Source organism: Paradesertivirga mongoliensis, assembly GCF_024436395.1.
Taxonomy (GTDB): Bacteria; Bacteroidota; Bacteroidia; order Sphingobacteriales; family Sphingobacteriaceae; genus Paradesertivirga; species Paradesertivirga mongoliensis.
Genome location: NZ_JAFMZO010000002.1, coordinates 114971 through 228738, shown reverse-complemented (window position 1 = coordinate 228738; position 113768 = coordinate 114971). Strand labels below are relative to the sequence as shown.

General features: G+C 42.5%; 118 protein-coding genes and 1 tRNA gene (1 of these 119 cut by a window edge). 51 read left to right on the top strand and 68 right to left on the bottom strand.

What is annotated here, in order from left to right:
• Nucleotides 1-146: 146 nt before the first annotated feature.
• The 4 genes from J3P43_RS06950 to pyrG form a co-directional block, all read right to left on the bottom strand.
• Nucleotides 147-530 (bottom strand): methylglyoxal synthase, encoded by a 384-nt coding sequence (locus tag J3P43_RS06950; RefSeq protein WP_255900677.1) that lies wholly within the window; start codon nt 528-530, stop codon nt 147-149.
• Nucleotides 531-534: 4 nt separating this feature from the next.
• Nucleotides 535-1767, bottom strand: a complete 1233-nt coding sequence (locus J3P43_RS06945; RefSeq protein ID WP_255900676.1) for a nucleoside recognition domain-containing protein — start codon at nt 1765-1767, stop codon at nt 535-537.
• A gap of 117 nt (nt 1768-1884) precedes the next feature.
• Nucleotides 1885-3732 carry a membrane protein insertase YidC gene (gene yidC / locus J3P43_RS06940; protein WP_255900675.1) on the bottom strand — a complete coding sequence of 616 codons (1848 nt, stop codon included), beginning with the start codon at nt 3730-3732 and terminating at the stop codon, nt 1885-1887.
• A gap of 26 nt (nt 3733-3758) precedes the next feature.
• Nucleotides 3759-5369 carry a CTP synthase gene (pyrG, locus tag J3P43_RS06935; protein WP_255900673.1) on the bottom strand — a complete coding sequence of 537 codons (1611 nt, stop codon included), beginning with the start codon at nt 5367-5369 and terminating at the stop codon, nt 3759-3761.
• Nucleotides 5370-5607: 238 nt separating this feature from the next.
• Between pyrG and J3P43_RS06930 the strand changes: the two genes are divergently transcribed.
• From J3P43_RS06930 to J3P43_RS06875, 12 genes are all read left to right on the top strand, one after another.
• Nucleotides 5608-6843: a M16 family metallopeptidase gene (locus J3P43_RS06930; protein ID WP_255900672.1), complete on the top strand. Its 1236-nt coding sequence runs from the start codon at nt 5608-5610 to the stop codon at nt 6841-6843.
• Complete coding sequence (locus J3P43_RS06925) at nt 6843-8117, top strand: M16 family metallopeptidase (protein ID WP_255900671.1); 1275 nt, start codon at nt 6843-6845, stop codon at nt 8115-8117. The genes J3P43_RS06930 and J3P43_RS06925 overlap by 1 nt, the downstream gene beginning before the upstream one ends.
• Before the next feature lie 135 nt (nt 8118-8252).
• Nucleotides 8253-9722 carry an IMP dehydrogenase gene (guaB, locus tag J3P43_RS06920; protein ID WP_255900670.1) on the top strand — a complete coding sequence of 490 codons (1470 nt, stop codon included), beginning with the start codon at nt 8253-8255 and terminating at the stop codon, nt 9720-9722.
• An 89-nt stretch (nt 9723-9811) separates the two neighbouring features.
• On the top strand, nt 9812-10426 hold the full coding sequence (locus tag J3P43_RS06915; protein ID WP_255900668.1) for a winged helix-turn-helix transcriptional regulator: 615 nt from the start codon (nt 9812-9814) through the stop codon (nt 10424-10426).
• Nucleotides 10426-11145 (top strand): DUF3307 domain-containing protein, encoded by a 720-nt coding sequence (locus J3P43_RS06910; RefSeq protein ID WP_255900667.1) that lies wholly within the window; start codon nt 10426-10428, stop codon nt 11143-11145. The genes J3P43_RS06915 and J3P43_RS06910 overlap by 1 nt, the downstream gene beginning before the upstream one ends.
• A 322-nt stretch (nt 11146-11467) precedes the next feature.
• Nucleotides 11468-14119, top strand: a complete 2652-nt coding sequence (locus J3P43_RS06905) for a TonB-dependent receptor (protein WP_255900665.1) — start codon at nt 11468-11470, stop codon at nt 14117-14119.
• A 306-nt stretch (nt 14120-14425) separates the two neighbouring features.
• On the top strand, nt 14426-16054 hold the full coding sequence (locus J3P43_RS06900) for an acyl-CoA carboxylase subunit beta (RefSeq protein WP_255900663.1): 1629 nt from the start codon (nt 14426-14428) through the stop codon (nt 16052-16054).
• 77 nt (nt 16055-16131) lie between these two features.
• The gene (locus tag J3P43_RS06895; protein WP_255900662.1) at nt 16132-16683 is read left to right on the top strand and encodes a hypothetical protein; all 552 of its coding nucleotides are present in this window, start codon (nt 16132-16134) and stop codon (nt 16681-16683) included.
• A 76-nt stretch (nt 16684-16759) separates the two neighbouring features.
• On the top strand, nt 16760-17713 hold the full coding sequence (gene trxB, locus J3P43_RS06890; RefSeq protein WP_255900661.1) for a thioredoxin-disulfide reductase: 954 nt from the start codon (nt 16760-16762) through the stop codon (nt 17711-17713).
• A gap of 57 nt (nt 17714-17770) precedes the next feature.
• The gene (locus J3P43_RS06885) at nt 17771-17902 is read left to right on the top strand and encodes a 30S ribosomal protein THX (protein ID WP_255900660.1); all 132 of its coding nucleotides are present in this window, start codon (nt 17771-17773) and stop codon (nt 17900-17902) included.
• A 28-nt stretch (nt 17903-17930) separates the two neighbouring features.
• The gene (locus tag J3P43_RS06880; RefSeq protein ID WP_255900658.1) at nt 17931-18524 is read left to right on the top strand and encodes a DUF4230 domain-containing protein; all 594 of its coding nucleotides are present in this window, start codon (nt 17931-17933) and stop codon (nt 18522-18524) included.
• A gap of 127 nt (nt 18525-18651) precedes the next feature.
• The gene (locus tag J3P43_RS06875; protein ID WP_255900657.1) at nt 18652-20544 is read left to right on the top strand and encodes a RecQ family ATP-dependent DNA helicase; all 1893 of its coding nucleotides are present in this window, start codon (nt 18652-18654) and stop codon (nt 20542-20544) included.
• Nucleotides 20545-20642: 98 nt separating this feature from the next.
• Here the strand turns inward: J3P43_RS06875 and J3P43_RS06870 are convergent, their stop codons facing one another.
• The gene (locus tag J3P43_RS06870) at nt 20643-20813 is read right to left on the bottom strand and encodes a hypothetical protein (protein WP_255900656.1); all 171 of its coding nucleotides are present in this window, start codon (nt 20811-20813) and stop codon (nt 20643-20645) included.
• A gap of 92 nt (nt 20814-20905) precedes the next feature.
• On the bottom strand, nt 20906-21607 hold the full coding sequence (locus tag J3P43_RS06865) for a VTT domain-containing protein (protein ID WP_255900654.1): 702 nt from the start codon (nt 21605-21607) through the stop codon (nt 20906-20908).
• Nucleotides 21608-21896: 289 nt separating this feature from the next.
• Between J3P43_RS06865 and J3P43_RS06860 the strand changes: the two genes are divergently transcribed.
• Nucleotides 21897-22370, top strand: coding sequence for a CAP domain-containing protein (locus tag J3P43_RS06860; RefSeq protein WP_255900653.1), 474 nt, complete (start codon nt 21897-21899; stop codon nt 22368-22370).
• 66 nt (nt 22371-22436) lie between these two features.
• Here the strand turns inward: J3P43_RS06860 and J3P43_RS19675 are convergent, their stop codons facing one another.
• From J3P43_RS19675 to hisG, 12 genes are all read right to left on the bottom strand, one after another.
• Complete coding sequence (locus J3P43_RS19675) at nt 22437-22535, bottom strand: alpha-hydroxy-acid oxidizing protein (protein WP_369414795.1); 99 nt, start codon at nt 22533-22535, stop codon at nt 22437-22439.
• A gap of 63 nt (nt 22536-22598) precedes the next feature.
• Nucleotides 22599-23561, bottom strand: a complete 963-nt coding sequence (locus J3P43_RS06855) for a family 43 glycosylhydrolase (protein WP_255900652.1) — start codon at nt 23559-23561, stop codon at nt 22599-22601.
• A 22-nt stretch (nt 23562-23583) separates the two neighbouring features.
• Nucleotides 23584-24369 (bottom strand): carbon-nitrogen hydrolase family protein, encoded by a 786-nt coding sequence (locus J3P43_RS06850; RefSeq protein WP_255900649.1) that lies wholly within the window; start codon nt 24367-24369, stop codon nt 23584-23586.
• A gap of 76 nt (nt 24370-24445) precedes the next feature.
• A complete protein-coding gene (locus J3P43_RS06845; RefSeq protein ID WP_255900647.1) occupies nt 24446-25357 on the bottom strand; it encodes a WD40 repeat domain-containing protein in 912 nt (303 codons plus the stop codon).
• Between the two features lie 3 nt (nt 25358-25360).
• Nucleotides 25361-25948, bottom strand: a complete 588-nt coding sequence (hisIE, locus tag J3P43_RS06840; protein ID WP_255900645.1) for a bifunctional phosphoribosyl-AMP cyclohydrolase/phosphoribosyl-ATP diphosphatase HisIE — start codon at nt 25946-25948, stop codon at nt 25361-25363.
• Nucleotides 25948-26754 (bottom strand): imidazole glycerol phosphate synthase subunit HisF, encoded by an 807-nt coding sequence (hisF, locus tag J3P43_RS06835; RefSeq protein WP_305121743.1) that lies wholly within the window; start codon nt 26752-26754, stop codon nt 25948-25950. The genes hisIE and hisF overlap by 1 nt, the downstream gene beginning before the upstream one ends.
• Nucleotides 26755-26768: 14 nt before the next feature.
• Nucleotides 26769-27518, bottom strand: coding sequence for a 1-(5-phosphoribosyl)-5-[(5-phosphoribosylamino)methylideneamino]imidazole-4-carboxamide isomerase (locus J3P43_RS06830; RefSeq protein ID WP_255900643.1), 750 nt, complete (start codon nt 27516-27518; stop codon nt 26769-26771).
• Between the two features lie 7 nt (nt 27519-27525).
• Entirely contained in the window at nt 27526-28194 is a 669-nt protein-coding gene (gene hisH / locus J3P43_RS06825) for an imidazole glycerol phosphate synthase subunit HisH (RefSeq protein WP_255900641.1), read from the bottom strand.
• Between the two features lie 52 nt (nt 28195-28246).
• Nucleotides 28247-29383 carry a bifunctional histidinol-phosphatase/imidazoleglycerol-phosphate dehydratase HisB gene (hisB, locus tag J3P43_RS06820; RefSeq protein ID WP_255900639.1) on the bottom strand — a complete coding sequence of 379 codons (1137 nt, stop codon included), beginning with the start codon at nt 29381-29383 and terminating at the stop codon, nt 28247-28249.
• Nucleotides 29380-30432, bottom strand: coding sequence for a histidinol-phosphate transaminase (gene hisC / locus J3P43_RS06815; RefSeq protein ID WP_255900635.1), 1053 nt, complete (start codon nt 30430-30432; stop codon nt 29380-29382). Before hisC ends, hisB begins: the two co-directional genes overlap by 4 nt.
• An 80-nt stretch (nt 30433-30512) precedes the next feature.
• Nucleotides 30513-31823, bottom strand: a complete 1311-nt coding sequence (hisD, locus tag J3P43_RS06810) for a histidinol dehydrogenase (protein ID WP_255900632.1) — start codon at nt 31821-31823, stop codon at nt 30513-30515.
• A 70-nt stretch (nt 31824-31893) separates the two neighbouring features.
• On the bottom strand, nt 31894-32745 hold the full coding sequence (hisG, locus tag J3P43_RS06805) for an ATP phosphoribosyltransferase (protein WP_255900630.1): 852 nt from the start codon (nt 32743-32745) through the stop codon (nt 31894-31896).
• A gap of 319 nt (nt 32746-33064) precedes the next feature.
• Here hisG and J3P43_RS06800 point away from each other — a divergent pair, with 319 nt between their 5' ends.
• The gene (locus tag J3P43_RS06800) at nt 33065-34252 is read left to right on the top strand and encodes a BaiN/RdsA family NAD(P)/FAD-dependent oxidoreductase (protein WP_255900628.1); all 1188 of its coding nucleotides are present in this window, start codon (nt 33065-33067) and stop codon (nt 34250-34252) included.
• Nucleotides 34253-34316: 64 nt separating this feature from the next.
• Complete coding sequence (locus tag J3P43_RS06795; RefSeq protein WP_255900624.1) at nt 34317-34727, top strand: META domain-containing protein; 411 nt, start codon at nt 34317-34319, stop codon at nt 34725-34727.
• Here the strand turns inward: J3P43_RS06795 and rluF are convergent.
• On the bottom strand, nt 34724-35677 hold the full coding sequence (gene rluF, locus J3P43_RS06790) for a 23S rRNA pseudouridine(2604) synthase RluF (protein WP_255900623.1): 954 nt from the start codon (nt 35675-35677) through the stop codon (nt 34724-34726). The genes J3P43_RS06795 and rluF overlap by 4 nt on opposite strands.
• Nucleotides 35678-35761: 84 nt before the next feature.
• On the opposite strand from rluF, the gene J3P43_RS06785 reads away from it, so the two are divergent.
• A complete protein-coding gene (locus tag J3P43_RS06785) occupies nt 35762-36466 on the top strand; it encodes a PAS domain-containing protein (RefSeq protein WP_255900622.1) in 705 nt (234 codons plus the stop codon).
• On the opposite strand, the gene J3P43_RS06780 is transcribed toward J3P43_RS06785, so the two are convergent.
• The 3 genes from J3P43_RS06780 to J3P43_RS06770 are packed head-to-tail and all read right to left on the bottom strand — an operon-like array spanning nt 36463 to nt 38852.
• Nucleotides 36463-37323, bottom strand: coding sequence for a lysophospholipid acyltransferase family protein (locus J3P43_RS06780; RefSeq protein ID WP_255900620.1), 861 nt, complete (start codon nt 37321-37323; stop codon nt 36463-36465). The two genes, J3P43_RS06785 and J3P43_RS06780, sit on opposite strands and share 4 nt — an antisense overlap.
• A 45-nt stretch (nt 37324-37368) precedes the next feature.
• Nucleotides 37369-38106: a metallophosphoesterase family protein gene (locus J3P43_RS06775; RefSeq protein WP_255900619.1), complete on the bottom strand. Its 738-nt coding sequence runs from the start codon at nt 38104-38106 to the stop codon at nt 37369-37371.
• Nucleotides 38107-38108: 2 nt separating this feature from the next.
• Nucleotides 38109-38852 (bottom strand): nucleotidyltransferase, encoded by a 744-nt coding sequence (locus tag J3P43_RS06770; protein ID WP_255900618.1) that lies wholly within the window; start codon nt 38850-38852, stop codon nt 38109-38111.
• 122 nt (nt 38853-38974) lie between these two features.
• Between J3P43_RS06770 and J3P43_RS06765 the strand changes: the two genes are divergently transcribed.
• The 3 genes from J3P43_RS06765 to J3P43_RS06755 all read left to right on the top strand — a co-directional run bounded on the left by J3P43_RS06765 (nt 38975) and on the right by J3P43_RS06755 (nt 40981).
• Nucleotides 38975-39883 (top strand): DUF72 domain-containing protein, encoded by a 909-nt coding sequence (locus J3P43_RS06765; protein ID WP_255900617.1) that lies wholly within the window; start codon nt 38975-38977, stop codon nt 39881-39883.
• A gap of 84 nt (nt 39884-39967) precedes the next feature.
• Entirely contained in the window at nt 39968-40603 is a 636-nt protein-coding gene (locus J3P43_RS06760; RefSeq protein WP_255900614.1) for a peroxiredoxin, read from the top strand.
• 156 nt (nt 40604-40759) lie between these two features.
• Nucleotides 40760-40981 carry a hypothetical protein gene (locus J3P43_RS06755; RefSeq protein WP_255900612.1) on the top strand — a complete coding sequence of 74 codons (222 nt, stop codon included), beginning with the start codon at nt 40760-40762 and terminating at the stop codon, nt 40979-40981.
• Here J3P43_RS06755 and xerD read toward each other — a convergent pair whose 3' ends face one another.
• Nucleotides 40982-41881, bottom strand: a complete 900-nt coding sequence (xerD, locus tag J3P43_RS06750; RefSeq protein ID WP_255900610.1) for a site-specific tyrosine recombinase XerD — start codon at nt 41879-41881, stop codon at nt 40982-40984.
• Nucleotides 41882-41923: 42 nt separating this feature from the next.
• Here xerD and aroQ point away from each other — a divergent pair, with 42 nt between their 5' ends.
• Nucleotides 41924-42337, top strand: a complete 414-nt coding sequence (gene aroQ / locus J3P43_RS06745; RefSeq protein WP_255900608.1) for a type II 3-dehydroquinate dehydratase — start codon at nt 41924-41926, stop codon at nt 42335-42337.
• Between the two features lies 1 nt (nt 42338).
• Here aroQ and J3P43_RS06740 read toward each other — a convergent pair whose 3' ends face one another.
• The 3 genes from J3P43_RS06740 to ribD are packed head-to-tail and all read right to left on the bottom strand — an operon-like array spanning nt 42339 to nt 44082.
• A complete protein-coding gene (locus tag J3P43_RS06740) occupies nt 42339-42629 on the bottom strand; it encodes a hypothetical protein (protein WP_255900606.1) in 291 nt (96 codons plus the stop codon).
• A 53-nt stretch (nt 42630-42682) separates the two neighbouring features.
• Nucleotides 42683-43024 carry a cupin domain-containing protein gene (locus J3P43_RS06735; RefSeq protein ID WP_255900605.1) on the bottom strand — a complete coding sequence of 114 codons (342 nt, stop codon included), beginning with the start codon at nt 43022-43024 and terminating at the stop codon, nt 42683-42685.
• 5 nt (nt 43025-43029) lie between these two features.
• Nucleotides 43030-44082, bottom strand: a complete 1053-nt coding sequence (gene ribD, locus J3P43_RS06730; protein WP_255900604.1) for a bifunctional diaminohydroxyphosphoribosylaminopyrimidine deaminase/5-amino-6-(5-phosphoribosylamino)uracil reductase RibD — start codon at nt 44080-44082, stop codon at nt 43030-43032.
• 82 nt (nt 44083-44164) lie between these two features.
• Here ribD and prmC point away from each other — a divergent pair, with 82 nt between their 5' ends.
• Nucleotides 44165-45046 (top strand): peptide chain release factor N(5)-glutamine methyltransferase, encoded by an 882-nt coding sequence (gene prmC / locus J3P43_RS06725; protein ID WP_255900602.1) that lies wholly within the window; start codon nt 44165-44167, stop codon nt 45044-45046.
• Here the strand turns inward: prmC and J3P43_RS06720 are convergent.
• Nucleotides 45043-46245, bottom strand: coding sequence for a DUF763 domain-containing protein (locus J3P43_RS06720; RefSeq protein WP_255900601.1), 1203 nt, complete (start codon nt 46243-46245; stop codon nt 45043-45045). The two genes, prmC and J3P43_RS06720, sit on opposite strands and share 4 nt — an antisense overlap.
• An 85-nt stretch (nt 46246-46330) precedes the next feature.
• On the opposite strand from J3P43_RS06720, the gene J3P43_RS06715 reads away from it, so the two are divergent.
• From J3P43_RS06715 to J3P43_RS19560, 3 genes are all read left to right on the top strand, one after another.
• Nucleotides 46331-50620, top strand: coding sequence for a hybrid sensor histidine kinase/response regulator (locus J3P43_RS06715; RefSeq protein ID WP_255900600.1), 4290 nt, complete (start codon nt 46331-46333; stop codon nt 50618-50620).
• Nucleotides 50621-50676: 56 nt separating this feature from the next.
• On the top strand, nt 50677-51063 hold the full coding sequence (locus J3P43_RS06710) for a response regulator (protein ID WP_255900597.1): 387 nt from the start codon (nt 50677-50679) through the stop codon (nt 51061-51063).
• Nucleotides 51064-51287: 224 nt separating this feature from the next.
• Nucleotides 51288-51647 carry a hypothetical protein gene (locus tag J3P43_RS19560; protein ID WP_305121742.1) on the top strand — a complete coding sequence of 120 codons (360 nt, stop codon included), beginning with the start codon at nt 51288-51290 and terminating at the stop codon, nt 51645-51647.
• Between the two features lie 89 nt (nt 51648-51736).
• Here the strand turns inward: J3P43_RS19560 and J3P43_RS06700 are convergent, their stop codons facing one another.
• Entirely contained in the window at nt 51737-52681 is a 945-nt protein-coding gene (locus tag J3P43_RS06700; RefSeq protein ID WP_255900595.1) for a DUF2027 domain-containing protein, read from the bottom strand.
• A 105-nt stretch (nt 52682-52786) separates the two neighbouring features.
• On the opposite strand from J3P43_RS06700, the gene J3P43_RS06695 reads away from it, so the two are divergent.
• The 4 genes from J3P43_RS06695 (at nt 52787) to J3P43_RS06680 (ending at nt 57431) form a co-directional block, all read left to right on the top strand.
• The gene (locus J3P43_RS06695) at nt 52787-53503 is read left to right on the top strand and encodes an FRG domain-containing protein (RefSeq protein WP_255900594.1); all 717 of its coding nucleotides are present in this window, start codon (nt 52787-52789) and stop codon (nt 53501-53503) included.
• Nucleotide 53504: 1 nt separating this feature from the next.
• The gene (locus J3P43_RS06690) at nt 53505-54236 is read left to right on the top strand and encodes a phosphatase PAP2 family protein (protein ID WP_255900593.1); all 732 of its coding nucleotides are present in this window, start codon (nt 53505-53507) and stop codon (nt 54234-54236) included.
• Between the two features lie 387 nt (nt 54237-54623).
• On the top strand, nt 54624-56462 hold the full coding sequence (locus J3P43_RS06685) for a UbiD family decarboxylase (RefSeq protein WP_255902305.1): 1839 nt from the start codon (nt 54624-54626) through the stop codon (nt 56460-56462).
• A gap of 129 nt (nt 56463-56591) precedes the next feature.
• Complete coding sequence (locus J3P43_RS06680; RefSeq protein WP_255900591.1) at nt 56592-57431, top strand: DUF6929 family protein; 840 nt, start codon at nt 56592-56594, stop codon at nt 57429-57431.
• Here J3P43_RS06680 and J3P43_RS06675 read toward each other — a convergent pair whose 3' ends face one another.
• On the bottom strand, nt 57432-57686 hold the full coding sequence (locus J3P43_RS06675) for a hypothetical protein (RefSeq protein ID WP_255900590.1): 255 nt from the start codon (nt 57684-57686) through the stop codon (nt 57432-57434). It lies immediately after the preceding gene.
• Between the two features lie 90 nt (nt 57687-57776).
• Here J3P43_RS06675 and J3P43_RS06670 point away from each other — a divergent pair, with 90 nt between their 5' ends.
• From J3P43_RS06670 to J3P43_RS06655, 4 genes are all read left to right on the top strand, one after another.
• Complete coding sequence (locus J3P43_RS06670; protein ID WP_255900589.1) at nt 57777-58247, top strand: tetratricopeptide repeat protein; 471 nt, start codon at nt 57777-57779, stop codon at nt 58245-58247.
• Nucleotides 58248-58270: 23 nt separating this feature from the next.
• On the top strand, nt 58271-58957 hold the full coding sequence (locus J3P43_RS06665) for a DUF421 domain-containing protein (protein ID WP_255900587.1): 687 nt from the start codon (nt 58271-58273) through the stop codon (nt 58955-58957).
• A gap of 114 nt (nt 58958-59071) precedes the next feature.
• The gene (locus tag J3P43_RS06660) at nt 59072-59707 is read left to right on the top strand and encodes a hypothetical protein (protein ID WP_255900585.1); all 636 of its coding nucleotides are present in this window, start codon (nt 59072-59074) and stop codon (nt 59705-59707) included.
• A gap of 43 nt (nt 59708-59750) precedes the next feature.
• On the top strand, nt 59751-60722 hold the full coding sequence (locus J3P43_RS06655) for a helix-turn-helix transcriptional regulator (protein ID WP_255900583.1): 972 nt from the start codon (nt 59751-59753) through the stop codon (nt 60720-60722).
• Nucleotides 60723-60737: 15 nt separating this feature from the next.
• Here the strand turns inward: J3P43_RS06655 and J3P43_RS06650 are convergent, their stop codons facing one another.
• Nucleotides 60738-61454 carry a 3-ketoacyl-ACP reductase gene (locus tag J3P43_RS06650; protein WP_255900580.1) on the bottom strand — a complete coding sequence of 239 codons (717 nt, stop codon included), beginning with the start codon at nt 61452-61454 and terminating at the stop codon, nt 60738-60740.
• Between the two features lie 142 nt (nt 61455-61596).
• On the opposite strand from J3P43_RS06650, the gene J3P43_RS06645 reads away from it, so the two are divergent.
• Nucleotides 61597-61977 (top strand): SRPBCC domain-containing protein, encoded by a 381-nt coding sequence (locus J3P43_RS06645; RefSeq protein ID WP_255900578.1) that lies wholly within the window; start codon nt 61597-61599, stop codon nt 61975-61977.
• A 30-nt stretch (nt 61978-62007) separates the two neighbouring features.
• Here J3P43_RS06645 and J3P43_RS06640 read toward each other — a convergent pair whose 3' ends face one another.
• Complete coding sequence (locus J3P43_RS06640) at nt 62008-62223, bottom strand: hypothetical protein (protein WP_255900576.1); 216 nt, start codon at nt 62221-62223, stop codon at nt 62008-62010.
• 23 nt (nt 62224-62246) lie between these two features.
• Here J3P43_RS06640 and J3P43_RS06635 point away from each other — a divergent pair, with 23 nt between their 5' ends.
• The gene (locus tag J3P43_RS06635; RefSeq protein ID WP_255900574.1) at nt 62247-63056 is read left to right on the top strand and encodes a DNA-formamidopyrimidine glycosylase family protein; all 810 of its coding nucleotides are present in this window, start codon (nt 62247-62249) and stop codon (nt 63054-63056) included.
• Here J3P43_RS06635 and J3P43_RS06630 read toward each other — a convergent pair whose 3' ends face one another.
• Nucleotides 63057-63575, bottom strand: coding sequence for a hypothetical protein (locus J3P43_RS06630; protein ID WP_255900572.1), 519 nt, complete (start codon nt 63573-63575; stop codon nt 63057-63059).
• A 120-nt stretch (nt 63576-63695) separates the two neighbouring features.
• On the opposite strand from J3P43_RS06630, the gene J3P43_RS06625 reads away from it, so the two are divergent.
• Nucleotides 63696-64187 carry a free L-methionine (R)-S-oxide reductase MsrC gene (locus J3P43_RS06625; RefSeq protein WP_255900570.1) on the top strand — a complete coding sequence of 164 codons (492 nt, stop codon included), beginning with the start codon at nt 63696-63698 and terminating at the stop codon, nt 64185-64187.
• A gap of 3 nt (nt 64188-64190) precedes the next feature.
• On the opposite strand, the gene J3P43_RS06620 is transcribed toward J3P43_RS06625, so the two are convergent.
• The gene (locus J3P43_RS06620) at nt 64191-64406 is read right to left on the bottom strand and encodes a hypothetical protein (RefSeq protein WP_255900568.1); all 216 of its coding nucleotides are present in this window, start codon (nt 64404-64406) and stop codon (nt 64191-64193) included.
• A 96-nt stretch (nt 64407-64502) separates the two neighbouring features.
• Here J3P43_RS06620 and J3P43_RS06615 point away from each other — a divergent pair, with 96 nt between their 5' ends.
• The 5 genes from J3P43_RS06615 (at nt 64503) to J3P43_RS06595 (ending at nt 68466) form a co-directional block, all read left to right on the top strand.
• Nucleotides 64503-64691, top strand: coding sequence for a hypothetical protein (locus J3P43_RS06615; protein ID WP_255900566.1), 189 nt, complete (start codon nt 64503-64505; stop codon nt 64689-64691).
• Nucleotides 64692-64769: 78 nt separating this feature from the next.
• Nucleotides 64770-65486, top strand: coding sequence for a 3'-5' exonuclease (locus tag J3P43_RS06610; RefSeq protein WP_255900564.1), 717 nt, complete (start codon nt 64770-64772; stop codon nt 65484-65486).
• Nucleotides 65456-67366 (top strand): DUF294 nucleotidyltransferase-like domain-containing protein, encoded by a 1911-nt coding sequence (locus tag J3P43_RS06605; RefSeq protein WP_255900562.1) that lies wholly within the window; start codon nt 65456-65458, stop codon nt 67364-67366. The genes J3P43_RS06610 and J3P43_RS06605 overlap by 31 nt, the downstream gene beginning before the upstream one ends.
• Nucleotides 67367-67451: 85 nt before the next feature.
• Nucleotides 67452-67862: a hypothetical protein gene (locus J3P43_RS06600; RefSeq protein ID WP_255900560.1), complete on the top strand. Its 411-nt coding sequence runs from the start codon at nt 67452-67454 to the stop codon at nt 67860-67862.
• Nucleotides 67863-67920: 58 nt separating this feature from the next.
• Nucleotides 67921-68466: a superoxide dismutase family protein gene (locus J3P43_RS06595; protein WP_255900558.1), complete on the top strand. Its 546-nt coding sequence runs from the start codon at nt 67921-67923 to the stop codon at nt 68464-68466.
• Nucleotides 68467-68541: 75 nt separating this feature from the next.
• On the opposite strand, the gene htpG is transcribed toward J3P43_RS06595, so the two are convergent.
• The gene (gene htpG, locus J3P43_RS06590) at nt 68542-70425 is read right to left on the bottom strand and encodes a molecular chaperone HtpG (RefSeq protein ID WP_255900556.1); all 1884 of its coding nucleotides are present in this window, start codon (nt 70423-70425) and stop codon (nt 68542-68544) included.
• A gap of 147 nt (nt 70426-70572) precedes the next feature.
• Here htpG and J3P43_RS06585 point away from each other — a divergent pair, with 147 nt between their 5' ends.
• The 3 genes from J3P43_RS06585 to J3P43_RS06575 all read left to right on the top strand — a co-directional run bounded on the left by J3P43_RS06585 (nt 70573) and on the right by J3P43_RS06575 (nt 73232).
• Nucleotides 70573-71766 carry an MFS transporter gene (locus J3P43_RS06585; RefSeq protein ID WP_255900554.1) on the top strand — a complete coding sequence of 398 codons (1194 nt, stop codon included), beginning with the start codon at nt 70573-70575 and terminating at the stop codon, nt 71764-71766.
• A gap of 47 nt (nt 71767-71813) precedes the next feature.
• Complete coding sequence (locus J3P43_RS06580) at nt 71814-72866, top strand: nucleoid-associated protein (RefSeq protein WP_255900552.1); 1053 nt, start codon at nt 71814-71816, stop codon at nt 72864-72866.
• A 168-nt stretch (nt 72867-73034) separates the two neighbouring features.
• Nucleotides 73035-73232, top strand: a complete 198-nt coding sequence (locus tag J3P43_RS06575; protein ID WP_255900550.1) for a cold-shock protein — start codon at nt 73035-73037, stop codon at nt 73230-73232.
• Between the two features lie 84 nt (nt 73233-73316).
• On the opposite strand, the gene J3P43_RS06570 is transcribed toward J3P43_RS06575, so the two are convergent.
• From J3P43_RS06570 to J3P43_RS06560, 3 genes are all read right to left on the bottom strand, one after another.
• Nucleotides 73317-74531, bottom strand: a complete 1215-nt coding sequence (locus J3P43_RS06570; protein WP_255900548.1) for a sensor histidine kinase — start codon at nt 74529-74531, stop codon at nt 73317-73319.
• Nucleotides 74531-75697: an FIST signal transduction protein gene (locus J3P43_RS06565; RefSeq protein WP_255900546.1), complete on the bottom strand. Its 1167-nt coding sequence runs from the start codon at nt 75695-75697 to the stop codon at nt 74531-74533. Before J3P43_RS06565 ends, J3P43_RS06570 begins: the two co-directional genes overlap by 1 nt.
• 132 nt (nt 75698-75829) lie before the next feature.
• The gene (locus J3P43_RS06560; protein ID WP_255900544.1) at nt 75830-77365 is read right to left on the bottom strand and encodes a SulP family inorganic anion transporter; all 1536 of its coding nucleotides are present in this window, start codon (nt 77363-77365) and stop codon (nt 75830-75832) included.
• A 398-nt stretch (nt 77366-77763) separates the two neighbouring features.
• Between J3P43_RS06560 and J3P43_RS06555 the strand changes: the two genes are divergently transcribed.
• The 3 genes from J3P43_RS06555 (at nt 77764) to J3P43_RS06545 (ending at nt 80661) form a co-directional block, all read left to right on the top strand.
• The gene (locus tag J3P43_RS06555; protein ID WP_255900542.1) at nt 77764-79272 is read left to right on the top strand and encodes a T9SS type B sorting domain-containing protein; all 1509 of its coding nucleotides are present in this window, start codon (nt 77764-77766) and stop codon (nt 79270-79272) included.
• Nucleotides 79273-79290: 18 nt separating this feature from the next.
• Entirely contained in the window at nt 79291-80157 is an 867-nt protein-coding gene (locus tag J3P43_RS06550) for a PorP/SprF family type IX secretion system membrane protein (protein ID WP_255900540.1), read from the top strand.
• 147 nt (nt 80158-80304) lie between these two features.
• A complete protein-coding gene (locus J3P43_RS06545) occupies nt 80305-80661 on the top strand; it encodes a TM2 domain-containing protein (RefSeq protein ID WP_255900538.1) in 357 nt (118 codons plus the stop codon).
• A gap of 206 nt (nt 80662-80867) precedes the next feature.
• On the opposite strand, the gene J3P43_RS06540 is transcribed toward J3P43_RS06545, so the two are convergent.
• Nucleotides 80868-81242 (bottom strand): DoxX family protein, encoded by a 375-nt coding sequence (locus tag J3P43_RS06540; protein WP_255900535.1) that lies wholly within the window; start codon nt 81240-81242, stop codon nt 80868-80870.
• A gap of 238 nt (nt 81243-81480) precedes the next feature.
• Nucleotides 81481-82509 (bottom strand): LLM class flavin-dependent oxidoreductase, encoded by a 1029-nt coding sequence (locus J3P43_RS06535; protein WP_255900533.1) that lies wholly within the window; start codon nt 82507-82509, stop codon nt 81481-81483.
• A gap of 377 nt (nt 82510-82886) precedes the next feature.
• On the opposite strand from J3P43_RS06535, the gene J3P43_RS06530 reads away from it, so the two are divergent.
• Nucleotides 82887-84575, top strand: a complete 1689-nt coding sequence (locus J3P43_RS06530) for a PAS domain S-box protein (protein ID WP_255900531.1) — start codon at nt 82887-82889, stop codon at nt 84573-84575.
• Nucleotides 84576-84584: 9 nt separating this feature from the next.
• On the opposite strand, the gene J3P43_RS06525 is transcribed toward J3P43_RS06530, so the two are convergent.
• On the bottom strand, nt 84585-84752 hold the full coding sequence (locus J3P43_RS06525; protein ID WP_255900530.1) for a hypothetical protein: 168 nt from the start codon (nt 84750-84752) through the stop codon (nt 84585-84587).
• Nucleotides 84753-84860: 108 nt separating this feature from the next.
• On the bottom strand, nt 84861-85358 hold the full coding sequence (locus J3P43_RS06520; RefSeq protein WP_255900528.1) for a response regulator: 498 nt from the start codon (nt 85356-85358) through the stop codon (nt 84861-84863).
• A 225-nt stretch (nt 85359-85583) separates the two neighbouring features.
• On the opposite strand from J3P43_RS06520, the gene J3P43_RS06515 reads away from it, so the two are divergent.
• Both J3P43_RS06515 and J3P43_RS06510 read left to right on the top strand, forming a co-directional pair.
• Nucleotides 85584-85997 carry a hypothetical protein gene (locus J3P43_RS06515; RefSeq protein WP_255900526.1) on the top strand — a complete coding sequence of 138 codons (414 nt, stop codon included), beginning with the start codon at nt 85584-85586 and terminating at the stop codon, nt 85995-85997.
• Nucleotides 85998-86070: 73 nt separating this feature from the next.
• Nucleotides 86071-86493: a nitrogen regulation protein NR(II) gene (locus tag J3P43_RS06510; protein WP_255900524.1), complete on the top strand. Its 423-nt coding sequence runs from the start codon at nt 86071-86073 to the stop codon at nt 86491-86493.
• Here J3P43_RS06510 and J3P43_RS06505 read toward each other — a convergent pair.
• The 3 genes from J3P43_RS06505 to J3P43_RS06495 all read right to left on the bottom strand — a co-directional run bounded on the left by J3P43_RS06505 (nt 86490) and on the right by J3P43_RS06495 (nt 90511).
• Nucleotides 86490-87725 (bottom strand): cystathionine gamma-synthase family protein, encoded by a 1236-nt coding sequence (locus J3P43_RS06505; protein ID WP_255900522.1) that lies wholly within the window; start codon nt 87723-87725, stop codon nt 86490-86492. The two genes, J3P43_RS06510 and J3P43_RS06505, sit on opposite strands and share 4 nt — an antisense overlap.
• Before the next feature lie 294 nt (nt 87726-88019).
• Entirely contained in the window at nt 88020-89198 is a 1179-nt protein-coding gene (locus J3P43_RS06500) for a tetratricopeptide repeat protein (RefSeq protein WP_255900520.1), read from the bottom strand.
• An 86-nt stretch (nt 89199-89284) separates the two neighbouring features.
• On the bottom strand, nt 89285-90511 hold the full coding sequence (locus tag J3P43_RS06495) for a DEAD/DEAH box helicase (protein WP_255900518.1): 1227 nt from the start codon (nt 90509-90511) through the stop codon (nt 89285-89287).
• A 221-nt stretch (nt 90512-90732) separates the two neighbouring features.
• On the opposite strand from J3P43_RS06495, the gene J3P43_RS06490 reads away from it, so the two are divergent.
• A tRNA-Arg gene (locus J3P43_RS06490) sits at nt 90733-90806 on the top strand.
• Between the two features lie 137 nt (nt 90807-90943).
• Complete coding sequence (locus J3P43_RS06485) at nt 90944-92131, top strand: site-specific integrase (protein ID WP_255900516.1); 1188 nt, start codon at nt 90944-90946, stop codon at nt 92129-92131.
• 36 nt (nt 92132-92167) lie between these two features.
• Here the strand turns inward: J3P43_RS06485 and J3P43_RS06480 are convergent, their stop codons facing one another.
• The 24 genes from J3P43_RS06480 to J3P43_RS06365 all read right to left on the bottom strand — a co-directional run.
• A complete protein-coding gene (locus tag J3P43_RS06480; RefSeq protein WP_255900513.1) occupies nt 92168-92395 on the bottom strand; it encodes a hypothetical protein in 228 nt (75 codons plus the stop codon).
• 290 nt (nt 92396-92685) lie between these two features.
• Nucleotides 92686-95625, bottom strand: coding sequence for a tape measure protein (locus tag J3P43_RS06475; RefSeq protein ID WP_255900512.1), 2940 nt, complete (start codon nt 95623-95625; stop codon nt 92686-92688).
• A gap of 57 nt (nt 95626-95682) precedes the next feature.
• On the bottom strand, nt 95683-96135 hold the full coding sequence (locus J3P43_RS06470) for a hypothetical protein (protein WP_255900509.1): 453 nt from the start codon (nt 96133-96135) through the stop codon (nt 95683-95685).
• 84 nt (nt 96136-96219) lie between these two features.
• Nucleotides 96220-96507 (bottom strand): hypothetical protein, encoded by a 288-nt coding sequence (locus J3P43_RS06465; protein ID WP_255900506.1) that lies wholly within the window; start codon nt 96505-96507, stop codon nt 96220-96222.
• Nucleotides 96508-96656: 149 nt separating this feature from the next.
• Complete coding sequence (locus J3P43_RS06460; protein ID WP_255900503.1) at nt 96657-96965, bottom strand: superinfection immunity protein; 309 nt, start codon at nt 96963-96965, stop codon at nt 96657-96659.
• A gap of 173 nt (nt 96966-97138) precedes the next feature.
• Nucleotides 97139-97705: a phage antirepressor N-terminal domain-containing protein gene (locus J3P43_RS06455; protein WP_255900500.1), complete on the bottom strand. Its 567-nt coding sequence runs from the start codon at nt 97703-97705 to the stop codon at nt 97139-97141.
• Nucleotides 97706-97890: 185 nt separating this feature from the next.
• A complete protein-coding gene (locus J3P43_RS06450; RefSeq protein WP_255900498.1) occupies nt 97891-98223 on the bottom strand; it encodes a hypothetical protein in 333 nt (110 codons plus the stop codon).
• A gap of 29 nt (nt 98224-98252) precedes the next feature.
• On the bottom strand, nt 98253-100184 hold the full coding sequence (locus tag J3P43_RS06445; RefSeq protein ID WP_255900496.1) for a hypothetical protein: 1932 nt from the start codon (nt 100182-100184) through the stop codon (nt 98253-98255).
• 9 nt (nt 100185-100193) lie between these two features.
• Complete coding sequence (locus tag J3P43_RS06440; RefSeq protein ID WP_255900494.1) at nt 100194-100604, bottom strand: hypothetical protein; 411 nt, start codon at nt 100602-100604, stop codon at nt 100194-100196.
• Nucleotides 100605-100607: 3 nt separating this feature from the next.
• Nucleotides 100608-100988, bottom strand: a complete 381-nt coding sequence (locus tag J3P43_RS06435; RefSeq protein WP_255900492.1) for a hypothetical protein — start codon at nt 100986-100988, stop codon at nt 100608-100610.
• 10 nt (nt 100989-100998) lie between these two features.
• Entirely contained in the window at nt 100999-102228 is a 1230-nt protein-coding gene (locus J3P43_RS06430) for a hypothetical protein (protein WP_255900490.1), read from the bottom strand.
• On the bottom strand, nt 102228-105791 hold the full coding sequence (locus J3P43_RS06425; protein WP_255900487.1) for a hypothetical protein: 3564 nt from the start codon (nt 105789-105791) through the stop codon (nt 102228-102230). Before J3P43_RS06425 ends, J3P43_RS06430 begins: the two co-directional genes overlap by 1 nt.
• 14 nt (nt 105792-105805) lie before the next feature.
• Entirely contained in the window at nt 105806-106315 is a 510-nt protein-coding gene (locus J3P43_RS06420) for a hypothetical protein (protein WP_255900484.1), read from the bottom strand.
• On the bottom strand, nt 106315-107148 hold the full coding sequence (locus J3P43_RS06415; RefSeq protein WP_255900482.1) for a hypothetical protein: 834 nt from the start codon (nt 107146-107148) through the stop codon (nt 106315-106317). The genes J3P43_RS06420 and J3P43_RS06415 overlap by 1 nt, the downstream gene beginning before the upstream one ends.
• Nucleotides 107102-107353 (bottom strand): hypothetical protein, encoded by a 252-nt coding sequence (locus J3P43_RS06410; RefSeq protein WP_255900479.1) that lies wholly within the window; start codon nt 107351-107353, stop codon nt 107102-107104. The genes J3P43_RS06415 and J3P43_RS06410 overlap by 47 nt, the downstream gene beginning before the upstream one ends.
• A gap of 9 nt (nt 107354-107362) precedes the next feature.
• Nucleotides 107363-107842 (bottom strand): hypothetical protein, encoded by a 480-nt coding sequence (locus tag J3P43_RS06405; protein ID WP_255900476.1) that lies wholly within the window; start codon nt 107840-107842, stop codon nt 107363-107365.
• 6 nt (nt 107843-107848) lie between these two features.
• Nucleotides 107849-108025 carry a hypothetical protein gene (locus tag J3P43_RS06400; RefSeq protein WP_255900473.1) on the bottom strand — a complete coding sequence of 59 codons (177 nt, stop codon included), beginning with the start codon at nt 108023-108025 and terminating at the stop codon, nt 107849-107851.
• 2 nt (nt 108026-108027) lie between these two features.
• Nucleotides 108028-108330: a hypothetical protein gene (locus J3P43_RS06395; RefSeq protein ID WP_255900470.1), complete on the bottom strand. Its 303-nt coding sequence runs from the start codon at nt 108328-108330 to the stop codon at nt 108028-108030.
• Nucleotides 108331-108335: 5 nt separating this feature from the next.
• Nucleotides 108336-108764 (bottom strand): DUF5675 family protein, encoded by a 429-nt coding sequence (locus J3P43_RS06390; RefSeq protein WP_255900467.1) that lies wholly within the window; start codon nt 108762-108764, stop codon nt 108336-108338.
• 4 nt (nt 108765-108768) lie between these two features.
• Nucleotides 108769-109734 (bottom strand): DUF6712 family protein, encoded by a 966-nt coding sequence (locus tag J3P43_RS06385; protein ID WP_255900464.1) that lies wholly within the window; start codon nt 109732-109734, stop codon nt 108769-108771.
• Nucleotides 109731-111107, bottom strand: a complete 1377-nt coding sequence (locus J3P43_RS06380) for a hypothetical protein (RefSeq protein ID WP_255900462.1) — start codon at nt 111105-111107, stop codon at nt 109731-109733. The genes J3P43_RS06385 and J3P43_RS06380 overlap by 4 nt, the downstream gene beginning before the upstream one ends.
• The gene (locus J3P43_RS06375; RefSeq protein WP_255900460.1) at nt 111104-111403 is read right to left on the bottom strand and encodes a hypothetical protein; all 300 of its coding nucleotides are present in this window, start codon (nt 111401-111403) and stop codon (nt 111104-111106) included. The genes J3P43_RS06380 and J3P43_RS06375 overlap by 4 nt, the downstream gene beginning before the upstream one ends.
• Before the next feature lie 209 nt (nt 111404-111612).
• On the bottom strand, nt 111613-112389 hold the full coding sequence (locus tag J3P43_RS06370) for a hypothetical protein (protein ID WP_255900458.1): 777 nt from the start codon (nt 112387-112389) through the stop codon (nt 111613-111615).
• Nucleotides 112390-112425: 36 nt separating this feature from the next.
• Nucleotides 112426-113768, bottom strand: partial view of a hypothetical protein gene (locus J3P43_RS06365; RefSeq protein WP_255900456.1) — the 3' portion only. Its footprint extends 301 nt past the window's final position; only the last 1343 of its 1644 coding nucleotides appear in the window; its start codon lies beyond the right edge, outside the window; its stop codon occupies nt 112426-112428.

Genomic DNA, 113768 nt, shown 5'->3' with positions numbered 1-113768 from the left:
ATCATGATAAAAATTCAGGACGTTTACTAACGAATAGATAAGAATAAGAATCTTTCTTTGACGATTTTTTCTCTAAGCAAATACCGTTTCAAAGCTGTGTATAATTCAGCCTTCAAATTGATAGAAAACAGGACAGCTAAGTTGGCCTATTTTCCTTGCTCGATCAACTCTGCCATACCTATCAATAAGTATTTGGCTGTTGCCGGGTTTGTAGCCAGTGGTACGTTATGAACGTCACAAATTCTCAACAGCATTTGCACATCGGGTTCGTGAGGGTGTTTTCCCAAAGCATCTCTAAAGAAAATAATACCCGCCAGTTGCGCCTCGGCTGCCAGAGAGGCAATTTGTGCATCACCTCCTTTAGGACCGCTTAATTTTAATTCTACATCAAGACCAGTGCGTTGGATATGCGAACCAGTTGTACCAGTTGCAACCAGTTTGAATTTTCTAAGAATATCGATATGGTCTTTTACAAAAGCCACCATTTCGGCTTTCATTCCATCGTGAGCAATAAGTGCCAGAGTTTTCATTTTGTTATCCAAAAAACATGTAACCAATAAATATCGCAGCAATAATTCCGACAAAGTCGGCGATTAAGCCGCAAGCAACCGCATAACGGGTTCTTTTTATCCCTACCGACCCGAAATATACGGCAAGTACGTAAAATGTTGTTTCCGTAGAGCCTTGCATGATACAAGCTAAACGACCCTGAAAAGAATCAGGACCATATGTTTTCATCACATCAAGCATTAAACCCCTGGCACCACCTCCGCTTAGGCTTTTCATCAGTCCCACTGGTAAGGACGGAACAAATCTTGTATCCAGTCCGAAAGACGACACAATATAGCCTATTCCATTAACCAGATAGTCCATACATCCGGTAGTTCTGAAGGCGCTTATAGCCACTAAAATCGCTATAAGAAAGGGTATGATCATCACCGCCGTTTGGAAACCCTCTTTAGCTCCGTCGATAAAAGCTTCGTATACATTAAGCTTTTTAATAGCGCCATAACTTATAAAAAGGATAACAACAGAGAAGATTACAATACCACCCAACAAACCGGTAGCAATTTCCATCTCTTTTGGAGGCAATCCCTTCAACGAGAAGTATAGGGTGAACATAATACCTATAAACAATCCGAAAAAGACAAGAATTGGAAGTTTAAACAGGTTGATCTTCTGATATAAAGAAACTGCAATCATGCCGGATATAAACGATATAAAAGTTCCTATTAGTGAAGGAATAAAAATATCGGCAGGATTGGTAGCGCCCGCAGCCATTCTCAACGCAATAACGGAAGTAGGTATTAATGTTAATCCTGCTGTATTCAAAACCAAAAACATAATTTGAGCATTGCTCGCCGTTTCCTTTTCGGGATTCAACTCCTGAAGTTCTTGCATTGCTTTTAAACCTAGTGGTGTAGCTGCATTATCAAGACCCAGCATATTGGCAGAAAAGTTCATAATAACGGATCCGTTGGCGGGGTGGCCTTTTGGAACATCAGGAAAAAGTTTGCTAAAAAAGGAACTGGTCGCCCTGGCGAATAAACTTATCATCCCCGCACGCTCGCCAATCTTCATTATCCCAAGCCAGAACGTCATAATTCCGATCAGCCCCAATGATATTTCTGCACCGGTTTTAGCGCTGTCGAACATTCCGGTGGTTACCGCCGAAAATATAGCGGTGTCTCCAAAGAAAATAAGCTTAACAAGTGCAACAATAAATGCTATGATGAAAAAGGCAATCCAGATATAGTTTAATGCCATGGGTTTGTCTGTGTTTATAAGACGCTGAAATTACATTTTTTTAAGCTAATTCAAATTTAAACAGCAAATAGTGAATAGAGTTTGTTGCATAAAAAAACCGGCATTTGCCGGTTTAAATTATTTTTTTTTAGGAGTTTTTGATGCAGGCTTGGCTGGAAGTTCTTTAGCCGGAGCTTGTTTTTGCCTCATATAATCTTCCATACGTTGCTGGAATTTAGATTTTTTGTCTGCATTGGGCTTTTTCTTATTCTCCTGGATTTGTGAATGGATTTTGTCGTCGTCTACAAACTGTTTGATGATATACTGCTGTGCGAAAGTCAGCATGTTTGCAAGGAAATAGTAATAATTCAATCCCGCAGGGTAGCTGTTAAGAACCCCGAAGAATATGATCGGAGTAATGTACCCGATGTATTTCATCTGCCCGGTAGCGCCCGAAATCTGATTGTTGTACCATGTATAGATCAGGGTAGAAACCGTCATCAACAAACACATTAAACTGATGTGATTACCAATAAAAGGAAGCTCGGGAATACTTATTACTGAATCGTAAGTCGATAAATCATTCATCCACAAGAAACTTTCATGCCTTAGCTCGAAAAGGTTGGGGAAGAAGAAAAAGAATGCCATAATAATTGGCATTTGTAAAAGCATAGGGATACATCCACCCAGTGGATTAACACCGGCCTTTTTATAAAGCTTCATGTATTCCTGCTGCAATAGTGTTGGATTATCTTCTCCCACTTTCGCTTTGATCTCATCCATTTCTGGTTTTAGTACCCGCATCTTAGCCATGGATAAATATGACTTATATGTTAGCGGAGATAATACCAGCTTCAATATGATGGTAAGAGCAAAAATGATCAGTCCATAACCCCAGCCCAATTTTTCGAGCGAGTTAAACAGCGGAAGAACGGCATAGCGGTTAATCCACTTCAAGGGTCCCCAGCCTAAATTGACCTGTCGCTCTAAATCGTTACCCTGATCATTTAGAATATTGAACTTATTCGGTCCGAAATAAAATTCAAGGGGGTAGGAGCCTGTATTTGCAGGTAACTGCATGTTGGCAGCAAAAGACTTTAGAACACCGCTCTGACTTGAATTTTTTACTGAAAGGCTTCCTTTATCAAACCCATTTTTCGCAATCAAAACGCTTGAGAAGAAGTGTTGTTTAAAAGAGATCCACTCAATCTTGCCGTCTTCGCCCAGATCTTTCGTTTCGTCTTCACTTAAGCCGATATAATCCGGGTCATTTTCCACATGTTTAAAATACGCTGCAGTGTATTGAGTTCTCTCAGTTTTTAGGTCTTTTTCTTTTTGGGTTAATGTTGCCTGCCAGTTTAAAGAAATAGGCTGTCCTTGCTGGATAACCGACTGAATTCCTGACGTCACAATAGTTAAACCGACTTTGTAGCTCTCGCCTTTAAGGGTGTAAATGTAATCGACAAACTGAGTCGGTGAATAATTCAACCGCATAGTTACCGACCCAGAATCGGCTTTGCTCAGTACTAAATTTTGAGTGGAAGGTGTGAAGTATAAATCACTGGTATTAACCGCGGTGCCACCGGCATTAAAGGATAAGCCAAAATTACTTTGATCGGCCGTAAACATTACAACCGGCTTCTGCTCGTATGTTTTATGTTCCTTTAACTCAACCGATTCAATTCTTCCACCTTTAGAGCCGATAATTACCTTTAAATGCTCGTTTTCTAATACAACCGGATTGTTTGTTCCCGTTCTGGCTGCTCCAAAAGGGCCTTTCAGAACTGCTGAATCTACCGCGACCTTGGCCGTCACTGCAGCGGCAGCCGGGGTTTTTGCAACCGGCTTAACTGCTTTAGATCTAATTATTGAATCCTGAACGATTTTCTCTCTTGCAAGCTTTTGATCCTCCTGTTGCATGTACCATGTCGATCCAGCAAGGATTAAAAAGATTAAAAAAAGTCCGGTAAAAGTATTTCTGTCCATTATAAATCTTATCCTCTTCTAAAAAACTATTTCTTTCTCGCCTGATTTAGCGAAGCGGCGACAAAGTTAACAAAAAGCGGATGCGGATTAGCAACCGTTGATTTTAATTCGGGGTGAAATTGGCCGGCCACAAAAAACGGATGGTTTTTAAGCTCAATGATTTCCACCAAATTGTTTTCAGGGTTAATACCCGAGGCAACCATACCGGCAGTTTCATATTCTTTCAGGTATTTATTGTTAAATTCATAACGATGGCGGTGCCTTTCGGTAATGGTTTGTTTACCATAGATAACAGCCGCTTTGGTGCCTTTCTTTATTTCGCAGGTATAGGCTCCCAACCGCATGGTGCCTCCTTTGTTTTTAATTTTCTTCTGCTCTTCCATCATGGAAATTACAGGATGTTTAGTGCTTTCATCCATCTCGGTACTATGGGCATCTTTATATCCCAATACATTGCGGCCATATTCAATAACAGCACACTGCATACCAAGACAGATTCCAAAAAATGGGATGTTATTTTCACGTACATATTTAATGGCAGTGATCTTTCCGTCAATTCCGCGGTTACCGAAACCCGGAGCCACTAACAATCCGTTCAATCCTTCGAGTTTTTCGTGTACATTTTCTGGTGTGATACTTTCTGAATGAATGGAATGAACCCGCACTTTGCACTCGTTTCTTGCTCCGGCATGAATAAACGATTCAAGAATAGACTTATAAGCGTCTTGTAACTCCACATATTTTCCAACAAGGCCGATATGAACTTCGGAAGTCGGGTTTTTAAGACGGCCAAGAAAATCTTTCCAGTTTTCCAGATCCGGCTCGAGTTTATGTGGTAATTTAAGCTTAGTGAGAACCGTTTTATCCAATTGCTCTTTTAACATCAATAACGGAACATCGTAGATTGTTGATGCGTCGATAGACTCGACGACGGCGTTGATATTGACGTTGCAAAAGAGTGCGATCTTGCGGCGGATATCCTGCGATAAATGATGCTCTGTACGGCACACCAAAATATCAGGCTGAATACCATACTCCAAAAGCGTTTTAACCGAATGCTGTGTTGGCTTGGTTTTCAATTCGCCCGCTGCTGCAAGATATGGGATAAGCGTCAGGTGAATCACCAGTGAATTGTTGTACCCAATCTCCCATCTAAACTGACGAACAGCCTCGATATATGGTAGTGATTCAATATCGCCTACTGTACCGCCAAGTTCGGTGATCACGATATCGTATTCGCCGTTTTCTCCAAGTATGCGGATGTTTCTTTTGATTTCGTCGGTAATATGAGGTACAACCTGAACGGTTTTTCCTAGATACGCACCTTCGCGCTCCTTGTTTATTACATTTTGATAAATACGGCCTGTGGTGATGTTGTTAGACTGTGATGTTGGTGCATTTAAAAAGCGTTCGTAATGACCAAGATCCAAATCTGTTTCGGCACCGTCTTCGGTAACAAAACACTCGCCGTGCTCATAAGGGTTCAGCGTTCCTGGGTCGATATTGATATAGGGATCAAATTTTTGGATGGTTACCCGGTAACCGCGAGCCTGAAGAAGTTTGGCTAATGAAGCAGAAATAATTCCTTTTCCTAACGACGAAGTAACGCCGCCCGTAACAAAAATATACTTAGTCATGAATGAAAGTTTGGATCTGACGCCTCCGTAATGAGGGAAATCAAATGTATTCGTACGGGATTCAAAGGTATGAAAATTCTCTGCTGCTTTTTTAATGAATGTGGAGATTAATAATATTTGTGGAAAACTAACATTTTAAGACGATGATAATCAAGCCGCGTTTTGCAGAATGATAAAACAGGAAAGCAATGTCGCTTTCGGCAAAAGTTCTACCTTTGCAATCTTTTGACAGATTAGAATGGTATCATATAATCGATTTACGTTAGATAACGGTCTCTGCGTTTTAGTTCATGAAGATTTTACTACTCCAATGGCTGTAGTAAACATCCTGTATGACGTAGGTGCCCGCGATGAAAATCCCGGACAAACCGGATTTGCCCATTTGTTTGAACACTTGATGTTTGGCGGTTCGGTTAACATTCCATCATACGACGAGCCGTTGCAAAGAGTTGGTGGCGAAAATAATGCCTTTACCAGTAATGATATCACCAACTACTACATCACATTACCTGCTGTAAACCTCGAAACAGCCTTTTGGCTCGAAAGCGATAGAATGCTTAGTCTCGCTTTTTCAGAAAAAAGCCTGGAGGTGCAAAAGAACGTGGTATGTGAAGAATTTAAACAGCGCTATCTTAACCAGCCTTATGGCGATGTATGGCTGAAATTAAGGCCATTGGTGTATAAGAAGCACCCGTACCGCTGGGCCACCATCGGCAAAGAGTTGTCTCATATTGAGAATGCTAAAATTGAAGATGTTAAGGCATTTTTCAAGAAGTTTTACAATCCCGCCAATGCAATTATGGTAGTAGGTGGTGCTGTTACTACCGCCGAAGTTAAAGAACTGGCTGATAAATGGTTCGGAAGTATCCCTTCCTCACCAAAGCCGGTAAGAGATCTTCCCGCAGAGCCGCAGCAAACAGTTGAGCAACGCGAAGTGATTAAAGCAGATGTCCCCCTGAATGCTATCTATACTGTATTTCATTCACCAGCCAGAAACGATCAGGGACATTATGAGGCCGATCTTATTTCAGATATTTTATCCCGTGGCAATGCTTCACGGTTACATGTATCGCTGGTGAAAAATAAGAAGCTTTTTAGTGAGATTGCGGCTCATTCTACGGGGAGCCTGGATCCGGGTCTTTTTATTATTGAAGGAAAGCCGGTTAAAGGTGTTTCGATGGAAGATGCAGAAGCGGCGATCTGGGAAGAAATAAACAAGCTGAAGAATGAGTTGGTGCCCGCCGATGAGCTCACTAAGGTGAAAAACAAAGTTGAATCAACTATGGTGTTTTCCGAAATGAGCCTGCTCGACAAGGCCATGAATCTGGCCATGTTCGAACTGCTGGGCAATGCATCCGACTTAAACAAGGAAACCGGCCGGTATTTGCAGGTTTCAGCGCAAGACATAAAAGACAGAGCGAATAGTGTTTTTCGCAAAGAGAATTCAACCACCCTTTACTATCTGGCAAATTGATGTTAAACAGAACTTTAGCGCCTGTATTTAAACAGGTTGAAAAAATACAACTGATAAAAGCAGAGCCTCATGTGCTTGATAACAATATTGAGTTATATGTGATTAATGGTGGCGAACAGGAGTTAATCCGCATCGAGCTCATTTTTAAAAATGTGAACTGGAATTCTGCAAAACCCCTGCAAGCTTATGCTGTGAATACCATGCTGGTAGAAGGAACGAGCAAACTTAGCGCCCGGGAGATTGCTGAAAAGATCGATTATTACGGCGCTTTCCTTCAACTCGATTACAATTACGATTATTCTACGGTTACCTTATTTACATTAACTAAGCACCTGGAGTCAACTCTGTCGGTTGTTAAGGCTGTTGTTACCGATTCCATTTTCGCCGAAAGCGAACTTCAGACCTTTAAAACTAACCAGAAGCAAAAACTGCTGGTAAATCTTGAGAAGAACGATTTCCTGGGAAGACGTTTATTTAGCCATGCTTTGTTTGGCGATACCATTTATGGGTACAAAACAGAAAGTTTCGATTACGACAAGCTTGACAGAGTACAGTTATTGGAGTATTTTAAGTCGGCTTATCAGCCTTCTAATTGTGCCATAATCGCTTCAGGTAAAATTACAGATAATACAATTAAGCTCTTAAATAGTTGTTTCGGTTCTGATTGGGATCACGGTCCCGCGTTTACTGCAAATACTTTTTCTTTTAATGCCGATAAAGGTTTTGAGCACTACCTCGAACGTCCGGAGGCTTTGCAGTCTGCCATCAGGCTTGGAAGGGTTTCGGTAAACCGGCAGCATCCTGATTTTCCGGGATTACAGGTTTTGAACACCGTACTCGGCGGCTATTTTAGTTCCAGACTAATGGCTAATATCCGGGAGGATAAGGGCTATACCTATGGGATTGGTTCTGCCGTGGTTTCGTTACAAAACGCCGGATATTTCGTGATCGGCTCTGAGGTTGGAGCTCATGTATGCAGTGCTGCAATCGCTGAAATTGAAAAAGAAATAAAGATCCTCCAAACTCAATTGATCGGGAAAGAAGAACTGGAGCTGGTGAGGAATTATATGATGGGTTCTTTGTTGGGTAGCCTGGAAAATGCTTTATCGCATGGTGATAAATTCAAAAATATTTTCTTTTCTGGCTTAACTTATGAGTATTACGAACAGTATATTAAGGTAGTACGCAATATCACTGCCGAAGAATTACAACAACTGGCAATCAGATATTTAGATTTTAGTGATCTGCAGAAAATTATAGTAGGGAAGAAGTAAGCATTCATTTATCTCAGAAATGAGCCCGATGAGCTTATTTCTGAGGTAAGAAAAATATAGCAGACGTGCAGATTCACGTTGTTCCTTACAATTATTTTTGTTAGCTTTGCCCGGCAAATAACCCCAATATTTGCTATGCATCTTGATCCCGAAAAATTCGTTGCTGAAGGCCTTACTTACGACGATGTTCTCCTGATACCTGATTATTCTGAAGTGTTACCGCGCAATGTGGATACCAGCACATCTCTCACTAAAAAAATTCGTTTAAATGTTCCTATTGTTTCAGCGGCCATGGATACGGTTACTGAAGCCGAACTTGCTATTGCTATTGCCCAGGCCGGAGGTATCGGAATTCTTCATAAGAACATGACCATTTCGCTGCAGGCTGAAGAGGTTAGAAAAGTAAAACGATCTGAAAGTGGAATGATACAAGATCCGGTAACATTGAATGAGGATGCTCTGGTTAGTGATGCTTTCAAAATCATGAAAGATTTTAGTATTGGCGGTATTCCTGTTGTAAATACGAATAATATCCTGGTAGGCATTATCACCAACCGCGACTTGCGTTTTCAGAAAGATATGAAGCGTCCCATTCGTGAGGTAATGACCCGCGAAAATCTTATCACAGCTCCGGCCGGAACAACTTTGGTTCAGGCTGAGGAAATTTTACAGGACTATAAAATTGAAAAACTTCCCGTAGTAAATTCCTCCGGCGAGTTGGTAGGGTTAATTACGTTCAAGGATATTCAAAAGGTTAAAAATTATCCAAAGGCTTGTAAAGATGAGCACGGCCGCTTACGAGTTGGCGCTGCTGTAGGCGTTACCCCTGATACTATTGACAGAGTAGATGCACTTGTTAAAGCCGGGGTAGATGTAATCGCAATTGATACAGCACACGGGCACTCTTTGGGAGTTATCAATAAAGTAAAAGAGGTTAAGTCTAAATACCCTGATCTTCAGATTATTGCCGGAAACGTTGCTACCGGTGATGCTGCCAAAGCTCTGGCAGATGCCGGCGCTGATGGCGTTAAAGTTGGTATTGGCCCGGGATCTATTTGCACAACCCGTATCATAGCCGGTGTTGGTGTACCACAACTTTATGCAGTATACGAATGTGCAAAGGCATTACGTGGCACAGGTGTACCGGTAATTGCCGATGGAGGTATTAAACATACAGGCGATATTCCAAAAGCCATTGCTGCTGGTGCAAGTGCAATTATGGCCGGTTCTTTATTTGCAGGAGTAGAAGAGTCGCCGGGTGAGACTATAATTTATGAAGGACGTAAGTTCAAGTCGTACCGGGGCATGGGCTCGATAGAAGCTATGGAACAAGGTTCGAAAGATCGTTACTTTCAGGATGTTGAAGACGATATCAAAAAGCTTGTTCCGGAAGGTATCGTGGGTCGTGTACCTTATAAAGGCTCTCTCGCCGAAGTGATGTATCAATATATTGGGGGCTTGAGGGCCAGTATGGGATATTGTGGCGCGGCTACTATAGAAGATCTTCAAAACGCTCGTTTTGTTCGGATTACAGCCGCTGGGATGCGCGAAAGCCATCCGCACGATATTACTATTACCAAGGAGGCTCCTAATTATAGCCGCTAGTATATCGGCTTTTCGTACGATAATTCAAGATATCGGTTAATTGACCGATATTTTGAATTATCGGTTAATTAACCGATATTGTGTTAGTCATGATGGTAAGTATCTTAACCGGCGATATCATTAACTCCAGAAAGGTTTCAGTCGAAACCTGGCTCGAGCTTTTAAAAGCAGCTTTACTAGCATCCGCAAGTACAAAAAAATGGGAAATATATCGTGGTGACAGCTTTCAACTGGAGCTGAATCCCGAAGACGCCTTACTGTCCGCCATTTATATCAAAGCTTGTGTAAAAACCATTAAGCATATCGATGCCAGAATAGCTATTGGCATAGGAAAGAAAAATTATACCGCTGAAAAAGTTTCTGAATCTAACGGCGAGGCATTTGTTTTTTCAGGTGAAAAGCTTGAAGAACTAAAAAAAGAACGGGTAAGCCTGGCTATTCAAACCCGGTGGGATCAGTTCGACTACGAAATGAATGTAGCTGTTCGTCTGGCTTTAATCGCTATTGATAACTGGAGCCCGGTCTCCGCCGAAATGGTAAAATTATCTATTGAAAATGCCGGAATCTCACAAATTGAACTCGCCGAGTTGTCTAAAAAATCGCAGTCTACAGTAAGTGAAGCATTAAAGCGCGCACGTTTCGCAGAGATTTTGGAACTCGATAATCTCTACAGGAAAAAACTGAGGCACCTGATAAGCAAATAATGGATATAGTTTTAATCAAACTCATACTTGCACACATTATTGGTGATTTTTTTCTTCAGCCAAACAACTGGGTAGAAGAGAAGGAGCGGAAAAAGTTCAGATCTGGTAAGTTATATCTTCACTGCCTCATTCATGGTATATTAATCCTTCTATTTCTATTCGATATCAGTTATTGGCCGGTGGCGCTTTTGTTAAGCATCGTTCATTGTGTTATAGATTCCCTGAAGTTATATGCACAAAAACCTGCAAGTAAACGTGCCTGGTTCTTTGCCGACCAGTTATTGCATCTTATTAGTATATTTTTGGTATGGCAGTACATCCGGAGCCCTGTTTTGGATTTCTCGTTTCTTAACTCACCATCATTCTGGCTCAACTTAACCGCAATTTTAATCCTTACATATCCTACCTCAATAATCATAAAGGTTTTAATTGCCAGATGGACACCGGATGCCACCCACCCGGGTTCTAAAAAGGCGGATACATCTTTACAAAGTGCCGGACAGTTTATCGGTATTATTGAGCGATTACTGGTTTTCGCTTTTATCTATACCCAACACTTTGAGGCAATCGGTTTTCTTATTGCGGCTAAATCAATATTCAGATTTGGCGACTTAAAGGAGGGAAAGGATCTTAAATTAACCGAATATATCCTCATCGGAACTCTTTTGAGTTTTGGAATTGCAATGTTTATCTCTCTGCTAATTATTGAATTAACTTAAATTTCTGTCTTAAGTTCCCGCCTAAAGAACCTCCTTTCTTAAAACACGACCATTCATTTTGATCATATAGACGTATAACGGACGGTGTTAATAGTCTATTTAAACTATTTAGTCTATAAATTTGGTAGTTTATTAAGAATGTTTAGATTTGCGGCATAATTAACGAATGCACTTGATTCCAAATAATGTATGAATATGAAATGTACTAAGTGAAAAAAAGGGAAGCACACTGTTGCGCTTCCCAAGTCTAAATCAATGAACCAGGCGTTCAATGTGGCGTTGTTTCCTGGCTCAAATCCATCATTTAAACTAATGTAAAAATATGCAAAATTTTGCTAATCCGAATCTTACGTCGGCGGGCCCGACCTTTTTAACTCTATCTCATTTATTCTTATTCAGAAAGTTCACCTTTGCTTTTTTAACTCTCATTCTTTTCGGAAGTGTAGCTTTTGGCCAGCACATCATAACCGGAGTAGTAAAAGATAGCAAGGGAATTCCACTGCCAGGCGCGAATGTCCTAGTCAGAGGAACGACCTCATATGCAGTTGCAGACACCGCTGGTAATTTTAAAATCACAGTAAATATTGAGACTCCGTTTTACCTGAGAGTTACCTATGTGGGTTATAAACCACAAGATTTCCAGATTCTAAGTTTTGAGAGCAGCCCTGTGCAGTTAACACTTATAGATAACTCTCTTTTGCAGGAAATTGTGGTTACATCCAGGCGCCGTTCAGAGGTACTGCAGGATGTTCCTATTCCAATTTCTGTAGTTGGTGGAACTAAAATTGAAGAAGCCGGAGCTTTTAACGTAAACCGGATCAAAGAGATGATCCCGTCTGTTCAGATGTATACGTCCAATCCCAGAAACACTGGGGTTAATATCCGGGGAATAGGCTCACCATTCGGACTTACCAATGATGGACTGGATCCAGGAGTAGGGTATTACGTTGATGGAGTTTATTACGCACGTCCCGCAGCCGCTACGCTCGATTTTATCGATATTGATAGAATCGAAGTTTTGAGAGGACCACAAGGAACCCTGTTCGGTAAAAATACCACTGCAGGAGCCTTTAATATCGTAACCCGCAAAGCGAGCTTTACACCTGGCTACAACTTTGAAACCAGTTTAGGCAATTACGGATACCTTCAGGCTAAAGCCTCAGTAACAGGACCCTTAAACAGTAAATTTGCAGCGCGCGTTTCTTTTTCAGGTACACAGCGTAATGGTGTAATTGAAAACGTACGAACAGGAAAGTCTACCAACGACATTAATAACCTCGGTTTTCGTGGACAGTTATTGTTCAAACCTTCAGAAAATACTTCGATCACCCTGTCGGCAGATGCGTCTGATCAGCAACCTGATGGATATGCCCAGGTCGTGGCTGGAGTTGTAACCACCAATCGCCCTGCTTACCGTCAGTTCAATGCCATCATTGCCGACCTTAACTATTCTCTGCCGAGTTTAAATGCATTTGATCGTAAGATTGACCACGATACCCCATGGAATTCTGGTAACGAATTGGGCGGAATTTCTCTCAATGCCGAAACAAAATTAGGTCCGGGTACGCTAACATCTACCACCGCATGGCGCTACTGGAACTGGGATCCTTCAAATGACAGAGACTTTACAGGTTTACAGGCATTGGCGAAATCTCAAAATCCTGCTGAGCACCGTAACTGGTCGCAGGAAATTCGATATGCCGGCGAGTTGTCCGAAAAATTAAGCGGGGTTGTAGGTGTCTTTTATATCGATCAGGAAGTTCAGATCAATGGTACAGAAGAGTCTGGTACAGCCCAATGGCGTTTTTCTCAAAACTCAACCGGCTCAGCAAATGATGCACGGTGGAGAACTCCTGGCCTTTTTGAGGGATATGGTATCTATACTAATGCCGCAATCAGATCGCTTAGTGCAGCAGCATTTGCAAGTATTGACTGGGAATTTGCCAAAGGCTTCCACATCTTACCTGGTATTCGTTTCAATTATGACGAAAAGGATGTAACGTACGATAGGGTTGCAAGAGGTGGTCTTGAAACCAGCGATCCGGCCTTGCTTGCGTTAAAAAATGGGGTATACAGCAGCCAGTCTTATATAGCTGACGCGGATGAGGACAATTTCACCTACTCGATTACAGCATCTTATAAACCCAACCGGCGACTTAATGCTTTTGCTACTTATTCAACGAGTTTTAAGCCTGTAGGTGTTAACGTCGCAGGACTGCCAACTGTTAACGGCGCACCGGCGACTGATCTTGCAGTAATAAAACCTGAAGATACAAAGCATTATGAAATAGGCTTTAAATCAACACCAATCAATAACTTCACCTTGAACCTGACTTTCCACAACTCCGATATAAAAGATTATCAAACCAACGTTCAGTCAGCCGAGTTGGGTGTTAACCGCGGCTATATCGCCAACGCTGAAAAAGTTAATGTAAAAGGTCTTGAGTTGGATGCTAATTATTCAGTTAACCAGTATTTCTCGTTCTATGGCGCCGGTGCTTACACTGATGCTACCTATGTTCGCTTCACTAACGCTCCGCTTCCTCTTGAAGAAACCGGTTTAACGATAGATGGAGTACAGGTAGCGTTTAAAGATATCTCAGGCGGACAGCTTCCGGGTATATCAAAATGGGCCGGCTCACTGGGCGGGGAATTTGCCACTCCTGCGAAGTTTTTTAATAAGCAATCTAAATTCTTTACAGCGATCGATGCGTCTGCACGCTCGGGCTTTTCATCCAGTCCTTCTCCGTCAAAATATTTGAATATTGCGGGTTATGCTCTGTTCAACGGACGGATTGGTTATAAATCGCCGACCGGTTTATCGGCCTTTGTATGGGGACGTAACTTGTTTAACAGAGACTATTTTGAACAACTATTGCCTGCAGGTGGTAATGCTGGTCATTACGCCGGTGTTCTTGGCGAACCGAGAACTTTTGGATTGACTTTGCGCTACGCTCTTATTAACGGCAATTAAGATCTGAACAACAAGTAATGGCCCGGCTATTAGTAGCCTGATGGTGTGGCAATAATAATCGATACGCCATTTAAAATAAAATACATCGCCAGAACAAATATTTTCCGGTTAGTTTGGTTTGGAGGCCTGTACGGGCCTCCTTTTTTTATCTCAAAAATTTGTTGATGGATCGGCGTGTTATTAAGAGCTTGAATAAGAGAAGCGACGTATCCACTGATATAATTAATATTAAAACGTAAATGACTAAGTACGATGTGCTAACCATTTTGTGAATTTTATGTTAATTTGATACATACACGATTTACAATGAACCTTGATTACGAGCGTAATACCGATATAAACAAGCAGCTTCTATACGAACTAAACGACCGTCTGAAAACGGTTTACACCGGGGGCGGTGAAAAAGCCGCGACTAAACAAAAAGAAAAGGGCAAGCTTTTAGCCAGAGAACGTATCACTTATCTGATTGATCATGACAGACCCTGGCTCGACATAGGCGCTTTGACAGCAGATGGGATGTATGCCGAATTTGGCGGCTGTCCTTCAGGCGGCGTAATTACGGGGATTGGTTACGTTTCAGGAAGGCAATGTGTTATTGTGGCTAATGATGCCACTGTTAAAGCTGGTGCATGGTTTCCGATGACTGCTAAAAAGAACCTCAGAGCTCAGGAAATCGCTATGGAGAATCGTCTGCCAATAATTTATCTGGTAGATTCTGCCGGTGTATTCCTGCCTTTACAGGACGAGATTTTTCCCGATAAAGAGCACTTTGGCCGGATATTCAGAAATAATGCCATAATGAGTAGCGAGGGTATCGTACAGATCGCAGCTATCATGGGCTCGTGTGTGGCTGGTGGCGCTTATTTGCCGATAATGAGCGATGAAGCTATGATTGTGGACGGAACAGGGTCTGTGTTCCTTGCAGGAAGTTATTTGGTGAAATCTGCTATTGGCGAGGATGTCGATAATGAGGCGCTTGGAGGAGCCTCCACACATTGTGAGATTTCGGGAGTGACCGATTATAAGCATCCCGATGATCAAGCCTGTTTGGATTCTATAAAAAACATCTTTTCAAAAATGGGAACCCCCCTCAATGCAGGATTCGATCGCGCGAAAGCGGTAGCTCCATTGAAAGCGCCCGATGAAATATATGGCATTCTGCCGGATAGCAGGGAAAAGCCTTATGATATGCTGGATATCATCCACCGCCTGGTTGATAATTCTGAATTTGAAGAATATAAACAACTTTATGGCCAAAGTATAATTTGTGGTTTAGGCAGGATAGATGGCTGGGCGGTTGGTATTGTTGCCAATCAGAGAAAGGTAATTAAATCTAAAAAGGGAGAAATGCAATTCGGCGGAGTGATTTATTCAGACTCGGCAGACAAGTCAACCCGTTTTATTATGAATTGCAATCAAAAGAAGATACCGCTGGTGTTTTTACAGGACGTTACCGGTTTTATGGTTGGGAGTCGTTCTGAGCAGGGTGGAATAATTAAAGATGGCGCTAAAATGGTGAATGCAGTAGCCAATTCGGTAGTGCCAAAATTCACTATCGTTATCGGAAACTCTTACGGCGCCGGCAATTATGCCATGTGTGGCAAGGCATACGATCCTCGCTTGATATTTGCCTGGCCCTCTGCAAAGATTGCTGTAATGGGCGGGTCACAAGCAGCAAAAACACTGCTTCAGATACAAGAGTCGGCGCTTAAAGCCAAAGGAGAAACAATAACCCCGGAAAAAGAAGACGAGTTGCTCAAAGAAATTACCGACCGGTATAATTATCAAACCACACCATATTACGCCGCCGCCAGGTTATGGGTTGATGGGATAATCGATCCGCTCGAAACCAGGAAGGTAATCTCAATGGGTATCGAGGCGGCAAACCAGGCACCGATAATGAAAAGGTTTAATGTAGGAGTGATTCAAACTTAGACAGTAACACTGTAAATTCCTGCGACTTGTATTTTCCTAAGTTTGCAACTTTCTGATTCAAATTACGTTATGTGGCTATGAAGTTATCTGTGAGTTTGATGGTGCTGTTTGTTTGTTCGTTGTGTGGTGTCAAGGCACAAAAAGTTTCATTTTCAGAAGCCCGTTCATCCTCTCACACGTATGTCAAGGGCGATGACTTTGAAGGGGTAGTTTTCTCAAAAGATTTTGTTCTCCCTTTTCTTGCAAACCAGCCAGCCGATAAAAGATTTACTCCCACTGCCGCTGATATTGAAGCAGCGGAAAAATTACTGGTAAAAGATCTGAAATCAGTCAACGCATCCAAACTTAATCAGGGTGGAGGTAATGGACCCGTTATTCACGAATGCTTGAACAGGTTTGTTCGTCAGTATTACGGCTATATTACAGAGACCGGTGAAAAAGTGGTTTATATAAGTTGCCTGTTAAAAGGCAATTACAGGGTCTCATCTAATGAAACACCTAATTGGCTAAAAGGTGCCGTTGTAGTGCTGAATGGCGGGAGTAATTACTGGCAGATTCAAGCCAATCTAACCAAATCCTCGCTCTTCGGTTTGGGCATTAACAGCCTGGATAAAACCGCATCCCGTTAATTTGATTTTGTATTGATAATTGCCGTTTGTTCTGCAAAGTTCAAAGCGTTAGATTTGTCTACTTGAAATAAATCAAATGTCAGAAGTAACAGAACACGTTCATTGTTTAATCATTGGTTCGGGCCCCGCCGGATATACCGCCGCAGTATATGCTGCCCGCGCCGATTTAAAGCCGGTTTTGTATACCGGTATTGTCCCTGGCGGCCAGCTTACCCAAACCACCGATGTCGAAAACTTTCCAGGTTACCCGGAAGGGATTTTAGGACCGGAAATGATGGAAGACTTTCGTAAACAAGCCGAACGTTTTGGCACCGATATTCGCTTTGGTTATATCACATCGGTTGACTTTACCGGGCCAATTCATAAAATAATTGTCGACGAACATAAAACCATAACCGCAGATACAGTTATTATCGCTACAGGAGCTTCTGCAAAGTGGCTCGGACTGGAAAGTGAGCAAAAATATAATGGCTTCGGGGTTTCTGCCTGCGCCGTTTGTGATGGTTTTTTCTTTAAGGGACAGGATGTCGCCATTGTTGGTGCGGGAGATACCGCAGCAGAAGAGGCTACTTATCTGGCTAAACTTTGTAACAAAGTACATTTATTAGTGCGTCGGGATGAATTCAGAGCGTCAAAAGCAATGGTGAACCGAGTGTTAAACACTCCGAATATCGAGGTGCATTACAATACTCAAACCACTGAGATCATTGGAAACGGGCAAACTGTTACTGGTGTTAAAGTGGTAAATAACCAAACAACGGAGGAGTCAGTTCTCGACATTACAGGATTTTTTGTAGCCATCGGTCATAAACCTAATACCGATATTTTTAAAGGCTGGTTGGATATGGACGACACCGGTTACCTTATTACCAAGCCTGGAACCACCCAGACCAATATCGAAGGAGTTTTCGCCTGCGGAGATGCACAGGATAAAGTTTATCGTCAGGCTGTAACGGCCGCCGGAACGGGCTGTATGGCCGCATTGGAAGCAGAGAGGTATCTTGCAGCGAAAGAGCATGTTATGGCTTAATATATTCTTCTGAAACTTTTATAGCTCACCCGTGTTTCCTTTTCAAATACTATCATTATGGGAAAAGGAGATAAAAAAAGCAAAAGAGGTAAAATTACAATGGGTTCGTTCGGGAAAAGACGCCCCCACAAGCTAGCAAAGAAGACTGAAACGGTCAGCGAAGAAAAAATTCAAACAAAAAGTGCCTGATTGGGCACTTTTTTCGTTTTAATGATATATGATAAACAAGATACTTAAGCTCCGCACAGCTCTCATCCTTGGATTTTCTGTCGCAACCATTTTGTTCATGATTTTCATGTTCTTCTATATACGCAACCAATTTTTCGTTACGAGGACAGAAATCAACGAGGATGTGATGATAGAGAAAATTACCAATATGGGAAAGCTGGAACTGGTAAAGTATTCGATGAAAGACGTGATTGAAAAGAAGGTGACCCGAACATTGCTTCCGGATAAGCGCATACTTTTCGTGGCTACCGGCGAAGTGGTGGGATGCATTGATCTTACAAAAGTAGCGAAAGAGGATATCGTATCAGCCAACGACTCAGTAACCGTTTTCTTGCCCAACCCTGAGATCTGTTACACAAAGTTGGATCATCAGCGTTCTAAAGTATATGAACTTTCCGGAGTGTGGTCGCCCAGCGACCGCCAAGAGATGATTGAGGGGATCTACAAGCTTGCCGAGCAAAGGCTATTGCAAAACGCAAAAGAAATGAACGTTCTGGGAAAGACCAAAGAAAACGCACTTACCATTTTTAAGCCTATTCTGGAAAATATTTCAGGCAAAAAGGTTGGAATAAGATTTAGGTGACGTTCGAGCATTAACCATTTGTGCTCTGGATTCGTCTGCCCTCTGAATTCAGTTCTCCGGTGTCCGATTGCAAATTCCAGAGCCACCATCCGCTGTAAATTCATTATCATTATTAGCTTTGCCTCCAATGACAATTTACCAGGCACTTAAAACCTATTGGAATTTTGATTCTTTCCGCAGCTTACAGGAGGATATCATTCAATCCGTTTTAAGCGGTAGAGATACACTGGCTCTGTTACCAACTGGCGGCGGAAAATCTATCTGTTTTCAGGTTCCGGCGATGGTAAAGCCCGGAATCTGCATCGTGGTTTCACCGCTCATAGCGTTAATGAAAGACCAGGTGGAGAACCTTAAAGCGAGGGGTATCGAAGCAGTCTCTATAGTCTCTGGGATGGGGAAAAGAGAAGTTGATATCCTACTTGACAATTGCGTTTACGGCCAGATTAAGTTTCTCTATCTATCTCCCGAAAGGCTCATGTCTGATCTTGTTCGCGAGCGGATAAAATACATGAATGTCAGCCTGTTCGCCATCGACGAAGCGCATTGTATCTCGCAATGGGGCTACGATTTCAGGCCGCCTTATTTGCAGCTCAGCGCTTTACGCGATATTCATCCGCAGGTGCCAATTTTAGCCCTCACGGCCACCGCCACCGAGGGAGTTATTGATGATATTCAGGATAAACTTGGATTCAGGCAGAAAAACGTTTTTCGTAAAAGTTTTGAACGGAAAAACCTGAGTTATATCGTCGCAACAGAAGAGAATAAATTCCGTAAGCTCATCGCGATAGCAAAAAAAGTAAAAGGTACAGGCATCATTTATGTCCGAAACCGGCGTGCTACCCAGGAAGTTGCGCGGATGTTAAACAGAGAGGGTATAAGCAGCGATTTTTATCATGCCGGCCTACCCACTCCGGTTCGTGCCGATAAACAGGAGGCCTGGAAAAATGGAAGTATCCGCGTAATTGTTGCTACAAATGCCTTCGGAATGGGAATTGACAAAGCTGAGGTTCGTTTTGTGGTGCACCTCGACTTACCCGAAAGTCTAGAAGCCTATTATCAGGAAGCAGGAAGGGCAGGCAGAGACGAGAAAAAAGCCTTTGCGGTATTGCTATATAATGAATCGGACAGGCTAGCGCTGGAGAAGAAATTTAACTTAAGTTTTCCTTCGATTGAAGAAATTAAACAGATTTACCACTCTCTTGGCAACTATTTTCAGTTGGCTTATGGGGCAGGGGAGGAGCTAACTCTCGAGTTTGATATTGGTAACTTCTGCTCACGTTTCAAGCTTGATCCCATAAAAACCCTTAATGCACTAAAATTTCTCGAGCACGACGGCTATATCGCGTTAAGCGAAAGTGTTTACCTGCCATCAAGAGTTAGGGTTATGGTCGGCGCGGAAGATTTATACCGCTTTCAGATCGAGTATTCTCAATTCGATTCATTTATTAAAATCCTTTTGCGATCGTATGGTGGGCTCTTTGAGCAATATTCGCAGATCCGCGAAAGCGATCTTGCCCGTCGCACCGGCATAAGCACGCAGGAGGTGGTTAAAACGCTCGAAAAGCTGGAGGAACTGGAGCTCCTAAGTTATCTCAAACAAACTGATAAGCCTCAGATACAATATCTTAAAAGCCGCCTGGATAGCTCTAACGTATTTATCGATGGCAGATATATCGAGCAGCGCAAACTCATCATGAAAAGTCAGATCGAGGCGGTAATCAATTATGCAGAAGCACAAAAATGCAGAAGCCAGCTTTTGCTTGCATATTTTGACCAGCCCCATGCCGATAAATGTGGAGTTTGTGATGTGTGCATCGAAGAGAAGCGGTCGGCCACCAATAGTTCTCTGTTCGAACGCATGACCTTCGAGATTCTGGAACTACTGGCCGAAAATCATTTAACCTTAGACGAGCTGATAAGCTCTATGCACTCAGGCAATGAAACCCAGAGGGTAGACGGTTTGCGAAATTTGCTGGATGCCGGAAAGATAAAAACCGACGGACTAAAATACTATGTCTGACCAGACGGCTTCTCTAATTAGTTGCCTCGCAGTTTGGAATAATCAGGAAAGGTCGGTTTCGTTAGGTTCCAGTTATTAAAGCCTATCAAAGATCCGATCTACTCTGTCTCGCTTAACTTCTTCAGATGCCCGGTTTCCATCACATGAGCAAAATCGTCACCTTCGATCATAAGCTTAACTTCTTCAGATCCATCCTCCTGATCCTCCTGAACTATAGCTTCGCGACCATCGTCCAGCTTTACTTTATCTCCAAATTTTAGCTTTTCCATAATACATAGCTTTATCGGTGCTTAGATCTTCTTAGGTTTAAGAGTCAAAGCACCCGGTATGTATAAAGAATAAAAAGAAGGCGCGAAAGTTTTTACTTTTTTGGGTTTGAGTTACTTACTGCATACGCTGCGCTCAGGCTTAGCTTTCGTTGTTTTTTCGAAAACTTAGCAGCGATGGCCGCAACTATCGGAGGCAGGGTTGTAAATACCGATACTGCACCTACAACAATGGCAAAATTCTCCTTAACTACTGTCAGGTTACCGAAAAGATATCCCAGCGCAAGGAAACCCGCTATCCATACAAATGCACCCGTGATGTTATAGATCACAAATAAGCGCGCATCCATTTTTCCAACACCTGCCACAAAGGGTACAAAAGTTCTTAATACTGGGAAGAAGCGACTGAAAACCACAGCTTTACCACCATGCTTCCTAAAAAAGAGCTTGGTCTTAGCATAATAGGAGGGTTTCAAAAAGCGATTTCCGGGTTTGAATATTTTGGAGTCTGTATAGCCCCCAATAGTATAGTTTACCTGGTTGCCAATTATAGCAGCAATAAACAAGACTAAGGCCAAAAGATAAATATTGATGCCTGTTTCGCCGGTTGCTACTACCGCCCCCGCGGCAAATAACAGTGGGTCTCCGGGAAGAAAAGGAAATATCACCAAACCAGTTTCAGCAAATATGATCAGGAAGAGGATAAGATATGTCCAGACTTTATAAGTCTGGCTAATTTCTGCGATCTGGGTGTCAATGTGTAAGAGAAAGTCTAAAACCTGGCTAATGAATTCCATATATTATATAACAAAAATAGGCTTCTTAAACTGCAAACCTATAACAATAGAGTAAAATGACGATTTAATGGTCTACGTTAATGCCGTATCATTGTTGCCTCAATTGTAAACTAATAGCAGGCAGATGTCAACAGCTCTTAAACGGCAATATTATGCGAAAGGTATCTTAAAAAAATAATTTAGTTCTTTGTCGAATTCAGGCGTTTACAGATATTCGATTAAATCTAACTTGAATTTGTCAAAGTGCTATCTTTGAAAGAAGGTACAGCCATTTAACCTATATCGCGTTATGAGAAACTCCGACGTTCTGCTTTTTGTCGTAGCCATATTTCTCTTTATCTCTTGCAAGAAAGATAATGACATGCCTGAGGGAAAAGTGGAAATAACCATGCTAGACACGGTAAATAAGCTCAGGGCTGCCGGCTGTATTTGCGGAGAAGATATTATGCCGCAGGTTCCTGTGCTAAAATGGAACGTTCAGCTTGCCGATGCTGCCGCAGCACATGCCCGGGACATGTATAACAGAAATTATTTCGAGCATGTCTCTCCCGAAGGAACCTCTGCATTTCAACGTGCTGCAGCCGTAGGATATGAGGGCACAACTGTTTTGGAAAATATCGGACGGGGGTACAAAAATACGGCGGCAGTTATTTCCGCGTGGAAAGCAAGTGAAAGTCATTGTAAGGCAATGATGGATCCTGTCGTTATGGAAATGGGGGCTTACTCCTATGGTGGATTTTGGGTCCAGGAATTCGGAAAGTGATTTTTAGGCGGGCGGCAAGGCAAATGCTAAAGTATCGCTGAACGGTCAATGCTCTCTAAATTAGGTTTACCAGAACAGTATCATGGCAGTTTCAAACTCTTTTTTCAAGATATTCAGCACCCTGGTAACTCCTTCTGCACCACCGGCACCGAGGCCATAACAAATCGGCCGACTACTAATACGGCATCTGCACCTAAAGTCAGAGCTTTCAGTACATCGGTTGATGGGTTAGTTTTTGATCTTAACCTTTTTTAATTTTTCAAAGACATCGACCGGCAAGATCTCTCCCGAATCGTTAAAGCGCATCGGACTAATAGCGGTTTCCCGGTTATAGCCATTCCCGTCCGGAATTTTGAAACGGTGATAAGCAATATACCATTCGTCTTTCCCGGGCACTTGAACAACCGAATGATGGCCAGCACCTTTAACGATACCCTTGCCCTTTAAAACAGGATTTCGGGAAGCCTTGACGAAAGGGCCCATAGGCGAGTGGGACGTTGCATATGCTACCGAATATCTGGGATCCCGGGTGTCGTATTCCGACCACATCAAGTAATATTTTCCGTTTCTTTTGAAGACAAACGACCCTTCGTTGTATCCTGGCGGTTTAAAGCTTATTATTTTTGAAGCATCATATGATATCATGTCGTCGTTAAGCTTCACAATGTTACAATTGCCTTGTCCGAAGTATAAGTAAGCGGCGCCGTCATCGTCAACAAAAACCATGGGATCTATCATTTGTCCCTTTAGTGCTCCTTTCGGGATAAGAGGTTTTCCTAAAGCATCTTTGAAAGGTCCGGTAGGTTTATCAGATATCCCAACTCCTATATTCACATCTGCCGAAAAGTAATAGTAATATTTCCCATTTTTCTTCGCGATAGCAGGAGCCCAGGCTCTGGCTTTTGCCCAGCTTAGATCACGCGGCAGATCCAGAATGGTTCCTTCGGATTTCCAGTTAACAAGATCTTTTGACGACCAGCAGGTAAACTGTGTTGAAGCCCAGCCAACGGTACCATCGGTAGTAGGATAGAGATAAAATTTTTTACCAAACACTGCAATGTGCGGATCAGCGTACACGTTTGGCAGTACAGCTTTAGGGGCGTTCAGTGTATCATTTACTGTTTGTGCATCTGTATTCAGGATGAAAAAAATCCCTATACACAGAGCCAGGAAGCTTTTCTTTTTATTCATTTTTAAAAGTAATAAAACTCTGTTAATAAAGCTCGTTTTTAAACCTTTTGGCCAGGAAGCCAGTTGCCAGCGCCGTGTCTATTTGCGCCACGGTTATCCCAACCTCTCCGTAAGCTGCATGAGCGGCGCAGATGCCGTCCGGTGCAATAATCGAGCTTGCCGATTCCGAATATCTCGAGGCATAATTTACGCTCGCAAAGTAAATGGTGTTTTCAATAGAGCGCATGATCATCGCCTTTTCGTAATAGGGATTTGAAGGAGCTCCCCATTCTTTTAGCGACAATCCTTCCGTATCACTTCCAGTAAAATGAGGATGGAATACGACGTGTGCTCCCTGCTGAGCGGCCCATCGAACTGATTCAGGGTAACGAAATCCTTCATGGCATATGGTGATTCCAAATTTGAGGCCGTTTACCTCGAAAATATTCCGCTCGGTTCCCGGAATCCAAATGTTATCTTCTGAAGGATCGAGTTGATTCTTAGTCTGGTACCCTAATATTTCTCCTGTGTTAGAAATAACATGAGCGACGTTCATTAAGCCCTCCGTATGGTGCCAATCCATCGGTACTATAATGGTTAGGGAGTTTTCTGATGCAATTTTACGTACTGTAGTCAGCGCCGATTGAAGACTTTCCTGACTGCGATCTTCCGCCGGATACTTCATCCCAGGATAACCAGGCAGATAAGATTCCGGGAAACAGATTATTTCCGCAGATTCTTCTTTTGCGTCTTTCACCAGCTTTTCAAGCCAGAAAAGACCGTCGTTTATCGACTTGGGAATAGGAGGGGAAGCCAGTGCAATTTTCATTTTACCAGGTATGAGCTAATATTTAGCTTAAACTAGCAAAAAAGAATGAAATCGAAGGTTCGAAAGGGTAACTCCGTTAAAACTCAATATTCCAAACCATTACGTTTGTATCATCGCTTACAGAAATGAGTAATTCAGTAGAGTTTTCCCAGCATATTTTGTTTACAGAGTGGCTATGAGATATCATGCCTTTTTCGCGACTGATAACCTTCTTAAGCTTAAAGGCTTCTGCATCCCAGATCTTAATGCTTTTATCGCGACTCGAAGTTGCAAAGTATGGTTTTGTGGGGTGAAACTTAATATCGTAAATGGCGAACATATGAGCAACGATGGTTTCTTTCAGCGAATAATCTGAAGCATTCCAAATGTTTAATTTAGCGTCCCTGCCCCCTGATAAAAGATATCTGCCATCCGGCGAAAAGCGAAGCGATGTAACTGGTAAGGTATGTTCGTTTATTTCGGTAATAAAAGAATAATCCTCGAGATTATAAATTCGAATACTATTGTCTTTACACCCGAAAGCAACGGTTTTCTCATCCTTGCTAATGGCGATGCAGCGCACCGTAAGTTCAGATACTTTGAAAGTATACAGTACCTTAAAAGTATTCAGATCGATCACCGATACTGTTCCGTCTTCCGAAGCTGCGAGAAGCTCCATCTTCCTGTTTACGGAGCTTAAATCAAAAATTGGAAGTTTGTGATGATCAAGAACAGCTGCGATTTTCTGTTCGACGAAATTAAACAGGCTTATTACCCCGCTTCTTTCACCAACGGCTAACACCGGCGAACATTCTGGTGCGTGAAGAGAATAGACCGAGCTTTTTACCGGCATCAAAACTTTAATGAAAGTCATGTCTTTTAAACTCCACTCTACGACCCCTTTATCATTTCCACCCGTAAAGATTATTCCGGCTTTCTGAGAAGCTTCAACTGCATACACCGGATTTTGATGACCGGATAATAGCGCCGCCTGTTTAGCTTCTACCATGGCTTATTGGTGTCTGTTTTCGAGGTTTTTAGCAAGGGTTTCAAGCGTGATGTTCTTCTCGCGTAGTAACACAAGCAAATGGAACAGTAAATCTGAAGATTCGTTAATGAAGTCGTGTTCCGTTTCATTTAACGCTGCAATTACCGTTTCAACTCCTTCTTCGCCAACCTTTTGTGCTATTTTATTTAAACCTTTAGCACGCAGTTTATTTACATAAGATCCTTCTACAGGATTTTTATACCTGTCTGCGATAATCTCTTCAAGCTTGAAAAGGAAGTTTTGATTGTAGTTAGTTTTGAAACAGCTTCGAGAACCTGTATGGCATGTCGGGCCTACTGCATCCGCTTTAATCAAAAGAGTGTCCGCGTCGCAATCCAGACTAATGTTTTTTACATATAAGAAGTTGCCACTTTCTTCGCCTTTAGTCCACAATCGATTTTTAGATCGCGAGAAGAAGGTTACTTTTCCAATTGCTTTGGTTTTTTCAAAGGCCTCTTCATTCATGTATCCCAGCATAAGCACCTCAAGGGTTTTCTCATCCTGTATTATTACCGGAACAAGTCCGTCTGATTTTGAAAAATCGATAGTCATTATAGCCTCACTTCAATATTATGTTTTCTTAACTCTTCTTTCAGCGAAGGTATAAGGATTTCCCCGTAATGAAAAACGGAAGCTGCCAGCGCTGCGTCAACATTCGTTTTTTCAAACACATCAATAAAGTGCTGGACATTGCCAGCTCCTCCCGATGCAATTAGTGGGATGGAAATCGTGTCGTTGATTTTTTTTAATAGTGAATTATCAAAGCCCGCCTTGGTGCCGTCGTGATCCATAGAGGTAAGAAGGATTTCTCCAGCCCCACGTTCTTCGGCTTCTTTAATCCATTTTTCCGTTTCAAATTCGGTAGCAATACGACCGCCGTTTAGGTGGACAAGGTTTGTCCCCTCGACGAGTTTAGTGTCAACCGCAACTACTACAAACTGTTTTCCGAAAGCTGCGGCTAATTCATCTATAAAATCAGGATTGCGAACAGCTGCAGAGTTAATTGAGATCTTATCAGCTCCGGCATTTAATAGGATATCAGCATCTGATATTTCGTTAATTCCCCCGCCGATAGTAAAGGGAATATTTATTTGGCGAGCAACTGCTTTAACAAGCTCCACCATGGTCTTCCGGCGTTCGTGTGTAGCAGTGATATCGAGAAACACCAGCTCATCTGCTCCCTGCTGAGAGTATTGCCACGCAAGCTCTACCGGATCCCCGGCATCCCGCAAATCGACGAAATTCACGCCCTTTACGGTACGCCCGTCTTTAACGTCGAGGCAGGGGATTATTCTCTTTGCCAAAGGAGCCTTTGCCTTTACAGGCAAAGGCTCCTTTGATAGATTTGATATATTCAATTTATACGTCGTATTTAGAATGAGATTAAAGATTTCAGGTTCCAGTCCTTAATTTCTTCAATTGTAATCCGGTCCTCGTAAATAGCTTTACCAACAACGCAAGCTTCAACTTTTATATCGTTCAGGGTTTCAATGTCTTCCATTGAGCTGATCCCCCCTGAGGCAATTAATTTTATGAAAGGAGAGTGATCTAGCAATTTCTTATAAAGCTCTATACCGGCACCGCCAAGTTTACCATCCTTATTAATATCAGTACATAGAAACCGGAAAAACCCAAGGTTCAAACAGCGGTCAACATAATCTCTTAATTTGATCGGAGAACTTTCCATCCATCCGGAATACTTGATTACTTCGTCAAGTACATCAATCGCTACCACAATCTGATCAGAGCATTGCTCTTTTCCGCAAAGGGTTTCACTTAAAGATGGTAAGAAATCGGGGTTGGTTAATGCCTGAGTTCCAACAATTACCCGGTGGATACCTGCGTCAATCAGTTCTTTAACTTTTTCAATGCTTCTTACACCACCGCCGTACTGAACCTTCATTTCTGTTTTGCGAATAATATTGAAAAGGTATTCCTGGTTGCTGAAATCACCCTTTGCGCCATTAAGGTCAATGATATGGACAAACTCGGTACCATTAGACTGGTACTTCTCAATCATTTCCTCTAGTGTTACGTCGTAAAATGTAGCCTGCGCGTAATCTCCTTCTCTCAAACGAACAACTTTCTTGTCAAGAATGTCAATTGCCGGAATTATGTACATAGTTTTCTTAAATTAATGAAAAGTTCTTTAATATTTTTTCGCCAGCCTCGCCAGATTTCTCCGGGTGAAACTGAACACCGTAATAGTTATCTTTTTTAAGCGCCGCTGAAAACTGTATTCCATAGTCAGCCGAAGCGAGTGTAAAATTAGGATTAAATTCTATAAAAAAGGAATGCACAAAATAGAAGTGAGTTTCCTGATCTAATCCCTTAAATAATTCATTATCAATCGTTGAGCTAACCTTGTTCCAACCCGTATGAGGTACCTTAAGTTTTAAGTTTTCTGAAAAAAGGCGTGTTTTGACAGGAGCAACACCAAGAAGTTTCGAATTTCCTTCTTCAGAGAATTCGGTGAGCAATTGCATCCCAACGCAAATACCTAAGACAGGCTTTTTTGTGTTGAGAATTTTAGCCACCATTCCGCTTTCTTCAAGCTTTTGCATAGCCGCACCCGCATGTCCAACACCGGGGATGATATACCGCTCAAACTTGTCGAATTCGTCAACTGAATTGATCATCGCGTATGGGATGCCTTGTCTGTTCAAAGCGGCGGTTAAGGAGAAAATATTTCCAGCGCCGTAGTTTATGATGCCTAGCGCCCCGCTCCGCTCTTGGCCAGCACTCCCCCGTAAAGGGGGAGTGTAGGTGCTTAAATCTTGAGTATTATCTCCGCTCATTCGAAATTTCCATTTGGTATTCACGTTTGCATCCCCCTGTAGGGGATAGGGGTTACAACACTCCCTTCGTACTCGGCAATTGCATGTTGTTCACATCTCTTTTCGCCGCCATTTTGATTGCTTTCGCGAAAGCTTTAAAAATAGCTTCGATTTTATGATGTTCGTTCTGACCCTCGGCTTTTACATTCAGGTTAGATTTTGACGCATCGCTAAACGATTTGAAGAAATGGAAAAACATCTCGGTAGGCATTTCTCCAACTTTTTCCCGCTTAAAATCAGCATCCCAAACAATCCAGTTTCTTCCACCAAAATCAATAGCTACCTGTGCAAGGCAATCGTCCATCGGAAGGCAAAAGCCATAGCGCTCGATACCCCGTTTATCACCCAAAGCCTGGGCAATAGCCTCGCCCAAAGCAATCCCAGTATCTTCAATGGTATGATGTTCGTCTATATGTAAGTCGCCTTTTGCATTTACCTCTAAATCAATACTTCCGTGTCGTGCAATTTGTTCGAGCATATGGTCAAAGAAGTGTAAACCTGTTGAGATTTTTGCTTCGCCCGTACCATCGAGGTTCAGTTTGATGCGAATGTCAGTTTCTTTGGTAGTTCTTTGATGCACAATCTCGCGCTTACCCACTTTCAGAAATTCGTAAATATCTTTCCAGTTGGCTGTATCGAGCACAATGAATTCCTTTAATTCCTCAACATGTTCAATTATTTCGTCAGAACCCAAAAATTCATTCTGCTTAATCCATATAGCCTTTGAGCCTAAATTTTTAGCTAAAACTACATCTGTAATTCGATCTCCAATTACAAATGAGTTAGGCAGGTCATATCTTTCCTTATCAAAATAATGAGTCAGCAATGCTGTGCCCGGTTTACGTGTGGGTGCATTTTCATGCGGAAAAGTTTTATCGATAATGACCTCGTTAAACACCACGCGTTCGCTTTTAAAAGCATCAATGATGAAATTCTGAACCGGCCAAAAGTTTTCTTCCGGATGAGATTCTGTACCTAATCCATCCTGGTTAGTAACCATAACCAGATCGTAATCCAGTTCTTCGGCAATCTTGGTTAGGTATTTAAATACCTCAGGATAAAACTTCAATTTCTCGAAAGAATCAACCTGGTAATCTTCGGGTTCAAGGCAAAGCGTCCCGTCGCGATCTATAAATAATACTTTTCTCATCCTGCAAAGGATTTTAATGCTTCAATTAATTTCTCGTTTTCGGTAGGCGTACCCACAGTTATTCTTAAGCTTCCTTCGCAAAGTTCCACTTTAGAACGGTCGCGTACAATGATTCCTCTTTCTACAAGGTAATTGTAAATGCCCTTAGCATCGGTCGTTTTTACCAGAATAAAGTTTGCGTCAGAAGGAAAGATCTTCACAACGGTTGGCAACGACGCTAAAGTACTTACCAGTTTTTCGCGCTCATAAATAGTCTCTTTTATCCATGCGTTTACCTGGTCTATATTATTCAAAGCCTCCAAAGCCAGTTGCTGCGAGGCCTGATTAATATTATAAGGAGGCTTAACCCGGTTAAAAATTTCTATGATCTCTTCGCTGGCAAACGCCATCCCAATGCGTAGTCCGGCCAATCCCCATGCTTTTGAAAGTGTTTGAAGTACAACCAGGTTGCTGTATTCTGTTAGTTCCTGAATGAACGTTTTCTGTCGTGAATAATTAATATAGGCTTCATCAATAACTACAAGTCCGTTAAAGTTTGCCAGAATAGCTTCAATATCGTCCCTGTTTATTGAATTAGCTGTAGGATTATTTGGCGAACAGATAAAAATAAGCTTAGTGTTTTCATCAATCGCCGCAGCAATTTCGTCCAGATTTAACTGGTAGTCTGGTAAAAGCGGGACTTTTTTGATGGCAACATCATTAATGTTAGCAGAAACCTCGTACATGCCGTAAGTAGGAGGTACCGTAATTACATTGTCGATTCCCGGGCGGCAAAATGCTCTGAAAAGAATGTCTATAGCTTCATCGCTTCCGTTTCCTAAAAAGATATTTCGTGGCGGAACGCCTTTTATCTCACTTATGCGTTTTTTAACGGCAAATTGTAAAGGATCTGGATAACGGTTAAAAGGAGTAGCGATTGGTGAACCGTAGCTGTTTTCGTTTGCATCGAGATATACTGAGGCTTCTCCTTTAAACTCATCCCTTGCGGAAGAGTAGGGGACAAGATTTTTTATATTTTCTCTTAAGAGATTGTTTAAGTTAAATTCCATTGTGTTAAGCTTTTCGACGTTTTGTCATCTCGACGATAGGAGAGATCTAAAAGATTTCTCGTCGCACTCGAAATGACAAGCTAGTCGACAATTAGTGATTGTAATCTTACGCTTATCGCATTTTTATGCGCCTGCAGTCCTTCAAGCTCCGCCAGAACTTCTACGGTGTTTCCCAGATTTTTAACGCCTTCCGGCGACAGATGCTGGAACGTGACTTTCTTGACAAACGAATCGACCGAAACACCCGAGTACGAGCGTGCATAGGCACTGGTAGGCAGGGTATGATTTGTTCCTGACGCATAATCTCCCGCACTTTCGGGAGTTAGATTTCCAAGGAAAACGGAGCCTGCATTACTTATCTCAGCAGTGATGAGCTGCCAGTTGTCTGTTGCCAGAATTAAGTGTTCGGGAGCATATTCATTGCTGAATGTCATCCCTTCATGCAGGTCTGATACTAGCACTGCATACGAGTTGTCTATTGCTTTTGCAGCGATCTCTTTTCGCGGCAAAACAGCCAGTTGCTTTTCGAGCTCGGCAATTGTTTGCTGAATAATTTCTTGTGATGTTGCAACTAATATGGCCTGAGAATCAACTCCATGTTCAGCCTGCGCTAAAAGGTCGGCAGCTACGAAAACCGGATTCGACGTTTGATCTGCAATTACCAACACTTCTGATGGCCCAGCCGGCATATCGATGGCCGTCTGAGTTGACGACTGGATAATCGTTTTTGCTTTAGTTACGTATTGATTCCCGGGACCGAATATTTTATCCACTTTTGGGATACTATCCGTTCCGTAGGCCATAGCAGCCACTGCCTGAGCACCACCAACCAGATATATCCGCTCAATTTCAAGCAGTTGTGCCACATAGGCAATATAGCTGTTAACCAATTCGCTGTCTTTACCTCTTTGCGGAGGAGAGCAAACAATTAGCTCTTTGCAACCAGCAATTTTTGCCGGAATCCCAAGCATTAAAAAAGTACTCGGCAAAACAGCAGTACCGCCGGGAATGTACAAGCCCACTTTTTCAATGGCTCTGGTTTCTCTCCAACAGTTTACGCCAGGCATCGTTTCTACCTTTGCTTCCGTAATCAACTGGCTTTCGTGGAATTTCTTTATGTTTTGATAGGCAGTATCTATCGCTTGTTTTTGAGTCTCGCCAATGGCGTTCGCGATGTTTTTGATCTCACCTTTATCAAGGAACGTTTTCTTAAGAACTACCCCATCAAATTTTTCGGCCAGGCTGAGCAATGCTATATCACCATTCTGCCTTACCTCAGAAATAATAGACAGCACACGATCCTCTATGGAATTATCTGCATCAATATTCCGCGAGATTAATTCCCGGATTTGAGCTTGGTTTAATTCGGGGTAAATATGAGTTTTAAGCATCTTTTATTCCGTTTCTCGGTTTGTTGACATTCAAAAGGAAATAGCTCTTGTCGATGTCAACAACCAACTTCTATAAAATTATCTTCTCAATCGGCATTACAACAATTCCTTCAGCACCTGCTGCTTTCAGCTGACTGATCTTGCTCCAAAAATCCTTTTCAGGGATAACGGTATGCACAGCTACCCAACCTTCTTCTGCTAATGGAACCACTGTCGGACTTTTTATCCCTGGCAGAAGCGCCTTAATTTGTTCAATGTTTTTTCGCTCAATATTTAAAACCACATATTTGGTTTCCTTAGCACGAAGTACTGATTGAACTCTATCTATCAATTCAACAATCAGCGGGTTTTGCTCTTCGCCTTTACGGCCAATTAGAACTGCTTCCGAATACATAACATCGCCGAAAGGCTTTAAACCGTTGCTGATTAACGTGCCCCCGGTCGAAACTAAATCGCAAATAGCATCACTTAAGCCAAGTCCGGGTGCAATTTCAACGGATCCGGAAATCGTTCTGATATCAGACACGACGTTATGGCCAGCAAGGAATTTTTTCAGGATCACCGGGTAAGACGTAGCGATCGACTTGCCGTTTAGGTCAGAGATGGATTGAATATCAGAATTATTTGGAATAGCCAATTTTAAGGAGCATTTTCCAAAGCCTAGTTTCTGCAGGTAAGCTACATCAACTTCGGTCTCGTGGATTACATTTTCTCCAACAATGCCTAAGTCGGCAATGCCGTCCTGGACATATTCAGGAATATCATCATCTCTTAAAAAAAGAATTTCTAAAGGGAAGTTTGATACAGGAGATATTAGTGAGCTTTTATAGTTTTCGAAGCTTAAACCACAATTTTTAAGAAGCTCAACAGATTTTTCGTTTAATCTACCCGATTTTTGGATAGCTATTTTGAGTGTTTTCAAGTGTTATTTTTTTATTAATCAGACCAATAATTATTCGGAGGAACAGTTTCACGTAGAAACATACATATTATCTATCGCCATGATGGCGATGAGTATGATGCATGTGATGTGTGAAGCTAATTACCATAATTTGGGTTCCTGATTAAATCGGGAGCTGCAAATATACGTATAGATGGTAAAAATTAAAATTAAATCTGGAACAGTTCGGATGTAAAACCTATGAGGTTTCTAAAACCTCATAGGTTTGCCGTTTCTTGCCAGTACGGCAGTTTCAGAAATCTCATAGGTTTACCATACATCTTGTTAATTTTGCAGGAAAATGATTGATGCTGTTATAATTGGCGGTGGAGCCTGTGGTTTGATGTGCGCCGTACAAGCCGGCTTTTTAGGCAAAGAAGTATTGATTCTGGAAAAAAATGAAAAGCCGGGCGCCAAGATTCTGATCTCTGGAGGCGGAAGATGCAATTATACCAATCTTTACAGCGGACCGCAGAATTTCATCTCTCAAAATGAGCATTTCTCTAAATCTGCATTCTCGCAATGGACGGTTGAGGATACCATTAGTTTCTTTAGCTCATACGGAATAGAGGGGCAAGAGAAAACCCTTGGCCAGCTGTTTCCGGTAAGTAATAAAGCAAAAGATGTAGTGGAAGTATTCACAAACTTATGCCGTGATTTAGGACAGGAGATCAGATGCAATTGCGATGTGAAAAGTGTTGAAAAAACAGCAGATGGCTTCACTGTTATGTACGAGCAAGACGGAAAAGCCAAGCAAATTAAATCGTCAAAAGTGGTGATTGCATCGGGAGGCCTACCTGTGCAAAAAATGGGTGCAAGTGATTTTGGGTTGAAACTGGCTAAGCAATTTGGGTTGCGTCTGGTAGAAACTGCCCCTGCTTTGGTGCCGCTAAGCATCACTGGTAAAGATGCAGAGTGGTTCGCTAATCTGGCCGGAAACAGTATTTTCTGTCGCGTTAGCAATCACCGGATCAGTTTTGAAGAAAATATACTTTTTACCCATTGGGGATTGAGCGGGCCGGCAATTTTGCAGATTTCTTCATACTGGCGTCCCGGCGAATCGATCTCAATCGATATGTTGCCCCACCAAGCCATCTCTGACCTGGTGGAGCGTGAACGTAAACAAAATGGTACCAAAACGTTGTTAACCGTTCTGTCATCTTTGTACACAAGAAAATTTGCTGAGTCTCTTGCAAAGTATCTTCCTGTGAATAAAAATGTAGCCTCGCTAACCCGACAGGAACTCGATACAATAACGGCCTTCATCCACGATTTCAGGTTGAAGCCCGCGGGCGACAAGGGATATGAAAGAGCGGAAGTGATGCGCGGAGGAGTTGCAACAGATGATTTATCGTCTAAAACCCTGGAGGCGAAAAAGATTCCGGGATTATTTTTTGGTGGCGAATGTGTTGACGTAACAGGTTGGTTGGGAGGATATAATTTCCAATGGGCCTGGGCCAGTGGCTTTGTTATCGCGCAGCATATTTAGCCGGAACAAAACGGCACTTTGAAACATACTCCGTTTATAATTGTTTAAAAGAATAAACATCAACATGAAAACAATTATACTCGCCATACTTACCAGTCTCTGTTTCTCTGGTTGTACTGCATTGAAGCAGGAGAATGCTTCCATCAAACTCGACGGGCCCTCATGGCAGCTCACTGCAATTGAACATAAAGCTGTTGTGTCAAACGGCAGAGCTTATTTGAAATTTGATGGGGAGGATCTGGAAGTTCAGGGAAAGGCTTTTTGCAACAGTATAAGCGCTGATTACGAGAGAATGGGCGACAACCAGATCACTTTTCAGGAAATTACATCTACCAAAATGTTTTGCGACGGGGTAATGAATCTGGAAGAGCAGATGATGTCGAATCTGAGGAAAGTTAAGAAATTTGAAATACGAAACGGAAGACTCTATTTGTCTGATTCGGACAACGTTCTTCTTACTTTTAAAAGCAATTAACGACGAGGCGACTTACCTCGTGCTTTCCCCCCAGATTTACCTTTCGAAGGGCTGGAAGTTGGCCGTTTGGAACTGTTTTTAGCCTTATCTCTATTTCTGTCCGAAGATTTTGCTGCTTTTGTATGTACTTCTTTATGTGGTTTAGAACCCGACTTCAGTCTTTTTGAGGGTTTTTCATTCGCAAATTCGTCTTTTTTTCGGGTACTGGCTTTTGACGCTTCCTGAGTAGAACTGGAAAGCTTAATCATTTTAAAGATTCCGCTAAGTTCCTGTTCTGTGAGTTCGCGCCATTCGCCTAAAGGCAAGCCTTTTAAGCTTACGTTCATGATACGGGTACGTTCCAATTTGGTAACTTCATATCCAAATTGCTCGCACATACGGCGGATCTGACGGTTCATTCCCTGTATCAAAATGATCTTAAAAACAAAGGCGCTTTCTTTGGTGATTACACATTTCCTGGTCATCACTCCAAGAATCGGCACACCAGAGGCCATGGAAGTGATGAATTCGTCTGTTAGTGGTTTGTTGACGGTTACCAGGTATTCCTTTTCGTGGTTGTTACCTGCCCTTAAAATTTTGTTTACGATATCGCCATTGCTGGTCAGAAAAATTAGGCCCTGTGAGTCTTTATCAAGCCGCCCGATCGGAAAGATCCGTTCGCTATGGTTCACATAATCAACGATATTGTTTTTGGTACTCGCCTCGGTAGTACTGGTAACCCCTACGGGTTTATTAAACGCAATAAAAATTGCGTCCTCTTCGGCACGGGGTTCTATCGTATTGCCATTGACCATCACCCTGTCTCCGGGATAAACCTGATCGCCAACTTTAGCCCTTTTTCCGTTAATAAATACGCTTCCGTTTTCAATGAATTTATCTGCCTGACGCCTGGAACAGATGCCGCTTTCACTTATGTATTTATTTAACCGGGTAGAATTGTTCTCAGACATCAGACCATAATTTGGAACTCAAAGGTAACACATCGCTTTTAACGCCTTAAACAATATTATTTTTTTGAGGTTATCCATTATCAAATGATAATACCACTAACACCGCGGATACTAGGTTACCTCATCGAAAAAGGATACACATATGTTTTGGCTGCCAGTACTGAGCATCCTGATGAGGGAACAGTTACTATTACCTTATTTCCTGTAAAAGATAGGCCCGAATCCGGAAATCTGCCCCGGGGGTATGAGGTTTATTATCAAATCACCCAGGAACCCATGCAAATGTCTTGCGGCATCGATAATACTACTACCGTGGTCATCGACCTGCCGGAGAATGAATCAATGCCCGATTTGGAATCTGACGAGGTTTTGGACGACAATTACTTCAGGATGAGCGAAGACTTTTACAGGCAGGTGCTGGAGAGCCTCGAAGACTACGCAGTGTTTACCACCGATCAAATGGGCGATGTAAACAGCTGGAACAAGGGTGCGGAAAGGGTGCTGGGATATTCGGAGAGAGAAGTTATCGGTCAAAACGCCAGGATATTTTTTACGGAAAAAGATCAGGAAGCAAAAGAACCAGAAAAAGAATTACAAAATGCGTTGAAGCATGGAAAAGGGATTGATGAACGTTTTCACGTACGCAAGGATGGATCGGTGTTTTGGGGCAGCGGCCTGGTGTTTCCCTTGTATGATACAAAAAAGTCGCATCGGGGATTCACCAAAATTATGAGAAATCTGGAAGAGCAAAGAGAATCCAAAGGTCATGCGCCCAAGACCCGTATTTAGTTATTAAAGTGGTGTTTCCAGCGTTTATGAGACCAGATCCAGTATTCAGGCTGCTCGTAAATTTTCTTTTCGAGATGTCTGACATGAGCTTCTGTGATCTCCAAATCTGAAGCAAGTTTGGGTTCGTCAACCAGAGGGACAAACTCGCAGGTATAATATCCTCTTTTTACCACCTTCACATCACAAAACAGCACCGGATAATCATAGGCTTTTGCAAGTTTTTCTATTCCTAAAAAGACAGCGGTTTTCTGATTTAAAAAGGTAGTGAAACATACGGAGTCGCCGGGAACTGGTGTTTGATCGCTTACGATAATGGATACAGTACATTCTTTACGGTGAGATAGGATATCTCTGAATGAGGTTTTCATCCGAATCAACTTAGCGTTAAACCGTGAGCGGACTTTTTTCAAAAAGTGTTCAAACTGAGGGTCGCTAAGAGGTTTATATACCACCAGGATCTTTTTATCGGTCACCAGCCCGATATTACTTGCCATTTCCCAATTTCCATAATGCCCGGCAGCAGCAATAACGCTCTTATTTTTGCTGAAGTATTCTTCGAGAAGTTCAGGGTTTACAAACTTAAAACGCTCCATCGCTTCAGCTTTAGAAATGCTGATCATTTTTACGGATTCTAAAATGAGGTCGCACAGATAGCGATAGTATTTCCGGGCTATTATTTTCCGTTCGGTCTCACTTTTGTTTGGGAAAGCTTTTGCAAGATTCTCATCCACTACCGCTCTTCTGTATTTTACGCCGTGGTAAAGTACTACATACAGAAAGTCCGACAGGAGGTAAAGTATTCTGAGAGGTAAAAGAGAGAAAAGTTGTAATACAAGTATTCCCAGTCGGGTTAGCATGTTGCAAAGCTAAGCATAATGGCATTGTATTTCAATGGATATGTATCATACTTCGAGCAAAAAATAGGGTATGGTATAGCCTTCGCGCAGTAAAATAGGTTTGGCCACATTATATACTTTAACACCCCCGGGTGTTTCGCCTTCGAGTGTGCCGATATGGGCATGGCCATGAAATGCGGCTGCTACACCGCGCCGGCTCAACGGTTCGGCAAGCCGGGATGATCCCAGGAATGGAAAGATCTGTTCTGATTCGCCGATTACGGTTCCTTTTATAGGTGAGTAATGTAGAACCGCAATCTTTTTTATATCGGCGGTTTCGTCTAAACGTGCAAGGGCCCGATCGAGATGTAAGGCTTCGTCAACAGCTTCCTGTACATAAGCTTTCATCGCACCTTCTCCAAACATTGACAGCATGTGGTTGTCGAAACCTCCGCCGAAGCCTTTTACTCCGGCAAAACCTACGTTTCCAATCACAATTGCTTCACCATCTAAGATATGCACCATTTCGTTTTGGAGTATGTGCCTGATCAGTTTATGCCTGCCTTTCTCAAAATCATGATTTCCTAAAACTGCAACAACCGGAATACTGCATGACTTTAGTTCGTCGGCAAGTACCTGAGCCTCCTGTTCATCGCCGGTATCCGTCAAATCGCCGGCAATCACCAATACATCCGCATTTTTTGATACTTCTTTAAAGTACTCTGACCATTTGCCTTTGTCGGTTTCCTTAACGTGTATATCTCCAACTGCGGCCACTTTGGTTAATCTGTTTTGCTCCTCCATCGCTAGGTTGTCTTAATGGTTGAAACTTTATAATCCCATTCTTTAATATCCACCATGTATTGGGTCTGGTCTATTACCGGTCCACGGCATACTCTTTCTATTGCAGGAGGCAGATCATATTGTTCGTTGGCGCGACTCATCAACTCGTCAAACAGCCACTTCGGGATGATGTCATGATAATCAGCCGGATACACAAACTGAAAGGTAATAATCTGTGATAAAAGTAAATGCCAATGGGCGTCAAACCGAAATAAGATTCGTTTCCAATCCAGGTGTTTTCCATGTTTTAGCATGATGTGATTTACATCAGCGCCGTCGTATCGTTCCCGGTTTTGAACATATATTTTGCACCAGATTAATTCCTCAGCAGGAATGAATTTAACTGGCATCCCCGCAAATTCTCCATGCGATGCATGTTCGTACCAGGTATCATCCACCGTGCAGATATTATTTACCGTATCAAATATCAGATCAATAAAATACTCGCCTTTGAAAATTTTGGCCAGCCACCTTACATCTGTAAGCTCTGTGCGATAGCCCTTTTCGGCAAAGAATTTCATGATTTTGGTGTATTCGCTTGGTTTGCAAAAAACGTCCAGGTCTTTAGTATCACGATAAATGCCCGTATAATTGAAAAAGGCAAAAGCGCCTCCCAACATAAAATTCGTTCCGCATTCTTCCAGTAATCCAAGTGCTTCTTTATAAAAGGCATGTGCCTCTCTTTTTTGTTCTTCTGTTACGATCATATTTTAGTCCCGTAAAACGGGATAAATAATAAACTACAAATTAAAGGTTCTGTTTTAAATGATAAGGTTCGCCATATCAATGAATACGGTTTCTTATTACCTTTGGTGAATAGCTAAAAATTATGGATTTTGGAAAAATACCTGACAATCAGCTTCCTCAAGTAAACTTCACCTTACCAGCGGATCCAGAACTTACAATAAAGGTTTTGAATGAATCTCCGAAATTGGATATTCCGGATCTTTACGTAGGTTGTGCTAAATGGGGGAGAAAAGAGTGGGTGGGGCTCATTTATCCTCCCAAAACTAAAGAAGCGAAGTTTCTGGACGAATACGTAAAGCACTTCAACAGCATCGAGTTAAACGCCGTTTTTTATCAGATGCCAAAGGCCGAGCAAATCAAAACCTGGAAAGAAAAGGCGGCAGTTGAGGGAAAAGATTTCAAGTTCTTCCCTAAAATAACCCGCAGCATAAGTCATATTCGGCGTCTTAAGAACGCAGAAGAAGATACTACTCAATACCTCCAGAGTATTTCGGAGTTTGGTGAGTATTTAGGGCCATGCTTTCTGCAGCTTAGCGATAATTTCGGCCCGAAGAGTTTCGATATACTGAGGGACTACCTTGAGCATTTGCCAAAAGATTTCAACCTGTTTGTGGAAGTTCGTCATCCTGAATGGTATAGTGATGCCGGCGCCCGTAAGGATTTTTTCGACTTGTTGTACAAGGTTAAAAAAGGGAGTATCATTACCGATGCTTCGGGAAGGCGTGATTGTGTACATATGGAATTGCCCACGCCGCATGCCTTTATCCGCTTCGTTGGGAATGGTTTGCACCCCACAGATTATTCAAGGATTGATGAATGGGTAGAACGTTTGGCCGACTGGACCAGCAAAGGCTTACAATCGATTTACTTCTTTTTGCATCAGCACGATGAAAAAGACACCCCCATCCTGGCAGATTATACCATCAGAAAATTGAATGAACGTCTGGGCTCTGATTTATCCTTGCCGAAATTCATCCCTAAGTCAGATTAATATTTTTACAGAAACAATATTTTTCTTTAGTGTTTAAATCTACTAGTTTAGTAGATTATTAATGCTTACCTAAATATTAAAACTATGAGCTTAAGATTAGGCGATATCGCACCAGACTTCACCGCACAGACATCCAAGGGAGAAATTAATTTTTACGAATATCTTGGAGATAGCTGGGCTGTTTTGTTTTCACACCCCGCAGATTATACCCCGGTTTGCACTACTGAACTAGGGAAAACAGCTTCATTAAATGCAGAATTTGAGAAGCGAAATGTAAAAGTTCTCGCACTTAGCGTTGATCCATTGGATAAGCACCACGGATGGATTCAGGATATCAACGAAACCCAGGGCGTAGAAGTTAATTTTCCGATCATTGCCGACGAAGACAAAAAAGTCTCTGAGCTTTACGGTATGATTCACCCAAACGCTTCTGAAACCCATACAGTTCGTTCGCTGTTCGTTATCGGTCCCGACAAGAAAATTAAACTTATCATTTCTTATCCGGCTTCAACCGGAAGAAATTTTGTAGAGATATTGAGGGTTATAGATTCTTTGCAGTTAACCGCGAATTACAGCGTAGCCACTCCTGCAGATTGGAAAGAAGGTGAGGATGTAGTGGTAACTCCGGCGATAAAGACGGAAGATATCCCCGCAAGATTTCCAAAAGGCCACAGGATAGTAAAGCCGTATCTACGCTTTACGCCGCAGCCGAATAAATAGGTTAAGGATTCCAGGTGTCCTGATAGTTAATCAGATCTAATCGAGTGAATTAACATAAGATTAGCGGTTTGTTAACTGTCAGGACACTTCTTTTTTACTGATCATAAAACATAAACCGAAGCACGGCGTTATTCACTTACCTGTAAATAACATGCCATGTCTGAAAAAGTGAATATCACAACTGTTTTACTGCATATTTACGCCATCACTTACCTGATTATTACCATAGCAAATGCCCCGGATACAGTAATGCAAATCATGCATATCATCTGCCCTTTTGTTGTTTTGCCCTTTTTGTACCATTCTGTCAAATCGGCCAGGCCAGTAAATGACCCAGTAATTTCGGAAGAAAAAGAAGAGAGTTATAAGACTTTTTGACTAACTTCTTGGATGGAACTGGATAATGGTGTCTTTTAGATAATCCCGGTCTAAGTGGGTATAAATCTCTGTTGTAGTGATACTTTCGTGGCCAAGCATTTCCTGCACTGCGCGTAGATCTGCGCCGCCTTCAATTAAGTGAGTTGCAAAAGAATGACGGAATGTATGCGGACTGATGGTTTTCTTTAAACCGATCTTTTCTGCCAGCGCTTTAATAATTATAAAGACCATCACCCTGCTCATAGGCATTCCCCTGCGATTTAAAAATACGTAATCTTCTTTTCCGGGCTTGATTATAGAGTGAACGCGTATCTCGTTGAGGTAGATTAGCAAAAATTTTACCGCTTCCGATCCGATAGGAACCAATCGCTCTTTGTCGCCTTTGCCGGTGACTTTAATAAATTCGACATCAAGATAGAGATTTGATATTTTAAGATTTATGAGCTCGGATACACGCAGTCCGCAACCATATAATACCTCCAGCATAGCTTTATTTCGCATTCCTTCGGGTTTCGAGTGGTCAATGGCGGCAATTAGCTCATTAATTTCCGGGATGCTTAGGGTGTCTGGCAATTTTCTGGTGAGTCTGGGGCTTTCAAGTAAGGATGCAGGATCTTTCTGTATCAGATTTTCTAAAACGAGGTATTTATAAAATGCCTTTATACCAGACAGAACCCTTGCCTGCGTAGTAGCCAGCATACCCAATTCGTTAACCCAAACAATAAAGTTCTTTAGATCGGCGATGTCTACCGCCACCGGATTTTTTCCCCCTATGGTTTCGGTGTATTCGAAAAGGCGGTTTACGTCGCGCAGATAAGCTTCTACCGTATTTTCAGATACAGACCGCTCCAACCTTAAATACGCTTTAAATCCTTTTAGAGAAGAATTCCAGTCGGCCATTTAAATTTTCAGTATTAAAATTAAAACTGTTATTTTGAAGCGATGAAGATACAAATCATTAACGGTCCAAATTTAAATCTACTTGGTACAAGAGAGAAATCTATTTATGGAGAGAGCGGTTTCGAACCGTTTTTGAAAGAGTTGAGTTCAAAATACAATTCTGTTGAATTTTCGTATTATCAAAGTAACGTAGAGGGCGAACTTATTAATAAACTTCACGAAGTTGGCTTTAGTTATGATGGAATCATCATGAACGCGGGCGCTTACACCCATACCTCTGTTGGAATTTCGGATGCAATTGCCGGCATTAATACGCCTGTTGTGGAAGTTCATATCTCGAACGTGTATGCACGCGAAGAATATCGCCACGTGTCGCTGATGGCAAAAAACTGCAAGGGGATAATTACCGGTTTCGGACTTAAAAGCTACGAACTGGCATTGCAAAGCTTCTTATAGCTCAAATTAAACCTGGCGAGTTATTTTCGATCGCTTTTCCAAGTTCCTGCAAATCTTCCTGCGAAAGATTAAATGAGCCTGTTTCCAGAATTACCCAATCCTGTGATTTTGTTTTCTGAACAATCATATGAGGCTCCTTCATGCTGGCTACAGTTTCATGCTTCGGATCTTTATCCTCTTCAAAAGCATCGGCACTTTCAAGCTCTATAGCAAACATATTGTCTTCAACCGGAGTAACCGTAACATCCGTTCGTACGCCTTTGATTGGGAAGTGTGTTTTAAAAGCATGCATATACTGAATTTTATCAATAGACAAAAAACAGGGGAGATGGTTTTGCTCTTAAATCAATAACCTATAAAATCCTCTCTTACCGGTGAAAAACTATCTACCAATCTCGCTCTTTCAGTAAGGAGTTGGATGCAGTGCATTTTGTTTGATGGTACATAGAACATGTCGCCGGCTTTTAAGTGTTGAGGCTCTTCATCTTCCATAAAAAACAGAACTTCGCCTTCTGCAATGTAGCAGGTTTGTTCGTGCGGATGAGAATGCATTGGATCGGGTTCTGACTGAGGTCCGTTACTGAAATCCAGTACTGCGGTGAGCAATTTTTCGAGGTGTACAAGCCTTCTTTCTAAGCCTTTGGCAGGGGTCTGTACTTTTGCGTTGTTATAATGTAAAACTGGCATGTCTTCTATTTTTTATTATTTAACAATATTTTCAAGAGGTCTGTCCCGATTTTTTTTTCAGATATCAATTGTCCCGACAGAATGGGCGATTTGATACCATTGCCCCAGTTTTCGGCAGAGCTAAAGATTCGTGCTTCATCCCATAAACCGGCAGTGATAAATAATTCTAAGGTCTTAGCACCTCCTTCAATAATTATCGATTGAACATCCATAAGATATAACTGATAACAAATAAGCTGAGGAAGCAGGTTGTCAAAATCTTCGAGTTCGAGGTATTTGATGTTTCCAACCAAGTCGGTTTTCGTTGCGTTAAAAACGATAGTTTCCTGACTTTGATCGAATAGATGCAGATTTAAGGGAAGATTTAAATGACGATCAACAACGATTCTCTTGGGGTTTCTGCCTTTTACTTCCCTCACGTTTAGCCGTGGATTATCAATCAAAGCAGTGTTTTTTCCCACCAAAACGGCATCTTCTTCAGATCGCCATTTATGCGTCAGGATTTTTGAAGCGGGCGAACTTATCCATTTTTGAGTTCCATCATCCGGTGCAAAAAAGCCGTCTGCCGTTTGTGCCCATTTTAAAATGATATACGGCCGCTGACGTTGAACCCTGGTAAAAAACCTGCGATTTAAAAACCGGCATTCTGCTTCTAGCACGCCCTGTATCACCTCCACTCCGACATCCTTAAGCTTATAAAAACCCTTTCCGTTCACCTGATCAAATGGATCGGCGCTGCCAATCACTACTTTTGGAATACGGTATTTGATGATGAGGTCGGCGCATGGCGGGGTTTTTCCAAAATGAGCACATGGCTCCAGGCTAACATACATTACCGATTCGCTAAGCATTTTTTCGGCGTCGGTAAATCGCGAAAGCACTTCATTAATTGCATTCACTTCCGCATGATGGCTACCGAACTGTTGGTGGTATCCTTCGCCAATTATTTTGTCCTGATAAACGATCACTGCACCGACCACTGGGTTAGGACTGACATTTCCAGCCGCGAGTTGTGCCAGTTCAATGCATCGGCGCATGTATGTTTGGTGTTCTAACAAATTGAAAGATTTATGTGTTATGCAATTAAGGGCTAAATTAGCAAAGTAATTTTTTCTGGCCGCTTAATTGAAGATAATAAACATGACCATAGGAGATATAGAAGAGATTTTTTTGGACCAGATGCCTGGATTTTACGAGAAGGATGAAATTAAGGCTATTGCATCCCTTGCTGTTCAGCATGTGTGCGGCATCAGTAAAAGCTACTATTTACTTCATAAGAATAACGATTTAAAGCTGATACAGGAAACCGAATTGATCCGGATCTTAGATGAACTTAGATTTGGCAAGCCGCTGCAGCATGTGCTGGGTGAGGTGGATTTTTATGGCTTACGTTTTAAGGTTAATAGCTCGGTATTGATACCACGACCAGAAACAGAGGAATTGGTGGACTGGATAATAAACAGCGTTAAATCAGAAAACATTGCCTGCAAAAACATTCTGGACATTGGTACAGGCAGCGGCTGTATACCTATAGCTTTGAAAAAGAATATTGCCGATTTGGAGGTTTTCGGTGTTGATATATCAGGTGATGCACTCGAAGTTGCGCGGAAAAATTGCGAATTTAACAAGGTAGATGTCAGTCTTATATCAGGTGATATCCTGGATCCTGATTTTAAAGTCACACCTCAGGGGCGCGATGATTTGCTTTTCAATATCATTGTAAGTAATCCGCCATACATCACGTACGCAGAGAAGGAGGGAATGCAGGCCAATGTTTTGGAGCACGAGCCCTATGAGGCACTTTTTGTTCCTGATGAAAATCCATTGCTCTTTTATGCCTCGATCGTTAACTTTTCGCAAACTTATTTAACACCGGGAGGATACTTGTTCCTGGAAATAAATGAAAGCTTTGGCGGAGAGACGGTGGCATTATTACAGCAAAATGGTTTCATTGCCGAGTTGCGAAAAGATCTGCAGGGAAAAGACAGAATGATCAGGGCTCGTAAAGATCAGACAGGTTAAAAAAGTTTCAATTGCCCTTCTTTAGGAGGTTGAGCTTTTCCAAATACTGTTTGTCCCCCGTATTTCCATGATTCATTGCGTTCCTTTTCTATCAATTGTTCAAAATTGGCGTTGGGAATAAAGTCCTTTTCTGCCTGAATTGCAATTTCTGAAAGTTTCCTGATAGCTTGTTGTTTGTCTGAATTTCCAATTTTGGCTTTCTGGACAGCATTTTGTAAGGTCGCGATTGTTTCGTCATACACCTTTACAGGAACCGGGAAAGGGTGGCCGTCTTTTCCACCATGGGCGAAGGAAAAGCGTGCCGGATCTTTAAAGCGAGATGGCGTACCATGTATCACTTCGCTAACAAGTGCAAGAGATTGTAATGTTCGTGGACCTAAACCCTTGAGCAGTAACAACTCTTCAAAATCTGCCGGTTGTTTCTCGTGTGCTAGCCATAAAATGCTCCCAAGCCGTTTAATGTCCACGTCTTTTGCCCGAACATCATGATGCGATGGCATAATCAGTCGCTGCGCCTCTGCAATCATTTTAGCAGGAGAATCGGAAGTTATCTCCATGATACCGGCCCTTGAAGAGCCTGCTTCTTTGGAAACTAAATTCAAAATTTCACCCTGATTACGACCAAAAATAGCAGTATGTGGCTCTTCAACAAAGGATGTGAAATCTGCAGAGTGCCAATGATAACGCCGGGCTGTTGAATTGCCAGGGCTCATGCCTTGCTGTACAACCGTCCAAAGGCCTTCATCACTCAGAATAAAACTATGCATGTAAAGTTGAAAGCCGTCTTGAATGGCGGTGTTATCAATCTTCGCGCTAAGCTTGCTGCATTTCACCAGGTAATCGCCGTTTACTCCTGTTCGTTCCGATATGGCAAGCAACTCTGCAGGAGTTGCCCTGGACGATTTTCCCTTTCCACCGCAAATGTAGATGCCCAGTTCTTTAGAATGTGGGTTAACGGCACGTTTTAGCGCCCCCATAACCGAGGTTGTAATCCCCGACGAATGCCAGTCCATGCCCATAACCGCCCCGAGACTTTGAAACCAGAAAGGGTCGCTCAGTCTTCGCAAAAGTTCAGTTTTTCCATATTCGGCAATTATCGCCTCTGTAACCGCAAGGCCAAGCTTTGCCATGCGCTCTGCCAGCCACGCCGGAACATAGCCATAATGAAGGGGTAAATCTGCACTTCCCGAGCGTTTCAATGTATCGTTTTTCTTTAATGAGCGGCCCTGTCAAGTCTGTAACTTATTTGCTGAGACTTAGGTATAAGCATATCAAAATGCCGTTATGAACCTTCTTTTTTGTAAAGATATAAACCGGATTCTGTTTAGTTTATTATTCCTGGCTCTCAGTCTTACCGCATATACTCAGGATTTAAAGTTCAGAAGAATAAATACCGAAAATGGTCTCTCTCAAAGTAATGTAACCAGCATAATAAAAGATTCTAAAGGGTTTTTGTGGTTTGCTACCCGCGATGGTCTGAACAGATACGACGGATATACCATGACCGTATACAGAAACGATGTTGAGAAAAAATCCAGTATAAGGAACAACTACATCAGTAAGATTTACGAAGACAGGTTGGGCAGGTTATGGGTGGGAGGGATCGACGGTCTTGACCGATACGACAGAGCCAGCGATAGTTTTATTCATTATGAGCTGGGGGCCAATGTTTTTGTAAAGACTCTTCTGTACGATTCCAGGGGAGTGCTATGGATCGGAGCGAAGAAGGGCTTATATGTTTTAGATCCCAAAACAGATCGTGTGAAATCTTTTTTTGCAAACGGAACGGATGCCAGTATAGCAGACAATGATATCAACAAGATAAAGGAACTTGAACCAGGGAAAATATGGATAGGAACTGCGTCGGGCTTAAATATTTACCATGTGAAAACCGGAAAGTTCTTGCATTACAAGCACCACGATTCTGACCCTGCTTCGCTTGCGGGCGACAATGTAAAAGGAATTGTAAAAGATCGATATGGAAAGATCTGGCTTGGCACCGATCAGGGATTGTCTTTATTTGACAGAAGAAGCAATACTTTCAAAAACTTTAAACATGATCCGGCTAATCCGAACTCTTTGTCGGGAGATGAAATAATAGCTTTAGGTGAAGGGCCTGCCGGCAGATTATGGATAGGTACGGAGGGTGCTGGTTTGACGATATTTAACTACGCTACCAATACATTTAAGCGTTACAAGAGCGATTTCTTTGACGGCAAAAGTTTAAGCCACAACATTGTAAGATCTATTTACCGCGATCAACAAGGAGGAATGTGGCTTGGTACCAATAGTGGAGGTGTAAGTTACATTCCACCGATAAGGGAAAAGTTTAATCATTATTTCCCGGTTCCAAATGAACGGAATTCTTTGAATAATGCGGTAGTAAAGGCTATTTCAGGATCGGGTGATAATATCTGGCTGGGTACGGATGATGGCGTTGACGTTTTTAACCCAACGGATAAATCATTTAACCACTATAAAGGCATCAGTAGCGAAAATATATATACTGTTGCTAAAATATCCGAAGATATTATGGCCTTTGGAACCCATAACACAGGACTTGATATTTTAAATACGAAAACCGGCGAAATTATAAACTTCCGAAAGAATGAAAGAAATCCTCGAGCTATTTCAAGCAATAGAATTAACAAGATTTTTGTCGACAGTCGCCAAACTATTTGGCTCGGTACGTGGACAGGTGGATTAAATCAGTTTGATTTAAAAACAAAAACCTTTAAACAGATTGCTTACAATCCCTCTGACGATAAAAAGTCGCCCACTACTATCTTAACATTGGCCGAGGATAGGGATAATAACCTTTGGATCGGTACAGATAAGGGTATTGGAATATACAATGCGGGTAATAAAACCTATATAAGCCACAAACACAGTGGCAGCAAATATGGGATCAGTAATGATATGATCAACTGTTTTTTTCTAGACAGTAAGGGAAGAATGTGGATTGGAACCGGTGGTGGAGGATTGAATTTATTTAATAAGGCTAAGAAAAGATTTGTTTCTTTCAGAGAGAAGGACGGCCTTCCGAGTGACAATATAGCTGGTATTTTGGAAGATGGTCATGGAAACTTATGGATTAGTACGGCCAACGGACTCTCCAAATTTGATCCGGGTAAACGTATATTCCAAAACTTCAGTTCTGCCGATGGTTTGCAGAACGGCGAATTTAAACGCGAGTCTTGTTTCAAGGCCGAAGATGGCACCATGTTCTTCGGGGGGATCAGCGGTTTTAACATGTTCCATCCAGACAGCATTCCTTACAATAAACATATTCCGGAGATTGCATTTACCAGGTTTTTCTTATCTGGAAAAGAAGTTAATGCAGGCGGGAAAGGTTCATTGCTCGAAAAAAATATCACTGAAACAGAAGAAATAACGCTGAACTATAGCCAAAGCGCTTTCACTTTTGAGTTTGCCGCTTTAAATTACATTGTTCCTGAAAAAAATCAATATGCCTACATGCTCGTTGGCTTTGATAAGCAGTGGAACTACAGCGGCTCCGAACATAAAGTCACCTATACGAATCTAAATCCCGGCGAGTACGTGTTTAAAGTAAAGGCAGCCAACAACGACGGGGTTTGGAATGAAAAGGGAATATCAATGAAGGTGCGCATTTTGCCTCCATATTACCGAACATGGTGGTTCATCTCTCTGGCAATAATTTTCATTGTGCTGCTGACATATTCAGTTTATAAAACCAGGATGAATCGCATTGAGCGACAGAAGCGGCTGCTTGAGGAGGAGGTCGAAGCACGTACTGCCCAGGTAAGAAAGCAGACCGAAAGCTTACAGGAATTAAACGAGGAATTACAAGCGCAATCCGAAGAAATGCAGACGCAATCTGAAGATTTGCAAGAGCTCAACCAGGAGCTTCTTTCCAATTCTGAAAACTTACACGCGTTAAACTCGCAGTTGGTTGAGCAGAAAAAGCAAGAACGGCTGGCACGAAATGAAGCCGAACTTGCCAGAAGAGAAGCCGAGAAAGCCAACCAGGCAAAAAGCACGTTTCTGGCTACAATGAGTCATGAAATTCGCACGCCAATGAACGGTGTACTCGGAATGTCTGCCCTGCTGTGTGAAACCAAGCTCGACAAAGAGCAAAGGGAATATGCCGAAACCATTCATACTAGCGGTGAAGCGCTCTTAAATGTTATAAATGGTATTCTTGATTTTTCGAAAATTGAATCGGGGATGATGGAACTTGATATCCATAATTTCGATTTAAGACAGTGTGTAGAAGAAGTTCTCGATCTGTTTTCGGCTAATGCAGCACAAATTGGGATCGATCTGATTTACCAAGTAGATCATAACATCCCGGCTAATTTGCTGGGTGATGGAATGCGGTTAAGACAGGTGTTGATTAACCTGGTGGGCAATGCCTTAAAGTTTACCAATGCAGGTGAGGTTTTTATTGGAGTGAATCTGATAAAAGCGCCGGAAAATAAGAAACTTGAGATTGGCTTTGAGGTTCGCGACTCTGGAATAGGGATACCGGAAAATAAATTGTCTACCTTATTTTCGCCCTTTACTCAGGTCGACTCGTCGGTAACACGGAAATATGGCGGCACAGGTTTAGGCCTGGCGATTTCGCAACGGTTAATTAACCTGATGGGCGGAGAGATTAAGGTAGAGAGCAAAATTGGTGAAGGCACAGCTTTTACCTTCTCTGTGCAAACCGAAATCAGTTCCGATTCGGTGGTACAATACGTTAACCTGGGGCTGGTTGGCTGCGATGGCAAAAGGGTTTTGGTTGTTGATGATAATAATACAAACCGAAAAATATTGAAAATTCAGCTGGAGCAATGGAATCTTGTTCCGGTAATGGCCGAGTCTGCTATAAAAGCTTTGTCGATTTTGAGTAAAGACTCTGATTTCGATCTGGTAATTACCGATATGCAAATGCCCGATATGGATGGCGTAGGGCTCAGCACTGCGATTAAAGAGCGGTATAGCCAGTTGCCTGTTATTTTACTTAGTTCAATCGGCGACGAAAGCAAAAAGAAATACCCCCAGTTGTTTACAGCAATTTTAACAAAGCCGGTAAAGCAACAGCATTTATGTAAGGTGATTCAAATGGCGCTTAAAAATCAGGCGCAGACTAACGTGCCTGACCAGAAGCCGGCTAATCTGCTATCTGTTGATTTCGCTGAACACTATCCTCTGGATATCCTTATAGCCGAAGATAACCCGATTAACCAGCGACTGATAATAAGGGTGCTAAATAAGCTTGGCTACGAACCCGATCTCGCTAACAACGGCAAGGAAGTGATTGAAATGTTATCGAAGCATGTATATGAGCTCATATTTATGGATATCCAAATGCCCGAAATGGATGGACTTGAGGCCACACGGTGTATCAGAACTGATTTTGAGAAGCAGCCTGTAATTGTTGCCATGACCGCGAATGCCATGGCCGAAGACCGGGAAGCATGTAGGGAGGCTGGTATGGATAATTATCTTTCAAAACCGATAAATCTGGAGGAATTAATGGTTATGTTGCAGAAAGTTTTCAAAGATTCTGCAGTGACGACCAAGTTCGATAAATTGGCAGAATAATTGATTGCATATATTAACACAGGTTTTATGACCTGACTTAGATAATCAAATATTCCATGAAACGTGTCCTAGTATGTGATGATGATGTCAGTATATCAGAAATAGTAGCTTTAGTACTGACTGATGCTGATTGGGAAGTGTATACTATTCCCGACTGTAACAACATGATCGAGAAAATAGAATCAATAAACCCTTCCGTAATTTTCATGGATCATAAAATTCCTGACGAAGGAGGAATTGTTGCCACACAGATCATCAAGAACGATCCAGAATATCGCGATATTCCCGTAATTTATTTTACCGCCAACGACGATATTAATGCCCTGGCCGAAAAAGCAGGTGCCGACTACATCCTTCAAAAGCCTTTCAATATAAAACAGCTCGAAGATACTGTAAGCAAGGCTTTTAAATCTTACCAGGCAAATTTTGCCGAAGAGGAGTAGGGCTCGTTTTTAGAAGCTGGGGTGTTTTCCGGCATCTTAATTGTTTGATTTCATTACCGGCAAACAATGTCCTTCTCCATGGTCCTGTGTTCTTCCTCCTCCGTGGATTTCTATGATAAATACAAGGGTTTAGGCTGCTTTTTCACGTAACTCTTGATAAAGCTTGAATCTAACCGCAATAATTACCCCCATTTTCGGTTTTCCTTCACCCACATAAATCGCGGATGCTTGTGTACAAGCTGCGGGTGCTTGTGAACAGATTGCAGGTGCTTGTGAACAGATTGCAGGTGCTTGTGAACATATTGCGGGTGCTTGTGAACAGATTGCGGGTGCTTGTGAACAGATTGCGGATGCTTGTGAAGAGATTGCAGGTGCTTGTGAACAGATTGCAGGTGCTTCTGAAAGAATTGCGGGTGCTTGTGAACAAACTGCGGATGCTTGTGAAGAGATTGCGGGTGCTTCTGAAAGAATTGCGGGTGCTTGTGAACAAACTGCGGATGCTTGTGAAAAGATTGCAGGTGGTTCTGAACGAATCCCGGTATAACTATTTCCCTGGATACTTTTCAGTAGCCTGTGAGACATAGCCCACGGCAGGCGACGTGGCAATGCTTCATGCGACGAAGAATTGATTTTGGATCTTTCGATCTAGACGTTACCCCCTCATAAACTTTTCCTATTTCAAAATCACCTCAGTAGCCCCGTAGCCATAGCGTTCTTTACGCGCATCCATAAACGTTTTAACCTGTTGATGTTTACTTACCACTTTCTGGATCTCGTAACGCAAACTTCCGTTACCTACGCCATGGATAAACACAATGGAAGAAAGTTTGTGCACGATTGCGGCATCCAAAGCTTTTTGAAAATGTTGCACCTGTATTTGCAACATTTCGTCCTTATTCAGAAACTGATAATCATCACGGAGTTTTTCAATATGTAAATCAATCTCCTTGGCGGGCTTTTCAATCTCTTTCTTTTCTTCTGCTGGTTTAAAGAAACTCTCTTTAAGTTTTTCCGCATCGATAACTAATTCTTCTTTATCCAGTTGCACTGTCCATGCCTGTGTTTTTAAAAGAGAAACGTTCTTTTTGGCGCCCGAGAAACTTTTTGCTGTAAACCTCAGATCGTAGATAACAGGCTCTTTCGGTTTCGTTTCCAGGCCACTGTAATAAATGGCTTCGATATGAAAGTTGGGCCAGTTGTTCAACTCTGTAAGCGAAGCCGAATAGATCTTTGCTGTAGTGCCAGGTGCAATAATTCCGGCGAAAGTTCCCTTTACAAGGCCGGCCTTTCCAGTATTCAGAGTTGCCAGAAGTTGATAGGAGGTCTCATTTACAAAATAAAAGTAAACAACAGAGCCTTTTGCCGCGTCGGGTGCAATCGCCAGTGAAAAACCACTGCTTTTGAACTCTGCCAGGGTTATCATCGGTTCTTGGTGGGCCTGATTTTCAATTCCTTTATATGTATGACCATGCACCCGGGTAACTTTATTAGCCGGAACCGGGATCTCAAAGTCATCATCTCCGGTAACGCCAATCATTTGGTCGTCAAATATTTTTGTGATATATCCTTCACGTCTTTCGTCTACAAAACGAACAAACTCTCCTAATTTAAAATCCATAGCTTCTATTAACGTCAAAGTTAAACATTGCCCAATCAAACTCTCTTTCTGTGATAGATAAAACTTTTTATTTCAGAATTCATTATTTAACTAGTAATACTATTTATGATCGTTCAGGAGGAAGTTAACTCGGTTGAAGAATATTTAAATACCATCAAGCAGTATAAAGAAGATAAAAAGAGCGATGATTTTCTTTTTCGCGGGCAGTCTGATGACCATCCGCTTATCCCGAAAATTAGCCGCTTGCATCCCCGGGGCGATCTATTGTCAACTGAAAGACTTCTTTTGCAGGAATTTAAACGGACCAACCCCTTGCTTATCGAAGGCCATCAATCGTATGACGACTGGGATTACCTGACGCTTGGTCAGCATTACGGACTTCCAACCCGCTTGCTCGACTGGTCCAACAATGCGCTCACTGCTTTATGGTTTGCAACAAATAAAGTGACGGGCGACTCGAATTCTATCAATAATGCTGTTGTTTGGGTATTGATCACCGGGCCCGAGGATTATGATTTAAATATTGAAACTGTACATCCGTTTGAGATTACAGAGACAAAGGTCTTTAGACCCCGAATTATAAAACAGCGTATAAACAACCAGTCCGGAGTGTTTTCCATCCAAACGTCGGGTGAAATTGAACATAAACTTGCCTTAGATAAAATACCTCCTTTCTCTGACAAACTGTTAAAGATCAAAGTGCCTCTGGAAAGTTTGCAGGATATCCGTACAGATTTAAATGTGTTGGGGGTGAACGCTTTCTCTATCTTCCCGGAATTAGAAGGGTTATGTGCTTATCTTCAGTGGCGATATTTTGAATGATATGTTTAGAGGAATAAAAAAGATTTACAGGCGTACCATTGCAGGCGTAATGTTGTTCACCGCAGAAACGTTGTTAACAGTTCTGCTTTTTCTGTCTTCGTGGATCGCTTTTTTAGCGATAGCTAAATATATTTTCCTGGATAAGAAAGAAGACTTCGATCAGGCAGCTTTTACTTTTCTTGAATCGTTTATACATGATAACGTAACCAATATTATGCTTTTTCTAAGTGTGATCGGAAATTATCAGGTAATGATCGCTGCTAACCTGCTGTTGATCTGCTACTTTCTTTTCATACGAAAGCATCGTTGGTATTCCATCAAGATTCCGGCCATTTCCCTGAGCAGTTTATTGTTAATGTCGATATTGAAAATGTTGTTTAATCGGCCCCGGCCTTTAATTCCTCTTATGGAGCCGGCCAGAGGATTAAGTTTCCCGAGCGGACACGCCATGATGAGTGCAACTTTCTTTGGGCTGATTATTTACTTCATCTTCAGGAAAGAAATCAATTCCCGGCTTAAGATATTGATTATCTCCTTCCTGGTGATTTTTATCCTTTCCATAGGTATCAGCCGTATTTATCTGCGCGTACATTATGCCAGTGATGTTATCGCCGGCTTATGTATGGGAGTGATCTGGCTCACCATCGCAATAAAGGTGCTTAACAAGATAGAGTTATACAGTAAAAGAGAAATACAACCGGCTATAGAACAAGCTCCGGAAACAGTAGCCTGACCTAAATAATAATTATAAGATTTCCTTAAACTTTTCTTTGGCCTCTAAGTTTACATAGAACATCTATCTATTTTTCATGTATACTTTAGGCATTAACGCTGCATTTCACGGTTCTGCAGCATGTATCATTAAAGACGGCATACTTTTGGCCACGTGAAAATTCTCGGTCGGCCTGTCAGTTTCATTAGATAGATGTAAGTCACATTAATTTTTTAAACTAATGGAACGCTCGTTTCATAGATATTCAAAATTTAACAGCGAATTAAGGGCACGGTTTTGGGAAAATAAATGTCGGTCCTTTTAAGGCTTTGAGTGTTGATGCTTGCAGTTGACGGCAAAAAGCCCGGCTTCATCCCCCAAAAAGAACTATTTAGTACCTTTGAAATAATGGGATACAAAAGTTTATCAGCCTGTGTTTCCGATCTCGAAAAACACGGTCACCTTATACGTATAAAAGAAGAAGTAGATCCTAACCTTGAAATGGCTGCAATCCATTTAAGAGTCTATGAAAACCAGGGCCCGGCTCTGCTTTTCGAAAATATTAAAGGAAGCAAGTTTCCGGCTGTTTCGAATTTGTTTGGTACCCTTGATCGCTCACGCTTCCTTTTTAGGGATACGCTGGATAAGATCAAGGTGCTTGTTGATTTGAAGTCAGATCCCATAAAAGCCGCTAAAAATCCTTTGAAATATTTAAATGTTGGGTTAACGGCTTTCTCGGCTTTGCCCATGAAAAGCGGCTGGAATGCACCAATACGTTTCGGTAGAACCCAAATTTCGGAACTTCCGCAAATTGTGAACTGGCCTATGGACGGTGGCGCTTTCGTTACCATGCCTCAGGTATATACAGAACACATTGACAAGCCTGGGGTGATGAATGCGAACTTAGGTATGTACCGCATCCAGCTAAACGGAAATGATTACTTGCAGGATCAGGAAATCGGACTGCACTACCAGCTTCACAGGGGAATTGGCGTCCACCAGTCGGCAGCGAACGCCAAAGGGCAGCCGCTTAAAGTCAGTATCTTTGTTGGCGGACCGCCATCGCATCCTTTAGCAGCAGTAATGCCACTTCCAGAAGGTTTATCTGAGATGACTTTTGCCGGGGCACTCGGAAATCGCCGCTTTAGATATTTTTACGATAGAGAGGGCTTTTGCATTTCGGCCGATGCTGATTTTGTGATAACCGGAACTGTTTATCCCAACGAAAATAAGCCTGAAGGTCCTTTTGGTGATCATTTAGGGTATTATAGTCTTACACATCCATTTCCATTGATGAGGGTACATAATGTGTATCATCGCAAAAATCCAATCTGGTCTTTTACTGTGGTGGGTCGTCCTCCGCAAGAAGATACCAGTTTCGGCGCATTGATCCACGAGATTACAGGCTCTGCAATCCCAAAAGAAATAAATGGTTTACACGAAGTGAATGCTGTGGATGCGGCCGGAGTGCACCCACTTCTGTTCGCTATTGGAAGCGAGCGCTATACGCCATACTTATCCGGCAGAAAGCCGCAGGAAATTTTAACCATTGCTAATCATATATTGGGTAAGAATCAGTTAAGCCTGGCCAAATATCTGTTCATCACTGCAAAAGATGACAATCCAGAGTTGCATACGCATAACATCGAGGAGTTTTTGATACATATATTGGAGCGTATCGACTTTACCCGCGACCTGCATTTCTATACTAAAACAACCATAGATACACTTGATTATACGGGCGGCGATTTGAATACGGGCTCCAAAGTAGTGTTTGCAGCGGCCGGCGATGTGAAAAGAGAGCTTTTAAAAGAAATACCGGCTGTGTTTGGCTTACCCCGTCCGTTTGAAAACTGCAAACTAGCAATTCCCGGTGTTCTGGCTGTTGAATCTCCAGCGTATGTTTCGCGGGAGGAAACCGAAAATCAGGTTGAACTCTTAAATAAGCATCTTAAATCGCACGAGCACAACAATATTGCTTTGCTCATACTTTGCGACGATGCTGGTTTCACTGCGGCAAATATTAATAACCTGGTTTGGGTTACGTTTACGAGAAGCAATCCTTCTCATGATATTCACGGCATCAATAGCTTTGTCGAAAACAAACATTGGGGATGCAAAGGTCCATTAATAATTGATGCCCGCAAAAAGCCTCACCATGCGCCAGAATTAATTAAGGATCCCGAGGTTGAGAAAAAAATTGAGCGATTTGCTCTAAAAGGGGCATCGCTCGCCGGACTGTTCTAAATAACAGTTAAACCATAGAGCATTGTTGCTGTTATGATGCGTATGCGTTTGGCAAATTTTGCATTTTTTGTTATTCTGCTTTTGGCAGCCTGTCGGGATAAGGAAAGGCAGGTACTCAAAGGAGAGTTGATGAAGGTAAAGGTAATCGATTACCCCTCTGGATCTACTCTTAATTTTTATAGGGGCAAGCTCTACTTAATGGGTGATGATGCGCGGCATTTGCTGATACTTGACACCGCTTTGAACTCTGTTGATAGTGTTGATCTGTTTAAATCGGTATCGTCGCGAATTCCTAAGCCGGTTAAGCCCGATATTGAGTCTTCTGAAATCATAAAAAAACAGGTTTGGCTGCTTGGTTCGGGCACTATCACACCTTATCGGGATAGTATTTTTCAAATAGACATCTCGGATAAAAAGATAAAAAAATCAAGTCTTAAGGCCGTTTTTGATAAAATATCGTCGAAAATTGAGAAATTAAATATCGAGGGCTTCGCAAAAATAAAAGATCAGATTATTCTGGGGAACCGAAGAAACAGTCCTGGTATACACAATTATTTTATTACCATTCCCGAAAGATTTTTCGAAGATAAACGCATTGGCGAGGTTAAGGTAATTCCTTTTGTAGCGCCAACACCCGACGCCGGTATCTCGGGCTTGTCATTCTTTGCCAAGAGAGATCTTTTGTTTATTACCTGTTCTGAAGAGTTCTCGAAAAGCGCAATTGCCGATGGCGAAATCGGACAGAGTTATCTCGGAATAATTAGTCAGGCCTCTAATAAGCTGGACGTTGATTCTATATCAACCTTGAACTGGGTGCCGTTTTCTGTTATCAGCAGCGTATTTAACAATACCAAAATTGAATCGGTGGCTATCTCCGAAATCAGAAAGGGCCTGTATCATTTATACTTTACAGCTGATAATGACGATGGCAAAACGATTTTGTTTAAAGTGAGGATGCTGATCAAATAGCTATTCTGATATTTGATCTTCGTCGGTTTCCTCTTCCTTGTACTCTGATATGGCGCGGCCGATGTTGTCAACTTCCTGGTCTTCTGTAAACAGTGGTAAATCTGTTTCATCATCAAGCTTCAACCAATGCTGATCTGTGTCTTTCTGGATTTTTATGTACTCTTCACCTTCTTTAAATATGGTATAGACATCTTCCTCCTCAGGAAATACCGAGTAAATAACACCTCCTAATTCTATGTCAAATGGTTGTTGCATACAGCAAAGGTAAGATGTTTGACTTTAACCATCAAAGGATACATCTTCAGAAAAGAATAGTAATATTGTCAATTCTAAAACCCCAATTCAATGAGTGCTAATATTTCTGTAGTGCGAAAAATAGCCTGGCTCGCCCTTATACCGCAATTTCTGTTCGCCATATTGCTTATATTTTTCTGGCATCAGTTACGTGCTCCGGATCCGCCTTTATATGGTTTAATTACCTATCTGCTGATATCGTTTGCACTTAGAACGTTCATTCCTCATAACCACAATAAAGGAATGAAGCTGGTTAAGCAAGACAAGTTTGAAGAGGCAATTATTCATTTCGAAAAGAGTTATGAGTTTTTTGTCCGTCATGAATGGTTAGATAAATACCGCTATATTACGCTTTTAAGTTCATCGGCAATGAGCTACCGCGAAATGTCGCTAACCAATATAGGCTTGTGCTACGCCCAGCTGGGTGATTCACAATTAGCGAAAAAATACTATGAAAAAACGCTTGAGGAATTTCCTGAAAGCGAGATCGCCAAAAGTGGACTGAACTTATTAGACGAATAAACGTTACCAGGTAAAGCTCAGGAATGGATAATATAGAATTAGAAAGCTTACTGCTTGGTGATGAACCGGTAGATTTCTTGCTTGAGGTGTTGTTGCGGAGTGTTATTATGTTCTGCTTTATTCTGATAGCCCTGCGTACATCAGGTAAACGCGGCATTAAACAGCTGTCTATTTTCGAGCTGGTCATCATCATCGGCCTGGGTTCTGCCGCGGGCGATCCTATGTTTTATAAAGATGTGGGCATTGTGCCGGCCCTGATAGTATTTATTGTGGTTGTAGGCCTGTATCGCACTGTTACCTGGGCAAGTGGAAAGTTTCTCCCCTTTGAGCAGTTGATTGAAGGAAAGCCTTTATATTTAATTCGCAACGGTAAGTTTTCGATTGAGGATTTTGATAAGGAGGATCTGTCTCAGGATGAATTTTTTGCAGAGTTAAGAATTAACCATGTAGAACATTTGGGGCAGGTTCGAAATGCAATTATCGAAACCTCGGGTTCTATCAGTTTGCTTTTTTTTGACGATAAAGAGGTGCAGCCAGGCTTGCCCTTGTATCCAGATCTTTATCATAAAAAAAGTATTGAAATCCATAAACCGGGTCTTCATGCCTGTGCGCATTGCGGAAATGTGGAAGATATCTCTAAACCAAAAACCTGTACTGTTTGTAAACATAATGAATGGGTTTTAGCGATAACAACCTTGAGAAGAACTTAATTAATTCAATCTTCTAAATCATTAGATTGATTTTTCGGTTATAAAACGAATGTTCTGAACATCGTTAAGGCGCGTTGATGTGCCTATGATGATTTTGACTTAAAAAATATTAGGATGAAGAATATACGAATGAGAAATCGCCTGGTACTGGGCTTTATGGCGGTGATCTTTACTTCCTGCGAAGTGAAAGAGCAGGCCGATAAGTTAAAAGCCCTTGAATCTTGTACCTACGAGATTGTATCGGCAGACAGTGTTTATATTGCTGGAACCGACGCCAGACAACTACTTCAGAATGGCGGTTTGAATATTTTCCAGGCTCCGCAACTGGCATTTGCTTATATGCAGCAAAAAATGCCTGTGAAGGCCAAACTGCAACTTAAAGTAACCAATAACGGAACCGAGGAGGCAGGTATCAATAAGTTTGAGTACAAAGTTTTAATTCAGGATACGGAGATTCTCGACGGTTTTATAGACCAGCAGATCACCGTTAGCCCGAGTGGTGGCACTGCTCTTGTTCCGGTAAGGATAGACAAGGATTTTTATCCTCTCATCTCAAATCAAACCAACCAACAGGCCGTTACTAATTTCCTCACTTCACAAACCGAGCAGAAGATGGTGGTTACCTTCAGGATAAAGCCCCGCTTTGTAATTGGTACACAGGAGATCGAATATCCTGATTTTATCGATGTCAAAAAGGAGCTGACAAACACCGTTCTGTTGTCGTACCTAAAAGCGAAAAATCAGCCTTAATTTTCAAAACCAAATACTTATCATTACCAAACATTTGTTTGGAATGAACCGCATCGACAGGCTATCGGCTATCTTAATCCAGCTTCAGTCTCAAAGGATTGTAAAGGCGCAGGATATCGCGAACCGCTTTGGGATTAGTCTACGAACGGTTTATCGTGATATTAAAGCCCTCGAAGAAGCGGGGATTCCCATTATTGGCGAAGCGGGTGTTGGATATTCTTTAGTGGATGGCTATAGGCTGCCACCCGTAATGTTTACAAGAGAGGAGGCTTCAGCATTTCTTACCGCAGAAAAATTGGTGGAAAAACTAACCGATTCGGCGACCAGTAAGGATTACAAATCTGCCATGTACAAAATTAAGGCAGTGCTTAAAAACGGGGAGAAAGACTATCTGGAAACTATGGGTTCGCATATCGAGGTTATCGAAACGCATAAGCAGTTATCCGGTCGCTCTGATTTGAACTTGCTTCCGGTCATCCTCCATAGTATTTCCGAAAAAAAGGCCCTTACCATGAATTATTTTACGCACTATCGGCAAGAAAGCTCGGTCAGGTGCATCGAGCCAATTGGGGTGTTTTTCACGGATTGCTGGCATCTGATCGCTTTTTGCAGAACCCGGGACGCTATAAGAGATTTTAGATTAGACAGGATTTTAAAACTCACTGCAACCGATTTTACGTTTCAGAACGAACACCTATCCCTGCAGGAATATCTCAAAAGAGAAAGCAAACAGCGTGAATTGCAGGAAGTGGTCATTCAGGTTAATAAGAGGATTCACCATTATCTGGACGGACAGAAATATTATAATGGATTTGTATTCGAACTCCCTGAAGAAAATTATGTCACTATGACTTTTTTCACATGTTCACTTTATGGCTTTGCAAGATGGTTTATGACGTTTGGCGATGAAGCACGCATCATAAAACCCGAAATTCTTAAAGAACAGGTAAAGAGTATTATTTCGGCACTTGAACTAAATTTATCAGATCCTGAACTTGAGCTCAAAACCAGCTGATCGCCTGTTGTATCCTTAAGGATTGGTTGACCAAATAGACGCGTCTTTTACAAATACTCTCCGGTTTAACTTAAGTTGAGAAATTATTAACTCTGCAAAATCATCCGGTTGCATTACCTTTTCCGGATCTCCGTTGGTAAGGTTCAGGTCAAACGCCAATGGCGTAGCTACAGTGCTCGGAGTTAGAGTCGTTACTCTGATATTATGCTTTCTTACTTCCTGCATCAGCGATTCGCTCAGGCCGATCAAAGCAAATTTCGATGCGCTGTAAGCGCTGGTTTGGGCCGCTCCGCGCAAGCCTGCGGTTGACGAGATGTTTACAATGTCGCCTGCTTTCCTTTCAATCATTGAGGGAAGGACTGCCCTTGTGGTGTAATAAGGTCCGAATACGTTTACCTTGATGATGCGTTCCCATTCCTCGGTTGATAAGTCCAGAAAGCCCCCAAAAGCAGCGATTCCTGCGTTGTTAACTAGTATATCGATAGTTCCCAATGATGCAATTGCGCTTTCGACAGCCGAATTTACCGATTGAAGATCACTCACATCTGCGGTGATAATAACCGCCTTAACACCCTGTTTTTCTACTTCATCGGCTACAGCCTGCAGGTCAGACGCCGTGCGGGCTAATAGCGCTACATTAACACCTTCCTTTGCCAGATTAAGAGATAGCGCCTTGCCTATGCCTTTTCCTGCCCCTGTTATCAATGCGTTTTTTCCTTCAAGAGATTCCATGTCGCTTTTTTTCTTTAAACCTGTAAATTCAACTTAGGTTTGGTTATCCTAATAGTTTACGATTGGCTGACTTAACTAAGATATTGTGCGCAATACTAATTGGAATCAGTAATTTTGGCCAGATTGCTTAGCGAAATTTGAAATGAAAGATTTTAAAAAATATTATAGCCTTCCTGCGTCTCCCGAAGAAGTTTATTTGGCATTAACCGTGCCGGCGACTATTTACTTGTGGAGCGGCGAAGAAGCCGAGATGTCTGCAGAACCTGGTTCAGAATTTTCTCTGTGGGAGGGAAGCATTGTTGGTAAAAACCTGGAGTTTGAATACGGGAAAAAAATAGTTCAGCAATGGTATTTTGGTGATCAGGAAGAGCCCTCTATTGTAACCATGAAACTGCACCCGGTGAAAGAGGGTACCTCGGTAGAATTGAAACATACCAACATCCCCGACGAGGATTATGAAGATATTGTGGAGGGCTGGAACTCAAGTTATTTCGGCTCGTTGCAGGATTTTTACAACGAGTAATATTAAAGCAGGACGTCTCCTTATGTTATTTCAACAATAGGAGACATCCTGACTGAAGGCAAGAAAGCTTATTTCTTCATCTGCTGCTTCAAACTTTGCATCTCGGCTTTCAGGGCTTCGATTTCTGTGTTGCTCTTTTATCGATCCAACAAGCAATGGAACCAAACTTTCCAGATCCACTTCCTGCGTGGCTACCCGTGTCTGTAGTAAAATTCCAGCAATAAATAGCATTGTTTGGACTAACATTTGCAACAACTGTTTAAAAGCATATGCCAGAAGGCCCATCCATTGTTATATTGAAAGAAGCTGTCCAATCCTTTAAAGGAAAATCTGTGCTAAGTGCAGAAGGTAATAGCAAGGTGATTAACCCGGAAATGTTTTCAAACCAAAGAGTAATTGATTTTAAAAGCTGGGGTAAGCACTTTCTAATTTGTTTCGAAACATTCAGTATAAGGATTCATTTTATGCTTTTTGGTACCTACCGGATAAATGAATCGAAAGCCAGCCAGGCACGCTTGTCGCTGAAATTTGATGATGGCGAACTCAATTTCTACGCCTGTTCAGTTCAATTGATTGAAGGGTCTTTGGACGAGGTTTACGATTGGTCTGCCGATGTTATGAGTGAGTTATGGGATGGGGAAAAGGCCATCAGCAAGCTCCGGTCTCAACCAGAAACTTTGGTTTGTGATGCTTTGCTTGATCAGAATGTATTTGCAGGTGTCGGAAATATCATAAAAAATGAAGTGTTGTTTCGGATAAAGCTGCATCCCCTTAACATTATTGCTGATCTGCCCGATGAAGTGTTAAAGGAACTCGTTGCTGAAGCAGTAAATTATAGTTACGATTTTTTAAGGTGGAAGAAGGAGTATGTACTTAAAAAGCACTGGCTTGCCCACACCAAACGGATCTGTCCGCGAGATAATGTCCCTTTTGCCAAACATCACCTTGGTAAAAGTAAGCGCCGGACATTTTATTGTTCGTTGTGTCAAAAGTTCTATGGTGAGAACTATCCCGAAATAAAAAGCCTTCCGGATAAAGGCATCCGGAAGGCGAAAAGAGTAAAAGTTAAAGGCTCTTAATTAGTATCCGCGGGTCCGTCTTATTTCCTCGAGGATCTGACCGGGAATACTGCGCCTGTTTTCGTATTCACGATCGCGGTCGTCGTATTCTCTGTCTCTGCGGTAATCCCTGTCTCTGTCGTAATCGCGATTTCTGCGATCACCGTAGCGCTCCTCGTATTTTTTTCGCTGGCCCGGGGGCATTCCGTGAGGGTGTTGCTTTCTGCCTTTGCTGTAGCGGTTGTCCCGGTCGTAATACGGATTATTTCTGCTGTAGCGGCCGGTATTATGGTACACCTTGATTCGCTCGGTACGTATAGTGTAATGTCCCGGAATTACCCGGCTTCCTAAAACTGAACCAACACGGCGTGTGGGAACCCAAACTTCCCGTTCAATCACTTGCCAATGATAAGGCCCCCGCGAATCCTGATAAACATTTCTTTCATCGTAACGCCGAACAATCCGATCGTTTCGATCTGCGTAAGCAGAACTGGCGCCCAATGCTGCAATGAGGGCCAGCGTCAATAAAAACTTTTTCATTACTGTGTGTGTTTGTGTGTGTTATAGCAATTTACGAAATCGCTATATAATTATGACGATCAAATGTTAAAAAAGGTTTTAGGTAAAATCAAATTTCTTTTATGAGCAGTACCTTTGTATATGGCTGAAGATTTGAGAATTATATCGGGTAATAAGGAGGAGCAATATCAATCTTTATTGCCGCCGATCGCAGCATTAGTAGAAGGCGAAACTGATCTGATCGCCAATATGGCCAACATATGCGCCGCGTTGAAAGTACAGTTTAACTTTCTTTGGGTCGGTTTCTATCGGGTGAAGAACAACGAACTGGTATTAGGGCCGTTTCAGGGGCCGGTAGCTTGCACCCGGATAGCTTTTGGCAAAGGTGTTTGTGGATGTTCATGGGAAGAAAAAAACACAATCATTGTCCCCGATGTAGAGCGTTTTCCAGGACACATAGCCTGTAGCTCTCTATCCAGATCAGAAATCGTAATTCCTTTGATTGAAAATGAAAAAGTAGTTGCTGTACTGGATGTTGATAGCGACCTACTGAATCAATTTGACGACACAGATAAGCGTTACCTGGAAGAAATTTCTAATTTGCTGCTAAATAAAAATCTCTTCCCCGAATAGTCACTACTCGCCTTTGCTTATTTTATCTTTAGGAGCCTTACCTAGTTGCCTGGGCGTTTTAATATCCTCTTTCTCGGGCTTTTGTTTTATCAATTGATCAGCTTCGGTCGCACCCTGCCTGATTTCCTCTTCCCGGTCGCTTCCTGGTTGCCGGGGGGCATTTTTGCGCTTAGACTTATTTTTAGGAGTGCTGTATTGCTCGTTATCCGTGGTTTTCATAACAGATTTTTGTTTAATGACAGAAAAAATAGTGCCACACCGCTGGTTTGCATTAAATAATCCTAAACATAATTTATGGAAAGAAGTTAAGATAATATGAGCGACTTTTTTATGGTTATGATAGACGGTAAGCCCACTCGTTTTGAAAAAAAGCGGATAATTGCCGTCGAACCTTACGAGTTTGGGACGAAAATAATTATGGAAGCCTCGCACACCGAAGAAGAGCCGATTATTTATTTTACCAGCGAGGCCCATGAATTAGTGATGAAATCTTATTTATCCTGATCTCTGTTGCCTTGATTACGGTGCCATAATTATATATTTGTACCGTTATTTGCAGTTATAGCCTACAATTAAAATCGATTGAGAGATTATCTTTTGTTTCTGGATACAGAAGCCACGGGCTTGCCCAGGAAATGGAACCTTCCGTATTCTGATTCGTCAAACTGGCCATCGGCGGTACAGATCTCATGGCTTGTTTTTAAAAATGACGGCAGTCTGGTAAAATCCGAAAATCATTTTATCAAAAACAGGGACGTTGAATTGAATCCATCAGCTGTAAAAGTTCATGGAATAACCCGCGACTATCTGGATACCCACGGAGAGGAGAGAGCGTCGGTTCTTGAGCTTTTTAGTGAAGATTTGATGCAATATCAGCCAATGGTTATAGGCCATTTTATGGAGTTCGACTTTCATGTAACTTCTGCAGACTTCTTTAGATGCGGGTTATCTAACCCTTTAGATAGTTTACCTCAATGCTGTACTATGCTGGCCAGTTCAGTATATACGCGTGATCCTTCTGTTAGTTACCTGCGCCTTTCCGAACTTTATACCACCCTGTTCAATACCAAACTGGAAAATCCTCACGATGCACTTGTCGATGCTAAAGCGACAGCCGAGTGTTTTTTCGAACTTCTGAAGCGCGGCGATATCAATGACGAAAAGATAGAAATTCAGCAAATAAGAGCTAAGAACCAAACAACAGATCAAACATTCCCATGGATAATGTCTGTTTTCATAACTTTATTCTTAGTATTGCTGATAACGCTATGGAAAGAAACGAACGCATTGAGTTTTTAAAGACCGTAAAGCCATTTAACTTGTTGCCAGACGATGTGCTGAGTGGCGTAGCCGACCTTTTAGAGTTGGTTAGATACAAGAAGGAAGGCATTATCTACCAGCAGGAAGTTACCAAAATGAAAGGTGTCGACCTGATCGTAAAGGGCGAATACGAATCTTTTTTTTATGATAGTTCGCAAAATAAGCGCTCGCTGGAAAAACACCAGGGGGGGTATTGTTTCGGAGGCATCTCAGTTCTTCTCAATAGAAAACGATCGTTAAAAACAGTAATAGTTAAGAAAGGAACAGTTGTTTACTTTTTGCCCAGAAAAGATTTCAGGGCTCTTTGCAAGGCCTACGACGACTTTTTTAAATATTTTACGGGCGAGTTCGGCAAGAGATTGCTTGAAGATGACTTCGCACATTTTTTTAAGCGCCCAACCTCTTTTGAAGAGAGTTTCATCGCATCAGACCAGTTTTATTCGCGTAAGGTCGAAACACTCGAACTGCGCGATGTGGTTGCCTGTGTTTCATCAACTCCGGTATATCAGGTGGCTCAGAAAATGGCCGAAAGCAAAATTAGCTGCTTGTTTGTAAAGGATGATTCGGGGAAGATAATCGGTTACGTTACCGACATAACTCTTCGCGATAAAGTAATTGCCAACCGCGCCAGTGCGGATATTCCCGTCATAGAGGTGATGGACAATCCTATTGTTACTATAAGTCCGCAAGCGTATGTGTATGAGGCGGTTTTGATGATGTTTCAAACTAAAACACGCTACTTGCTGATAGAGAACCAGGGCGAATTCATCGGCTCCATCAGCCGGAATAAGTTATTGAGTGAACTGGCTCAATCTCCGCTGGTTTTTATCCAGTCGGTAAAACAGGCTTTATCAGTTGATGAGCTAAAAAAGAAGTGGGAAACCGTACCTATAATAGTTTCGCAACTTATTGGCAGAGGGGTTAATTCTGAAATTGTGAACCAGATGATAACCACCATTGCAGACACTATTGCTGTGAAGGTGATTGAGAATACAATTGACGAGCTGGGACCTCCGCCTGCAAAATTTGTGTTTATGGTACTGGGAAGCGAGGGGCGAAAAGAGCAAACATTAAAAACCGATCAGGATAACGCGATTATTTACGAAGACAAGGCGAACGAGCAGCGCGAGCTGGTGCGCGAATACTTTCTAAAGTTTGCCGGGATAGTTTCGGGACGTTTGGATTATGTCGGCTTTAGTTTCTGCACGGGTGAGCTTATGGCTAAAAACCCTAAATGGACACATTCTTTGTCGCATTGGAAACGCAACTATGCCAGCTGGATTGCCGAATCGGTGCCGGAAACTGCGGTGAACTTTTCAACTTTCTTCGACTGCAGATACATTTACGGAGAAGAATCCATCATGAATGAACTTCACAAGTTTCTTGATTCTGAACTGCAAAGGCCACTAGGAACGCTTTTTTACCTGCTCACTAAAAATGCTCTTCAGTACGAACCACCTTTAACCTTCTTTAGAAATATCCGCACGCAAACCATTGGTAGCCTTGAGGTTTTTGATATGAAAACAGCCATGACTCCCATAGTGGATCTGGTGCGGGTTTACGCATTGAAAGAACGTATATTCAAAGTTAATACCGGCGAACGGCTGAAAGCTCTGAAAGAGCTCGGCGTGTTTTCTGAAACTGCCTTTCACGAGCTGTCCCAATCGTATTATTTTTTAATGGGAATGCGTTTGAAGAGTCAGGCCAGCCAGATTATTCACGACAAGCGACAGCCGGATAACTACATTAATCTTGATAAGATCACTAAAATCGAGCAGGTGACGTTAATAGAGATTTTCAAAACGATCGAAAATTTTCAGGCTAAAATCAAGCTTGAGTTTACAAATACGCTCTGGTAAAAGAAAAGATTTGATTAAGATTTTCTTATATTGAAAAACTTTTACTTATTTTTAGTTTCCTTGTAAACAGCCTGATTAACAAGTTATGAAGCCTTTTTTTCTCTTAATAGCAGTTTTATCCGTTTTCAGTGTAAGCAAAGCATCGGCTCAGGTATATATTTTTGCCCGGGAAGATAAAGCCGATATTGTGCAGGTCTTCAATGTAGAAGATGGCGGAACTAAGATTTTAAAACAGGTTTCGGAAAAGGAAGGAAAATGGATTAGCCTCCTGGAAACAGATACTTCAGGTCACGGGGCTATCTTTTGTGTCGCAAATCCCGAGGGTGAGAATCCTAAGTATTTTTATAGTGTGGGAAAGGCTAACCCAGCCGATGCCATAGTTGAAGCACGGGAAAAAGCTCAGGAATATTCGAAGGGCCGATCTAACCTCAACGTTTTTATAATGCGCACCTTTAACAACCAGAATAAATATCCGCTCAAGCGAACTACCCAATAGATTTTTATTCCGATTAACAATATTCTATTTTAGCTGTTATTAATCAAAATCTTAAATTATGAATTTGAATGCATCACACCTTAAGGGCGGGCTGTTGGCAGTTACCCTTGTATTTGCAGTATCGATCTACTCATGCAGCAGCATGCGTGGCACTAATAAGCAAGCCAAAGCAGCTATTGCTGCTACCAAATCAACCAATCCTGGTAGCGGAACGATCAGTTTTGTTCAGGAATCAGACGAAGTAGAGATGGAGCTTGAATTAAATTTTCCGTCAATGGCTGGAAAAACAGTTGCAGTTCATATACATGAGCACGGCGATTGCGGTAACGAGGGCAATGATGCTCATGGCCATTGGAATCCAACAAAAGCTAACCACGGAAAATGGGGGCAGGGCCAGTTCCATTTGGGAGATATAGGGAATGTAGAGCTCGACGCAAATGGTAAAGGCAGCATGGAACTGGAAACCAATCTATGGTCTGTTGGAACCGGAGCTAGTAATGATGTAAAGGGGAAAGCGATCATGGTTCATGAGAAAGCGGACGATTTTACAACTCAGCCCACAGGTAACGCCGGAGCCCGGATTGGTTGCGGGGTGATTATGTAGGCAAATTTTGTTCATTTTTATAAGCAAAAAAGGCCTCGCTACAACTAGCGAGGCCTTTTTGTATTTAATTGCTTCTTATATCAATTGCACACTTCTCTTCACAAACTCCGTTAAATCTGCTCCGGTAAGCATACCTTGCGATAACAGCGCCAGGTCAAAAGCCTGTTTAGCCAACTGGCCCTGCTCTTCCTCATTTTCTGTTTGTAAAATGCGGTTCACCAGGGCGTGGTTTCCATTAACCGCAACTTTGAAGTTTTCCGGCAAAGCTCCATAGAAACTCATTCCACCGCCCATTTGTGCCATATCCTTCATCCGGCGCATAAACTCGTCCTGAGTTACGCTTACCGGAAGCTCATCCGGATTCAGGCTTTCAATTTCAACCTTCATGTTAGCCTTGTTGATGGCTTTTTCGAAAATATCTTTAACCTTAGTGGTTTGCTCTTCCGACAAAACATGCGGCGGAGTATCGTCTTTTTTAATAAGCTTATCAACTACATCCGAGTCAACCCGTTTTAAGGATGTTTTCTCTAATTTCTGCTCCAGCTGGTTGATGAAATGATTGTCAATAGGAGAGTTCATCTCCAAAACATCATAATCTTTTTTATTGGCCGACTGGATAAAAGCATCTTGTTTTGCTGCATCGATAGTATAGAGATACACCAGGTTACCATCTTTATCGGTTTGAAGAGCAGATACTTTTGATTTATATTCTTCCAGGGTGTAATGTTCCTTTTTAGTGTTAGACAGCAATGCGAAGTCTTTCGCTTTGTCGTAGAATTTTTCTTCGCTGATCATTCCATATTTCACAAACACACCAATGTCGCCCCATTTTTCTTCGAACGATTTTCTATCTTTTTTAAAGAGTTCGGCGAGCTTGTCGGCCACTTTTTTAGTAATGTAGCTGTTGATCTTTTTTACATTACTGTCTGCCTGAAGGAAGCTTCTCGAAACGTTTAACGGGATATCCGGAGAATCGATCACGCCGTGCAGCAGCATCAGGAATTCGGGAACAATATCTTTAACTTCATCAGTAATAAATACCTGGCGGGAGAATAATTTGATCTTATTCTTCTGAAAATCGAAGTCGTTCTTCACTTTAGGGAAGTAAAGTACCCCGGTTAAGTTAAACGGATAATCAACATTCAAATGGATCCAGAAAAGCGGATCTTCAGAGAAAGGATAAAGCTCTTTATAAAAGTCTAAATAATCCTGATCGGTCAGATCAGCAGGTGCTTTTGTCCAGATGGGGTTAGGATTGTTGATGATGTTATCAACCTCCACCGATGTGTATTTTGGTTTGCCTTCTTCGTCCTCACCATCCGGCTCAGATTCTGTTTTGGTGCCGAATTTGATTGGCACCGGTAAAAACCTGCAATATTTATCAAGGATTTCCTGCAGGCGATGCTTGCTTAAAAATTCTTCCGATTCTTTGTTAATATGTAGAATAATATCTGTTCCCCGTTCTGTGCGTGTGCCGTCAGTAATCTCAAATTCAGTACTTCCGTCGCAAATCCAGCGGGCAGGTTCGGCACCTTCCTGGAACGACAATGTTTGAATCTCTACCTGATCTGCCACCATGAATGCAGAATAGAAACCCAAACCGAACTTTCCTATCAGTTCATTGGCGTCTTTAGCATCCTTAAACTTCTCCACAAATTCCGTGGCGCCCGAAAACGCAATCTGGTTAATGTATTTTTTTATTTCTTCGCCGGTCATTCCTAAACCTTTGTCAGAAATGGTAAGCGTTTTCTTTTCTTCGTCGAAAGATACTTCCACTTTCAAGTCGCCGAGCTCGCCCTGATACTGTCCCAAAGATGACAGTCGCTTAATCTTTTGCGTAGCATCAACCGCATTTGAAACCAGCTCACGCAGGAAAATTTCGTGATCAGAATAAAGAAACTTCTTAATGATGGGGAAGATGTTTTCGGTGTGGATGGATATGTTGCCTTTTTCTTGCATAGTTGTATGATTTCGAATTGTTTGGGAAGGGATTAGCAAGGGTTGTTCCAAAGCCCTCCAGCTTGTCAAAATGACAGTTTTATTAAGCGTGTAAAAATGTAATAGTAACCCTCCGTCCGGATAATTCCGCTATTTTTGCATCTTCCAATGTCTGCTGCAAAACATCCGATATACAATCTCCAATTCGCATTACTCTGCACGAGTTCCCTGCTTTTTTCGGCGAGTTTTAATATGATGATCCCTGAATTACCGGCCTATCTGAGTTCTTTGGGCGGTGCCGAATATAAGGGATTAATCATCGCGTTATTTACCCTAACCGCGGGTATTTCACGGCCTTTTAGCGGGAAGCTGACTGACAGTATCGGCCGAGTACCAATAATGGCGGTCGGTTCTGTTGTTTGTGTGATTTGCGGGGTACTATACCCCTTGCTCACAACGGTTTCCGGCTTTTTGTTTTTACGACTTATTCATGGATTTTCAACAGGTTTTAAACCAACAGCCAGTTCGGCTTATATAGCCGATATTGTTCCTGCCGGACGCTGGGGGGAGGCTATGGGCCTGCACGGTCTGGCCTTCAGTACAGGAATGGCTATAGGCCCGGCAATGGGCAGTGCCATCACCTCGAGATATTCGATAGATATGTTATTCTATTTTTCATCGGTTTTAGCGCTATTATCTATTCTGTTGGTTCTCAATATGAAGGAAACTCTAAAGCCAAAGCAGCGTTTTAGCCTTTCACTGCTGAAGATTCGCAGAAATGAGATTATCGAAACTCAGGTTCTTCCCGCAGCAGTAGTCACTCTTCTGTCGTATATGAGTTATGGAGCTTTGTTAACATTGGTGCCAGATTGGGCGGCTCATTTAGGAATTACCAACAAGGGATTGTTCTTTATGACCTTTACCATCGCCTCTGTTTTGGTTCGCTTTATAGCGGGAAAGGCATCCGATAAGTACGGAAGAGTTATCGTGATCAAATTTTCACTGGTACTGGTTGGAGTTTCATTGATTCTGATAGGACTGGCCGATTCGGTTAATATGCTTCTCTTTGCATCGTTAGTTTACGGGGCAGGGACGGGTATTTTATCTCCGGCGGTTAATGCATGGACGGCTGATCTGAGTCACCCTGACCGGAGAGGAAAGGCAGTCGCTACCATGTATATCGCACTCGAAGCAGGGATTGGTTTAGGGGCACTGTTTGCAGGATGGGTCTTTAAAGACGTAATTTCCAGAATTCCGATGCTGTTTTATTTATCGGCGGGAACAGCTTTTATTGCTCTTATATATTTGTATTTTAGGCCGCTTTTCCCGTCAAAACAAGAGGACGATTCTTTGGCGGGTTAATCTGATAATATTGACAATACCTTTCCATATCACAAAATATTTCAATTATGGTATCTTTTTTTGAGGCCTCTCTGGCACAACTTTCAATCCATCGGGTAGGCAATAAATTACAGGACGAGTTTTATGTGCTTTCTGATGCCTCGCTGCAGATTGAAGATGAGTTTCTGTCGAATCTGTTGATGCAGTATTATCTGAAACCATTTGAAAAAGTAAATGAAGTGTATCGCTTTCTTCATTCGAGTGATTTAAACCTAAATGAACTGTTTCACTTTTCCACGGAAGTATTTAAAGAAAAAGGGCGTTTTCATGAGGTCAGTCAGCAGATTACCAAATATCTATTCGACCTTACCAATCATCCTAAAATCAAGTCGGGCGAGCTTTATGTTGCTTATTTTAACAACGTTCAGATAGAGGGTGAACTGCTGGATGCGATTGGAATATTTAAATCGGAAACGAAAGAAACCTATTTGAAAGTTTACCCGGAAGATAGCGGCTTTAACCTCGGATATGAGCAGGAGGGGATCAATATTCAAAAACTGGACAAAGGCTGTTTAATTTTCAATACCGATAAGGAAGAAGGGTTTAAAGTGTTAGTTGTCGATCAAACGAACAAGTCGGGTGAGGCTGTTTATTGGAAAGATGAGTTTTTAAAGTTAAAGATCCGCAACGACAATTATAACCAGACCAGTAATACACTGAATGTGTATAAAAGCTTTGTTACTAATAAGCTGGAAGAGGATTTCGAGATGACGAAAGCCGATAAAATTGACCTGTTAAACCGGTCGATGAAATATTTCAAAGAAAAAGAGAGCTTCGAAATGGACGAGTTTTCAAACGAGGTTATAGGAAATCCAAAGGCGATCGAATCATTCAAAAGCTTTAAACAGAACTACGAGAAAGAGTTTGATACCGAAATAGCCGATTCATTTGATATATCTACGCCGGCTGTAAAAAAGCAGGCGAAGGTGTTTAAAAGTGTATTGAAGCTCGACAAGAACTTTCATATATACATACATGGTAACAAGGAACTGATAGAAAAAGGGTTTGATGATAGCAAAGCAATGAACTATTACAAAGTTTACTTTAAAGAAGAGGAGTAGCGCCGAGTTTGAACTGACAATAATTTCATTTGCTCAAGTTTGTTATTCAAAACTTAAATTTTATATATTTGATTTGTTGTCTGTCTTTTCAGTCTGAATAATTAACTAACCAATTATTTTTCAGGATCTAAAGCAGCTGATTTAACGCAAATTATCACAATAAAAATTATGGAAACTGGAAAAGTTAAATGGTTCAATGCTCAAAAAGGCTACGGTTTTATTACACAGGAAGACGGCAAGGAAATCTTTGTACATTTTAAGGATATAGACGGGGGAGTAAATGGCTTACGTGATAACGATAACGTGGAGTTTGAAGTAGAAGAAGGCCGCAAGGGATTGCAGGCTGTAAAGGTGAGGAAAGTTTAGTGGGATAAAGCTATACGTATAAAGAGCTCTGTTTGGCAGAGCTTTTTTTATGTCTGCTATATGTTGCCGGTTGGGGTAAATCACCTACTTGGCAGGTATTTTGAACCAGAACTTCGATCCTTCCCCCAAACAGCTGTCAACACCAATTTCGCCATGGTGTGCCTTTATTATTTCTGAAGAGATAAACAACCCCAGTCCAAGACCAAAAAAGCGCTTGTCTTCATTTTGAACCTTAAAAAACCGGTCGAAAACCTGGGGGAGTTGTTCGCCCGAGATCCCGATGCCGAAATCGGTAATAGAAACCTCAACATAGTTATTAACCAAGCCTACGTTTACTATTATTTCGTCGCTGCTTGGAGAGTATTTAATGGCGTTTGACAGAATATTATTTAAAACCTGTTCTAGTCTAATCCTGTCGCCGGTAACTTCAAAATCTGGTGGTAACGTACAGTGAACAGTTATTTTGTGTTCTGAAGTGCTATTTAAAGCTTCGTCCACAGCGTCTTTGACCAGCGCGCTAAAATTAAACTTCCTGAACTGATAGGTCATTTCTCCGGCCTGGATCTTACTTACATCAAGCAAATCATTTATGAGAACAGCGAGCTTATCTATCTGTTTATTTGATTTCTCGATGAATGAGCTGAGCTGCTTATCCTTTAACGATGGAAGAAGTTTCTGAGAAATCATTTGCAGGTATGCTTTCATGCTGGTTACCGGGGTTTTGAGTTCATGGCTGGCTATATTCATAAACTCATCCTTTTTTTTCATAAGGTCATTGATCTCCGCCTTATCCTTTTGCTGCTGCATTAGGGTCTTTCGCAGATTTTGTCCCATTATATCGAGCTGATACGCCAGTTTCTCGGCTTTTTTAGTCTCCTTTTCAGCAGTCACTGCCAGGCTTTTGACAGCAATGGAAGCCTGCTCCTGTTTTAAAAGGGCTACTATTAAAGGCATTATCTTATTAAGCTGATCGAGTTCGGGGTGCAATACACTTGTTCCCAGCAATACTATGATTGATTCGTCCGGCCCCGGATAGCCAATGGCATCCATTAAATTGTATTTGTCGGGATAGGCGAGTTTACCAGAATATTGAGTTTTCGCTGCGGAATTTAAAAATGAATCCCATGTGCTGCCGCCGTACAAAGTTTGTGTAAAACCCGGACCCGGCAAATACACATCAATTACAGGGTCTTTAATAAAGATGATAAAATCCCTGCCGTTCAGGTATTCCGCCAGCTTTATAGCGGACTGGTGCCTGTCTGAAGGCTTATAGAGGTTGGCTATCAGTTCTAAAATCATTACTCGGGTATCACACAAACCACCGCGGTGCAGTTGTGAAATCCATTAAACTGCCCGTTTACTCTCGCCACTTGCCCGTACGTATTACAGCCGGCATAATTTATTTCATTCAGAGTGTCTTTGACCTGATTCAATTCAAAGCCAAAGTCTTTTCCCAAACGAAGCCGCGTTGCAACACAATCAAAAAATAAGGCAACATTAGGTTTATTTCCGTCTAATTGCATTAAAGCTGTGTTCGTAGCTGTAAGAGCAGCTTTACGTGCAGAGTCTGCATCGGTGCTCATAAAAGATATATACGAACCATTTGCAATATCGGATGCCAGAATTAGCGAGCCGTCATCATTTATTACGAGCGGCACGCGAAGTTTGTAGCCATCGCTCATTTCAATGCCTATTACATTATGCAAAAAAAATGGGACTGGGTTGGAAACGTCAAAATCTTGGTTAGTTTTTTCAGCATAATCAGCCACGACTTCTATAGCCGATTTGCCGTTAATACTAATTAAACGCATCCCCTCTGCTTCTGTGACCCTCATTTTAGGGCCTGCGGGGGTCCATCCATGGCTTACCCCAATACCGAGGGGCTTATTGGAAAGAATTTCCAGAATAACTGCCGAATCTGTAACAGCTTCTTCATCTAAAAAAACATGTGTCCGCTTAAAGTTGGCATTATCACCGGCGCCGCCGCCGAAGAATTGATATGTTCCCGCGGTCTTCTCAGTTAAAAGGTCAATAATTTCATCGGTATATCCCGATAGTGCGTCTGCAAAAATCATTGCAGATCGGTATTGATATTGGGCGTTCTCCAGGTCTTCCAGCCTGTTGAATAACTCGTCAACCACTTTACTTCTGCTCTCTTTTATTCCGGTTCCTAATCCGGCAGAAAATTTCATCTCGGTAGAATGCAGCGCAATTGCGCAGGCCGAGTCGGTTCCAAAATCATTTGACGTGAATTCTCCGGCCGAGGAACTACCCACCAGAATTTCGGGCTTACATTCTCTTTTTAGGGTTTTTAAAAGCGCAGGAAAATCATAAACAGAAGAAGCGAAAAGGATCACAACCTGCGGGATTTTATCTCCCATTTTTAATTTGATCTCTGCCCCAAGGGCCTGCCCGGCTTCCTCACCAGATTTTTTATCGGTGAAAACTATAATGGAACTCGTCATTTATCAGTAGATGTTTATCTGTGATTGAACACCAAATAGTTTTCTATGTTTCGAAAAATGGGCTATTTCTGTCAAAGAACTATTTTCATTTGCCTAGAATTGCAAGAGTAACACAATTCACATTGTTCGACGCTACTTGTCGCCAGCCACATGGTAGATAGGATCTTCCAGAATATTTACTTCGATAACATCTTCTGCATTTTTTAAGAGCAGGCGGCATTCCTCGCTAAGGTGCTTTAAATGTAATTTCTTACCAGCCGCCCGATACCTTTCGGTGAGTTTGTTAAGCGCTTCAATGCCCGACATATCGGCAACCCGGCTGTCTTTAAAGTCGACAATAATTTCTTCCGGATCATTAACAACATCAAACTTCTCGTTAAACGCAGCAACCGAACCAAAGAATAAAGGCCCGAATATTTCGTAGTGTTTAATACCATTGGCATCAATAAATTTCTTTGCGCGAATGCGGATAGCGTTGTCCCATGCAAATACCAGCGCCGAAATAATAACACCAATCAACACTGCCAGCGCCAGGTTATGCAGCCAGACCGTGATTATTGCAACCAGCACACCCACAAAAATATCGTGCAGTGGCATTTTATTAATGATTCGAAAGCTCATCCACTCGAAAGTGCCGATAGCCACCATTATCATCACACCCGTCAGCGCTGCCATCGGGACCCGCTCAATAATCGGCGCCCCTACAAAAATGATCGCTAAAATGGTTAGGGCAGCAATAATGCCTGCGAACCGGGTTCTTGCACCGGCCGAAAGATTCACAAGCGTTTGGGCGATCATGGGGCAGCCACCCATCCCCGAGAAGAAACCGTTGAGAATGTTGGCGCCTCCTTGAGCTAAGCATTCCCTGTTGCTGTTTCCTCTGGTTGCTGTAATTTCATCAACCAGGTTCAATGTCAGTAGGCCTTCAGTAAGACCTACACCAGCCATAATCAGCGCATACGGAAAAATGATCGCTAAGGTATCCAGGGAGAAAGGTATCTGAGGGATATGAAAAGGAGGGAAGCCCCCACTTACCGATGCAATATCTCTGACTGTTCTGGTGTCTAGATTAAAGATCATAACTACCAGAAATACAATTATAATGGCTGCAAGAGAAGCAGGAAATGCTTTCGTGAGACGTGGAAGAATTACGATAAGAGTTATTGTAAAGGCTGTTAACGCGGCCATTATCAACAGGGGTTCTCCGCTAAGCCACTGGGTTCTGCCGTTTACTACTGTTTTAAATTGCTCAAGCTGGGCCATGAAAATGATCACCGCCAGGCCATTCACAAATCCGAACATTACAGGTTGCGGTACCAGCCGGATGAATTTTCCAAGCTTAAAAAGTCCGACCAGGATCTGAATTACACCAGCCAGGGCAACAGCGGCAAATACATAATCAAGTCCATGAGAGTTCATTAAGGCTATCAAAACAACTACTGTTGCTCCGGCTCCCCCGGATATAAGACCTGGGCGTCCTCCAAAGATTGAAGTTACCAAACCCATAATAAAGGCTGCGTATAAGCCGGTAAGAGGCGGCATGCCAGCCAGGATGGCGAACGACAGCGACTCTGGCATCATGGTCATCGCTACTGTCAAACCGGCTAGGATTTCGGTTTTATAATCAACTTTTTGCGAAATGTTTAGCCGTTGCAAAAAAGGCGTCATGTATGGGAATAAAATTTAAATGTCTAAAGTCGAATTACTTTAGTACCAGACTGGGATATCTGTAAGGCGGCAAAGATAAATAAATTCGCGGGTAGCCGAAGTTAAATTGACACATGCCTCTTACCTAAATTGGTAAGTATCAGGGTACGCCAGGATATCGTTATTTTGATTCTAAATTTCCGTTATTTATACTACTTTTGGTTAAGAAAAGGGGGCACTTGTCGGAAACCATCCGAAAAGCAGGCTAAGACATATGTGGAACCAGGTTTGTTCGAACCGCATTGTCAATTTATGTTAATACCTAATACGCAAAAAAATTGATTTATATGCGGCGGTTGGAGGTGTATAGGTTGTTTTAGAGATTACGAGAATCAATTTATACTTTCAATTTTTAGCGAATGAAGCTCAGCATCGCAATCATCTTACTTTCTCTCACCTTCCATACGGGCATAGCCCAATCACTATCTGTTTCTATTAGTTCGCAAACCAACGTGGCAATTAACGGACAGAGTACGGGAGCCGTAACGGTGTTGGGTAGCGGCGGAACAGCGCCATACCAATACTCGAAAGACGGAATAACTTTTCAGTCTTCAGCAACATTCAGCGCACTTGCCGCCGGAAATTATGTATTTACTATCAGAGATGCGGCGCTAGCAACAGCCACGGTTAATGCAACGATTACCCAGGCTTCCACTCTTGTGTTGTCTGTTAATTCACAAACCAACGTGAATGTAATCGGACAGGCCACCGGCTCTGTAACTTTAGCTGCTGCAGGCGGAACGGCTCCATATCAGTTTAGTAAAAATGGTATAAACTACCAAACTTCGGCCACTTTTGGTTCGTTGACGGCAGGTAACTATACCTTTACTGTGAGGGATGCCAGCCTGAACACTGCCAGTGTAAATCTCACCATCACGCAATCAAATGTACTTACCGTTTATTTAACTACTCAGACAAATATTGCTGTTATTGGTCAAAACACCGGCTCTGTAACTTTAGCCGGGGCTGGCGGAACGCCTCCTTATCTATTTAGCAAGGACGGCATAAGCTATCAGACTTCGGCTACGTTTGGAGGCTTGGCAGCTGGAATTTACACCTTTACTATTCGTGATGCGGCTTTTAATTCTTCATCACTTACAGCCACTATCACACAACCCGCTCCGCTGGCACTGAGTGTTACCACAAAAACAAATATCGGAATTAACGGTCAGAGTACCGGAAGCGTTACCTTAAGTGCAAGCGGCGGAACACCACCATACGAATACAGTAAAGATGGAACCACCTATCAGTCGGTAAATACGTTTTCTGCTTTACCTGCCGGATCGTATACTTTCAGCGTTCGCGATGCCGCGTCGGGAACGAGTAGTGTTAACTTAAGTCTGACGGAACCTCCGGTTCTGGTGCTGGCCCTTGGTTCTAAGACCGATGTGGATGCATATGGCCAAAGTACTGGTCTTGTTTCTTTAACAGGAAGTGGCGGAGTACCTCCATATCAATATAGTAAGGATGGAACATCTTTTCAGGCGACACCGGATTTTACCGAGCTCAGAGCAGGCACGTATACCTTTACTTTGCGAGATGCAGCATCAGCAACCGCTACTACTACGGTCGCAATTTCAGAACCGGCTTTTGATGTGGCCGGTGTAAAGGCTATGAATAATTTTAGTCCGAACGGTGATGGCATTAACGATCTCTGGGAGGTGGAAGGAATTACCACACTCCCCGAGCATTCTCTCACAGTGTTTGACAGAGGGGGAAGAGTGTTACTAAAAGTGCGGAACTATAAAAACGACTGGAATGGGACGATAAACGGCTCGGCTTTGGCCGAGGGTACTTATTATTACGCCATCAGCTTCGACGCTCCGGTCGCGGGCATTAAAAAAGGATTTATTACTCTGATAAAGTAGATGTTTCGAAAAAAAGAAATGCGAAGAATTATCTTTTTCATACTCGTAACCTGCACTGCTAAAAGTAGTCTGGCGCAGCTTACACCGCTTAAAAGTCAGTATTTCAGTAATCCCTATCTTGTAAATCCGGCTATGGCAGGAAAAGAAGAAGAGAAGACCAATATTTTCATCAATTACAGCAGCCAATGGAATAAAATAGAGGGCTCACCGGCTCTCATGTCATTGTCGGCAAATACGGCGCTTTCAGAGCAGGTGGGTGTCGGGATAAACCTTATATCTGATAAGGCCGGTTTATTGCGCCGCACCCAGGCAATGGGATCGTTCGCTTATAAGCTTCCGCTTGGGGATGAGCAAGGTATCCGGTTTGGAATTTCGCTGGCCTGGACACGCGAACAGCTCGATCTGGGCGAAGCAAGCGGCGCGGGCTCAGAAGATCCCGCTTTGTCGAATTTTAATAATAAGCGTAAAAGCCTGATCGACGGAAATTTCGGTATAGCCTATATCAACAACGCTCTAGAAGTACAATTCAGTTATCTCAACCTTAACCAAAAGCGGTCTAACGAGTTTTCTACGGTAGATTATTCTACCTTCTATAGTGCCGCATCGTACGAATTTAACCGCGAAGAAAGCTTTAGCATCAAACCCCTGGTAGCCTTCCGAGGAATAAAAGGATATAAAAATCAATGGGATGTTGCATCGGAGTTTAGTTTTAATCAAACCCTGAGCTTGTACACCATGTATCACAGCAACCAGAGTTTTTCCGGAGGAGCCGGGTACGAATATGCCGAAAGTCTGAAGGTGTCGCTTATGTATAATTCGGAGCCCAGTAAAGTAAGAGGCTTTACAGGAGGCGTTATCGACCTGACGGTAGGGTACGGTTTTTAAATTCTGAATTTGGGCTGCAGATATTTTTCACCGGCCCGAATCCGTGATTGACCTGTAAAATTCTCCTGTCTGCCTAATTCTTATTTTTAATCTTTTCTTCGAACCTATCTTTGGTTCAACATTAAAAGATTTAACATCAATAAGATCATGGATAAAAACCTACTTTATAGCTTGAGAGGAATCACTGCCGAGGAGTTTTCCTTTGTTACCCATATAACGGCGGGAATGACTGAGCAGCAATCTCAAACCTTTATTTCGTTTTACTCACAGAAGAGGCAGAAACCAGACGAAATACTTCTCTTTACTTTAATCGGCCTGTTTGGCTTCGCTGGAATACAAAGGTTTATTATGGGACAAATAGGTATGGGGGTTCTTTATTTCTTTACCTGCGGACTTTGCTTTATAGGTACGATTGTAGACGCCATCAATCACAAGAATCTGGCTAATGAACATAATCAAAAAGTGGCGATGGAATGTGCCAGTTTGATGCAAATGGCGGTATAGAGCCTTGGTTTGCTCTCTTGCTCTTCAGGAATTGTAATTTCGAAGTTCCTGTTGTCGGATTGTATCCTCAGTAATATATCTGAACCGCAACACAGGGCTCTTTGCGAGAGACCTTGTGTTGCAGAATTCGCTTTTATCTTCAATTCGAGATGCACCCCGCTTAACGTACCCGACAGCATGAGTCATACCCGCACCCATTAAAAGAATTAAGCTCGCTTTTCCCGCAATAATTTGTGGTGAGAAATGTATGAGCCAAATACAAATACCAGGCCGGCCAGCATGAATACAAGATCCGCAATGGGAGTACCCACCATTATGAAAGCATATGTTGCACCGATAAGATCGAATGTAAATCCGGCGTAGGCCCATTCTTTGAGACGGGAGAATCCTGGCACCAGCAAAGCAATAATGCCTAGTATTTTTGCGACGGACAGAAGATACAGCACGTCATACGGGTAGCCAATGGTCTTCATCATAGCTTCGCCCTGGGGGTTAGGCATGAAACTGGTTACTGCCGACATGAGCATCAGGGCTATAAGCAGCACAGTGAAGATCCAGTAAATGATTTTCGTTTTTTTCATGTTGTTTTTCTATTTGTTGAATAAGATTTTATTTATACGACAAATATAAAGGTATACATTTATGCTGGCGGGTGGTAAACACGACAACTTTAGGGTAGAATCGGGTACATAGAAGATTCCTGCACGCGGGGTGACAAATGGAAATATGGTGGTTGGTGAAGGCATCAATCACCTTAAAGTAGAACCTTCACCCGCTTAGCCACAAGGCAGGGCAACCTTTTCCGCTGGATAAACCGAATTAATCCTCGCGCCAGCCCAGTCCCGGAGCTACGTGCTCCAAAATGGAGGACAATACATGCACATTGTAATCAACACCCAAAGTATTGGGTATCGTTAACAATAGGGTATCTGCTTCCTGTATCGCTTCGTCGTTTGCCAGCTCGTCGATTAGTTTATCAGGCTCCGCTGCATAGCTCTTTCCAAATACAGCCCGTTGGTCACGCTCTATGTAGCCGAAACTATCAGCCGTTTTACCCTGTCCGCCGAAGTAATATCTGTCATCATCTGTTACCAGTGCGAAAATTGACCGGCTCACCGAAACTCTCGGCTTGTGCTGGTGTCCGGCTTTTCTCCAGGCTTCCTTAAATGCCCGTATCTGTTCCGCCTGCTGTACATGGAATGGCTTGCCGCCCTCATCGAATTTAAGGGTCGAACTCTGAAGGTGCATTCCGTTCTCGGCCGCCCAAACAGCTGTAGCATTCGATGCAGCTCCCCACCAGATACGATCCCGCAATCCCACAGAGTGGGGCTCTAAGCGCAGCAATCCGGGCGGATTAGGAAACATGGGATAGGGATTAGGCTGTGCAAATCCGATACCTTTTAGTTTATCCAAAAATTCCAACGCTTTTTTTCGTCCCATATCAGCGTCGGTTTCACCTTCTGCAGGTTCGTAGCCAAAGTGGCGCCAGCCTTCAATTACCTGTTCAGGCGAGCCTCTGCTGATGCCCAATTGTAATCGACCACCCGAGATCAGATCGGCAGCACCGGCATCCTCTACCATATAAAGCGGGTTTTCATACCGCATATCGATCACGCCCGTTCCGATCTCAATCTTGTTTGTTTTGGCGCCGATGGCTGATAACAACGGAAATGGCGATGCCAGTTGAGCTGCAAAATGGTGTACGCGAAAATAAGCGCCATCTAAGCCTAATTGTTCGGCGGCCACCGCCAGGTCGATCGATTGAAGCAAGGTGTCTGCTGCTGTACGGGTTTTATATGAAGGATGATCGGACCAATGTCCGAACGATAGAAATCCAATTTTTTTCATGCATACAAATTTAAGAAATGCGGCGGCTTATCGCTGCTCCAATAAAATATGATGTTTCAGGTCTTTGTTTTTCCCTGGCGACAAAATAAAGATATCTCGGCAGAACCAAGATACGACTCACTCTAAAATATTTGTTTGATTCTACATTCTATGCCTTTGTATCTCCAAAGCAGGAGGAAAAATAGCGACAATAAAGGGCCTCATTCAGGACTTAATTTGGGTACGGAAATAGTAAAGAATTGGCTTACCGGTATAAAAGAAGCCATAAATCCGGTGACTTTCTGTAACCTTTCGGGGGATAAAACCGTACGCCTGACCCTGTTACCAAATTTATCCTTATCACAATTTTAGACAAGACGTTCCTGCGCATGGATAGCATGAATAACCCCAAAGAAGTACTCGAACTTCTATTTCAGGAGAACCCTCAGCCAATGTGGATCTACAAAACAGAAGATTGGCGAATTTTATTTGTAAATAAGACAGCTACAGATGTTTATGGTTATTCACAGGAAGAGTTTTTAACGATGACAATCAAAGAACTTAGGCCTGAGGAAGAACAAAAAAGATTTCACGGGATTGTTAATGAGGTTAGGGTGAATAAAAGTCAGCGTTGGGATTTTCGCCATCAGGATAAAAATGGAAAAGTATTTTGGGTACAGATCTGTTCGTATCCTCTCCGTTATAATGATACGGATTGCCGACTGGTATTAGTGTTGGATCTGCAGGATATACTCGATTATCGATCTACGATTAACAAACAGGCTTCAGATTTACAAAAGATCCTCGACAACTCTATTGATGTAATTTGCTCTTTTGACGCTGAAGGCCGGTTTGTGCAATGCAGTCGCGCTTCGGAGAAGGTATGGGGATATTCGCCCGACGAGCTTATCGGCAGACCATACCTTGATTTCGTATGTAATGAAGACAAAGCAGACAGCATAAAGATTTCGCAGGATCTGATGCTAGGACTTGAAGTAAGAAACTTCCAGAACCGATATATAAAAAAAGATGGATCCCTGATTCCTCTCGTTTGGTCGGCACGCTGGGATAATACTGAACAGACCATGTTTAGCATTGCGAGAGATGCTACTGAGAAAATGAGTGCAGAGATAAAAGCCAGGGAACAAAGCCAGCGGATAGTCAGTATTCTTGAGAGCATAACGGATGGTTTTTTTACAATAGACGACAACTGGCTGGTTACACACTGGAATAGTGAAGCAGAACGCATTTTACAGATGCCTCGCCAAAAAATTCTGAATAAACGATTGTGGGAGGTTTTTGACGAATCTGTTCTGGTTCGGTTTTACCCTCAATACCTTGAAGCTTTGCAAAAAATGGTTCCTATTCATTTTGAAGAGTATTCATCACGGCTGGATATTTGGCTTGACGTTACCGCATATCCTTCTAGTGGAGGCTTTTCCGTCTATTTTAAAGACGTTACCGAGCGGATCAAGACGCAAGCACTTATTAAAGAAAGTAAGGAGCGATATGATATGCTTTCAAGAGCTACTAACGATATCATTTGGGATTGGAATATCCTGTCTGACACAGTAGACTGGGGGATGGCATTTGAAAAGACATTGGGTTACGAACGATGCGAAGAATACAGTAACGGTAAATGGTGGATTTCAAACCTACATCCTGAAGACAGAGACAGGGTGGCCGAGCGTATGGCACAATTCATCCGGCAAGCCGGCACCTGGTCGGAAGAATATCGTTTCAAATGTGCTGATGGGTCTTATAAGAATTTCCTCGACCGGGGCTTCGTAATATGCAATGAAGATGGAGAATGTGTGCGGGTGATTGGCTCGATGCAGGATATTACTCAACTAAAGCAGAAGGAGTGGGAGATATTTAAACACAATCAGAAAATGCTCAAGATTGCTCATACTAATTCGCACCATGTTAGGAAGCCTCTGGCAAACATCCTGGGATTGGTGAATTTATTGCTGCAAGCACACGAGGAGGATCGGGAAGATCTGTTAAAAATGCTGAAAGAAAGCAGCGACGAACTGGATAGCGTTCTAAAAGGAGTAGCCGAAATTACATCATCCTTGCAGGATTAGCTTTTCGTGTTATTTAACTTCAGGCAGGTTTTGGGCCGAGGTTTCGGTCTTCTCAAGAAGTTTAATGGCAAAATCAAGTACTACATCTTTTCGGTTGCTAAGGTCGCTACCCGAAGGTTTGATAAGGAAATCCGGAACCACGCCTTCTTTATTGTTTTTGTCGCCATTCGCCCTCACATAATATTTTAGTGAGCTGCGCGCAACTAGCCGAGTATCGGGTAATAAAGTTAAGCATATCCGAATATTCGTTACAAGGCTCGGCAGTGCTCTCGCCAACCAGGAGCCCTAATCTAAAATCTTTAACAGCGTTTGCCAGGATGTTAGCCGCCGAGAAGGTTCCGTTTTCAGGAAGAAAAGTCGCTCAAATACTGCAACTTTAGCTCTTGTTATATTCGGGTTTAAGGGCTTGATCAAATAGTCTACTGCGCCTTTTTGGAAGCCCTCTAAAATATTCTTATCCTCAATACGGTTGGCTGTAACGAAAATGAACGGAATATTACAGGTTTGCGGGTTTGAATTAAGGGTTTTAGCCACCTCAAATCCGCTCATCCCGGGCATATGCACATCCAGCAATATTAAACTGACCTCAGGATGGAGTCGAACCATCTCCAGCGCATCCGGGCCAGATGTGGCCTTAAGAAAACAGCGATTATCGGTATCAAGCAATTTTTCCAGAGTAAGGAAATTCTCCTTAATGTCGTCTACCAAAAGAATAATGAATTTTTCTTTTGCGATTGAGCGGCGGCTATCAGAATTCGCTACCGGGGGGTGTTCCAATTGCATTTAATTGATTTGGTGTCGGCCCGTCTACGTTGCAGCGGGAAAAATATTTTGCTCAAGATCTATGCATTAAATCGTTGTCAAAGTAATTACAAGGCTTATTTAATAGTTAACCCCTATTAAAAAGGAACGAAATAATAGCTTGCCAGGGCGAAATATTTTCTTAAATAACCTGGAATTAAAACAAACCTGATGTTAAATCATTTATATACGCACTTAGATAATTGTATGAAACACCTTAAAAACACATTGATTCCTTTGATGGTACTGGTTCTATTAATCTCAGCATGCAGCAAAGCTGATGAACCGCCTGCAACAAGCCCTATTATGAAACAGGGTAAATGGAAGGTAAGTTATTACGCCGATAATGGAGCGAACGAGACCAATGCGTACACCGGTTACGTTTTTACATTTAACAGCAATGGCAACGTTACTGCTGTTAAAGGGACTTCGACCGTTAACGGGACCTGGAGCCCCGGCACAAAGGAATCAGATAATAAATTGATTCTTAATTTCAATTCTATTTTCCTGGAAGGACTTAATGCGCAATGGAGCTTTACAGAGAAATCGTATAGCGTAGTGAAAATGGAACATGTAAATGGGAGTAATGACACTGATATTCTGGTTATGGAGCAAATCTAATTGATTAAGGATAGGGGACATGCCCAGTTCGGTCCATTCCCAAACAATTAGGGCTTAAATTGTATTTTGGGTAATGCACAAGTTTCCAATTTTCAATTATTCAAAATTTAAGGAGTTACCCTTAGAGCAAATGGATGCTCTGAGATTTTCTATCTATGTCCTTGATTTTAATTGGAATTATTTATTCGTGAATGCTTTTGCCTGCAACATGATCAAACGCTCTCGAGAAGAATTACTTGGTAAGAATATGTGGGAGGTGTTTCCGGTATTGGAAAAAGATCCCAGCTATATGCTCATGAGAAAAAATGCACAAAACGGTCATATGTCGGATATCTCTACCGTATCGCCGGTGACCCGCCAACGGGTGAATATCAAAGACTACCGTTTGGAAGATTGCTATTATTTCTCTGTTTCTGTTCTTCCTAATAAAGAGAGCTTAATGGATGAGTTGCGCGATCAATTAGAAAAAACTAAAGCAAAGCCTGAGAATAATTAAGCCAAAGCCTGACGGAAATCTTGCAGCAGATCCTCAATATCTTCTATTCCAACAGATAGTCGGATCATCGAATCAGGAATTGCCATCTCGGCCCGGCGTTCTGCTCCCAGTTCAAAAAATATAGTGTGAGCTACCGGTATCGCCAGAGTTCTCGTATCGCCAAGGTTACTCGATTTGATAACCAACTGAAGCTTGTTAAGGAAACTAAAGCAGTCAATTTCAGGTTTTAAAGCAAAACTCATTAGTCCTCCATAATAACGGAAGAGCTCTGAAGCGAGTTCGTGCTGGGGATGACTTTCGAGCCCCGGATAATAAACTTTGTCGATTAAAGAATGAGATTCAAGAAATTTAGCGAGCGTTAATGCGTTACTACATGCCCTCTCAAGTCTTAATGCCAGCGTTTCCGAGCCCACGGAAATGCTGTGTGCTGCCTCTGGTGATAAGGTTCCTCCACCGTCGCGTAAGCCCCGCTTTCTGATTTGGCTTACGCCCTGCATTTTTGCCGGAATTTGCTGCCGGAGTACAGGGGCGATATTAGCATAATTAGCCCAGTCGTATAAGCCTGTGTCCGTTACACTGCCTCCCAGTGCGTTTCCATGACCGCCAATATATTTCGTGAGTGAGTTGATGATCAGGCTCGCCTTTACCGTAACCGGAGAAAAGAGATAAGGCGAAGTCATGGTGTTATCTACCACATAGATGAAGTTGTTACCCTCGCAAAAGTCGCCAATGGCTTTTAAGTCTGCTATTTGAGTAGCCGGATTTGCGATGGTTTCTACAAATACCATTTTTGTAGAGGGCTTAGCTGCGCCGCTTATATTACGGACGTCTGTAGCGTCTACAAAAGAAATATCAAGGCCCATGTCAATCATGGTCTGCATGATGCTTCTGCTATTTCCAAAAAGGAAAGAACTGGCAATAATATGGTCGCCTGATTTTATAAGTGCTTGTATTGTGGCAGTAATGGCGGCCATCCCGGTAGAAAAAGCTATGGTAGCATGACCATTTTCCATCTGACTCACCTTATGCTCAAGGGCCGTAACAGTAGGGTTGCCCTGACGAGAATAGGCGTAGCCTTTCGCTTTATTTTGGAATACATCAACAAGACCGTTTACATCGTCAAATCCCCAGGTTACAGCAGTGTGAATAGGTTGATGAAGCGCGCCGTGTTCTGGTTTTAAAAGTCTGTCTGAATGTAAGGTTGTTGTCGTAAATCCTTTTTTAATAGTCATCTTTAATTATTGAGCAAACAAACTTCCGTAATTTATTCCAAAATAAGATCAATTTTATCGAAATAGACCGTGGTGTGACGTTCGTATTTATGTCTCTTTTCAGGTAGTGAAAGACCTGTTATCGAGAGAAGCCAAAGAGACGGATTAGTGCTTCCGGTTGGAGAAAGCAGCCTGAAAACTATAGAAGATGGTTCGCGGTCTGTTGATATTTATGCTTATATAACAGAGAACACCTGCGTTTTCCCGGGAAACGTTAAGTATGTGTTCGGAGGGCTGATATATGCAAAAGCCGGATTAGCGGCTTTCGATCACTTCAATCTCGCCGATGTCTTTTTTATCGGTGTCAGCAGCAGCTGTAGGTTTGGCAACAACCTTAGTTTTCTTTACAGGGTTTTTGGGCTTTGTTGCTGTTATTTTCGGCTTCTTTGTTGAGCTATTGGCCAGTACCGGCTGATCAAGCTTCTTAAATAACGTAGCGTATTTTACTTTCGCCTTTTTCATTATCGGGAGATAAATGCTATCTGTCCGGCATAATTCTTCCGCATCGGTGATGTCCTGTTTCGCCAATGCCAGATCTCCGATAAGGATCTTTGTAACGCCCAGGTTTATCAAAGACGTGATGGTTGATGGAACATCATTCATTAAACGGGCCTGATTATTAGCCTGCAGATAGAACCATTTAGCTTCAGAATAACGCTTTTGATCCTGATAAAGACTCGCTAAGAAGTTGAAGCTCTTTAGGCGGCCTTCCTGGTCGTCGGAAGAGCGATAATAGGAGAGGGCTTCATTTAAAATAAAATGTTCAGCCTGTTTAGGGCTCTTTTGCATTCTTTTAATGTAGGCGATCCGGTAAAATGTAGAGCCCAGGCTGTCTTTGCGGCAAACTTTATAGTATTCCTTTTTTGCCATCTCCGCATATTTCAGGGCTTCAGGATAATTCTTCTTTTTAAGATATACGTCAGCAACATATAAAGCAGTATTTCCAGCCATTACATATTCATGCGCTTTGTCCTGAATGGTATACAATAAGTTGTAGTTTTTCAACGCCTCGGTAAAAAGACCGCTTTTTTCCTGAACGTTAGCAATTGCAGTGATAGCATCAGTTCTGCCGGGTATGTATGCCTTCTTTCTGTATAATGCATCCGAGAGCCGGAATTGTGCTATCGCATCCTTACTTTTTAAGCGGTTAAGCAGCTTGCCCATTTCAAGGCGGATATTAGCTTCCCATAAAGGATCTTTAACTTTGTTGATAGTTACGGCCGAGCGGTAGTGTTTCAATGCCTCGGCCGGCTTTTCTGCCTTTAGCTCCGAAGCTTCCAATAAATGGTAGACCACTTTAATTGTTACCGAATCGGGTTGGTTTAATACGATTGAAGTACTGTCTGCAACCTCATTTGTGGTATCCTTTAAGTAGGATGCGTATCCGGAAGCAAAATGGGCAGTAAATATTAAGGTCAGGATTAAAGCTCTCATATATGTGTGTGTCGGAAAGCTTTAAGAAAAGACTTTCAGTAATGAGTGCTTCAAATCCCGTACCAAAAATATTGTTTTTAAAAACTTCAATTAATTTCTTTTGACGGTTTGCGCGACTTCCAGGATTTTGATTTGAATTTTCCTTTCTTCTTCCGGTTGGCATCCACAGGTTTAAATACGGGGGATTCGCCTAAATGCTCGGGCAAAACAGAAACATTTATTTCTCTGTCGATCAAGGCCTGAATATTATTCAGTTTTCCCTGGTCGCGCTCGTTTACAAAAGTAATGGCGGTGCCTTTTGTTGCAGCTCTGGCGGTACGTCCGATGCGATGGATATAATCTTCCGGATCTGAAGGGCAGTCGTAATTTACGACAAGGTCGATCCCCTCTACATCAATTCCACGCGACAAAGCATCTGTGCCAATGATAACTGGTAATTGTCTGTTTTTAAATGCTCTGAGAATATCCTCCCGCTCGTTTTGTTCCAAATCGGAGTGGAAGGCCTTTACTTTAATGCCGATAGCTTTTAATGCTTTGTAAAGGAGTTTTACCTTTTCCTTTGTAGAGGCAAAAATGATAGAACTCGAATATAAATCTCCTTTTAAAAGCTCTTGAATGAGGGGCACTTTCTGGTGGTCGTGAACCTTATAAATCTGCTGATCAATACCTGCCGCAGGCTGAGAAATGGAGATATTGATCTGCTCGGGGTTGTGTAAGATGGAGTTTGCCAGAGAACGGATCCGCTGTGGCATCGTTGCAGAAAATAGCAATGTCTGACGCTTTTTGGGCAAGTGACTTATGATCCGCATGATGTCGTCCATAAAACCCATGTCCAGCATTCGGTCGGCTTCGTCAAGAACCAAATACTTGATAGTATTGAGTTTAAGGATACCAGACGAGATATGCGCTAAAAGCCGGCCAGGCGTAGCAATGATGATATTAACATTGTGCTGTATGGCGTTACGCTGCTGCTCATAAATAAATCCGTCGCCGCCGCCAAAAACCGCGATCGAACTGATATTTACATAATATGCCAGGCCTTCTACCTGCTGGTCGATTTGCTGCGCCAGCTCGCGGGTTGGTGCCAGAATTAAAGTGCTTGTCTGGCTTTTATCGGTTTTACTGATAAGGTCGAGTACTGGTAAAAGATAAGAAGCAGTCTTTCCGGTTCCGGTTTGTGCGCAGGCGATGAGATCTTTCTCGGCCTGAACCACCGGTATTGCCATTTTTTGTATTGGAGTAGGTTCTTTGTAACCCATGCTTAAGAGTCCTTCGTGGAGCTCTTCATTGAAATTAAAATCTTCGAATGTCAATTTATTTTTATTGTTGAGGGATGCAAGATATGAATTTTTTTAGTGCCACACTTCTTTAACTCCTTAAGTTACAGTGATAGTTTAACAGAGATAAAATATTTTATACGCTTTCTTTTCTGATTAAGTTATTAATACGGAGGTCGATAAAGGAATTATCACCGCAAGGGAAGTAAATTTTTGCATCAAACCTTAAACTTTTTCTATATTTGCAGCCATTAAGGGCACCCATAGCTCAGCTGGATAGAGCAACGGTTTTCTAAACCGTCGGTCTCAGGTTCGAATCCTGATGGGTGTACATCCAAACTCAGAAAGTGCGAAGCGCTCCCTAAAACCTCGGTTTTTCGCTTCGCACTTATTTAAAAGCTCCCCCGATTTACTTCGCAAAAGCGCTGCGATTGATTTTTTATTTATAAAATTTCGCACAGCTTCGCAATGAGAAAAGCATCAAACAAGGTGTCATGCAACGTCGTAATCGACAGCAAAGTGAACAGAAACGGCATGAGCAAAATTTATTTTCGGATTTTGCAGGGAAAAGTGAAACACGATATTTCCACCGGGATCTTCTGGCCTAAACAATTTTTCGATAAGCAGAAACAAGTACTTAACTCCAGGCACGAGGGCGACAGCGATGTATTGCCTTATAATCTCCTGATCAGTGAATATAAAACCATTGCTCACCGGTTACAGTTAAAAGGGTTTCTCAATAAAACCAGCACCAGTATTGCCGATTTAATTGAAGAATTCGAATACATCGGTAAGAATGTAGATTTTCTCAACTTCATGGAAACTGAAATGCAGTTTCTGTACGAAAAGCAAATTTTAGAATACCACAGCTACCGCACCCACAAAAGCTGCCTTAACACCTTAAAGAAATTCTGGACACGCCCAACACTGCCGTTCGAATTAATTACCGTAGATTTTATAGCGCAATTCGATTCTTGGGCTAAAAAAGTTCACAAAGTGAAACCCAACACCGTAGCCGGTTACCACAAGGATATCCGGAAGTACTTAAACCGGGCAAAAAAGAAAGAATACATCGTTGTAAATCCATACGAGTATTTTCCGGTGGCGTTTGTGCCTGGCGACAGATCAGCCTTAACCCAAGACGAATTAATCGTACTCTACCAACTTTGGAAGAAGAACTCGCTGCTTCCGGAAGTTCAGGAAACGTTGCGGCGCGTGCTGTTTAGTTGCGTAACGGGTCTGCGCATCAGCGACAGTTCCCAGATAAAGGGTGAGATGATAGAAAACAATATTTTAACTTTTATCCCACACAAGGGCAGGCACAAGGGCCGGATTCTTAAAATTCCATTGCCACAAATAGCGTGTTCGCTGATTGAGGGGCACGATGAAGAGGAAATTTTCAAACCGTTCTCAGATCAGTACATAAACGAAAATCTAAAGGTTATTGCCGGTGTGGCCGGGATAAAGAAAAGACTCACGTACCATTGCGCCCGCGACACGTTCGGGACTATTTTTGTGGAGATGGGGGGCGATGTGAAGATTCTTCAGGAGCTTATGGGGCACAGGGATATAAGGACTACGATGATATATTTGAAAATGGCCGATAAACGGAAGGAGTTACTGATGAACAACTTTGATAGATTTATGATTGCATAAAAAAAGGAGCTGCCAGGCTCCCTTTTCTAAAACTCATTAATCTTTTCGTTTGCTTTGCGCCATCCAGATGGCCATAAACAGATCACTTATTCGTTCCATAGATAGTTTTTCGTTTTCTGTCATTGAGAAATGCGGGTCAGAATAACATTGGTAGAATAATTTAAAGAAAAGTTGGGTGCAATCAGGTGTGTGATTACTGACAATTAGTTCATCAATTAGGCAGTAGATTTTTTTAGCCGTTTCCTCATCAACAGATTTTAACATACATAAATGTTTAGGGTTAAACTGATTTGAGAGCGGTATTTAGAAATTTAGTGTATTGGTTATAACGCAGGAACCTGCAAAAAAATATCCCAGGTCGCTGCTAACTCTTGAGCGTACCCACAGAATGCAAGGACTTACACCCGCTCGCCTGGGAGGTGTCTTTGCTGTGGGTATTGCGTGAAGAGTTAGCGGGTACAATTTGCGCTTAATATGCCGATTCTACAAGTTATAAATCACGTTTTTGGATGAAATTCGTCATTGCCTGATTAGCTGATTTTTAGCAACGGCAACTACGCACCAGCATCCTGCCTAACCTGCATAATTCGTTTGTTGTGTTCTTCAAATAGCATGGTGGAGAATACAGTTGGCTTTTCATCAACAATCCTGATGGCTGTCATCATTTCAGCCATCATACCTTTCAACTCATCCAGATTGTTCGCTGCTTGCGGATTTTGTGCTTTACTAGCAACCGGCAATGACGATGATCCCACCGGCGAAACCCCACCATTGCGATACATCCGCTCTGCCTGCTGCATCGCTCCCATATCAATACTTAAACGGGCTCCATTTTTACGCTGGCCGCTGTAAAGAAGCGCATCCACAAGTTCAGGGTTGTTGGCGTACGTTTCGCGACTAATAATCGGCTCCCCACCTTCCATTTCCCCGACCATGGCACCGGTAATACTGTCGATCATTTTTATACCGCCACGCTGATGGGACGGGCCATCTGGAACAAATCCACCTTTAGCAAATTGCGGTGCTTTCTGCGATGCAATTACAGCGACCTGAGCGGCAGTAAGGGCGGCAACTATCGGACTGAAAGCAAATGTTAGGACACCAGTTTGAGCAGAAACCTTGGTCATAGCTAAAGCGCCATTAATAACAGCCTGTGCTATTGCCGCTTTTTGTTCTGCCTGCCATGCCTTTCTTCGCTCAGACTTTATTTTTTCGTCATACTTTGCATTAATAGCCTCTTTTTGTTTGTCCGAAAGGTTTTTGTTTGATAGTTCTGCCTCTCGCTGGCGTTCAAGATCTGCTATAGCTGCATCAGTTTGAGCAGTCCGACTGTTACTCATTATCGCAAAAACATCATTGGATATTTGACTAGCTGCCTGAAGCATAGCTTCGTTTTTCTTGGCTTCGGCTTCTATCACCTTCTCCTGCGACTTTTCAAGATACTTATCCTCGATCGCTGATTTTGCCTCTATCCATTTTTCATATATAAGAGTGGTATCTGCACCAACTTCATCAGCGGCGATAATCAATTTCTCAAACTGATCATCTACAGCTAACTGCTCTTTTTGGCGGGCATCCATGCCCAGTTCGAATATTTTCTGTTGAGTATCTGCCTCTTTTTTTAGGAAATCGGCATACTCTTTCTGTGCTTTTTTAAGCTGATCGTCCTGTTCTTTTTCGTTTTCTGCTTTAATCTTTTTACTGAGCGCTTCCATCTCGGCAGTTTCAGCTTTTTTAATGGAGGCAAGTGCGGCTGAAAGTTTTGCAGAATCTGTAAGGTACTGTTCTGCCTCTCTGCGCTCCTTATCATACTTGTTAGTGATGGCTTGTTCTTCTGCAGCAAATCCTTCCAGGCGCTTAGCTGTTGCGGCTTTATAAGCATCATCCATTCTATCAAGTATAGTTTGAAGTTGATTGGCCTCTTTTTCTGCTTTTGCGTTTTTATCCTTGGTGCCTCCACCGCCGGCATCGGTTCCGCCACTAGGTTTTACTTCATCCATATTCAGGATGTTGTCGTATTGCCACCCCTCCAGATTCATCCTGATTAATTTATTTTTCTCAATCTCGGCGTTAACCTTTTTTAATCTGTCTAATGCGGCCTGTTGAACCTCAGGTGTCATTGTAACCTTGTTACCACCTAGTTCGAGGGCACCTTTAGTTCCTCTTTTTCCATCCACGACTGGTGCAGAGTTAAGCGCAGTTGTTAATCGGTATCGTTCGCGGTAAAGGGCGTTTGTTTCTTTAATATGTTTTGCCAGAGCGTCCTTATTTTGCTCTTTGAGAACAGCTTTTTGAATTTCAATAAACTGTTTTGCTTTAGTGGTGTTTACAGAAATTGCATTCCCAAGGTTATCCCATTGGGTAACTGCAGAAGGCATAATAGCCGCGATACCTCCAATTACTTTTTTTAATTCGACCTGTTCGTCCTTATTTAATTTGGTTTTCGCTTTTAACTGATCGTGTCGGTCTATGAGCGGATTAAGTTTTTTTTCAAGGTTTACGCTTTGCTCTGCATTTTTAGCCCACTCCCGAGTTAACTGCATAGATGCCGATTCTGTTGAGAGTAACTTGGTATTAACAAAATCCAAAGCGTCTGCGTAAGTTTTAAAGAATCCGTAAATAAATCCTTCACCTTTAGATCCCAGTTTAGCGAAAATTTGATCCCAACTATCGCCAATGTTTGATTGAAGGCCGACTATTGTTTTTGAAACAGCTTCCATAGTACCACTAACACCCTCCATTTCGCCAAATGAAACAAGCGCTTTATTTATGGCCTCTGCTGTATTATCAACTTCTTTGGTAATACCTTTAAAAGTGAAGGAAACTTTATCGCCATTTTTACTGGCCTGTATACCAAATTCTTTCAATCGTTCGTTTTCACCGGTTTGAGCATCAAGAATCGCTTCAACAAACATGTTTAGCTCTTTACCTTGGGAAGCGGCCAAGTCGCCCATTTTTATCAATTCTTGTTGAGTGGGCACTATCCCTCGGTTAACAAGTTTGATATAGCTTTCTGTGGCCGACGCTAAACTAAAGGGAGTTTTTGCAGCGAAATCATTAAGCATCTTCAGGGCATTATTGGCTTTGCTCCCGTCACCATTAAAGGCATTTGTAAGAATCGCCCTGAACTTTTGCGCCTCCCCATAAGCATCTTTAATTCTGACGATTGCACTCATGGCGCTACCAGCAATGTTTTGGAAAACATTAGCACCAACAACACCAGCAGCAATAGTTTTCCAGCTGGTGCCGAACTTCTTGCTCTCTTCCGTCATGCCGCTCATTTCCTTTTTTGCGGCGTTCAGGGCCTGCTTCATCGTAGCAATGGCCTGGGCTTTCTCTTGATAAGCTTTCGGATTATCGGCTTTTTTCATCCTAATGATTTCCGATTCATACTTCCGTATAGAATTGGAAATCTCTTTCATCTCTGTTTTAGCCTGCTGGCCGTTGATGACGAGCTTTACAACACTCTCTACATCTGTTCTGGATTTTGCCATAAACTAAAAATCCCGATTGCAAGGCAATCAGGAAAGGACAGGGGGAGTGCCTAACAACTAGATATTGGTAGTGATGCTGGTGCTGCTCATTCCATCACTCACCAGTGTGCCCACCGATTTACCTGTCGATTTTCCGAGTATTTCGTTTAGTTTATATACCTGGCTCATTTTGGTTTTATTGAGCCATCGCTTCGGGGCGCGATGCACGTACGAAACATTGGCCCCAACTTTTGCACCAAGCTGAGATGCTTTGTTGCTATTCCGCTCGTAGGCTTTCAAACCACGCCCAACACCCATATCTCTGAAGCGGCCACGCATTAAAAACGAGATCGATACTTCGTGCAACTCTCCGCCCGAGCTTTGCATCTTGCGCCCGAAGGATCTTTCCAATGCACCAGATTTCCCGATCTTCTTCTGCCGGATAGATTTCTGAAACCGCTCAATAGTGTACCGGCTCCATTGATCTACTTCGCCCCGAATGTTTATCTTATCGTGTAAGCTCTTGGCCATAAACTAAAAATCCCGATTGCAGAGCAACCGGGAAAGGACAGGAGGGGAGCGGCAACCATTGTGTGTTCACACAATAGTTGAATTTTATTTATTATAACAACAACTCCACTCAGCCAATAACATCATCACATCCTCAACGTGCATTTTCTGTTCTTCATTAATATCAAAAAACTTGTCATGGTATGCTTGGAAAAATACATGTATAAAGCTCTTCTGCACTTGTGCGGGTTCATGCTTCTCTCTAAACTCTAAAAACTTGATAAGATGGTTTACATGTAAGCTGCCTTTTGGCACCTCAAAGCTAAAGCACTCGGTAGTGCCGTTGTTGGTGGGTTTAACCTGAATCGTAGGTTTTTCTGTCGTGTTTCGCATGTTGACATAATTTAAAAAGCCCAGGCGCTGCGAAACACGCCGACTTAACGGAAGATTACAGGGCCTACCTGCTCGCCTGGGATATTGTTAAAAAAATATTTTGCTGACTTGCGTCAACGTGTTTCGCATAACAAACGTGGGAAAAAGATTTAAGAATTCAAAATTTTATTTTTTTGACCCTCAAATTCCTCTTGGCTTAATACTCCTTTATCTCTTAATTCAGCCAATCTGGTAAGTTGGTCTACTGATGTTTGTTTTTGTGGAGAGGGCTGATTAATAATCTTAACAGGTTGCGCATCTTTATTTAAAGACCATATGAGTGCTATAATCCAACCGATAATAGTCCATCCTAAAAATAAATTCAGCATCAAGACGGAGTTCTGGCAACGTTTGCCCCACGCCATAACTGTAGGAACAAAATACACTAATAATAACGTGATCAGGACAATGGCTTCCATGGTTTTAGATTTAAGTAAGCACCTAAAATATAAAAAAAGCCCAACTTTTCAGTCGGGCCTTACTTCGCTCCCCAGCGAATATTGAGGTTTTGGGGCCTCAAATGTTTTATAAAACTGCGTTTGCAGGTTTTAGAAGTGGGCGAGACACACTTCTAAATTGCGTGGAGGTACTTTTAGTCTTTTGTAGGATTGTCAAAATCAATCTTAATTTGATTTCCATTAGCCTTCCACTGGTCGAAAGAAGTTCTCCTCACTTCATCTAATTCCTTTCTCGATTTTTCCATAGTGTCTTTTGCGGTTTTAAACGCAACTTGGGCTTCACGATATTTGTCAAGATAATGATCAGTTTTGTTTCCTCTTTCGATTACGAAATCCGAGTATTCAGTAAAATGTTTGTAAAGTACTTCGTAACATTCCTTACGATATTTTTTAACCGCTTCTCTCGCTTCTTCTCTGACGTTTTTTGGGTTAATCGTGAATAGCCATCCAAATATAAATTTTAAGGGAAGACAGTACATGTCCCGCTCTTTTCCGTCTGCTGCAACTGCCTTGCTGAGCAAGGCAGTTGAACCTAGATCGTCATCGTCTTGGATCTTCTGCCGTTGGGCTTCTTCGTCAATCCCTAATGCTTGACAAATCGGTTTGATTGGAATTAATTTTTCTGAATTGTCGATTAACAGAATTGAAATTCCATTAACAGTCGCTAAAGACTTAGCTGATTTTAAATTGTTCTCATTCATACTATAATTTTGTTTAAAAAGGTTGCTTATTCAAGCGGCTTTTTTAAACCTGCGGCCGTATGCAGGCGCAGCGCGGGGAGCTGGAACAAATGTAGAAACAATTATTTAAAAATCAAGCTTATAACAAAAAAGCCCAGCTATACAGCCGGGCTCCTAAATAAAAGGTTGCGTTGATACCTTATTTCTTATTCTCCTTTATACGTATAACTCACTTCTTCTTTGTCAGGGTTTTCGAATGTGATAGTATATGAATTCTTGTTTGTCTTATCAAATCCAAATCTGTACACAATATCGCTTATCTTAAGTTCGTCAACGTTTCCGAAATTATTCCGATTTTTGATACTGGGACGTGATTTAGACCTTATTTCAAAAACATCAGTCCTTCTATAGCTGGCATCGCTCCGAACCACTGATTCAACCTTAATCACCTTCATCGATGTCTGATCCTCATCAGGCCCATTCTTTTTACAAGACGCGCAGGTAATTACTAGAAATGTGATAAGTAGTAAATTTTTCATAACATTAGGTTTATGCTAAGTTATAAAAATTAGAACACAATCCATAGGGGGCCAAAATAACCGTTAAGCAGACTATTTGCCTGGTCGTAATTGTATAGCGTTTCGTGGATGGTAGTGTACCAATAACCATCGCCCTGGGCAAATAAATATTTTACTCCCATCCGCTCGGCATACCTTGGCTTGCTTTCTTTAATCCGAAGCTCATAACTAGGTGGATGATCGCCGGGCTCTGTGCTGTTGGTTAAAAGGAATGCTTTTTGTCCGCCCAAGCCTTTATCGTCGGTAGATACTTTAATTTCCTGGGCGTTTAATACTTTTCCTGCCTTTATACAAACCGGAATAACCGTTGTAATGCCAGTAACCTGGGTATTAAAAAAGGCGCAAAGTACATCAACGGTGTAGCCGTCGTAACTTTCGGCGTCTGGTATAATCACTTGTTCTACCCGGCTGGTTTTGGCCGCACTGTTTAAAAGGGAATAGCAATCTATCTTTACCTTAACCCGGGCTTTACCCTGCATATCGTAAGCCAGTTTTTCCAAAATGGCGGGCACGTTTACGCCCTGGTAATAAAACTGTAGTTTTTTACTGGTATCAAGCCGAGATAAAACCGATACAGGTACGGTGGCTATTGAAGTTATTTTTTTGGCACTGGCAATAAACTCGTAAAAACGGGCATGTGCTGTACTTAGCTCCATAGGTTCGCAGTGCGGAATAAATTTTCCTGGCTCAGCTTCGCGCATACCGGTAAAGCGAATTAAGCGCAGGGGTAATGTATTAGACGAAAAAACAACGGCGGCTTTGCGCCGTGTTACTTTACGCTTGCATTTCAGCATATCTGCGTTATGATATTTAAGCGAGTTGGCGCTTACCTCTATCGCTTTACTACCATCGCCCACTACTAATCGGGCGGTGGGTAAATAAGTGGCGTTGGTGAGAAAGTTTGCGTCTTGCGTGTCGGGTGCAAGAGTTATGCTGAACCCATAGGTAGATTTTACCTCCATTTCGGTTATTTCCTCAATGTATTCAGAAATATCTTCGTGCTCAGGGTCGTTCATAATGTCGCTGAACGAATCTACCCGGATGGTGGCGTTCAATAAATCAAAACTAAAGGTGAGTTTAAGCCGCGGGTCTTCGCGCAGTATTTTGAAAAACTCGCCAATGGCAGCGTCTGGCGCGTAAAAGGCAGAGTTTTGAATAGCCAGGTAGATACCGTCGTTAGAAAAATCCTGCCCCCATAAAGTACAGTTGTATGGGTTCCATACGTATATCTGGTCGTTCTGTGTGGTAAAGAAATTGCCAGTAGCTACAAAGCCCAGCGCCTCAATGGTTTTTTTGATTAGGTAGGTAAGTTTAAAGTACGGTGTGTTAAACACCATATAGTCCAGCGCAATTTGCTTGCCGCTTGGTGGCGTTATTTTAAACTTCTGGTTGGCATAATCCCAGAGGTTGGTAGTGGTAGATACTTCCTCTCCAAAGTACTCAACCCCATCGTTAAACACCGGCAGAAACGCATAATTATACTTGTGTGGGTTTACGCAGGTGTCTTTCATGTGGATTTCCCAGCCAGCGGTTGTTACTAAGGGTGAACCGTATGAGTCGTTGGTGCGGATATCGGTAAGTTTAACCGTTTTAAAGTTACTGGCCAGTGCGCCAAAGTTTACTTTCAAGGTAAAGTCGTACGCATTGTTCCCTATTTTGAACTGACACACTCCTTTAAAAAGCATAAATCCAGAAACAGAAATTCTTACCGGAAATTCATACAAGGAGTTTTCGGTGTCTACGTAATGCCCTCCGGAAAAAAAGGCCTTATTGGCCGGAGATATGGGCGCTTTGCCCGGGTAGGTGATATCCTGAAAAAACTTATCAGAATCGTTAAACAAAGGGTTATACCGTTCAACCGGGATGCTTAGGTTATCAGAAACCTCCATCACCTCACCACGCTCATTAATTATCTCCAGCATAATAAAAAACTATTTAACCAACCAGTACTGTAAAAACTTAATATCACCCAGAACAAGATCCATTTTGCCCGTAACCTTCAGCAGATCCTTATCATCAGCCAGGCAGCGCAGATCATCGCGCAGCAGAGAAGAAACCGACAGTTGAAACTTCTGGTACGAAGCATTCACCACAGCATGCAGCGGGTGCGACTCGGTCAGCTCCTCATCCTCAGTAAGATTATTAGCCTCTCGAAACTCCTTCAGTTGCTCGTTCCATTTCACAGCAAACTCCTGCATCCCTTTAGCCAACGTATCCAGCAGCGGATTAAACCGCTCTAAATCTCCGATCGTATCGATCCGGAAACCACGAACGAGCCCGTTCAGCTGGGAGATAACCCCAAACGGAACGAACTCTTTAGTTTTTTTAACCTGAACGCCCATCGCTTATACAGATTGAGGGTTTTTCAAATCATAATCCGCTTTAAGCGCCGTAGCAATAGCCGACTGAATACCCTGCAAAGCAGTATTCCAGATATCAAACTCAGCCTGGGCCAAATCTTTCTCCGGGCCAGCCTTTGCCACAAGTAGCTGCGCCTCACGCTCAGCCAGGCGAATGTTAATCGGGTTCAGATCAACAGTGATGCTCTGGCCGTTGATCACGTTGATAGTTTGCTTGCCAGTGATGGAGATATTTCCATCAGTAAGAGAGCTGCTGCCAGGCATGGCCGTACCTTGAAAACTTAATGCCAGGCCATGGGCCAGAACTGCTGCGATAGCTTCGCTGCCCTGGGCAGCTGGTGCTAATATTACTTGAAATGGATTCATATATGTTTTTTTAACTTAATTGCTTAGTATAAACCACCTCTCTCAGGTCGCTTTCATAATAATCGTATTGCAACGTTGCAGCTACCACTTGTGCACTCTGCGGATCATTGATAGCAACCGGATCGTCGATGTTTTCTGTTAATAAGAAGGTTTGGATGCCGGTCATAGCGAGTAGTTCCACTTCAAAAGTTTTTATCACCCAGCTACTATTTGGAAGAAATATCTGTACAGAACCGGTAATGATCATCGAAGTATTGGGCTGAATATCCGGCTCTATATTGACGTAGAAATGGTACAGCGAACCGCCTTGGTTCACCATTTCCACCCACATCGATACGATACAATATTCAGGGCAACGCTTGTCGGTTACTATTGCACCATCTACTATAAAGAAATAATTAAAGCCCGTTAAGCTGGCATAGCGGTACGATCCGTTTAATGCCGGGGTGGTTCTGGCTTCATCCTGAAAGATAAACTCGCCAACTGCGAGTGTAATGGCCGTTGTGTAAACGGTAAATTCCTGTATCTCCGGAGATAAATTACAGCTGGCGTATTCCGGACCGGTGGCCGCTCGTTTAACCGCAACCGGCCGAACAAGAATGGCGCTATACCAGTCCGAATACTTCGTTCCTTCCTGGTTAACAATGAAACTCCGGAAATATAATTGATCGCCGGGGTTGGTACCAGTGAGATCGGTTTGCACCAAATGATTTAAATCTGTTTCATCCGAACCGGCTGCAGCAATGGTTCCGATGCTGATAGTACCATTCTTAGGCACATCGCCCAGGGTGTAAAATTCAAATCCGTAGTTTGAGGTGGGATGATAGAAAGCGGAATACCAGCGGCCCTGAAATCTTATCTGAGTGTTTTGTCGGTTGACTACAACAGGAACGGTTACTTTTCCTTTTGTATTTAACCCGGCATCGTTCAGCAAGTAAACATTACGTATCACCCCGCCAATCTTCACCGGTACGCTGGCCTTAAACTTTCTGGCTGCAGCATGATACGCTTCATTAGCGCCGCCAACGATTACAGCACCTATAAAGCTGTATTGTAAAACACCGGCTTCTTTATGAGCCACCTGCAGCACATAGTCTAAAAAGAAAAGTGCTTTTACCTGATCAAGCGTGCCATAAGTATTGATAGCCGGGAAAGCATCGTATTTAATAACTCCGGGGATATGCAAAGGCAGTTTAGCCAGGGCATTTTTATAATACGCTGTTGACGGTGCGTCTGCCATTAGTTAAAACCCTCCGCCCAGATTGCTACCTCACCATTTGCCATGTCGTTAACGTTTGGCGCAATGGTGGGTATGGTTAATAATGTGTTTGCTTTGATTTTGGGAGCGGTGAGAAGTGAGGTAACAGATACCGGAGAATCGAGATAGATACTCAATCCCTTTAGATAAACGTCACCGCTATAATGCTGCAAAAATCCGTAATAACTTGCTTCAATATCTTTATGTCCGAATCTTGCGTAATCCGAACTACCAGACCAGTTTTTTACTGCAGCTGATCCAAACGTTGCAGATGTTCCGGTGAGCCCTGTGTACAAATTAAATCCATCAGTTCTCAGTCTTGCATATTCAGTGTTATTTGCAAGCAATGATAAGTACGCTCCTGCACCGCCTCCGATCTCAGCATCGCCTCCGGCACTTTGCCGAATAATAGCGCGACCTAAAGAGCCAAAGGTTCCAGAACCTGTCCAAGTGTTGTTACCGGATGCGTCTATGGTGTAACGCTTAGCATTATTTGTGAAGAACTCAAGTGGAGTTGCCACACCAGTTCCTAAAATAGATGAATAAGGTGAGCTACCTGTAAAGGTTGAACCTCCTGCACTACCTTCTACCCCGAAAGCAATATCTCCCCCCGTATTAGCGAGATACATTATTCGCCTTTCTGCGGTTGCTCCCTGTGCTGAAAAAATTAAACCTGTTATGCCTGAATGAAGGGTTCCGCTCAACGGACTTCCCGAACCAGCTGTCAACGGCAAATAAGCAGTAGAGCTGAAAGCGTTGGAGCCGAGGCCGAGAAAGGTCTTTAAATAATTTGCCGAAAAGCTTCTGATCGTATTACTTGCGCCAACCTTTCCCATGATATATCCAATCCCACCGGCATCAACATCATCAACGGAGTTAAGATAACCGGCAGCATTAATATTTTGCCCTTCGATCTGTCCAAAGGCATCTCGTTGCACAACTGTACTCGCTGTATTAGTTGTTGAAGCATTCAAATAAGCTGCTGAGCCGAGGCCGAGCGATAGCTTTACAGAATTTATATCATATTTTCTGATAAAACCATCCGTTGAAAATCCAGCGTAAATAGCGTCAAAAGTTTCAGATGCCCGCAAGGACTGATTTTGATTTAGTGTTGATGCTGATAATGTTCCATCAGCATCACGTTGAGCCGCAGTGTTAGCTGTTGCACTTTGCGAAGCGTTCAAATAAGCTGCTGAACCGAGGCCGAGAAAGGATTGAATTTGTGCAGCTGTAGATGCGCCCCAATTAGTACCATCAAAAGCCATCATATAGGAGTTAGGCGTCACTAACCCCACATATTGGTATCCGTTCCATTTCGTACTATTCGCCGCCGTGGCATTAATACCCAACCACCTGCCATCGCCTTCAGTCTGTATCCCGTATCCGGATAACGTTGTCGGTTTATCCGTCAAATCATTCCAGGAAGAAACGCCAGATCCGGCAGGAGCCCGGTGCATATACTTGCTGGCCGTGGCGTTCCAATATACTTCGTAACCATCCAACCGGCCAGAGATGTCTACATCGCCCAGATCAGGGAAGTTCGCAATCACCGGTGGCTGCGGAGCTCCGCCACCTAAACCCGAAGTATCGAAGTAAATGGCGCATTCGCCTTCTTCCATATCGAGAACAGACGGAGCTCCGTTCGGTATCACCAGGTAATTCAAAAATTTCCCACCTCTTACGTTTAGCCGGGCATCGGTCTGGTAATCGTAGCGGTTTTGAATGAAGCGGCCGTCTGAGGTGGTTTTGTCGTAGTAGTTAGCAGAAAGGGCGTAACCCATGGTGTTGTGATTGCCCCAGCTGTATGCAATATCCCAATTCGCCTTATTATAGCCGTCCTGGTTAAATAAATTCCATTTATTAATATCTGCCTGAGTAATGGCCTTTACCCAGCTGGGCACGGTCGGGTCTGTTTCGATTATCCCGTTAGACGGAAGAGAAGGGATTACGGAGTTAAAAAAAAAACCCTCGATTCCGAGTCCTGGTTCATCCACATCACCCTCGGTGAATACGTCGTCGGTAAACCGGTACTCATATTCAAACTCCTGGTGAAACAGGGTTTCGCCATCGGGTATCTCCGGAATGTCCTTCGACGTAACTTTAATGGGTAAAAACAGTCCGGATGTATAGCGAAACTTGTGCGGCGATAAGTAGAAATCGCGGTTTAAGATCAATTCGCTTCGGTCTATGTGGCCGGTAGAAACCTTAAACTTATTATTAAGCTTAACATCAAAAACAGTCGAATTACCCTTTTTAATATCATCGCCCGACTTTAAGATCCGTTTTGCTTCCTGCTGCACCAGCTCCAGCGAGCTGGTAGCCTTACCATAGCATAGGCGCGTATCAAAAGCTCCCCAGCTGCTCCACGATACCATGTATCGAACAAATTGCTGAGCCTTATAATTGAGGTAGTACGTGCGCGTTTCGGAAATCTTCACGCCGGCAACCGTCTCCAGCCAAACCTCGTAATGTTTTACCAGCTTACCAGGATAATCTGCAGGAGTAAAAAGCCTGTCGTGAGTAACGTTAAAAGCTACTTTGCCCAACGTAGTTAAAGCCACAGCAGTAACCGTAACATCTGCGGAGGCAGTACCATCGGTAAACGTAAACTTCACCCGTAAGCGGCCGTCTTGCGTGGCCCGGGTGTTAAAGAAATATAAAAACTGAGGCTGATCCTTGCGTGTGTACTGGTGGCTGCTGCCTTGCTTCAAAAAGCGATCCTTAGTAGCGTCGGCCACATCAGGTACCAGCAATCCGGGAAGCGTTTTAACGTGGTTGCCTTTAAAGCTTAACCCGCCAGCCAGAATGGTGTATTCGGCCGACTTGATTTTCTTTCTCACCACAGCCGGCTGTCCCCAGCTCTCGGCATAGGTATAGTAAAACTTGCGGCATGATTTTTTGCAGAGCAGAGCGGCGGTACTGCCCGTGTCCGGGATATCCAGCACATCCGTTTCCAGGTATGCATTCAGCCGGTCGGCAATGTCAACCTCCGAGATGCCCGGCTGATCAGAGCGAAGCGAGATCTGCGCGGTATGAATGCTTACAAAATCCGTATGATCTGCATTCTGGCAGAAGAGTTCAAAATGTATGTAGTAAGCATCACGAACAATTTGAGTAACGCCCGGCGTAATGTTTTCCAGTTCGAAAACTGCGTTGGTAACAGCTGTAAAGTCAAATCCGGTACCAGCCTTTTTAGCAGTGAAAAGTACAGCGTTACCAGAAGCGTGAATATCAAAATACTGGTCGATAATGTGATTTGCCTGAAAATACGCAACAAGCGAAGCGGCGTATGCTACATCACCAGCACCAGCCGGAATCTGTAAACCCGAAGTGTCTGGCGCTGTACTAACAGCCGTAAACGTAACAACATTTGCACCAAAAGAAATGGTGATGACGGTACCGTTGGCAACGGCATTAAAGAACCCTAAAACGTTAATTGATTTAACACCCGCCTGCTCCAGATAATTATCAGATAAAAACCTCAAGGGAATGAAGTTCTTAGAGAAATTATACGATGCAGGAGTTGTTGGATTGGTAACCGCCATTTTTAAGCCTTAACTTATATATCCCGCCAAGTTCCCGAATCACTCGAAAAACCGAAAGGACATACAAACAAGAACTCAAACACATAGCCGTATAACTGATGCGCCGGGAAGTTCATTGGCTCGTACGCATTGTCGTTAATAACGAAATTGATTCGCTTACCAGCGACAATCTTATTTTCGCGGGCATCTTTATTCATCCGGGCCAGAAAGCTGATCCCGATCGATTTGCTACGATCGCGCGCCTGCCTAACTTCCTCGGGCGTTTTAGCCTGGCACAATACCGTAAAGCTTCCAACCGGGCTATCTGTATAATTAGCCGAGCCGTTACCACTTACCATTCCCGCAGGAGCATCCAATATGAAAGCAGGATACTGAATCTGGTTTCTAAAAGCATTATCAATTTCATCCGTGTTATCCGGATTATCTAAATAGAAAAACGCCTTTTTACCATCTACCTCGTGGTTAATATCAAGGCTCTGACGGCACAAGTTTTCAAAATAATCGATATACTGCTGCTCTTCCATTACCTTAACTTACTTTGTATGCGTTTTTGTTCAAGTTCTAAAGCTTCAGAAGTAATCACCACATGATTTAAAAAATCATACAGCAATGCTTTCTCAGTTTCGGCCTTGGTGCCAAACTTGCTGCCCGCAACAGAAAGGATTATCCCGTTAAAGTCAAACAAGCCATCGCCTGCTGTGGCCTTTCCCTTAGGTAGGTTATCCAGGTAGTTTTCACGGATAAATAGCCGTATACCCTCATAATTCAACAGGATGGCATGGCGCATCTTCCGCGAAAGCGATCTCATGCGTTTAGCCCGCTGCATCACCGCATGTTCGCTCATCGGCTCCCGTATATCATTATCTATTACACCCTTCCGCTTTGGGCGATAAAGAGTAGCAATCAACAGATCCAAGAAATCATTCGCCTTTTCCCTTTCACCTTTCACCTTTAACCTCTCAAATGCCTGGTAATACAACTCCAATGCTCTATACTCCGCAATGGTGCAATTGGCCAGCCTGTCATCCGGACCGTATAACTTCTGTGTGCCCTTAAACAGCGACCAGATTGATAGTTCTTTTATAATCCATCGGGTAAGCGTATTCTTACCAAACAAAAACCGAAGGGTAGGAGCCAGTTGTACTTTTTGCGAGTCTGGGATCTTCTTAAACAAATCAAACGGGATTCGGTAGAAAATGATCATCACCGCTCTAACCAGGTCATCCACGTTCAGCTTCTTTAAGCAAAGCGCCGCCCAGGCAACCAGCTGCTGTTCGGTAAACTCATTAAAGTTTTCCGGAGCAGAGAACTTATAAGGTTTCCCCGTTTTCTGATCGATGGCTATAAGTTTGTTCATTTACAATATCCCAATAGTGTCTAATCGGATGCCCCGAATCTTTCAATCGCTGCAGATAAGATTCAACAGCATTATTATCTCTCGTATTCAGCTTGTCCCGTATGTCAAAAATCTGCAGGCTGGTTAGGTTGTATTTTTTAGCCAGGGCAACCACCTCTGCACAATCATCAAAAATGTCCTTCTCGTAAACCCACCAGCCCATCATCCCGAAGCATTAAAAGAACTTTATCCTGATGATATACAGCACGGCTCCGGCGAACGGCACCCCAGCCAGAAAGTACATCCACCACGGCACCCCTGTCGAAACCTTTTTTACGATCGTAATGATCTGCTTTTCCTTTATCTGAGTAGTAGTAAGCGTGCGAATGGTCAGAACCTTTTTTGATACTTTTTCCTTCTTATTCGTCTTCTCCTTATTGTTGTTGATGTCGGTTGTCTTGCGCCTGGTCTCGATAGTATCGCCACCTTTTTTTATAGTGGTCTCTTCTACAATGCGGATAATGCTGTTGTCAGTACTCTTAGCTTCCGATTTCGAAACCTTGCTTTCATCAAGAGATTCAAGCTTATTAACCGTTGCCGAAAGATCCACTGTTCGTTGCTCGTTTTCACGATGTTTCTTTTGGGATTTACAAGCCGACAAGCCAATTGAAAAGAGCAGCGCAACCGCCACCAACGCCAGTAGTTTATTTTTCATCACCGATTATTTTAAAGCCTTGTTTAACTTTTCGGTCGATACCTGCAATCGATCGAGCTTTGCCGTGAAGGCATCCACAGATTTGCCCACATCTTTAATGTCATTGCTTTGTGGCGGTTGGTACCGTACAGATCCACCGGCAAAAAGGCAGATCAACAGCATGCATACCAGTAGTTTTTTCATCGTTATTTATTTTGTTGTGAAATACTATTCAAGGCACTATCCACCCGCACGGTCGTTTCTTCGGCTTTGTTCGAAGCCCGGTCCATCTTCTGCAACGTCGGGTTTACATAGTCTATCATTTTCTCATAAAGCTTCTCCTGCATCTTATCTTTCTCAGTATAGAGCCTGTCGACTTTGTTATACAGAAACCAGTTAGATATCAGCGAGATCGACAAAAAGCCTATCATAATTCCCGACCGCAGCCATTTCGGAATGTGGAATACATTAAATTCATTCTCTTGCGCGCTTCCGGGCATGTTTTTCATAGGTATTATTCAATAGTGATGTAAATCTTTTCTCCTTCGCTTGCCGTCTTAAGCTTCTGCATAAAGGCCTCGAATGCCAGCCGACTTTCGCCGATCCAGTTTTTTCCCTGCGATGATCCCAGCAGAATGCATCCCTCAGTATCGGCAGCAGTATTACCCGGATGGATGCGCACACCTTCAAACCCTGGAACCTGCAGTAATAAGGGAAGTTGCTTTTTAAAGCGATTGCTGAAGTTGACAATCACTTCGTATTTTCCTGCCGGGATAGCCGTTTTAGCGTAGACTTTCGCTGCTAGAATCGTCCTCAATGGCTGAGCTTTCGCCAAACCTCTGTCTTTATCTTCCAGTGTAAAACATTGGCGGATGTCGTTAACAAAAAGCACTCCTATAGTCGATTCGTCGGTTCTAAGCTTCCGCTGAACTTTTAATTCCATATCATCACATTAAATAAACATTGCTATCCGGATCATTCACCACCACCTCAGTAGGAGCGGTGTACCCGGTCAGATTAGCGACATTATCCTTCAAGAAAATGCGAAGCCGTTCCAGATCGGATTCATAATCGCAGGCCAACTGCTGCATCACCGGTTTAAGCCGGTCGAGCTCTGCCGGGTCGCGGTTCTCCACGTTTCCAGAAATACCTCCAACAGTATCACGGTGCACGTACGATCCGGTGGCTTCCACATCAACCAGTCCGTAAGTAATTCCTTTACGGATGGCATTCGAACCAATTACATGGCGAATTTTGGTAACCAGCGTTTTTTCGGTAGGTGTAAGGTTATTAGCAAGAAACTTTGTTCGGATATCAGTTAGCAGATCATCACCCAGCATATTGAAGATGATCGTTTCCTCTTCTTTACTGATGATTGCTTTTAACCTGGTATACAGCGCAGCCGTTACCGGGATTTTTTGCGGAAACTCCCGCGAAGTATTAATAAACCTCGAACGGTTCTCAACCCGCTCATCCGACGCCGCATAAATCGCGAAGTCCGCAATATTCGCTTCCAGGAAAGAAACCGCCAGCTCCAACGAATTATGAGCGCTGTTAAAAGCCTGACGTTTAAAACTTATCAGCTTTTTATCAGAAGCAGGTCGTTTGGTGGTGCTAGTTAAAACAGCGATACCGGCATTGTCGATAATCAGTCCGCCATTATCAGAATAATAGTGCAGGGCAAAGTTTACACAAGCCTTCTGCAGAGCCAGCAAAAGCGTTTTCTCCTTGCTGCCATCCGCATAATCAGCCTTACCAGCCACAAGCGCGTCAAATGCCGCACGCCCAATAGCCGGAATAAGGTGATTATTTTCAGCATCATCAATAAAAGACTGTATGCTCGCAACCTCCAACTGAGTGGTAATGCTGCTGTTATGCCGTTTAATCTCGGCGTTAGTATCAATTAAGCTCATTTGCCTGCGCCCTCCTTAGCTGGGTTGGTAGTAACCGGATTCGTTTCTTTAGAAGTGGCGTGTGCTTTATCGAGGGTCTCTAATTCAATTTCGAGAACCTTGAAACGCAGGTTAGGATATCTGTTTAGCCATCCATTAAATTCCGCAATGAAGTATAGCGGCTCGAATAAAACTTCTCTGTAAGGAGTTAATTGAGCAACGAAGATGTTAAAGGCAATACGTTTATCCGATGAAGAGGATCCGTTGTTGGTCTTACCCGGTCCATCACCAACCAAAGCAGGGTCAGTGCCAAGCCCGCGCATGCCGTGCATACTCGCCTCGTTGCTATCTTCAAGATGTTGCCCATCTTTCAAAGCATCCATTATCGGCTCAAGCTTCCAGCCTGGTATAATGTTGCCGTGGTCGTCAACGCCAACTTCGAAAAGCACGGTCTTACCAGCATTTGCTGTACCCGTTAATGTTTTTTCAATCTCCGCAACTTTTAATTTCTTCTTTTCAAGCCTTTCATCCGGCGTCATTTGATGCCATGTAGGATAAATAGAAGGCCAGTAATTAACCGGGATATGCAAAATCCACTTTGCAGAGAGGATCTTCTGCATAAGCGAAGCTTTCATTTCAGGAATCAGCTGCTTGATATCATACCACTTCGAAAAAAGAAATGAGTGGTAAGGCGTAGACGGATAATAAGCTTTGCCCGGACTTGGATAATTGATCGGGAAAACACATCTCCGAATCCGTTTATCCTCTTTTAATTTCTCAGCCGCCAATGGATCATAAGGATCCACCACCGGAAACTTCATAGTTGTAGGGTCAGATTCTTTCGCATCCGGCCAGTTCGAAGCAACGTAGCAAACTGTTATATTCCCTTTCGGATTTTGCTTACTCCACCGGCACCAGCTGGCATCGTGTGTGCCCAGATAAGCGATCTTATCCATTCCCGCATTCTTAATCAAATCCGGAAACGGCATTCCAAACCAGCTAAAATCTACACACGCCTCGCGCCAGTAACGCTTGAAAGTTCTGGCGGCAATAAAATTGTTTATCTCAGGGTCGTTAATCCGTACAACATCAAAATCTTTCTTCTCCTTATTCCATACCAGATCAACAGCAACCACCTCCCGACCTTGCAACGCACGGCCTTTCCAATCCAACAGAGGCGGCAACTCAGTATCTTTCTCAACCCGCTCAATTACCTGTTGAGGGAAATCATTATCCTCACCCCAGAAAGCAACATTACTGCTGCCACCTTCATTTGGCCTCTCAGGCTTCGGGCTTTTAGGTGCAACAATCAGCTCATCAGCACCCATGTTCACGATAATACCGTGTTCACCGAGCATTGCTAAACCGTTACCGATATATTCTATCTTACTCATTGCGCAACCTGTTTACCGTTAAATTTTCTAGCAAGTAGAGGATGGAAGGTTATAATCCGGTCGCTATCCTGATGACGGATATTGCGGGTAAAATTTCTACCATGGTTCGGGTTTCTGGCGGTCTTTCTATCAGAAGGACCGCCAACAAACACCGCTCTGTCAAGAGTAATTATTTCACCTCCGGTATTATTTCTGAGGTTGCAGGTAACAAACTCAATTTCAAAAGGCTTGAACTGTCCGTTCTCCTCTCTTTCCATCATTTCGTTAAGCATATCTGCAACTCTTATAATCTCCATTGATACCAAAAATCACACTTCACGCACCCGCACGAAAGGACAGGTAAAAGCATCACATTTCATTGCAACCAAAAGATTTACAACTATTTGTGTATCAATTAACTAACTAAGAGACAGGCAAAAAACAGTTACGTGCTCAGAATATCGACCCCGACACGCACTATCGGGGAGGGAAAGGTTTTGGCACAGATTTGGGGGTATATGAAAGCCTATTCGGACTTCCTCGGTGGAATCGCTTTCAATTCTCTTAATCGTTCAACAAGCAGCACAAAGTATTCCCCCACAGCTTCGGTGAATCGGTTGTATTGGTCTCGGTCGACCTTAATAGAGTCTCCTAGATTGTAAGCTACCCAAGGACAGCTTTTAATAAAATGTCTATCTGCAATAGATCCTCTATGTAAGAGGACGTTCCTAATTTGGCTTAGCTCGAAAATTGTTTTTGAAACCTCTTCTGTCATAGGTCCAGATAAGCCTATTGGTTTTAATAATGATTCAAACCTTGTTACACCATATTGAATTCCTATTGTTATCGATTTTTCATATTGCTGGAATAAGTAATCATAACGGTCATCATCATCTAAGTTATAATATTCGGCAACTGTGATCTTTAGATTTGAAACTTCTTTTATTTCTGTCAAGTTGTTATGTCGAAAGTAGGTAATTACTATGCGTTTAATGCAGGCCTCGAGATTTGAATATAACATGATTGATGCTTGAGAATAAAGGAAAGGGTATCCTTGATCTTCTTCTTCTTCTGCTAGCTTAGCATGTCTATTAATTATCTCCTCGAAGTCCTCGCCTTGGTTGTGGTCAATATTAATACCTTTTAATGCTTCTACTAGCCCAGGGAATTTTTGGTTTAACCCCAATCCGACTACAACAACTGTGGCCATGTTTTGAAGTTTGTTGACGTCATCGAGTAGATCGGTAAGTACCTTCAATATGCCATCATAATTTCTGGCCTTCTCAGAGTCGTTTGTGCGCATGTTTTTCACACAATATACGAGAAGTGCCCAAAAACATCAAACCGTTATAATATCCGTAACAGGCATCTCATAGCCATACTCCGTCCTAAATCTTCCGACGTACAACGTTTCCCAGGCATCGCCAAGGTGAGGCGCATCTTGTGGACGTACTTTTGAGTTCTTATTCTCACTGCTCTTATCCTTCTTAAACACATTGCCAACCTTCTTAACGCCGGTTTGTTGCAGAGAGATCAGCAGCTGTTCGGCATTATCGCGATTGAAGCGTGCAGGCTTGAACTTGCGGTCCTTCTCCTTAAATACTTCTTCCCATAATCGGTACCGGATATCGTGTTCAGGAGTCTGGCCGATGTAATGTTTATTCACTACCCACTTATTCTTTCGGAGTTGATTAGTTACTACCTCGTGCAAGGTTTCGAGCCTGGTCGAATCAGTTACATTAGCGGTGTGATCATAGTAGTAGTTCACCTCTTTGCGCTCATGGAACTGGTAATACTCACAGAACTCATCAACCAGGTCAGACAGCACCTTCCTATCTGCAGCCAGCACAAACATTGATTTGAGGGTTGGATAGAAATTCGCTTTATCCTGACCGATCACCAGGCTTTTAATAGCTGCGTTATAATCGAATGCTATATCTAAGGCTTTCGTGCGGTCTAAGTCGCCATCTTTGCGACAATCCTTAATTACACCATCGGGAAGGTACAAGCCCAGATTATCGATGTGGTTATAGTTATAGTTGAAATACCCATGCAACTCCAAATCCAACATGTGAAAGAAGCCATCAGGTACCGCAATATTCTTCAGGTTCAGGATTGAAGTATCATAAACCATCTGCGGCAGCTCACGTTCCCACTGCTTAAACTTTTCCGGGCCGAGGATCTGAATATTCTCAAGCGTTGAAGCTTCAGAGTACCAGACCAAACCTTTCCGCAATTCATTTAAAGCAATGTAATAGTTTGTTAATTTCCGCCTTAAATAGTCTTTTCTTGGCCTTGTGGTGCGTTCATGTTGGTATTCCAAATACATTTTATTGTATTCTATCTGCAGGCCTACCACTTGCGACACCCTTTCCATATCTACCTGCTCAGCTTTTTCAAGAATCCACTTCGCCTGCTGTTTGGTAGGCATATCGGTGAACATTGTAACCGAATGGTGCTCGCTCATGTGGCCGAACAAGTTGTCGTTACCACGATTCGCCGGCACAACCTCCTCTACATACTGAGCAAAGTTTAAGAACTTCACCTCATCCGCAACAACCGCATCCATTGTCTTGGCGTTGGCCAGTCCCGGCCGATCTTGCGAGATCAGGTAAAACACATGCCCCGTATACCAGAAAATATAGTGCTGCGGATCCATCACCTTGTAAATCGGATCCGGAA

Excerpts from the sequence above, each read along its gene's own strand:
- J3P43_RS06950 (WP_255900677.1), bottom strand. The coding sequence starts at position 530 with ATGAAAACTCTGGCACTTATTGCTCACGATGGAATGAAAGCCGAAATG.
- J3P43_RS06945 (WP_255900676.1), bottom strand. The coding sequence starts at position 1,767 with ATGGCATTAAACTATATCTGGATTGCCTTTTTCATCATAGCATTTATT.
- yidC (WP_255900675.1), bottom strand. The coding sequence starts at position 3,732 with ATGGACAGAAATACTTTTACCGGACTTTTTTTAATCTTTTTAATCCTT.
- pyrG (WP_255900673.1), bottom strand. The coding sequence starts at position 5,369 with ATGACTAAGTATATTTTTGTTACGGGCGGCGTTACTTCGTCGTTAGGA.
- J3P43_RS06930 (WP_255900672.1), top strand. The coding sequence starts at position 5,608 with ATGGTATCATATAATCGATTTACGTTAGATAACGGTCTCTGCGTTTTA.
- J3P43_RS06925 (WP_255900671.1), top strand. The coding sequence starts at position 6,843 with ATGTTAAACAGAACTTTAGCGCCTGTATTTAAACAGGTTGAAAAAATA.
- guaB (WP_255900670.1), top strand. The coding sequence starts at position 8,253 with ATGCATCTTGATCCCGAAAAATTCGTTGCTGAAGGCCTTACTTACGAC.
- J3P43_RS06915 (WP_255900668.1), top strand. The coding sequence starts at position 9,812 with ATGATGGTAAGTATCTTAACCGGCGATATCATTAACTCCAGAAAGGTT.
- J3P43_RS06910 (WP_255900667.1), top strand. The coding sequence starts at position 10,426 with ATGGATATAGTTTTAATCAAACTCATACTTGCACACATTATTGGTGAT.
- J3P43_RS06905 (WP_255900665.1), top strand. The coding sequence starts at position 11,468 with ATGCAAAATTTTGCTAATCCGAATCTTACGTCGGCGGGCCCGACCTTT.
- J3P43_RS06900 (WP_255900663.1), top strand. The coding sequence starts at position 14,426 with ATGAACCTTGATTACGAGCGTAATACCGATATAAACAAGCAGCTTCTA.
- J3P43_RS06895 (WP_255900662.1), top strand. The coding sequence starts at position 16,132 with ATGAAGTTATCTGTGAGTTTGATGGTGCTGTTTGTTTGTTCGTTGTGT.
- trxB (WP_255900661.1), top strand. The coding sequence starts at position 16,760 with ATGTCAGAAGTAACAGAACACGTTCATTGTTTAATCATTGGTTCGGGC.
- J3P43_RS06885 (WP_255900660.1), top strand. The coding sequence starts at position 17,771 with ATGGGAAAAGGAGATAAAAAAAGCAAAAGAGGTAAAATTACAATGGGT.
- J3P43_RS06880 (WP_255900658.1), top strand. The coding sequence starts at position 17,931 with ATGATAAACAAGATACTTAAGCTCCGCACAGCTCTCATCCTTGGATTT.
- J3P43_RS06875 (WP_255900657.1), top strand. The coding sequence starts at position 18,652 with ATGACAATTTACCAGGCACTTAAAACCTATTGGAATTTTGATTCTTTC.
- J3P43_RS06870 (WP_255900656.1), bottom strand. The coding sequence starts at position 20,813 with ATGGAAAAGCTAAAATTTGGAGATAAAGTAAAGCTGGACGATGGTCGC.
- J3P43_RS06865 (WP_255900654.1), bottom strand. The coding sequence starts at position 21,607 with ATGGAATTCATTAGCCAGGTTTTAGACTTTCTCTTACACATTGACACC.
- J3P43_RS06860 (WP_255900653.1), top strand. The coding sequence starts at position 21,897 with ATGAGAAACTCCGACGTTCTGCTTTTTGTCGTAGCCATATTTCTCTTT.
- J3P43_RS06855 (WP_255900652.1), bottom strand. The coding sequence starts at position 23,561 with ATGAATAAAAAGAAAAGCTTCCTGGCTCTGTGTATAGGGATTTTTTTC.
- J3P43_RS06850 (WP_255900649.1), bottom strand. The coding sequence starts at position 24,369 with ATGAAAATTGCACTGGCTTCCCCTCCTATTCCCAAGTCGATAAACGAC.
- J3P43_RS06845 (WP_255900647.1), bottom strand. The coding sequence starts at position 25,357 with ATGGTAGAAGCTAAACAGGCGGCGCTATTATCCGGTCATCAAAATCCG.
- hisIE (WP_255900645.1), bottom strand. The coding sequence starts at position 25,948 with ATGACTATCGATTTTTCAAAATCAGACGGACTTGTTCCGGTAATAATA.
- J3P43_RS06830 (WP_255900643.1), bottom strand. The coding sequence starts at position 27,518 with ATGTACATAATTCCGGCAATTGACATTCTTGACAAGAAAGTTGTTCGT.
- hisH (WP_255900641.1), bottom strand. The coding sequence starts at position 28,194 with ATGAGCGGAGATAATACTCAAGATTTAAGCACCTACACTCCCCCTTTA.
- hisB (WP_255900639.1), bottom strand. The coding sequence starts at position 29,383 with ATGAGAAAAGTATTATTTATAGATCGCGACGGGACGCTTTGCCTTGAA.
- hisC (WP_255900635.1), bottom strand. The coding sequence starts at position 30,432 with ATGGAATTTAACTTAAACAATCTCTTAAGAGAAAATATAAAAAATCTT.
- hisD (WP_255900632.1), bottom strand. The coding sequence starts at position 31,823 with ATGCTTAAAACTCATATTTACCCCGAATTAAACCAAGCTCAAATCCGG.
- J3P43_RS06800 (WP_255900628.1), top strand. The coding sequence starts at position 33,065 with ATGATTGATGCTGTTATAATTGGCGGTGGAGCCTGTGGTTTGATGTGC.
- J3P43_RS06795 (WP_255900624.1), top strand. The coding sequence starts at position 34,317 with ATGAAAACAATTATACTCGCCATACTTACCAGTCTCTGTTTCTCTGGT.
- rluF (WP_255900623.1), bottom strand. The coding sequence starts at position 35,677 with ATGTCTGAGAACAATTCTACCCGGTTAAATAAATACATAAGTGAAAGC.
- J3P43_RS06785 (WP_255900622.1), top strand. The coding sequence starts at position 35,762 with ATGATAATACCACTAACACCGCGGATACTAGGTTACCTCATCGAAAAA.
- J3P43_RS06780 (WP_255900620.1), bottom strand. The coding sequence starts at position 37,323 with ATGCTAACCCGACTGGGAATACTTGTATTACAACTTTTCTCTCTTTTA.
- J3P43_RS06775 (WP_255900619.1), bottom strand. The coding sequence starts at position 38,106 with ATGGAGGAGCAAAACAGATTAACCAAAGTGGCCGCAGTTGGAGATATA.
- J3P43_RS06770 (WP_255900618.1), bottom strand. The coding sequence starts at position 38,852 with ATGATCGTAACAGAAGAACAAAAAAGAGAGGCACATGCCTTTTATAAA.
- J3P43_RS06765 (WP_255900617.1), top strand. The coding sequence starts at position 38,975 with ATGGATTTTGGAAAAATACCTGACAATCAGCTTCCTCAAGTAAACTTC.
- J3P43_RS06760 (WP_255900614.1), top strand. The coding sequence starts at position 39,968 with ATGAGCTTAAGATTAGGCGATATCGCACCAGACTTCACCGCACAGACA.
- J3P43_RS06755 (WP_255900612.1), top strand. The coding sequence starts at position 40,760 with ATGTCTGAAAAAGTGAATATCACAACTGTTTTACTGCATATTTACGCC.
- xerD (WP_255900610.1), bottom strand. The coding sequence starts at position 41,881 with ATGGCCGACTGGAATTCTTCTCTAAAAGGATTTAAAGCGTATTTAAGG.
- aroQ (WP_255900608.1), top strand. The coding sequence starts at position 41,924 with ATGAAGATACAAATCATTAACGGTCCAAATTTAAATCTACTTGGTACA.
- J3P43_RS06740 (WP_255900606.1), bottom strand. The coding sequence starts at position 42,629 with ATGCATGCTTTTAAAACACACTTCCCAATCAAAGGCGTACGAACGGAT.
- J3P43_RS06735 (WP_255900605.1), bottom strand. The coding sequence starts at position 43,024 with ATGCCAGTTTTACATTATAACAACGCAAAAGTACAGACCCCTGCCAAA.
- prmC (WP_255900602.1), top strand. The coding sequence starts at position 44,165 with ATGACCATAGGAGATATAGAAGAGATTTTTTTGGACCAGATGCCTGGA.
- J3P43_RS06715 (WP_255900600.1), top strand. The coding sequence starts at position 46,331 with ATGAACCTTCTTTTTTGTAAAGATATAAACCGGATTCTGTTTAGTTTA.
- J3P43_RS06710 (WP_255900597.1), top strand. The coding sequence starts at position 50,677 with ATGAAACGTGTCCTAGTATGTGATGATGATGTCAGTATATCAGAAATA.
- J3P43_RS19560 (WP_305121742.1), top strand. The coding sequence starts at position 51,288 with ATGCTTGTGTACAAGCTGCGGGTGCTTGTGAACAGATTGCAGGTGCTT.
- J3P43_RS06700 (WP_255900595.1), bottom strand. The coding sequence starts at position 52,681 with ATGGATTTTAAATTAGGAGAGTTTGTTCGTTTTGTAGACGAAAGACGT.
- J3P43_RS06695 (WP_255900594.1), top strand. The coding sequence starts at position 52,787 with ATGATCGTTCAGGAGGAAGTTAACTCGGTTGAAGAATATTTAAATACC.
- J3P43_RS06690 (WP_255900593.1), top strand. The coding sequence starts at position 53,505 with ATGTTTAGAGGAATAAAAAAGATTTACAGGCGTACCATTGCAGGCGTA.
- J3P43_RS06685 (WP_255902305.1), top strand. The coding sequence starts at position 54,624 with ATGGGATACAAAAGTTTATCAGCCTGTGTTTCCGATCTCGAAAAACAC.
- J3P43_RS06680 (WP_255900591.1), top strand. The coding sequence starts at position 56,592 with ATGAAGGTAAAGGTAATCGATTACCCCTCTGGATCTACTCTTAATTTT.
- J3P43_RS06675 (WP_255900590.1), bottom strand. The coding sequence starts at position 57,686 with ATGCAACAACCATTTGACATAGAATTAGGAGGTGTTATTTACTCGGTA.
- J3P43_RS06670 (WP_255900589.1), top strand. The coding sequence starts at position 57,777 with ATGAGTGCTAATATTTCTGTAGTGCGAAAAATAGCCTGGCTCGCCCTT.
- J3P43_RS06665 (WP_255900587.1), top strand. The coding sequence starts at position 58,271 with ATGGATAATATAGAATTAGAAAGCTTACTGCTTGGTGATGAACCGGTA.
- J3P43_RS06660 (WP_255900585.1), top strand. The coding sequence starts at position 59,072 with ATGAAGAATATACGAATGAGAAATCGCCTGGTACTGGGCTTTATGGCG.
- J3P43_RS06655 (WP_255900583.1), top strand. The coding sequence starts at position 59,751 with ATGAACCGCATCGACAGGCTATCGGCTATCTTAATCCAGCTTCAGTCT.
- J3P43_RS06650 (WP_255900580.1), bottom strand. The coding sequence starts at position 61,454 with ATGGAATCTCTTGAAGGAAAAAACGCATTGATAACAGGGGCAGGAAAA.
- J3P43_RS06645 (WP_255900578.1), top strand. The coding sequence starts at position 61,597 with ATGAAAGATTTTAAAAAATATTATAGCCTTCCTGCGTCTCCCGAAGAA.
- J3P43_RS06640 (WP_255900576.1), bottom strand. The coding sequence starts at position 62,223 with ATGTTAGTCCAAACAATGCTATTTATTGCTGGAATTTTACTACAGACA.
- J3P43_RS06635 (WP_255900574.1), top strand. The coding sequence starts at position 62,247 with ATGCCAGAAGGCCCATCCATTGTTATATTGAAAGAAGCTGTCCAATCC.
- J3P43_RS06630 (WP_255900572.1), bottom strand. The coding sequence starts at position 63,575 with ATGAAAAAGTTTTTATTGACGCTGGCCCTCATTGCAGCATTGGGCGCC.
- J3P43_RS06625 (WP_255900570.1), top strand. The coding sequence starts at position 63,696 with ATGGCTGAAGATTTGAGAATTATATCGGGTAATAAGGAGGAGCAATAT.
- J3P43_RS06620 (WP_255900568.1), bottom strand. The coding sequence starts at position 64,406 with ATGAAAACCACGGATAACGAGCAATACAGCACTCCTAAAAATAAGTCT.
- J3P43_RS06615 (WP_255900566.1), top strand. The coding sequence starts at position 64,503 with ATGAGCGACTTTTTTATGGTTATGATAGACGGTAAGCCCACTCGTTTT.
- J3P43_RS06605 (WP_255900562.1), top strand. The coding sequence starts at position 65,456 with ATGGAAAGAAACGAACGCATTGAGTTTTTAAAGACCGTAAAGCCATTT.
- J3P43_RS06600 (WP_255900560.1), top strand. The coding sequence starts at position 67,452 with ATGAAGCCTTTTTTTCTCTTAATAGCAGTTTTATCCGTTTTCAGTGTA.
- J3P43_RS06595 (WP_255900558.1), top strand. The coding sequence starts at position 67,921 with ATGAATTTGAATGCATCACACCTTAAGGGCGGGCTGTTGGCAGTTACC.
- htpG (WP_255900556.1), bottom strand. The coding sequence starts at position 70,425 with ATGCAAGAAAAAGGCAACATATCCATCCACACCGAAAACATCTTCCCC.
- J3P43_RS06585 (WP_255900554.1), top strand. The coding sequence starts at position 70,573 with ATGTCTGCTGCAAAACATCCGATATACAATCTCCAATTCGCATTACTC.
- J3P43_RS06580 (WP_255900552.1), top strand. The coding sequence starts at position 71,814 with ATGGTATCTTTTTTTGAGGCCTCTCTGGCACAACTTTCAATCCATCGG.
- J3P43_RS06575 (WP_255900550.1), top strand. The coding sequence starts at position 73,035 with ATGGAAACTGGAAAAGTTAAATGGTTCAATGCTCAAAAAGGCTACGGT.
- J3P43_RS06570 (WP_255900548.1), bottom strand. The coding sequence starts at position 74,531 with ATGATTTTAGAACTGATAGCCAACCTCTATAAGCCTTCAGACAGGCAC.
- J3P43_RS06565 (WP_255900546.1), bottom strand. The coding sequence starts at position 75,697 with ATGACGAGTTCCATTATAGTTTTCACCGATAAAAAATCTGGTGAGGAA.
- J3P43_RS06560 (WP_255900544.1), bottom strand. The coding sequence starts at position 77,365 with ATGACGCCTTTTTTGCAACGGCTAAACATTTCGCAAAAAGTTGATTAT.
- J3P43_RS06555 (WP_255900542.1), top strand. The coding sequence starts at position 77,764 with ATGAAGCTCAGCATCGCAATCATCTTACTTTCTCTCACCTTCCATACG.
- J3P43_RS06550 (WP_255900540.1), top strand. The coding sequence starts at position 79,291 with ATGCGAAGAATTATCTTTTTCATACTCGTAACCTGCACTGCTAAAAGT.
- J3P43_RS06545 (WP_255900538.1), top strand. The coding sequence starts at position 80,305 with ATGGATAAAAACCTACTTTATAGCTTGAGAGGAATCACTGCCGAGGAG.
- J3P43_RS06540 (WP_255900535.1), bottom strand. The coding sequence starts at position 81,242 with ATGAAAAAAACGAAAATCATTTACTGGATCTTCACTGTGCTGCTTATA.
- J3P43_RS06535 (WP_255900533.1), bottom strand. The coding sequence starts at position 82,509 with ATGAAAAAAATTGGATTTCTATCGTTCGGACATTGGTCCGATCATCCT.
- J3P43_RS06530 (WP_255900531.1), top strand. The coding sequence starts at position 82,887 with ATGAATAACCCCAAAGAAGTACTCGAACTTCTATTTCAGGAGAACCCT.
- J3P43_RS06520 (WP_255900528.1), bottom strand. The coding sequence starts at position 85,358 with ATGCAATTGGAACACCCCCCGGTAGCGAATTCTGATAGCCGCCGCTCA.
- J3P43_RS06515 (WP_255900526.1), top strand. The coding sequence starts at position 85,584 with ATGAAACACCTTAAAAACACATTGATTCCTTTGATGGTACTGGTTCTA.
- J3P43_RS06510 (WP_255900524.1), top strand. The coding sequence starts at position 86,071 with ATGCACAAGTTTCCAATTTTCAATTATTCAAAATTTAAGGAGTTACCC.
- J3P43_RS06505 (WP_255900522.1), bottom strand. The coding sequence starts at position 87,725 with ATGACTATTAAAAAAGGATTTACGACAACAACCTTACATTCAGACAGA.
- J3P43_RS06500 (WP_255900520.1), bottom strand. The coding sequence starts at position 89,198 with ATGAGAGCTTTAATCCTGACCTTAATATTTACTGCCCATTTTGCTTCC.
- J3P43_RS06485 (WP_255900516.1), top strand. The coding sequence starts at position 90,944 with ATGAGAAAAGCATCAAACAAGGTGTCATGCAACGTCGTAATCGACAGC.
- J3P43_RS06480 (WP_255900513.1), bottom strand. The coding sequence starts at position 92,395 with ATGTTAAAATCTGTTGATGAGGAAACGGCTAAAAAAATCTACTGCCTA.
- J3P43_RS06475 (WP_255900512.1), bottom strand. The coding sequence starts at position 95,625 with ATGGCAAAATCCAGAACAGATGTAGAGAGTGTTGTAAAGCTCGTCATC.
- J3P43_RS06470 (WP_255900509.1), bottom strand. The coding sequence starts at position 96,135 with ATGGCCAAGAGCTTACACGATAAGATAAACATTCGGGGCGAAGTAGAT.
- J3P43_RS06465 (WP_255900506.1), bottom strand. The coding sequence starts at position 96,507 with ATGCGAAACACGACAGAAAAACCTACGATTCAGGTTAAACCCACCAAC.
- J3P43_RS06460 (WP_255900503.1), bottom strand. The coding sequence starts at position 96,965 with ATGGAAGCCATTGTCCTGATCACGTTATTATTAGTGTATTTTGTTCCT.
- J3P43_RS06455 (WP_255900500.1), bottom strand. The coding sequence starts at position 97,705 with ATGAATGAGAACAATTTAAAATCAGCTAAGTCTTTAGCGACTGTTAAT.
- J3P43_RS06450 (WP_255900498.1), bottom strand. The coding sequence starts at position 98,223 with ATGAAAAATTTACTACTTATCACATTTCTAGTAATTACCTGCGCGTCT.
- J3P43_RS06445 (WP_255900496.1), bottom strand. The coding sequence starts at position 100,184 with ATGCTGGAGATAATTAATGAGCGTGGTGAGGTGATGGAGGTTTCTGAT.
- J3P43_RS06440 (WP_255900494.1), bottom strand. The coding sequence starts at position 100,604 with ATGGGCGTTCAGGTTAAAAAAACTAAAGAGTTCGTTCCGTTTGGGGTT.
- J3P43_RS06435 (WP_255900492.1), bottom strand. The coding sequence starts at position 100,988 with ATGAATCCATTTCAAGTAATATTAGCACCAGCTGCCCAGGGCAGCGAA.
- J3P43_RS06430 (WP_255900490.1), bottom strand. The coding sequence starts at position 102,228 with ATGGCAGACGCACCGTCAACAGCGTATTATAAAAATGCCCTGGCTAAA.
- J3P43_RS06425 (WP_255900487.1), bottom strand. The coding sequence starts at position 105,791 with ATGGCGGTTACCAATCCAACAACTCCTGCATCGTATAATTTCTCTAAG.
- J3P43_RS06420 (WP_255900484.1), bottom strand. The coding sequence starts at position 106,315 with ATGGAAGAGCAGCAGTATATCGATTATTTTGAAAACTTGTGCCGTCAG.
- J3P43_RS06415 (WP_255900482.1), bottom strand. The coding sequence starts at position 107,148 with ATGAACAAACTTATAGCCATCGATCAGAAAACGGGGAAACCTTATAAG.
- J3P43_RS06410 (WP_255900479.1), bottom strand. The coding sequence starts at position 107,353 with ATGATGGGCTGGTGGGTTTACGAGAAGGACATTTTTGATGATTGTGCA.
- J3P43_RS06405 (WP_255900476.1), bottom strand. The coding sequence starts at position 107,842 with ATGAAAAATAAACTACTGGCGTTGGTGGCGGTTGCGCTGCTCTTTTCA.
- J3P43_RS06400 (WP_255900473.1), bottom strand. The coding sequence starts at position 108,025 with ATGAAAAAACTACTGGTATGCATGCTGTTGATCTGCCTTTTTGCCGGT.
- J3P43_RS06395 (WP_255900470.1), bottom strand. The coding sequence starts at position 108,330 with ATGAAAAACATGCCCGGAAGCGCGCAAGAGAATGAATTTAATGTATTC.
- J3P43_RS06390 (WP_255900467.1), bottom strand. The coding sequence starts at position 108,764 with ATGGAATTAAAAGTTCAGCGGAAGCTTAGAACCGACGAATCGACTATA.
- J3P43_RS06385 (WP_255900464.1), bottom strand. The coding sequence starts at position 109,734 with ATGAGCTTAATTGATACTAACGCCGAGATTAAACGGCATAACAGCAGC.
- J3P43_RS06380 (WP_255900462.1), bottom strand. The coding sequence starts at position 111,107 with ATGAGTAAGATAGAATATATCGGTAACGGTTTAGCAATGCTCGGTGAA.
- J3P43_RS06375 (WP_255900460.1), bottom strand. The coding sequence starts at position 111,403 with ATGGAGATTATAAGAGTTGCAGATATGCTTAACGAAATGATGGAAAGA.
- J3P43_RS06370 (WP_255900458.1), bottom strand. The coding sequence starts at position 112,389 with ATGCGCACAAACGACTCTGAGAAGGCCAGAAATTATGATGGCATATTG.